Annotated in this window: 107 protein-coding genes, 2 tRNA genes and 1 pseudogene (1 of these 110 running past the window's edge); 59 read left to right on the plus strand and 51 right to left on the minus strand. The window is 54.4% G+C overall.

All coding sequences use genetic code 11. The annotated features are described in order from the left end of the window. The first annotated feature begins 440 nt into the window (after positions 1-440). Positions 441-674, plus strand: coding sequence for a hypothetical protein (locus tag IKP20_02790; GenBank protein ID MBR4503885.1), 234 nt, complete (start codon positions 441-443; stop codon positions 672-674). Positions 675-900: 226 nt separating this feature from the next. Here the strand turns inward: IKP20_02790 and IKP20_02795 are convergent, their stop codons facing one another. After that, positions 901-1212, minus strand: coding sequence for a hypothetical protein (locus tag IKP20_02795; GenBank protein ID MBR4503886.1), 312 nt, complete (start codon positions 1210-1212; stop codon positions 901-903). A 299-nt stretch (positions 1213-1511) separates the two neighbouring features. On the opposite strand from IKP20_02795, the gene IKP20_02800 reads away from it, so the two are divergent. Further along, positions 1512-2495, plus strand: coding sequence for a site-specific integrase (locus IKP20_02800; protein ID MBR4503887.1), 984 nt, complete (start codon positions 1512-1514; stop codon positions 2493-2495). Between the two features lie 71 nt (positions 2496-2566). Here the strand turns inward: IKP20_02800 and IKP20_02805 are convergent. After that, a tRNA-Ala gene (locus IKP20_02805) sits at positions 2567-2640 on the minus strand. A 112-nt stretch (positions 2641-2752) separates the two neighbouring features. Here IKP20_02805 and IKP20_02810 point away from each other — a divergent pair. Then, the gene (locus tag IKP20_02810; protein ID MBR4503888.1) at positions 2753-3457 is read left to right on the plus strand and encodes a DsbA family oxidoreductase; all 705 of its coding nucleotides are present in this window, start codon (positions 2753-2755) and stop codon (positions 3455-3457) included. A gap of 46 nt (positions 3458-3503) precedes the next feature. Further along, the gene (locus tag IKP20_02815; GenBank protein ID MBR4503889.1) at positions 3504-3908 is read left to right on the plus strand and encodes a pyridoxamine 5'-phosphate oxidase family protein; all 405 of its coding nucleotides are present in this window, start codon (positions 3504-3506) and stop codon (positions 3906-3908) included. A 33-nt stretch (positions 3909-3941) separates the two neighbouring features. On the opposite strand, the gene IKP20_02820 is transcribed toward IKP20_02815, so the two are convergent. Together IKP20_02820 and IKP20_02825 are read right to left on the minus strand one after the other, a co-directional pair. Then, positions 3942-4130, minus strand: a complete 189-nt coding sequence (locus IKP20_02820) for a hypothetical protein (GenBank protein ID MBR4503890.1) — start codon at positions 4128-4130, stop codon at positions 3942-3944. Position 4131: 1 nt separating this feature from the next. Beyond that, on the minus strand, positions 4132-5499 hold the full coding sequence (locus tag IKP20_02825) for an adenylosuccinate lyase (protein MBR4503891.1): 1368 nt from the start codon (positions 5497-5499) through the stop codon (positions 4132-4134). A gap of 456 nt (positions 5500-5955) precedes the next feature. Between IKP20_02825 and IKP20_02830 the strand changes: the two genes are divergently transcribed. The 8 genes from IKP20_02830 (at position 5956) to IKP20_02865 (ending at position 13660) form a co-directional block, all read left to right on the plus strand. Next, positions 5956-6801, plus strand: coding sequence for a phosphoserine phosphatase (locus tag IKP20_02830; protein ID MBR4503892.1), 846 nt, complete (start codon positions 5956-5958; stop codon positions 6799-6801). Between the two features lie 393 nt (positions 6802-7194). Continuing rightward, on the plus strand, positions 7195-8550 hold the full coding sequence (gene ffh, locus IKP20_02835; protein ID MBR4503893.1) for a signal recognition particle protein: 1356 nt from the start codon (positions 7195-7197) through the stop codon (positions 8548-8550). A 4-nt stretch (positions 8551-8554) separates the two neighbouring features. Beyond that, positions 8555-9151, plus strand: coding sequence for a tRNA (pseudouridine(54)-N(1))-methyltransferase TrmY (trmY, locus tag IKP20_02840; GenBank protein ID MBR4503894.1), 597 nt, complete (start codon positions 8555-8557; stop codon positions 9149-9151). Next, the gene (locus IKP20_02845; GenBank protein MBR4503895.1) at positions 9148-9342 is read left to right on the plus strand and encodes a DUF2116 family Zn-ribbon domain-containing protein; all 195 of its coding nucleotides are present in this window, start codon (positions 9148-9150) and stop codon (positions 9340-9342) included. Before trmY ends, IKP20_02845 begins: the two co-directional genes overlap by 4 nt. Then, positions 9339-10349, plus strand: a complete 1011-nt coding sequence (yjjX, locus tag IKP20_02850; protein MBR4503896.1) for an inosine/xanthosine triphosphatase — start codon at positions 9339-9341, stop codon at positions 10347-10349. Before IKP20_02845 ends, yjjX begins: the two co-directional genes overlap by 4 nt. Then, positions 10289-11830 (plus strand): FAD-binding oxidoreductase, encoded by a 1542-nt coding sequence (locus IKP20_02855; GenBank protein ID MBR4503897.1) that lies wholly within the window; start codon positions 10289-10291, stop codon positions 11828-11830. The genes yjjX and IKP20_02855 overlap by 61 nt, the downstream gene beginning before the upstream one ends. A gap of 4 nt (positions 11831-11834) precedes the next feature. Beyond that, positions 11835-12611: an electron transfer flavoprotein subunit beta/FixA family protein gene (locus tag IKP20_02860; GenBank protein MBR4503898.1), complete on the plus strand. Its 777-nt coding sequence runs from the start codon at positions 11835-11837 to the stop codon at positions 12609-12611. Next, a complete protein-coding gene (locus tag IKP20_02865; protein ID MBR4503899.1) occupies positions 12608-13660 on the plus strand; it encodes an electron transfer flavoprotein subunit alpha/FixB family protein in 1053 nt (350 codons plus the stop codon). The genes IKP20_02860 and IKP20_02865 overlap by 4 nt, the downstream gene beginning before the upstream one ends. Positions 13661-13806: 146 nt before the next feature. Here the strand turns inward: IKP20_02865 and IKP20_02870 are convergent, their stop codons facing one another. The 3 genes from IKP20_02870 to hmgA form a co-directional block, all read right to left on the minus strand. Beyond that, positions 13807-14277 carry a peroxiredoxin gene (locus tag IKP20_02870; GenBank protein ID MBR4503900.1) on the minus strand — a complete coding sequence of 157 codons (471 nt, stop codon included), beginning with the start codon at positions 14275-14277 and terminating at the stop codon, positions 13807-13809. 8 nt (positions 14278-14285) lie between these two features. After that, positions 14286-15944, minus strand: a complete 1659-nt coding sequence (locus tag IKP20_02875) for a phenylalanine--tRNA ligase subunit beta (protein MBR4503901.1) — start codon at positions 15942-15944, stop codon at positions 14286-14288. Between the two features lie 74 nt (positions 15945-16018). After that, positions 16019-17173, minus strand: a complete 1155-nt coding sequence (hmgA, locus tag IKP20_02880; GenBank protein ID MBR4503902.1) for a hydroxymethylglutaryl-CoA reductase (NADPH) — start codon at positions 17171-17173, stop codon at positions 16019-16021. A 91-nt stretch (positions 17174-17264) separates the two neighbouring features. On the opposite strand from hmgA, the gene IKP20_02885 reads away from it, so the two are divergent. From IKP20_02885 to IKP20_02895, 3 genes are read left to right on the plus strand one after another with little or no spacing between them, the layout of a single operon-like run. Further along, a complete protein-coding gene (locus IKP20_02885; GenBank protein ID MBR4503903.1) occupies positions 17265-18428 on the plus strand; it encodes a hypothetical protein in 1164 nt (387 codons plus the stop codon). Between the two features lie 42 nt (positions 18429-18470). Next, positions 18471-19127: a tetratricopeptide repeat protein gene (locus IKP20_02890; GenBank protein ID MBR4503904.1), complete on the plus strand. Its 657-nt coding sequence runs from the start codon at positions 18471-18473 to the stop codon at positions 19125-19127. Positions 19128-19166: 39 nt separating this feature from the next. Further along, complete coding sequence (locus IKP20_02895; GenBank protein ID MBR4503905.1) at positions 19167-19709, plus strand: rubrerythrin family protein; 543 nt, start codon at positions 19167-19169, stop codon at positions 19707-19709. A gap of 124 nt (positions 19710-19833) precedes the next feature. Here IKP20_02895 and IKP20_02900 read toward each other — a convergent pair whose 3' ends face one another. Together IKP20_02900 and IKP20_02905 are read right to left on the minus strand one after the other, a co-directional pair. Continuing rightward, positions 19834-21735 (minus strand): beta-CASP ribonuclease aCPSF1, encoded by a 1902-nt coding sequence (locus IKP20_02900; GenBank protein ID MBR4503906.1) that lies wholly within the window; start codon positions 21733-21735, stop codon positions 19834-19836. An 86-nt stretch (positions 21736-21821) separates the two neighbouring features. Continuing rightward, on the minus strand, positions 21822-22451 hold the full coding sequence (locus IKP20_02905) for a proteasome subunit beta (protein MBR4503907.1): 630 nt from the start codon (positions 22449-22451) through the stop codon (positions 21822-21824). 304 nt (positions 22452-22755) lie between these two features. Between IKP20_02905 and IKP20_02910 the strand changes: the two genes are divergently transcribed. Continuing rightward, entirely contained in the window at positions 22756-24993 is a 2238-nt protein-coding gene (locus IKP20_02910; GenBank protein MBR4503908.1) for an adenosylcobalamin-dependent ribonucleoside-diphosphate reductase, read from the plus strand. Positions 24994-25199: 206 nt separating this feature from the next. Then, on the plus strand, positions 25200-26159 hold the full coding sequence (locus IKP20_02915; GenBank protein MBR4503909.1) for a replication factor C small subunit: 960 nt from the start codon (positions 25200-25202) through the stop codon (positions 26157-26159). A 3-nt stretch (positions 26160-26162) separates the two neighbouring features. Here the strand turns inward: IKP20_02915 and IKP20_02920 are convergent, their stop codons facing one another. Genes IKP20_02920 through IKP20_02940 form a run of 5 tightly spaced genes read right to left on the minus strand, consistent with a single transcriptional unit; the run spans position 26163 to position 31466 of the window. Further along, a complete protein-coding gene (locus IKP20_02920) occupies positions 26163-26939 on the minus strand; it encodes an inositol monophosphatase family protein (GenBank protein MBR4503910.1) in 777 nt (258 codons plus the stop codon). A 10-nt stretch (positions 26940-26949) separates the two neighbouring features. Then, a complete protein-coding gene (locus IKP20_02925; GenBank protein ID MBR4503911.1) occupies positions 26950-28185 on the minus strand; it encodes a phenylacetate--CoA ligase in 1236 nt (411 codons plus the stop codon). Further along, entirely contained in the window at positions 28182-28919 is a 738-nt protein-coding gene (locus IKP20_02930; GenBank protein ID MBR4503912.1) for a sel1 repeat family protein, read from the minus strand. Before IKP20_02930 ends, IKP20_02925 begins: the two co-directional genes overlap by 4 nt. Before the next feature lies 1 nt (position 28920). Further along, on the minus strand, positions 28921-29994 hold the full coding sequence (locus IKP20_02935) for a sel1 repeat family protein (protein MBR4503913.1): 1074 nt from the start codon (positions 29992-29994) through the stop codon (positions 28921-28923). Beyond that, a complete protein-coding gene (locus IKP20_02940; protein ID MBR4503914.1) occupies positions 29991-31466 on the minus strand; it encodes an SEL1-like repeat protein in 1476 nt (491 codons plus the stop codon). Before IKP20_02940 ends, IKP20_02935 begins: the two co-directional genes overlap by 4 nt. Before the next feature lie 388 nt (positions 31467-31854). On the opposite strand from IKP20_02940, the gene IKP20_02945 reads away from it, so the two are divergent. Then, positions 31855-32472 carry a sel1 repeat family protein gene (locus IKP20_02945; protein ID MBR4503915.1) on the plus strand — a complete coding sequence of 206 codons (618 nt, stop codon included), beginning with the start codon at positions 31855-31857 and terminating at the stop codon, positions 32470-32472. An 85-nt stretch (positions 32473-32557) separates the two neighbouring features. Here IKP20_02945 and IKP20_02950 read toward each other — a convergent pair whose 3' ends face one another. Further along, a complete protein-coding gene (locus IKP20_02950) occupies positions 32558-34231 on the minus strand; it encodes a formate--tetrahydrofolate ligase (GenBank protein MBR4503916.1) in 1674 nt (557 codons plus the stop codon). A 264-nt stretch (positions 34232-34495) separates the two neighbouring features. On the opposite strand from IKP20_02950, the gene IKP20_02955 reads away from it, so the two are divergent. The 6 genes from IKP20_02955 to IKP20_02980 all read left to right on the plus strand — a co-directional run bounded on the left by IKP20_02955 (position 34496) and on the right by IKP20_02980 (position 39089). Then, positions 34496-34768: a ferrous iron transport protein A gene (locus tag IKP20_02955; protein ID MBR4503917.1), complete on the plus strand. Its 273-nt coding sequence runs from the start codon at positions 34496-34498 to the stop codon at positions 34766-34768. A 5-nt stretch (positions 34769-34773) separates the two neighbouring features. Beyond that, positions 34774-34995 carry a ferrous iron transport protein A gene (locus IKP20_02960; protein MBR4503918.1) on the plus strand — a complete coding sequence of 74 codons (222 nt, stop codon included), beginning with the start codon at positions 34774-34776 and terminating at the stop codon, positions 34993-34995. 43 nt (positions 34996-35038) lie between these two features. After that, entirely contained in the window at positions 35039-37183 is a 2145-nt protein-coding gene (feoB, locus tag IKP20_02965) for a ferrous iron transport protein B (protein MBR4503919.1), read from the plus strand. Then, the gene (locus IKP20_02970) at positions 37180-37365 is read left to right on the plus strand and encodes a hypothetical protein (protein MBR4503920.1); all 186 of its coding nucleotides are present in this window, start codon (positions 37180-37182) and stop codon (positions 37363-37365) included. Before feoB ends, IKP20_02970 begins: the two co-directional genes overlap by 4 nt. A gap of 160 nt (positions 37366-37525) precedes the next feature. Next, a complete protein-coding gene (locus IKP20_02975; protein MBR4503921.1) occupies positions 37526-38923 on the plus strand; it encodes an InlB B-repeat-containing protein in 1398 nt (465 codons plus the stop codon). A 31-nt stretch (positions 38924-38954) separates the two neighbouring features. Beyond that, a complete protein-coding gene (locus tag IKP20_02980; protein MBR4503922.1) occupies positions 38955-39089 on the plus strand; it encodes a rubredoxin in 135 nt (44 codons plus the stop codon). Positions 39090-39091: 2 nt separating this feature from the next. Here the strand turns inward: IKP20_02980 and IKP20_02985 are convergent, their stop codons facing one another. Continuing rightward, a complete protein-coding gene (locus IKP20_02985) occupies positions 39092-39454 on the minus strand; it encodes a winged helix-turn-helix transcriptional regulator (protein MBR4503923.1) in 363 nt (120 codons plus the stop codon). A gap of 1 nt (position 39455) precedes the next feature. Continuing rightward, positions 39456-39662, minus strand: coding sequence for a hypothetical protein (locus tag IKP20_02990; protein MBR4503924.1), 207 nt, complete (start codon positions 39660-39662; stop codon positions 39456-39458). 50 nt (positions 39663-39712) lie between these two features. Here IKP20_02990 and IKP20_02995 point away from each other — a divergent pair, with 50 nt between their 5' ends. The 6 genes from IKP20_02995 (at position 39713) to IKP20_03020 (ending at position 49414) form a co-directional block, all read left to right on the plus strand. Beyond that, positions 39713-40645: a sel1 repeat family protein gene (locus IKP20_02995; GenBank protein ID MBR4503925.1), complete on the plus strand. Its 933-nt coding sequence runs from the start codon at positions 39713-39715 to the stop codon at positions 40643-40645. A gap of 87 nt (positions 40646-40732) precedes the next feature. Then, on the plus strand, positions 40733-42769 hold the full coding sequence (locus IKP20_03000) for an Hsp70 family protein (GenBank protein MBR4503926.1): 2037 nt from the start codon (positions 40733-40735) through the stop codon (positions 42767-42769). A gap of 4 nt (positions 42770-42773) precedes the next feature. Further along, positions 42774-45740 (plus strand): hypothetical protein, encoded by a 2967-nt coding sequence (locus IKP20_03005; GenBank protein ID MBR4503927.1) that lies wholly within the window; start codon positions 42774-42776, stop codon positions 45738-45740. 76 nt (positions 45741-45816) lie between these two features. Beyond that, a complete protein-coding gene (locus tag IKP20_03010; protein MBR4503928.1) occupies positions 45817-46995 on the plus strand; it encodes a GTPase domain-containing protein in 1179 nt (392 codons plus the stop codon). Next, complete coding sequence (grpE, locus tag IKP20_03015; GenBank protein ID MBR4503929.1) at positions 46992-47840, plus strand: nucleotide exchange factor GrpE; 849 nt, start codon at positions 46992-46994, stop codon at positions 47838-47840. Before IKP20_03010 ends, grpE begins: the two co-directional genes overlap by 4 nt. Further along, positions 47837-49414: an Hsp70 family protein gene (locus IKP20_03020; GenBank protein ID MBR4503930.1), complete on the plus strand. Its 1578-nt coding sequence runs from the start codon at positions 47837-47839 to the stop codon at positions 49412-49414. The genes grpE and IKP20_03020 overlap by 4 nt, the downstream gene beginning before the upstream one ends. A 39-nt stretch (positions 49415-49453) precedes the next feature. Here IKP20_03020 and IKP20_03025 read toward each other — a convergent pair whose 3' ends face one another. From IKP20_03025 to IKP20_03040, 4 genes are read right to left on the minus strand one after another with little or no spacing between them, the layout of a single operon-like run. Further along, entirely contained in the window at positions 49454-49879 is a 426-nt protein-coding gene (locus IKP20_03025) for a universal stress protein (GenBank protein MBR4503931.1), read from the minus strand. A 44-nt stretch (positions 49880-49923) separates the two neighbouring features. Beyond that, complete coding sequence (locus tag IKP20_03030) at positions 49924-51615, minus strand: methylamine methyltransferase corrinoid protein reductive activase (protein MBR4503932.1); 1692 nt, start codon at positions 51613-51615, stop codon at positions 49924-49926. 9 nt (positions 51616-51624) lie between these two features. Next, positions 51625-52440 (minus strand): cobalamin-dependent protein, encoded by an 816-nt coding sequence (locus tag IKP20_03035; protein ID MBR4503933.1) that lies wholly within the window; start codon positions 52438-52440, stop codon positions 51625-51627. Then, positions 52440-53540, minus strand: a complete 1101-nt coding sequence (locus IKP20_03040) for an MtaA/CmuA family methyltransferase (GenBank protein ID MBR4503934.1) — start codon at positions 53538-53540, stop codon at positions 52440-52442. Before IKP20_03040 ends, IKP20_03035 begins: the two co-directional genes overlap by 1 nt. A 397-nt stretch (positions 53541-53937) precedes the next feature. Between IKP20_03040 and IKP20_03045 the strand changes: the two genes are divergently transcribed. The 3 genes from IKP20_03045 (at position 53938) to IKP20_03055 (ending at position 57198) form a co-directional block, all read left to right on the plus strand. After that, positions 53938-54525, plus strand: a complete 588-nt coding sequence (locus IKP20_03045; GenBank protein MBR4503935.1) for a GTPase — start codon at positions 53938-53940, stop codon at positions 54523-54525. After that, positions 54522-55490 (plus strand): hypothetical protein, encoded by a 969-nt coding sequence (locus IKP20_03050; protein ID MBR4503936.1) that lies wholly within the window; start codon positions 54522-54524, stop codon positions 55488-55490. Before IKP20_03045 ends, IKP20_03050 begins: the two co-directional genes overlap by 4 nt. A gap of 94 nt (positions 55491-55584) precedes the next feature. Then, entirely contained in the window at positions 55585-57198 is a 1614-nt protein-coding gene (locus IKP20_03055; protein ID MBR4503937.1) for a methylamine methyltransferase corrinoid protein reductive activase, read from the plus strand. Between the two features lie 135 nt (positions 57199-57333). On the opposite strand, the gene IKP20_03060 is transcribed toward IKP20_03055, so the two are convergent. The 4 genes from IKP20_03060 to IKP20_03075 all read right to left on the minus strand — a co-directional run bounded on the left by IKP20_03060 (position 57334) and on the right by IKP20_03075 (position 60869). Continuing rightward, entirely contained in the window at positions 57334-58194 is an 861-nt protein-coding gene (locus IKP20_03060) for an ABC transporter ATP-binding protein (protein MBR4503938.1), read from the minus strand. Further along, positions 58194-59000 (minus strand): ABC transporter permease, encoded by an 807-nt coding sequence (locus IKP20_03065; GenBank protein ID MBR4503939.1) that lies wholly within the window; start codon positions 58998-59000, stop codon positions 58194-58196. Before IKP20_03065 ends, IKP20_03060 begins: the two co-directional genes overlap by 1 nt. Positions 59001-59078: 78 nt before the next feature. Then, positions 59079-60293 carry an ABC transporter substrate-binding protein gene (locus IKP20_03070; GenBank protein MBR4503940.1) on the minus strand — a complete coding sequence of 405 codons (1215 nt, stop codon included), beginning with the start codon at positions 60291-60293 and terminating at the stop codon, positions 59079-59081. A gap of 159 nt (positions 60294-60452) precedes the next feature. Further along, a complete protein-coding gene (locus IKP20_03075; protein ID MBR4503941.1) occupies positions 60453-60869 on the minus strand; it encodes an S-adenosylmethionine decarboxylase in 417 nt (138 codons plus the stop codon). A gap of 189 nt (positions 60870-61058) precedes the next feature. On the opposite strand from IKP20_03075, the gene IKP20_03080 reads away from it, so the two are divergent. The 7 genes from IKP20_03080 (at position 61059) to IKP20_03110 (ending at position 66843) form a co-directional block, all read left to right on the plus strand. After that, positions 61059-62171 carry a DUF362 domain-containing protein gene (locus IKP20_03080; protein ID MBR4503942.1) on the plus strand — a complete coding sequence of 371 codons (1113 nt, stop codon included), beginning with the start codon at positions 61059-61061 and terminating at the stop codon, positions 62169-62171. Positions 62172-62444: 273 nt separating this feature from the next. Beyond that, on the plus strand, positions 62445-64262 hold the full coding sequence (locus IKP20_03085) for a sel1 repeat family protein (GenBank protein MBR4503943.1): 1818 nt from the start codon (positions 62445-62447) through the stop codon (positions 64260-64262). Between the two features lie 253 nt (positions 64263-64515). Further along, a complete protein-coding gene (locus IKP20_03090) occupies positions 64516-64989 on the plus strand; it encodes a low molecular weight phosphotyrosine protein phosphatase (protein ID MBR4503944.1) in 474 nt (157 codons plus the stop codon). Then, on the plus strand, positions 64986-65528 hold the full coding sequence (gene thpR, locus IKP20_03095; protein MBR4503945.1) for an RNA 2',3'-cyclic phosphodiesterase: 543 nt from the start codon (positions 64986-64988) through the stop codon (positions 65526-65528). The genes IKP20_03090 and thpR overlap by 4 nt, the downstream gene beginning before the upstream one ends. A 57-nt stretch (positions 65529-65585) precedes the next feature. After that, complete coding sequence (locus IKP20_03100) at positions 65586-66041, plus strand: hypothetical protein (GenBank protein MBR4503946.1); 456 nt, start codon at positions 65586-65588, stop codon at positions 66039-66041. An 11-nt stretch (positions 66042-66052) separates the two neighbouring features. After that, the gene (locus IKP20_03105; protein MBR4503947.1) at positions 66053-66463 is read left to right on the plus strand and encodes a hypothetical protein; all 411 of its coding nucleotides are present in this window, start codon (positions 66053-66055) and stop codon (positions 66461-66463) included. Then, the gene (locus IKP20_03110; protein MBR4503948.1) at positions 66460-66843 is read left to right on the plus strand and encodes a hypothetical protein; all 384 of its coding nucleotides are present in this window, start codon (positions 66460-66462) and stop codon (positions 66841-66843) included. The genes IKP20_03105 and IKP20_03110 overlap by 4 nt, the downstream gene beginning before the upstream one ends. On the opposite strand, the gene IKP20_03115 is transcribed toward IKP20_03110, so the two are convergent. Continuing rightward, complete coding sequence (locus IKP20_03115; GenBank protein ID MBR4503949.1) at positions 66785-68005, minus strand: cysteine desulfurase; 1221 nt, start codon at positions 68003-68005, stop codon at positions 66785-66787. The genes IKP20_03110 and IKP20_03115 overlap by 59 nt on opposite strands. Before the next feature lie 292 nt (positions 68006-68297). Between IKP20_03115 and IKP20_03120 the strand changes: the two genes are divergently transcribed. The 6 genes from IKP20_03120 (at position 68298) to IKP20_03145 (ending at position 72171) form a co-directional block, all read left to right on the plus strand. After that, a complete protein-coding gene (locus IKP20_03120) occupies positions 68298-68654 on the plus strand; it encodes a hypothetical protein (GenBank protein ID MBR4503950.1) in 357 nt (118 codons plus the stop codon). A 61-nt stretch (positions 68655-68715) separates the two neighbouring features. Continuing rightward, positions 68716-69621, plus strand: a complete 906-nt coding sequence (locus tag IKP20_03125) for a dihydroorotate dehydrogenase (GenBank protein ID MBR4503951.1) — start codon at positions 68716-68718, stop codon at positions 69619-69621. Further along, the gene (locus IKP20_03130) at positions 69614-70381 is read left to right on the plus strand and encodes a dihydroorotate dehydrogenase electron transfer subunit (GenBank protein MBR4503952.1); all 768 of its coding nucleotides are present in this window, start codon (positions 69614-69616) and stop codon (positions 70379-70381) included. The genes IKP20_03125 and IKP20_03130 overlap by 8 nt, the downstream gene beginning before the upstream one ends. A gap of 135 nt (positions 70382-70516) precedes the next feature. Next, on the plus strand, positions 70517-71320 hold the full coding sequence (locus IKP20_03135) for a protease inhibitor I42 family protein (protein ID MBR4503953.1): 804 nt from the start codon (positions 70517-70519) through the stop codon (positions 71318-71320). A 118-nt stretch (positions 71321-71438) separates the two neighbouring features. After that, a tRNA-Cys gene (locus IKP20_03140) sits at positions 71439-71509 on the plus strand. Between the two features lie 92 nt (positions 71510-71601). Then, positions 71602-72171 carry a TATA-box-binding protein gene (locus IKP20_03145; GenBank protein MBR4503954.1) on the plus strand — a complete coding sequence of 190 codons (570 nt, stop codon included), beginning with the start codon at positions 71602-71604 and terminating at the stop codon, positions 72169-72171. A 305-nt stretch (positions 72172-72476) separates the two neighbouring features. On the opposite strand, the gene cysE is transcribed toward IKP20_03145, so the two are convergent. From cysE to IKP20_03160, 3 genes are all read right to left on the minus strand, one after another. Next, the gene (gene cysE / locus IKP20_03150) at positions 72477-73118 is read right to left on the minus strand and encodes a serine O-acetyltransferase (GenBank protein ID MBR4503955.1); all 642 of its coding nucleotides are present in this window, start codon (positions 73116-73118) and stop codon (positions 72477-72479) included. Between the two features lie 23 nt (positions 73119-73141). Continuing rightward, positions 73142-75070, minus strand: coding sequence for a phosphoadenosine phosphosulfate reductase family protein (locus IKP20_03155; GenBank protein MBR4503956.1), 1929 nt, complete (start codon positions 75068-75070; stop codon positions 73142-73144). Between the two features lie 253 nt (positions 75071-75323). Continuing rightward, the gene (locus tag IKP20_03160) at positions 75324-76580 is read right to left on the minus strand and encodes a UbiD family decarboxylase (GenBank protein ID MBR4503957.1); all 1257 of its coding nucleotides are present in this window, start codon (positions 76578-76580) and stop codon (positions 75324-75326) included. A 167-nt stretch (positions 76581-76747) separates the two neighbouring features. Between IKP20_03160 and IKP20_03165 the strand changes: the two genes are divergently transcribed. Together IKP20_03165 and IKP20_03170 are read left to right on the plus strand one after the other, a co-directional pair. Next, positions 76748-77368 (plus strand): flavodoxin family protein, encoded by a 621-nt coding sequence (locus tag IKP20_03165; protein ID MBR4503958.1) that lies wholly within the window; start codon positions 76748-76750, stop codon positions 77366-77368. Between the two features lie 41 nt (positions 77369-77409). Further along, positions 77410-79089, plus strand: a complete 1680-nt coding sequence (locus tag IKP20_03170; GenBank protein MBR4503959.1) for a glutamate--tRNA ligase — start codon at positions 77410-77412, stop codon at positions 79087-79089. Here IKP20_03170 and IKP20_03175 read toward each other — a convergent pair. The 3 genes from IKP20_03175 to IKP20_03185 form a co-directional block, all read right to left on the minus strand. Next, the gene (locus tag IKP20_03175) at positions 79080-79775 is read right to left on the minus strand and encodes a metal-dependent transcriptional regulator (GenBank protein ID MBR4503960.1); all 696 of its coding nucleotides are present in this window, start codon (positions 79773-79775) and stop codon (positions 79080-79082) included. The genes IKP20_03170 and IKP20_03175 overlap by 10 nt on opposite strands. A gap of 183 nt (positions 79776-79958) precedes the next feature. Next, positions 79959-80264, minus strand: coding sequence for a hypothetical protein (locus tag IKP20_03180; GenBank protein MBR4503961.1), 306 nt, complete (start codon positions 80262-80264; stop codon positions 79959-79961). Positions 80265-80278: 14 nt separating this feature from the next. Next, positions 80279-81562, minus strand: coding sequence for a serine hydroxymethyltransferase (locus IKP20_03185; GenBank protein ID MBR4503962.1), 1284 nt, complete (start codon positions 81560-81562; stop codon positions 80279-80281). 189 nt (positions 81563-81751) lie between these two features. Between IKP20_03185 and IKP20_03190 the strand changes: the two genes are divergently transcribed. After that, a complete protein-coding gene (locus IKP20_03190) occupies positions 81752-82210 on the plus strand; it encodes a hypothetical protein (protein ID MBR4503963.1) in 459 nt (152 codons plus the stop codon). Here the strand turns inward: IKP20_03190 and IKP20_03195 are convergent. Both IKP20_03195 and IKP20_03200 read right to left on the minus strand, forming a co-directional pair. Further along, positions 82144-82548 (minus strand): protease inhibitor I42 family protein, encoded by a 405-nt coding sequence (locus IKP20_03195; GenBank protein MBR4503964.1) that lies wholly within the window; start codon positions 82546-82548, stop codon positions 82144-82146. The genes IKP20_03190 and IKP20_03195 overlap by 67 nt on opposite strands. Then, positions 82545-83624, minus strand: coding sequence for a zinc ribbon domain-containing protein (locus IKP20_03200; protein ID MBR4503965.1), 1080 nt, complete (start codon positions 83622-83624; stop codon positions 82545-82547). The genes IKP20_03195 and IKP20_03200 overlap by 4 nt, the downstream gene beginning before the upstream one ends. 263 nt (positions 83625-83887) lie before the next feature. On the opposite strand from IKP20_03200, the gene IKP20_03205 reads away from it, so the two are divergent. The 5 genes and pseudogenes from IKP20_03205 (at position 83888) to IKP20_03225 (ending at position 87514) form a co-directional block, all read left to right on the plus strand. Continuing rightward, positions 83888-85306: an alanine:cation symporter family protein gene (locus IKP20_03205; protein MBR4503966.1), complete on the plus strand. Its 1419-nt coding sequence runs from the start codon at positions 83888-83890 to the stop codon at positions 85304-85306. A 172-nt stretch (positions 85307-85478) separates the two neighbouring features. Next, complete coding sequence (gene ribB, locus IKP20_03210; protein MBR4503967.1) at positions 85479-86189, plus strand: 3,4-dihydroxy-2-butanone-4-phosphate synthase; 711 nt, start codon at positions 85479-85481, stop codon at positions 86187-86189. Positions 86190-86193: 4 nt separating this feature from the next. Continuing rightward, positions 86194-86622 carry an adenylyltransferase/cytidyltransferase family protein gene (locus IKP20_03215; protein ID MBR4503968.1) on the plus strand — a complete coding sequence of 143 codons (429 nt, stop codon included), beginning with the start codon at positions 86194-86196 and terminating at the stop codon, positions 86620-86622. Beyond that, positions 86619-87089 (plus strand): annotated as a pseudogene (gene ribC, locus IKP20_03220) (riboflavin synthase). Before IKP20_03215 ends, ribC begins: the two are co-directional and overlap by 4 nt. Positions 87090-87100: 11 nt before the next feature. Then, positions 87101-87514 carry a 6,7-dimethyl-8-ribityllumazine synthase gene (locus IKP20_03225; GenBank protein ID MBR4503969.1) on the plus strand — a complete coding sequence of 138 codons (414 nt, stop codon included), beginning with the start codon at positions 87101-87103 and terminating at the stop codon, positions 87512-87514. Between the two features lie 59 nt (positions 87515-87573). Here the strand turns inward: IKP20_03225 and IKP20_03230 are convergent, their stop codons facing one another. The 11 genes from IKP20_03230 to IKP20_03280 all read right to left on the minus strand — a co-directional run bounded on the left by IKP20_03230 (position 87574) and on the right by IKP20_03280 (position 100132). Further along, a complete protein-coding gene (locus IKP20_03230; GenBank protein MBR4503970.1) occupies positions 87574-88011 on the minus strand; it encodes a hypothetical protein in 438 nt (145 codons plus the stop codon). A gap of 1132 nt (positions 88012-89143) precedes the next feature. Next, on the minus strand, positions 89144-90448 hold the full coding sequence (locus tag IKP20_03235; GenBank protein ID MBR4503971.1) for an adenylosuccinate synthase: 1305 nt from the start codon (positions 90446-90448) through the stop codon (positions 89144-89146). Between the two features lie 33 nt (positions 90449-90481). Continuing rightward, positions 90482-91600 carry a N2,N2-dimethylguanosine tRNA methyltransferase gene (locus IKP20_03240; GenBank protein MBR4503972.1) on the minus strand — a complete coding sequence of 373 codons (1119 nt, stop codon included), beginning with the start codon at positions 91598-91600 and terminating at the stop codon, positions 90482-90484. Next, positions 91600-92241, minus strand: coding sequence for a DUF2478 domain-containing protein (locus tag IKP20_03245; protein ID MBR4503973.1), 642 nt, complete (start codon positions 92239-92241; stop codon positions 91600-91602). The genes IKP20_03240 and IKP20_03245 overlap by 1 nt, the downstream gene beginning before the upstream one ends. A gap of 119 nt (positions 92242-92360) precedes the next feature. Continuing rightward, positions 92361-92744 (minus strand): dihydroneopterin aldolase family protein, encoded by a 384-nt coding sequence (locus tag IKP20_03250; GenBank protein ID MBR4503974.1) that lies wholly within the window; start codon positions 92742-92744, stop codon positions 92361-92363. Continuing rightward, the gene (locus IKP20_03255) at positions 92666-93247 is read right to left on the minus strand and encodes a hypothetical protein (protein MBR4503975.1); all 582 of its coding nucleotides are present in this window, start codon (positions 93245-93247) and stop codon (positions 92666-92668) included. Before IKP20_03255 ends, IKP20_03250 begins: the two co-directional genes overlap by 79 nt. Positions 93248-93315: 68 nt before the next feature. Continuing rightward, positions 93316-94476 (minus strand): citrate synthase, encoded by a 1161-nt coding sequence (locus tag IKP20_03260; GenBank protein ID MBR4503976.1) that lies wholly within the window; start codon positions 94474-94476, stop codon positions 93316-93318. An 18-nt stretch (positions 94477-94494) separates the two neighbouring features. Further along, positions 94495-94668, minus strand: coding sequence for a hypothetical protein (locus tag IKP20_03265; GenBank protein ID MBR4503977.1), 174 nt, complete (start codon positions 94666-94668; stop codon positions 94495-94497). A gap of 126 nt (positions 94669-94794) precedes the next feature. After that, positions 94795-97107 carry an Ig domain-containing protein gene (locus IKP20_03270; GenBank protein ID MBR4503978.1) on the minus strand — a complete coding sequence of 771 codons (2313 nt, stop codon included), beginning with the start codon at positions 97105-97107 and terminating at the stop codon, positions 94795-94797. 293 nt (positions 97108-97400) lie between these two features. Further along, positions 97401-98321, minus strand: a complete 921-nt coding sequence (locus tag IKP20_03275) for a cobyric acid synthase (protein ID MBR4503979.1) — start codon at positions 98319-98321, stop codon at positions 97401-97403. Beyond that, complete coding sequence (locus IKP20_03280) at positions 98318-100132, minus strand: cobyric acid synthase (protein MBR4503980.1); 1815 nt, start codon at positions 100130-100132, stop codon at positions 98318-98320. Before IKP20_03280 ends, IKP20_03275 begins: the two co-directional genes overlap by 4 nt. A gap of 134 nt (positions 100133-100266) precedes the next feature. Here IKP20_03280 and IKP20_03285 point away from each other — a divergent pair, with 134 nt between their 5' ends. The 4 genes from IKP20_03285 (at position 100267) to IKP20_03300 (ending at position 106892) form a co-directional block, all read left to right on the plus strand. Further along, positions 100267-101433 (plus strand): DNA repair exonuclease, encoded by a 1167-nt coding sequence (locus IKP20_03285; protein MBR4503981.1) that lies wholly within the window; start codon positions 100267-100269, stop codon positions 101431-101433. Beyond that, the gene (locus IKP20_03290; protein MBR4503982.1) at positions 101430-103445 is read left to right on the plus strand and encodes an AAA family ATPase; all 2016 of its coding nucleotides are present in this window, start codon (positions 101430-101432) and stop codon (positions 103443-103445) included. The genes IKP20_03285 and IKP20_03290 overlap by 4 nt, the downstream gene beginning before the upstream one ends. A gap of 235 nt (positions 103446-103680) precedes the next feature. After that, positions 103681-105357 (plus strand): DNA primase, encoded by a 1677-nt coding sequence (locus IKP20_03295; GenBank protein MBR4503983.1) that lies wholly within the window; start codon positions 103681-103683, stop codon positions 105355-105357. Between the two features lie 5 nt (positions 105358-105362). Beyond that, positions 105363-106892: an AAA family ATPase gene (locus IKP20_03300; GenBank protein MBR4503984.1), complete on the plus strand. Its 1530-nt coding sequence runs from the start codon at positions 105363-105365 to the stop codon at positions 106890-106892. A gap of 38 nt (positions 106893-106930) precedes the next feature. Here IKP20_03300 and IKP20_03305 read toward each other — a convergent pair whose 3' ends face one another. The 3 genes from IKP20_03305 to IKP20_03315 form a co-directional block, all read right to left on the minus strand. After that, positions 106931-107284, minus strand: a complete 354-nt coding sequence (locus IKP20_03305) for a GNAT family N-acetyltransferase (GenBank protein ID MBR4503985.1) — start codon at positions 107282-107284, stop codon at positions 106931-106933. A gap of 106 nt (positions 107285-107390) precedes the next feature. Further along, on the minus strand, positions 107391-109412 hold the full coding sequence (locus tag IKP20_03310) for a lamin tail domain-containing protein (protein ID MBR4503986.1): 2022 nt from the start codon (positions 109410-109412) through the stop codon (positions 107391-107393). Positions 109413-109437: 25 nt separating this feature from the next. Further along, positions 109438-111441, minus strand: a complete 2004-nt coding sequence (locus tag IKP20_03315) for a lamin tail domain-containing protein (GenBank protein ID MBR4503987.1) — start codon at positions 111439-111441, stop codon at positions 109438-109440. Positions 111442-111565: 124 nt separating this feature from the next. Between IKP20_03315 and IKP20_03320 the strand changes: the two genes are divergently transcribed. Further along, the gene (locus tag IKP20_03320) at positions 111566-112756 is read left to right on the plus strand and encodes an MFS transporter (protein MBR4503988.1); all 1191 of its coding nucleotides are present in this window, start codon (positions 111566-111568) and stop codon (positions 112754-112756) included. A 39-nt stretch (positions 112757-112795) separates the two neighbouring features. Here the strand turns inward: IKP20_03320 and cadA are convergent, their stop codons facing one another. From cadA to tpiA, 3 genes are all read right to left on the minus strand, one after another. Then, complete coding sequence (cadA, locus tag IKP20_03325; protein MBR4503989.1) at positions 112796-114655, minus strand: cadmium-translocating P-type ATPase; 1860 nt, start codon at positions 114653-114655, stop codon at positions 112796-112798. Continuing rightward, the gene (locus IKP20_03330; protein ID MBR4503990.1) at positions 114652-114879 is read right to left on the minus strand and encodes a cation transporter; all 228 of its coding nucleotides are present in this window, start codon (positions 114877-114879) and stop codon (positions 114652-114654) included. Before IKP20_03330 ends, cadA begins: the two co-directional genes overlap by 4 nt. Before the next feature lie 102 nt (positions 114880-114981). After that, a protein-coding gene (gene tpiA / locus IKP20_03335; GenBank protein ID MBR4503991.1) for a triose-phosphate isomerase crosses the window boundary here: on the minus strand, positions 114982-115343 show its 3' portion. It continues 292 nt past the right edge of the window; 362 of the gene's 654 nt are visible here — the last part of the coding sequence; the start codon falls outside the window, past its right edge — the gene reads right to left on this strand; it ends in the stop codon at positions 114982-114984.

Raw genomic sequence — 115343 nt, forward strand, 5'->3', positions numbered from 1 at the left:
AGTTCTTTCCGATAGCGCTGTGTCTCATGTTGCGCACCTGGGCCGAAACCCGAGGCCGGTGCCCGAAGCCGGGCGTTACGACGGTTGCGCCCATGTATCGAATGGAGGGCGAAACCCCGATACGCCCCGGCGAGATGGAGGACTGGGTGAGGCCGCGCGCACATGGCACAGTTCGTTCTTTCTCCGATCTATCAAATTTTATGATTGGGCATTTTTATCGCTTCATAGGTCAGGTGCGGATTGCTTTCATCGCTTTAAAAATAGAATATAATGGATTTATATTGCATTTGTAACGGATTTTATTTACAATTGTCAAACAAATGTAATGAATTGTATTATACAACCAACACAGGTTAGTTCTTGATGAAACATCGGCCCCTGTCGGCCCTGACGCGATCCTTATCTTCGGCTTCGGAGGATTTCAAAGGAACGTGTTGAAAATGGACAATATGGAATTGGACTGTGAGATCATATTTGATCGTGGTCTCGACATCATCGATATCGAAAGCCTGGACGAGGCGCCCGTCTACATCCCCAAGGGGATGGGACAGTGCCCCCTCTCGCCCGTATGCCGCCGCTTCGGGGATTTCAGCGACTGCAGGAGCGCCGAACCGGCCCTTCTCCAGCTGTCGCTCTTCTTCGAGTACTCGAGGAGGACCGAGCGCGGCACGTAGTACGTCTTCTCACCTTATTACCATCCGGACCTCTTCGTCGTCTTCACGGGCGACGGGGTGTCCGTGGAATGGTTCGACGGCAGGTCGAAGGCGATGGAGTCTCCCGAGGAGCTCATAGACATCCTCTCGAGGAGACAAAACGCTTGATCTTCGTCCGCTATCGTGCGGGCGAATCATTATCCGGAGGCCCGTAAGCGACCGCGTCATGGGCCGACGCCGACGGCGATCAGTCGTCTGCGGAATCGGGCTTCGTCTTTCTGCGGTCGAGTACGACCTTGGCCTTCTTGAAATAGGTTACGAGCTCCTCCGCGTCCCTCGTGAGGACCATCCTCTCGCCCCTGAAGTTCTCCGATCTGACGTAGTCGATGTAGCCCGCCGCCGAGAGCTCGGTCAGCCTCTGGAACTTCGTGCGCACGTTCCCCGGCTCCAGGTGCGTTATCTCCACCTTGGTGGAATAGGGATGCTCGGAAAGCGCCACGAGGACGTAGATGGCGAACTTCCTCTCTAGGAGATCGAAGTCGTTGCTCTTCAGTGTCATGCTTGCACATCGTCCCTACGGTTGATATAATTTTGCTGAATTTGTAATAGTGTATGGTGAATACGTCCCCGATTCACCACTTTTATTTATAAATGAAAACAGGTTTTCGTCCCATCTGATTCCGATTCTGATCATTATCGCACTATTCGGCGTCAATCATAAAGTGCTGAATTGCACATTCAGCAATTATTAATACCAGGTCGGCGATGTTCATATGCAGAGGGCGGAGCGGACCCGTTCAGTGTCATGAGGATTCTCCGTATCCGCCCTGTGCCGATGAACGAAGAGGAGGTAAGGAGATGGGAAAGTATCCATTCGGAGAGTACGCGTCCCGCTACATGGACTCCGTCCGCGGCGTATACGCCGAGGAGACATGGAAGACCAGGGAGCGCAGGTACAGGAGGATGGAACGCAAGGTAATCGATCTAAAAGAGAAGAAGCTCATTTCGACTATGTCGCCTAAGGCGATGACGGAGGAGGACGTGCGCCAGTACATCCTCTACTGCAAGGAGAAGCAGGCTCCGTCGGACATGGTGCACGAGGTGAACGCGCTCCGCAACCTGCTGCTGTTCGCCGACAACCATGCCGTGGACGTCTGCATGAACCACAACCCCGGCCTCAGGCCGAGGAACAAGCCGCAGAGGAAGTCCGCCATGAGCGACGAAATTTACAATTCGATATTGCAGAAAGCGCAAAGCCTCGATCCCTTGGATTTCCGCCGCACGAGGGCTTATGCCCTCGTTCTGATCTGCATCAACGCGGGGACGAGGAACAAGGAGGTACGCCTTTCTGAGTTGGATGATTTAGACACCGACTCGTGGGTATTGCACATTCTGCACGTCAAGGGGGAGGCCTCCTACGGCATGCCGAGGGACGTCCCCATACCCCCGGAGATACGCGGGGTATTGCTGAACTATCTATTGCTCCGCAAGAAGTGGGTGGTGGACAACAACTGTGACTCGCGCGCGCTTTTCCCGTCGAAGGATGCAGAAAGTGGATTCTGCTCGGGGAACAGCCTGAGGAAGTACAAGGCGATCGTCGAGGACGACCTCGGGATCCGCTTCGACCTCCGCATGTGCCGCAGGACGTTCGGGCAGAGGTACCTCGACAGGGACCTCGACATCGAGTCCGTGAGCGTCCTCATGGGCCACTCGAGCACCAAGACCACCGAGAGCTTCTACAGCCGCAGGAGGCTCGACGACGCAATGCGCAAGGCCCGCGGCTCCTGGCCGGACAACAAGGCCGGGAAGGACGGGGATCCCGCCGGGAAGAAGGATTGCTGAATTATGCATAAGGGGGGTGCGGACAATGGATTTCGACAAGGTTTTCAGATGTCTGGCTAGGGTGAAGGGAGTGGACAAGGCGAGATTCGAACTCGCGACTTCTGCCTTGCGAAGGCAGCGATCTACCGGGCTGATCTACTTGCCCATAGTTATAATCCGGTAAATCTGCGCATGTGTATTAGATATAAAATGATTGCGAACGGCGCCAGACGAAACCCTCACCCACAGATATGAAATAAAAACGCCATTCCCTGGGCATGAAAATCACGTACTGGACAGATTTCTCATGCCCGTACTGCTACATCGGCGACACCCGCCTCAGAAAGGCGATAGAATCCATCGGAGCCGAAGATATCATAGAGATGGAAATGAGGTCATTCCAACTCACTCCTCAAGCAGGCCCGAAACCCCGCAATTCGATGGTGGCAGGCATGGCCAAACACTATGGCATGTCCTTGGAAGAGGCGCAGGAGAAAGTCGACAGGATATCCTCGGAAGGCCAGGCGGAAGGCCTGAGGTTCAGATACGCCGACGTCCAAAGCTGCAACACTTTCGATGCGCACCGCCTGTCTAAGATGGCGTTCTCCCATGGGAAAGAAGCCGGGGAAAGAATGAACGAGAAGCTCTTCGAGGCTTTCTTCGGGGACTGCGAGCTCATCGCCGACCATAGTGTCCTGAAACGCCTCGCAATCGGATGCGGTTTCGATGGCGATGAAGTGGATGACGTCCTGTCATCGGAGAAATTCGCCAAGGAAGTCATGGCCGATGAGCTGGAAGCCGATTCCTATGGCATCTATGCCGTCCCGTTCTACATAATCGGCCGCTACGGAGTCCCGGGAGCGCTCTCCACGGAGGATTTCGCGGATCTGCTCAAACAAGAATTGGAAGAGTCTGGAGAACTGAGGAAGGCTCCCGAGGGATCCGTATGCGGCCCGGACGGCTGCTCCATGCCCAAAAAATGACGGCCAGACCGCTCACCTATAAATCTTGAGAAGGGGATTCTTGACCATGGTCGGCCTTACGCCTGAGATCATAGAGGAAATGAAAAACCAGAGGATCTTTTCCCTGGCCACATCAAGCAAAAATGGGATGCCGAACGTCGTACCGGTCGGATTTCTCTTCGTCGGAGACGACAATAAAATTTGGGTCATCGACAACTACTTCAAGAAAACCCTGAAGAACATCAAGGAGAACCCGTTCGTCTCGTTCTACATATGGTACCCGGAATGCAAGGAGTCCTACCAGATCAAAGGGAAAGCCGAGATCGTAAGCTCCGGACCTGACTACGAGAAGGCCGTGGCATTGGCGCACTCCAAGAAGGAGACCTATCCCGCCAAGAATCTCATCAAAATCGAGGTCACCGAAGTCTATTACGTCACCCCGGGGGACCACGCCGGAGACCTTTGCGAATGATAAGGAGGGGATTCCCCTCCGAAAAACTCTTTCTTAAGATGACCGAACCGGCCTTCGCTCATCGTCCGCCGGCCTGAGAAGCTGGGGAGCCATCCCGAGGATTCCGGCTACTGGGATCAGAAGAAGGCAGAGGTAATTATTGGTCATCAGAGTGAATGGGACGCCGATTATAGCCCCGGCGATAAGGCCGAAGAACAAACCCTGCTTAGCTTTCGCTTCCATCTCACTCTACCTTCCTTCCCAAGGCTTTCTCAGCCTCGGCCACCATGTTGTCGACGATTTCCCTTGCGCCGCCGACGTAATTGGCCGCGTCCATCGTCTGGACGATCTCTTCCCTGGTGAGCACACCTTTCAGGTCTTCCCTCTCGGAAAGCACGTCTCTGAGATGCCTCCCGGTATCCTCGGCGACCATCGACGATTCACGGACGATCTCGTGGGCGTCCTGCCTTCCGATGCCCTTCTCGGTGAGCTTCATCATCAGCGGCTCAGCCATCACAAGCCCTTTGGAGGATTCGATGTTCTGAAGCATCTTGTCCTTGTGGATCTCGAGCCCCTGGAAGATCCAATCCATCTTCTTCAGGATCTCATCGACGAGTATGAAGACGTGGGGCAGCGTGAACCTCTCGGTGGAGGAGTTGGAAAGGTCCCTCTCATGCCAGAGCACCTGGCTCTCGAACGTGGGGGTGACGAAGCTCCTGACAACCCTCGCCAAACCGCAGACGTTCTCTGAATTCATCGGATTCCTCTTCTGCGCCATGGTGGAGCTTCCCACCTGCTTCTTCACGTCGAAATATTCGGAAGCCTCGCCGATCTCCGACCTCTGGAGATTCCTGATCTCAGTCCCGTATCTCTCTAAAGAAGTCGCTATGTTTGCCATGATGCAGATGGCTTCGGTGTATCTGTCGCGCCCTACCACCTGCGTGGCGGCAGGCTCGTATTCAAGGCCTAGGTCCTCCATGACCATCTTCTGTATCCTGAAGAAATTTTTTCCGAGGGCGGCTCCGGTTCCGACGGCACCGGCCATCTTTCCGGCGCATATCCTGGGCTTCGCCTGGATTAACCTCTCCCTGTGCCTGAGCATCTCGGCGACATAGCCCGCGATCTTGAATCCGAAAGTTATGGGGATGGCGAACTGGGCGTGGGTCCTCCCTATCTCGATGGTGTCCCTTTCCCGTTTCGCGAGGGAGGCGAGAGTATAGATGAGCTTGTCGACGTCCTCCTGCACGATCTCCACCGCCGCCTTGAGCTGCAAAGCAGTGGCCGTATCGACGATATCGTTGGAGGTGGCGCCGAGATGCACGTATTTGCCGGCATTCCCGGAGCATTTCTCGGTCATTGCCTTTACCATAGCCATAAGATCGTGCCTGGTGTCCTTCTCGATCTCCTTGATCCTGTCGACGCTGACGATATCCAGGGATGCCACGCGCCCGATCTCGTCCGCATCCTCCTGGGATATCGTGCCGATGGCGGCATGAGCCCTGGCCAAAGCCGCTTCCACGTTCATCTGATACTGGATACGGCTCTCCTCGCTGAAGACCGCTTTCATATCGGCGCGACCGTATCTATAGTCAAGGGGACAGACATTGCTCATCGATATCGGATTAGCGACGGCCAACTTGATATAATAACTTGACCTACGATTCATTGCATAATCCAACTGGTAAATACCCTCGACGAAAGCGGATCTGTCTGGCATAACGTCCCTTTAGCATCGGATAACCGCATAATTGGAGCCGATTTGATAGGGCAAAAATCCATGGAAATATGCCACCAATATTCTCACAGTAGAAATCCTTATATTTATGGCTATAATAGGGCCAATTGAAGTAGGCCATGCTTCATGCTCATGGCACGTTGAATAACTAAGTGATGATTTATGGAAGATTTTGTGGAGGAAGTTCAGCAGCAGGATTCTCAGGTAGAGGAGCAGGTTTCTATGGCGACCGAGGAAAAGACGGAAAACGCCCCTGCGACCGATGAGTCCGGAGCTGATAAGACAACCGTCTCGTCCGAGGACGAACTCGTAGAGCTCGAGGAAAAGCGCGGCATCATCAATGAGGATGCGGAAAAGCACAGGAAACTCAGGGATGAGCTCAACAACCAGACCAAAGAGTGGAAAGCCAAGAGGGATGCGCTCAATGGGCAGGTCAGGGAGCTTGTGGACGAAGCTGGAAAGTGCAGAGAGGAGCGCGACTCCCTCAACCAGAAGGTCAAGGAGACCAAAGAGCTCAGAGACGAGTGGAACCAGAAGGTTACCGCTCTCAAGGAGCAGCTCGCTCCTTACAGGAACACCGAGAGAAACGACGAGAAGAATGAGGTTCCCGTCAAGCAGCTGAAAAAACAGCTCCAAGATCTTGAGTACACCCAGCAGACCAAAGCGCTCGGGAAAGACAAGGAGAACGAAATCATCAAGCAGATCTCCGTCCTCGCCAAGGAAATCGCCGACAGGGAGAAGACCTACGAGCAGAACGATGAGGTCAAAGCGCTCGTCGGACAGCTCAGAGAGGCCAAAGCCCAGGCCGAGAGCTACCACCGCCAGGTTTCCGAATACGCTGAGCAGGCTCAGGCCGCCCACGACAAGATGATCGGGTACTACGAGCAGGCCGACAAACTCAGGAAGGAAGCCGACTCCGCCCAGGCGAAATTCGTGGAGTGCAAGCAGGCAGCCGACGAGGAGCACAAGAAGCACATCGAGCAGATCAAATCCGTCCACCAGATGGACCGCGACGCTTCCGAATACAAAGGGAAGAAGAACAGCGGAGCTCGCAGCGGAAAGAAGAGGACCGAGACCGACAACAAGAAAGAGGCCAAGGAAATCTTCGAGCGCTTCAAGGCGGGAGACAAGCTCTCCACCGAAGACCTCATGGCTCTCCAGAAGTCTGGGTACCTCTGAATCTCAACTGAGGGGCGATTATCGCCTCTCATCAAACATTTTAAATACTTTTGTTTTCAACAAATATAAGTTTTTCTTATCATACCACTTGTGTTCTAAATCTTAGCATAAACTTATTATATAATTTTCATTATTTTAATATAATTAGAATTATGTTATTTTTTATTATCAATATATTTTATATTAATTATAAGAAATTTAAGTTTTGAATAATATTGAATATTCTTAAATGAATTTTTTTATAAGAAAGATAAATATACCATTGGCGCGAATACCGTGAATGCGAGGATTAGGCGGGCAGAGTGCATCCCATCCCTTCTTATCGTCCGCCCGATCCCCCGCTACTTCATTCCGACATTATTTTATGAAGTTCGCAGATATGGAGTCGATCAAATGGGTTTGGAAGGATTGGGAAAATCCCTGAGGAACGTCTTCGGACGCATAGGAAACGCGAGCTCCGTAGACGACGATCTCATCAACGACATATGCAAGGATATCCAGCGCGCCCTTTTGGAAGCTGATGTGAACGTGAGGCTGGTCCTCGACCTTACGAACAGGGTCAAGCAGCGCGCGACGGAAGAGCCCCCTCCAGCCGGCAAGAGCCTCAAGGACCACCTTACCCAGATCATCTACCAGGAGTTGGTCCGCCTCGTGGATAACGGCGAAGGGATCAAGCTCAAACCCCAGACCATAATGATGGTCGGTCTGTACGGCCAAGGAAAGACCACCACCACTGGAAAGCTGGCGCTGTACTTCTCGAAGAAGGGCTTCTCCGTCGGTCTCATCGGAGCCGACGTTTACAGGCCGGCCGCGCTTGACCAGCTGAAGCAGCTCGGCGAGAAGGTGGGCGTCGAAGTATATGGCGAACCCGGGGAATCCGACGCGGCCGGAATAGCCAGCAGAGGCCTCCAGAAATTCAAGGACAAAAAAATCGTCATAATAGACACATCCGGACGCCATGCCTTGGAAGAGGACCTCATTGAGGAAGTCAAGAGGATAGCCGAGGTCGCCAAGCCCGACGAGAGGATACTCGTCCTGGATTCCCAGGTGGGACAGCAGGCAGGGCCCCAGGCGGAAGCTTTCCACAACGCGGTCGGAGTCACCGGCGTTATCCTCACCAAGATGGACGGTACCGCGAAGGGAGGAGGAGCCATCTCCGCCATCTCCAAGACCAACGCGAGGATCGTCTTCCTGGGTACCGGAGAGCATATCCGCGATCTGGAGCCTTTCAACGCGAACAAATTCATATCCAGGCTTCTGGGCATGGGAGACTTGGAATCTCTCATTCAGCTGGCCAACGAAGAGATCGACGACGCCGACTCGATGCAGAAGGTCACCGAAGCGATGATGAGCGGGAAATTCACGCTGAACGACATGTACTATCAGATGTCCCAAGTCAAAAAGATGGGGCCGCTCCAGAAGGTCATGAGCCTGCTTCCGGGATTCAGCGGGATAGAGGATAAGATCGATTACGAGGCGTCCCAGAAGAAGCTGCAGATCTTCCGCACGATCATGGACTCCATGACCAACGAAGAGAGGGAGGATCCGTCTCTTATCAAGTCCAAGCGCATCGAAAGGATCGCCAACGGCGCGGGGGTTTCTCCGCATGACGTCAAAGAGCTCCTCGCCCAGTACAACATGACGAAGAAGAGCATGTCCCAATTCGGGAAGGACCGCAAGGCCCGCAAGAATATGATGAAGCAGCTGAACGGTGTGAACCTGGAAGCCCTGAAGAACATGCAGCAGTGATAGGATGAGATATTTCGTCATCACCGGCCACAAAGCTGCCACCAGCGGGGATTTCAAGCTCGATGACATCGCCGGCGGAGCGGGCAGGCTGGACATCCTTGTGAGATGCGTCAACTCTGCGTTCTTCCTCAGCCACAACCTCCGCAAGGATGTCGAGGCCTATCTGGTATGCGAGGGCGGCAAAGATGCGCCCAAGACGGTCATATTCAGAGGGAGCGAACTGAAATACCTCAATCCGGACGAGAGAAGCACATCGTCGCTGATCCGCAACGCGCTCATGAAACCCCTGAAAGATGGGGAGACCAAATCCTCGCCCGGAGTCTACGTCTCAAGGATGTCTTTCGACGACGTCCTGGAAAGGCTTTCTGAAAAGGGGCAGTTCGTCTATCTCAAAGAGGACGGCGCGGACTGCAGGGAGTTCGAGTTCCCGGAGAACCCGATATTCGTGCTCGGGGACAACAGCGATCTCACCGAGGAGGAAGAATCCTCGCTTCTCAGCCGCGGACCCGGGAAGATCAGCATCGGGCCGCTGAGCCTGCATGCCGACCATTGCATGATCGTGGTCAACAACGAGCTGGACCGCAGGGAGGCACAGACATGAACGATATGATACCTCAGCACAAGCACTGCGTGAATTGCGGCAAAGCGTTCTCCGGAGGCGGAATGTACTGCAGCGATGCCTGCAAAGAATCCTCCGGCAAGGAAGTCAAAGGAAAGCTGTGGAAGCTGGGCGGCATCTGGCTGGCGATAGTCATCGCTACCATAGCCTTGGTTCTGCTCGTGAGGCGATGACGACCGCAGCAGTGGCGGGGACATTCGACGTCCTCCATGACGGCCACAGAGCGCTGATCAGACGCGCCTTCGAAATCGCGGACCATGTTGAGATCGGGATTACCTCGGATCTCATGGCATCCTCGAAGAACCACGCCCACGTACCGATCAGCATCCGCAGGAAAGAGCTGGAGGATTTCGTCGGCCTCTTGGGGGAGGCCCATATTTTCGAGATCGAAGACGCCTACGGCCCGGACGAGATCATGGACAACGTAGACATCCTGGTGGTCTCGGAAGAGACTCTCGGCAACGGGAACAGAATCAACGAAAGGAGGAAAGCCAGAGGGCTGAAGCCCCTTGAGCTGTCCGTTGTGCCTCTGGTGATGTCTGACTCCGGAGAGAAGATATCCTCCTCATCAATTCTCAGAGGGGAATACGGACGCTCCGGTAAATCCGGGGCGATAGACATCGCGGTGGGATCTGCGAACATGGTCAAAGTGTCCGCGGTCAGATCCGTGATGGAGCGCATCTACGGGGACGTCAGAATCACAGCGATAAATGCGGACAGCGGCGTGCCCCCTCAGCCTTTCGGAGAGCAGACGCACCAGGGCTCGGTCAACAGAGCCAAGGCGGCGCTCGGGAACCACGACATGGCCGTAGGGATAGAGGCCGGCGTATTCGAGATGCTGGATGGCCTCTACGACATACAGCATTGCACCGTCATAGACAGCCGGGGAAAGATGACCTGCGGTCAGGGGCCTGGTTTCCGCTATCCGGATGCCGTTGCTGATTTAGTGCGCTCAGGGATGACCGTAGGGGACTCCATGCGCCGGATCTACGGCGAGACCGACATCGGGAAGAAACAGGGAGCGATAGGTCTCCTGAGCAAAGGGCTTCTGGACCGCAAAACTCTTACGGAGCAAGCCGTCATCGCGGCCATGGTTCCGCGCCTATGGGATGAGCGAAGATGTTCAGCAGAGAGAGAATCGGACGCAGCGAGGAATACCTCACCGACGAATCGAAAATGACCGGGCACGCGAATAACGTCCTGCTCCCGATGACCGAGCAGGAGCTCAGGGAGATACTGAGGGTATACAACTCCAAAGGGACCCAGGTCACCGTCGCCGCCATGAGGACTGGCGTGTGCGGCGGGAGCGTCCCGCAGGGAGGGGATGTCCTTTCTTTGGAGCGCATGTCCGGCGTTATAGGCATCGGGAAAGACGGCAGGGGATACTACCTCCGCGCTCAGCCCTGCACCACGTTGGAGGAGATAGATTCCATCCTCTCCCGCAAGGATTTCTCCGGCCTGGCAGACTTAACCGAAGGAGCATGCGAATCCCTCAGAAAGGAACCGGTAACATACTTCTATCCCGTCGATCCGACCGAGATGGGGGGATCGATAGGCGGCAACATTGCGACCAACGCATCCGGCCCCAGAACCTACCGCTACGGCCCCACCCGCGACTGGGTCAGAAGGATCAGAGTGGCAATGGCAGACAGCGCCGTAGCAGACATAACCCGCGGAGAATGCCGTGCGGAAGGCAGGAGGATGAGCTTCGCCGCCGGCCGCAACTATTATTCCTTCGATCTTCCCGGATATGATTTCAACGGCACGGTCAAAAACGCGGCCGGACCCAGGATCGGCGAGAACATGGATCTCATAGACCTTTTCATAGGCTCCGAAGGAATCTTCGGCGTGATATCCGAGGTCGACGTATATCTCGCCCCCAGGCATCCGCTCATATCCACGGTGCTTTTCTTCCCTGACGATGTATCCGCGCTGGAAGCCGTGAAAGACATCCGTTCCGACGACATACTGGATCCGGAGTTCTTGGAATTCATGGACGGAAAATCTTTGGAACTGATCAGATCGATGAAAAAACGCGATCCGCTTTCCATCCGCGTCCCGGATCTGCCGGAACACGCCGGGTCCGCCCTCTTCTTCGACATAGAGGAAGGGAAATCGGACGCTTCGTTCGCTAGGCTCGGAGAGATCGCAGAGAGGCACGGTGCATCCCTTGACGTCTCATGGTGCGGCCACGAGCCTTCGGACATGGAAAGGATGAGGGAGCTCAGGCATTCGATACCCAAGACGATATTCGAATACGTCGCATCCCTGAAAGGCGAGATGCCGAAGATCCACAAGCTGGGAAGCGATATGGCGGTGCCGGACGAAGCGGCAGACCTGATGATGTCCTTCTACAAGGAGAGGCTAGATTCCGCCGGCTTGGAGTATTGCATGTTCGGCCATGTCGGGAACAACCACCCCCATGTGGAGGTCATCCTGAAATCCATGGAAGAGTTCGGCAAGGCCAAGGCGATCTACAAGGAATTCGCGGCCAAGGCTGTGGAGCTGGGCGGATCTCCCAGCGCGGAGCATGGCATCGGGAAGATCAAGACCGGATACATGGAGCTTCTTTACGGGAAAAAGGGCGTGGAAGAGCTCCGCAAAGTCAAAAGGATACTGGACCCGAACGGAATTCTCTGCCCCGGGAACATGATAGGGTGATCCGATGAGATACGCGGTAGCGATCAAGCAAGTCCCCGACACATCCGAAGTGACGGTGAATGAGGAAGGCAATCTGGTAAGAACTGGGGTGCCTTCGATATTGGACCCGTATTGCGAATACGCCCTCAGGAAAATAGCAGCGATGAAGAAGGAAGGCGACGAGATAACAGTGTTCACGATGGGTCCGCCGCAAGCCTCGGAAGCTCTCAGGCGCTGCCTATGCCTGGGAGCCGATAAAGCGTTCCTGCTTTCCGACCCGGGTTTCGCCGGGGCCGACGTGTGGGCCACATCCAGGACTCTGGCTGCGTTCATACAGAAATACGCCTGCGATTCGGATCTGTTCGTATTCGGCGCCCGCTCAGCGGACGGAGAGACCGGCCAGGTCCCGTTCGAAACCGCGCAGCTTCTGTCTGCCCAGCAATTCGCATATGTGGCTGACCTGACCTTGGAAGGGGATTCTTTCGTCTGCACCCAGAATTATGGCGGCTCCCTGAGGGAATGCCGCGTGCCGAAGGGATCCGTCGTCTCTTTCGGCGGGGTTGACCCGTGCGGGACTCTGATGTCCATTTCCGACCGCATATCCGGCCAAAGAAAAACAATCGAAACTTTGGGGCGCGTGGATCTGGGTCTTGGACTCTATTCCGTCGGCCTGAAAGGTTCCAGAACCAAAATAGTCAGCACCGATTCGTCAGTCATCCGCAGAAAGAACAGGAAAGCCGTGATCAGCAGCCCAGAAAGGGCGGCAGAACTCATTATGGGTGAGATGGGGGTGAAAAGATGAGCGGCTGCGAAGGAGGTTCGTGTTCGACATGCTCCAGCGATCAGGAAAGACTTCCTCCCGGCATGCTGAAAAAATACGACTTGAACAGCTCCACGGCCGACGGGATTCTGGTATGGGCCGAAACTGATGGAGCTGCGCTGGCAAGGGAGAGCGGGGAGCTCATATCCGCCGCTTCCAAGCTATCGGATGGGAGAGTTTACGTCACCCTTTTCGGAGGCCCCGAGATGAAATCCCTGTATCCGACGGTATTCGGGTATGGGACTGATACCATATACCATGTCCGCGGAAAGGGCACCGAACAATATGCCCCCGAGACTTTCGCGGAAGCTCTGGCGCAGGTGGCCGAACGCACCAATCCAGCGGCGATACTCATAGGCGCCACACCCCGCGGCAGAGAGACCGCCCCCAGACTGGCTGCCATGCTGGGAACGGGGCTGACCGCCGATTGCACCGGCCTCAGAGCGGAAGGAAGGAAGATCATAATGACCCGCCCAGCTTTCGGAGGAAATCTGTATGCCGACATCGAATGCACTTCGTTCCCCCAGATGGCCACCGTCCGCAGGGGGACTTTCGAGGCACCGGCGCCGCGGGAGGGCAAAGGAACCGCCATCTATTGGCAATACCAAGGCGATCTGACAAAAGAAATCCTCTCTGAGAATCGCTCGAAAGAGGACACCCAAGACATCTGCGAAGCCAGAGTTCTCATCTCGCTTGGAGCTGGAATTCGTGATAGAACTATAGTGGAACTAGCAGAAGAAGCCGCGAAATCCGTGGATGGAGCTATGGTGTGCTGCTCCAGAGCGCTGGTAGAGAGAGGATGGATGCCGCCATCCCGCCAGGTTGGAATGTCCGGCAGGACCGTCAGACCAGACCTATACATCGCATTCGGAATCTCAGGGTCGGTCCAGCATCGCGCAGGCATATCTGGTGCCAAGAAAATCATAGCGGTGAACACGGATAAGAAAGCACCTATTCATGAGTTCGCCGACCTGAGCATCATTTCGGACGCTGAGCCGGTGCTGAGATCGATATCCAAATTGCTCGGGTGATCCGGACTTTTCAGATTGTCTGATGGCAATGATTCAAAACCCTTGAGTGGTGTCTGACAACTATCTCGTAGAACTATAGTTCACAATTAATAGCACTACAGTCCTGAACTGAACTAAAAGAAGGCAGGGAATCCCCTGCCATAGTTTCATTCATTCTTGAAAAGAGAAAGGGCCCTGTCGAAAACTTTCTCCGCATGCCCGCCGGCTTTCACATTATGCCAAGCGGCTTCGACGTTTCCGTCCTTGCCGACGATGAATGTAGAGCGTATCGTTCCCACAGTCTCTTTGCCATAGCTGATCTTGGTGCCCCAAGCTCCGACTTTCTCCATGAGCTCATGGTTGGGGTCGCTGAGAAGCTTGATTTTGAGTTCCTTTGAGTCTATGAATTTCCTGTGGGACGCAGACGAATCCTTGCTCACGCCGATTATAGGGATGTTCCTGAGCATGAACTTCGGGAACAAAGCCGTGAACTCCTGGGCCTCTTTGGTGCACCCGGGGGTGTTGTCCTTGGAATAGAAATAAATCACATAGCGCACGCCTTCAAGCGAGGAAGAGGAAAATTCCTCTCCGTTCTCGTCTGGAAGCGTGAAATCCGGGAATCTGTCTCCAATCTCCATATTATCACTCAGAATAGCGTTGTTTTCTTCTCGGCGATGATCTTAGAAAGATCCATCTCGACGAACATCACAGGGTGCGTTATCTCATAACCTATGACTATGGACGGGGCCATCTCGCCGAAGAAACCGATGGGCTCATCTCCCATGACTATCTCCGCGCCCCTCCCAGGGATGAACGTGGGATAATCGCATGCCCTTACGGAATGCTCGCATCCCAGCTCTTTGAGGATGCCTTCGGCAACCCCTTTGATCTCCGCGAACGGGGTCTTGGATGCGGTGGCCATGACGCACAGATGGGGGACGGTTTTCTCATCCCTGACGACGTATCCCACCTCGAAGATTTTCTGCGGAAGGTCGCGGTGCTTGTTGTGCTTCAGAATGCGTATGAGACTGGGCATCAAATAGGATCTCAAGCAGGTGTGGTCCTCCGTGATCGGGTTGAGCACGCGCACATTGTCGATCTTCGGAAGCCCAGAAAGGACGAACTCCTCTTTCTCGCTGCTCAGGGTCAGAGTGTTGACCTCGGAATATCCCATCCCGATAGCGATGTCTCTGATGCTTTCTGAGAAGGAGGTTATAGGCTCTAAACCGCCGGCGGTCTGATCCAATCTGTAAGACCCTCCGAACCTATCGAACCCGTATCCGGTGGCGACATCCTCGAAGATATCCACCTTATGCATGATGTCCAACCTGTAAGCCGGATATGTCACATGAACCGTATCTCCATCAGCGATGGCATCCATGCCCATCCTGCGGAGGCATTCCACAGTCCCATCTGGACCAAGATTCTTCCCAAGGAATCTGTCGCATTCCGAAGCGGATATGTCGATGTGCATAGGGGAAAGATCTGGAGACATGAAAGTCTCGCCGCCATCATGCATCTTGACGCGCATGATCTTCCCTCCGCGCTCGGCCAGAGCAGTGCAGACTATGTCCAGAGCGCCTTTCACGGCTTTGCGGTCGTTCCCGGTGACGTCTATGAATAGATTGTGCCTGCCAGTGGTCACCGTGGTTAGAGCGCCGTTTATGATCGGAGGGAACGAAAGAACATTTCCGTTCTTATCCAGAATGACCGGATATTTTTCCATGCCATCCAGAAGATGTGCATATGCGACGCCTTTCTCATGCGTCCTGAGGATGCCTTCCAAATCCATCTCCTCGGTCTTGGCCAGAGGAACGAACCTGATGCTGTGCGGATCGGCCAATCTGTACGTGAATGGAGGCTCGACTTTATCGAGATCATGTATCCCGATGGCAAGCTTGCTCCTCTTCCTTCCGATAGTTATGTGGAGCTTCTCCTGGAGCTCCATCATCGCCCTGAGGATCTCATCGTCAATGACGACGCCCAGAACGACGCCGCACAAGAAGTATGGCCTTACCGATTTGACGCTGGGATCTACGGTAACTTCGATGTCGGTCTCTCCCATGTCATATGTCTTCATCCCCGGCTCGATGTCGAGGAAAGCCCTCATTCCTCTGGCGAGACCTTCGACGCTGTAAAGATCAGGACGGTCCGGGAAGAATTCCACGGACATGTCCTCGCATCCGCTTTCAGTCTCATGCATGTCCGCGCCGATCATGGGGATCCTATCCACCAATGTGTCTTGGGGGACATCGCGGCCGAGCATGGTGCAAAGGTCGCTATACTTGAAGTTGATGACAGGCATGGGGCCGCAATCCGCTGGTTAGTATAAAGGATTTCTTTATCTGGGACGGATTCGGATGCGTGCGTTCGGAGCGGTCACCTTCCGAGCGAAGCGTGGGCGCTGCCCAATTGCCCGGCAGCCTGGGCCGCCAACGTCGAAAGCTCACCGGCCAGGATCGTGGCCGCTACGATTTCACCCAATTTCTTGGCTTTTCCTTCGCCCAGGCACCCGATCATCTCCAGCGCCTCCCTCTGGCACGGCAGACGGGTTCCGCCGCCTACGGTTCCCACTTCTACGGCAGGAACCCTGACGCTGATGTAGAGGTCCCCGTCCAAATCCTCGCATGAGGTCATAGACATGCTGCAGCCGACGATCTGCGCGGGATCCTGCCCGGTGGCTATGTACAGGGCAGCGGCCATGTTCGCCGCATGGGCGTTGGAACCCAGCGTCCCGGCCATGGCGCTTCCAATCAGATTTTTCCGGGTATTGGTCTCGACTATCGACGCCGAAGTGGCATGGAGCGACTTCTCCACCATCTCCTTCGGGATTTTCGCCTCGGCCACAACGGTCTTTCCGCGGCCCTCTATGAGGTTGATCGCCGCAGGCTTCTTGTCGGAGCACATATTCCCGGATACCGAGACCAGAATCGCCCCCGTCTCTTTCTCTATCTCCCTGCACATCGCCTCCGACGCTATCGTAGCCATGTTCATCCCCATGGCATCGCCGGTCGAGAATGAGAACCTCAGGAAAAGGCTCCTTCCATCCGGGAACTTCTCAATCCTCACCAGTTTCCCATGCGATGTCGTGGATTCCACGATGTTTTTCAGGGCCGGCTCGTTCCTGTCGACCCAATCCATGACCTGGACGCAGTGGCTCAGATCGCGGACCCTGAAGACCGGAGCTCTGGTCATGGCATCGCCGAACACGCGCGCCGAAGCGCCTCCGGACTTGGTGATCACAGACATCCCGCGGGATATCGACGCTACCAAAGCGCCCTCTGTGGTCGCGAGAGGCACCAGAAACTCCCCCTGCGCATGCTCCCCATTTATCCTGATGGGCCCGGCGAAACCGAGCGGGATCTGCGTGACCCCTATCATGTTCTCGATGTTCTTCGATGCCGCGGGATAATCGAATCCGCACCTATGGATCTGATCGAACCTGACGCCCGTGAATTCCTCGACGGCGGTTCTGCGGTCCTCAGCGTCTTCCTCGCTGTATCCGCGGTTCTTGAGCCCCTTGCGTTCGGCCATGATAAGACAATGGGTCAGCCGCTATAAATTGTGATGCGGAAGGGCCGCCGGTTCAGTTACGATTATTAATGCCCATTTGATTCGAAGACCCATGCCAAAGGATTCATCTCGCAGGAAACTGGACTTGGAATCCATCAACGACAGGATAGACCATACCGCAGAGATCGTCGGCGGCCGCCCCAGAACCAACCCGCGCTCTGAGAAAAGAGACATTACGATAGTCAAGATTTTCAAGGGTTTCCTGGTCGCCTGCGTCCTGATATCTTTGGCGCTGATAATCCACAACGAGGATTATTATTCGGCCTGGAAAATCATCGACGATATCTGCTACGGATTCGTCCTGGGGTTCACTTTCCTTGGCATATGGTCGATAGCATACCTGGACAGGGGCCCGTTTCCGTTCTGGTTCCTTACCGGTTTCATCATGATGACCGGGGCGATAATGTGGTTTTACGTGACGGGAGCCGGATCGATGCTGATTCTGGGGGGCGCGTCCTCCTTGAAACCGTTCATCCCCGGCGACGTCGGAGAAATAACGCTGTTCATAGACCTGCTGCTCTCGATATTCCTGCTTCTTTTCTCTTCCATAGGCGTTCTGACGACGATCTCCGCCATGCTGAGAAAATTCATGCCTGGGGTTCTACTTTCCATCGAGAAATGCGCCCATAAAGGGGAGAGGGGGAAGGCAGCCGATTTCTTCATGGTGCCTGACATCATCGATGTGGAAAGCGTAGAGATGGAGCCTCAGATTGACGACCACATATTCGATCTCAAATCGTTCATCGAGCTTTCCGTCAATGTATTCACCCTGGGGATGGTCATCTGCTCCATCCTTTTCCTGAACCCCATTGTGCTCGATTCCGTGCCGAAATACAGCACCATCAGGATAATGATGCTTCTTTCAATATTCCTTCCATCGCTTATCATACCGTGGCAATCGGTCAGAAGCACCGGAGCCAAGGCGATATCGTCCGCGCCCCGCCCGTATTATCTCTGGACGGGAGCGAGAAGAAGGCTCTTCACCGGATCGGCCATGCTAGGGGTATTCTTCCTGCTTTTCATCATATCGGTGTATTTTGGCAACGATATCGGGAACATCATCGGGTACTACGTCCAGTATATCGTCCCTCTGGCGTCCATATCCATCCTCGCCGGGCTGCTCTATGCCAATTGCATATCGAGGAACCTCCGCGATTCCATCTGCTTCAGATTCGAAAGCAAAAAGAGCGCCTTCGAAGAATCGCTTAAAGAATGATCTCTCGTCCCTGTTAAATACGGCGTATGCCGTCCGCGCTGTATGACGTCGGACGCGGCATTCGAAGCGATCAGCAAAGCCAGGAGGCAGGCCGACAGCAACAACGCCACCGGAGCGGTCAACACGCTGGAGACTTATCTGGCTACGGACCCCCATAACACCAAGCCTCGGCTGGAACTGGCCAAGATTTCCATCTACAATCTGAAAGACCTCAGGTATGGCCTGATGCAGCTGGATATCATCATGGATCTGGAGCCCGAAAACACCGATGCCATGAAAGCTGCGGTCACGGTGATGTCGGAAGACAAGAAATACACCGAAAAAACATTGGAAATCTTCGATAAACTTCTGGTTCTTGAGCCCACGGCCGACGTGTACAACCTTTACGCCAAATTCCTCAGACGCCAGACGGGGGATTTCAAGAAAGCCGGCGAATACTATGAGAAAGCCCTGGCCCTCAAGCCGAACGACGTCGACATCCATCAGAATTATGCGGTGCTGCTTCTGAACGACCTCCACGACTATCCCAAAGCGAAGGAGGAGCTGGAATTCCTGCTTCAAAAGAAGCCGGGAGACCAGAAGATCAGGAAGGCCTACGAGCGCCTGATGAAGCAGAAATTCGATAAAGACGGGAACCCAAAGAAATCCATTTTCGGATGGAAGCGGCGACGAGCGACGTTAAAAAGCTTTGATTGCTGAGCCTTATATAAGCGTAAACTGATAGCCCGGCGAGGTACAATAATGGAACTCAAAGGATCCAAAACAGAAGCCAACCTGCAAGCCGCATTCGCTGGAGAGAGCCAGGCCAGAAACAAATACACTTACTACGCGTCCCAGGCCCAGAAAGAAGGATACGAGCAGATTGCCAGCATTTTCCTTGAGACCGCTGGGAACGAGCAGGAGCATGCGAAAATATGGTTCAAAAAGCTCCACGGCGGATCCGTTCCCAAAACCGTCGAAAACCTCAAAGATGCCGCGAGCGGGGAGAACTACGAGTTCAACGTCATGTATGCCCAGTTCGCCAAAGAGGCCAGGGAAGAGGGATTCGAGGAGATCGCAGACCTTTTCGAAGCCGTCGGAAAGATCGAGAAAGAGCACGAGGAGAGATATCTCGCGCTCCTGAAGAACATCGAAGATGGCGTCGTCTTCAAGAAAGACAAAGTCGTCATGTGGAAATGCCGCAACTGCGGATACATCCACATAGCCACTGAGGCGCCCAAGGTCTGCCCTGTGTGCAAGCACCCCCAGTCCTTCTTCGAAGTAAGAGCCACAAACTGGTGATTCCAACGCCTTCCCTTCGGGGAAGGCACATTTTTTTTAAATAACAAATAGAAGGGGACATGAATCCCCGTTGAATGTGGGAGGCCCGAAAACCCGGACCTGCTCCACATTTCAAGACAGCCAATCATTTGAGACGTATGGTCTCCAGATTCATAGGCGCTTTAGTTTCGATGCTGTATCTCTTGTATATCGAAGAAGCCAGATCGGTGCACTTGCGATCTTCCCCATGGCCGATTATTATCCTGTCCGGCTTCGGCTCCAAGGACCCGATGTACTTCATCAGCTGCTTCCTGTCGGAGTGTCCTGAGAAACCGTCCACGGTGGCCCTCTGAAGCTTGATTTCGAGGTCTATGGACTTGCCCCTCATGTTCAGGGTGATCTGGTTCCTTCCCCTCTGGATCGTCTTTCCCATGCTCCCCTCGGATTGGTATCCCACGAAGAGGAGCCAATTCTTCTCGTCGTCGGCCCATTCCCGGAAATACTCCATGACCGGGCCGCCGGACATCATTCCGCTGGTGGCGAGAACTATGCACGGGTCGGGAGAATGGCAGATCTCCTCCCTCATATCGGCGGTCTCTACCCTCTTGAAAATCGGGGAAAGGAAGGGATTCTCATTCTGCTGGAATATCTGTGTCCTCAGCTGGTTGTTGAGATATTCTGGATATGCCGTATGGATGGCGGTAGCCTCCCAAATCATCCCGTCCAGATAGACCGGGCATTTGGGGATGGTGCCCTTGCGCATCAGCTCCTCGATGACCAGCATGACTTCCTGGGACCTTCCGACGGCGAAAACCGGTATCAGAACCTTCCCGCCGTGCTCCGCCGCAGATAAGAGATGCCTGCCAAGCTCCTGGGACGCGTCCGCCCTGGACGGCTGGTAATCCTTCTGGCCGCCGTATGTGGATTCTATGACCAAGGTCTCGAGCCTAGGGAACCTGTTTGTGGCAGGATTGAAAAGCCATGTCTTCTCATATTTGGTGTCGCCTGAGAACGCTACGTTGTGAAGGCCGTCTCCGATGTGGAAATGGGCTATCGCAGATCCAAGGATGTGCCCGGCATTGTGCAGAGTAAGCCTTATGTCGGGGGCGATATCGGTGGTCTCGTTGTACTTGAGGGCGATTGTATGAAGTATCTCTTTCCTGACGTCCCTTGACTCGTAGAGATTCTTCTTGTTCTCTCCGAAGCTGAGTTTGATGTTATCCAATTGGAGCAGCGCCATCAAATCTCTGGTGGGCGCGGTGCAATAGACCGGGCCGTCATAGCCGTATTTGAAAAGCGCTGGAAGCGTGCCGCAGTGGTCCAGGTGAGCATGCGTTACGACCACGGCGTCGATCTTGCTGATGTCGGCTTCGGGGATAGCGAAATAAGGCGTGGCGTCGGAGCTGGGGTCCAATCCGCAGTCTATGAGGACCCTGCTTTCCTTGGTCATAAGAAGCGAAGCGGATCTCCCTACCTGCCTGAACCCTCCCATCGTGGTCACTCTGACCCACTGCTCGCCGGGAAGGATGTCCCTTGAGATGCTTTTGGCGACCTTCTTGAGCATCGCCTGGCGCTCGTCATGGTTCGATCTGAGATATCCTCTGACGTCGGAGACTGTCTTCGAAGGGATCGGTGGGGCTCTCATCACCTTGACATTCCATCCGGTCTCCTTCCTTATGCCGCCCAGGCGCTGCCCTTCCTTGCCGATGACCTCGTTGGGGTTGATAGCCTCCACGATGGCCTCTCCGGTCTCCTCGATGAAATTGATGTCAAAAATCTCCGCTGATTCAGGGATCATTGAGCGGATTTTCTCTTCTACCTCCGCCGAATCCGCGAGAGTGGATCTGTCAGGCCGGATATCGACTCTGCGATGTATGCTCTGCGCCAGCATGCGCGCTAACGAATCGTTGGAGGAGAACTTCTCATACTCATCAGTATAGACCACGATGAGAGGACCCTCGAACTCTATGGAGGTTATGCTCATGTCCGAAGGGACCAGCCTCCGCACCTCTTTTGAGAGGTTCTCGAACAGTCTTTCTACATTCATCTCGAAACCATCTTCCAATCGCTGAATAACTGGCAAAAAAAAGTTTCAAAGTAAAGGGTTTGAATGGACGCTTCCGAACGCCGTGTTCAGTTGGGATACTGGCTGAACCCGATGGAAGCACAGATGGACCTTATCTCCTCGTCGGAGAATTCCTGGTACCCGTCGGGTCCTATGTATGCCATCAGCATACCATCGCCCGAGAAGAGATCTCTCTTGATCGAGGAGCTGAGCGCGGTGACCGCAAGCCTCATTCCTTCTTCTTTGGTCATCCCGGGCTTGTATTGCGCATCTAGAACTCCGAACGCGAAAACGGATCCGCTTCCCACGGACATGTAGTCCATCTCGAGGCTGCTGCCATCTCCGGCAACCTCGAAGACATGGCCTCCGGTGCTGTCATATCCTCCGATGATGAGCCCTATTTCGAGGCCCATGATAACCCTGGAAGTGTAGACCGCAGCCGTGCTGACAGTCATCGGGACTCCCTTCTTGATGTTGTATTCCAATATGTGCCCCTGAAGGAATCTGACCGCTACCTGGAGCTGACCTACGGCCCCGGCGGTTGTGACTCCGAGATTGTCCGAGAGCTTGAAGAGCTTGCGGGTCCCTTTGTCGACCGCGAAATTTGTGGAAGCCCTCCTGTCGGTGGCGAGGATAACACCGTCCGCGAGTTTAATCCCTATGGTGGTCGTCCCGGTTTTAATAACGTTATCTGCCATATGAATCCTCCCTTAGTAAGAGAAAAAGCGCGGCTCTTGCCACACTACTATGAGAGTGTATCTGGCAGGGTATATTTAAATCCAATCTGCAAGGCCCGATTGTCGCAAATAATTACCGAACAATTGTTGCCTTCAATTATGACATGTCACGGCAATAAATATTAGGATGTATATTCCAAGTCTGTAAAACGCGTAGTCTGTCATTTGGCGCTCAAAGAATTATTAACCCGTACACTTTAGCGTGATGGGCCTGCGGAAGGCCTGCGAGAACGCCGGCAGACCGTGGCAAACAGGGGAAATAGAGATGGAAATATCCGATTGGCTGGGAGAAGACAATCAGCTGGGCACAGACATATGGGAGCGGAAATACCGCCATGCCGGGGAGAATTTCGAGCAATGGCTCAATCGCGTGAGCGCTGGCGATGACGACATCAAAAAACTGATCCGCCAGAAGAAGTTCCTTTTCGGCGGGAGGATCCTTGCCAACAGAGGACTCCAGCGCAGCGGCCTCAAAGTCACATTGTCCAACTGCTATGTCCTATCGTCGCCGGAGGATTCCATAGAATCGATCTTCGAAACGGCAGGAAAACTGGCCCGCACATTCAGCTATGGCGGCGGAGCGGGGATAGACATATCCAAGCTGGCTCCCCGCGGAGCGAAAATCAACAATACCGCATCCCAAACCTCGGGCGCGGTATCTTTCACCGACTTATATTCGATGGTAACCGGCCTCATAGGCCAGCACGGCCGCCGCGGAGCGCTTATGCTGACCATCTCATGCGAGCACCCCGACATGGAGGAATTCATGTCCGTCAAGACCAACCTGGATAGGGTTACCAAAGCCAACATGTCCATCCGCATGACGGACAAATTCATGGAGACCGTCCGCGACAGGGGCATTTACACCCAGAAATTCTACCGCCCCGAAAGCGGCGAGACAATCACCAAAGAAGTCAACGCGGCAGAATTCTTCAGCAAGATGTGCGCGGCCAATTGGGACTATGGGGAGCCGGGATGCCTGTTCTGGGACAGGATATCCTCATGGAACCTTCTGAGCGAATTCCCCGATTACTCCTACGAATCCACCAACCCATGCGCGGAAGAGCCCCTCCCCGCCGGAGGGAGCTGCCTGCTCGGAAGCATAAACCTGTCGGCTTTCGTCGAGAACGGCGTCTTCCAGATGGAGGACTTCAAGAAAGCCGTCAGAGTCTGCGTCCGCGGGCTCAACGACGTCCTTGACGAGGGGCTTCCCCTGCACCCCTTGGAGGAACAGAAGGAATCCGTGAGGAACTGGAGGCAGATCGGGCTCGGAATAATGGGGCTTGCCGACATGCTGATAGAGCTTGGCTACAGATACGGATCGCCTGAAGCGGCAGACTTCTGCAACAAACTCGGCAAAATAATGGCGGACACGGCGATGAACGAATCCGCCCTCATGGCCAAAGAATTAGGAATGTTCCCCAAATGCGTCCCGCAGCAGATCGTGGATTCCCCGTATTTCAAGGAGAATGCGTCCGAGGAGACCAAAGAGCTGGTCCTGCAGTACGGTCTGAGAAATTCCCAGCTTCTCACGATCGCCCCCACCGGCACCCTGTCCACCATGATAGGCATCTCGGGAGGCATAGAGCCCATCTTCGCCATCTCGTACGAAAGGAGGACCACATCCCTGTCCGACCATGACGAGTATTACAAAGTGTACACGCCGGTGGTCCAAGCCTACATGAACACTCACCCGGAGGTCCAGAAGGACGAGGACCTGCCGGACATATTTGTGACCGCCCAGAACCTCGATTACAGAGAAAGAATCGAGATGCAGGCCACCTGGCAGAAGCACATCGACGCGTCGATCAGCTCCACGGTCAACCTGCCCGAGGAATTCCCGATGGAGGATGTCTATTACATCTACATGTACGCGTGGGAGTCCGGGTGCAAAGGCGTCACCGTATTCCGCGACGGATGCAAGAGATTGGGCATCCTGTCCACCAAGAGCTCCGAAAAGAAAGATGAGCCCGAGGAGAAGGAAGAGCCCAGGAAGAAGGCGGTCGTCAGGGCGGCGTCCGATAACCTTGTCGGAAAGAAGCGCAAGCTGATGACGGGATGCGGAAGCCTGCATTGCACTGCGTTCTTCGATCCCGAGACCGGCGATCTGGTGGAAGCGTACCTCAACAAAGGATCGACCGGAGGATGCAACAACTTCATGGTCGGACTCTCCAGGATGATCTCCCTCGCGGCAAGATCCGGCTGCGGTGTGGACGAGATCATCGATCAGCTGAAATCCTGCGGCTCCTGCCCGTCATATGTCGTGCGCACCCACACCAAGAGAGACACCAGCATCGGTTCCTGCTGTCCCATGGCGGTCGGTTGGGCCCTCAGGGATATGTACGACGAAATGCAGAGCCAGCTAAAAGGAATCCCGGAATCCAAGGATCCCGAGGCTCCCTCCAGGAACATCAAGAACCCCTGCCCCAAATGCGGTGCGGAATTGGAGTTCCAGGGCGGATGCAACACCTGCAAATCCTGCGGCTGGTCCAAGTGCGATTGAAACTTATCGGGCTCCGGCCCGGTTTCTTTCCATAATAACGGCGCCGGGATGGATAGGGATAGGATGCGATTGGCCCGACGCCGTCTATCATATCTCGGGATTCTTATAATAACTATATTCTGTTATTTTTGTTTTTTATGTTATTCAAACCTATGCTATCGTAGATAACCGTATAACGGATGTTTCATTATCCTCAGACGGTCGCAATGAACGAGATTTGGACGGAGAAATACAGGCCCAAAAACCTGGACGAGGTAGTTGGGCAGAAGCACGTATCCGAAAGGCTGAAAGCGTACGTCGCCTCGAGGAATATGCCGCATCTTATGTTCACTGGACCTGCAGGGACCGGAAAGACGACCTGCTCCCTGGCTCTCGCGAGAGAGATGTTCGGAGGGGAGTGGAAGGGCAATTTCATAGAGCTCAACGCCTCCGACGAAAGAGGGATAGACGTCGTCCGCGGGAAGATAAAGGAATTCGCCAGGACGGCCCCGATCGGTGGGGCGGAGTTCAAGATCATCTTCATGGACGAGGCTGATGCGCTGACTTCGGACGCCCAGGCCGCCCTGAGAAGGACCATGGAGAAATACTCCGGAATCTGCCGTTTCATCCTCTCATGCAACTATTCGTCCAAAATCATCGACCCGATCCAGTCCAGATGCGCCGTGTTCAGATTCAAGCCGCTGACCGCCGCCGATGTCGAGGGATTCCTCAGGAAAATAATCGAGAAAGAAGGCGTCGATATCGATGACGACGCAATCAAAGGGCTCGTCGTGGTAGCCAGGGGGGACATGAGACGCGCGGTCAATTCGCTCCAGGTCGCCGCATCCCTCGGCAAAAAGATAGATCTGGACATCATCTATCAGACCACCGGCATGGCCAACCCCGAAGCGGTCAGGAATATTTTGGAGACAGCTCTCGCCGGCAATTTCGTCAAAGCGCGCGATATGCTGGACAACACGATGATAGAATTCGGCCTTTCCGGCCAGGACATAATCAAGCAGATCTATTCGACGTTCTTCGACCTCAGCCTCACCGGCTCCGAGAAGGTCAGGCTCATCGACAAGACCGGCGAGATCGAATTCCGCATAGTCGAAGGCAGCAACGAGAAGATCCAGCTGGAAGCCCTTCTGGCCTATCTCGTGATGGTCGGCGGCAAAAACAGATGAACCTCAGAGGCCCATGGCTGAAAGGATGGCCGGCAGGATCTCCGCTTTGGCCTCTGCCAATACCTCCGGGGAAGAGCACATGATCAGGATGCGGTGATCATCCAGCAGATGGCGGTCATAAACGGCCCCGGCTTTTTCCGCTATGAACAGCCCCGGGAGAAAATCCCATATCTTGTTCGTGAAGCGTATATGAGCATCGGTTCTTCCGCTAGCCAGATACGAGAAATCGACGCAGGCCGCACCGAACATTTTGAATCTGGCGACGGAACCGTAGCACTCGGAAAGGACTGCCGCCTGGGCTTTCCTGAAGGCGTCTGACTTCCTGCTGTAATCGCCCGTCGAAATCAGGCACTGGCTCAGAGGGCGAGCGGAAGCGACGGCAATCGGCTTCCCGTTGAGGAAAGCGCCGTCCTCGGATGCGGAAAACATCTCCCCGAATTCCGGCAGATAGATCGACGCCGCTTTCGGGACTCCTCCCTCAAGAAAGACGGCTTGAATGCCATAGAGAGGGATTCCCCGCGAGAAATTCATGGTGCCGTCTATGGGATCGATGGCCCAAGACCGCCCGGATATCCTGGCGTCCGGGTTGGTCTCCTCCGAGATTATGGTGTCTTCGGGAAACTCTGACCGTATTCTGTCTATGATAACATTCTCAGCCGATACATCCGACTCTGTCACCACATCGAATACTCCATGAGGATTTGCCTTGGTCTTGGCTTCCCGGTCGCCCGAACCGACAATCTTCGCCGCCTCCATTATGGCGGTTTGCATCACATCCAATTCGCGCATCTCAATACCTGTTGTCGAAGAATCTATTGGTTTTCTTCTCTGAGCGGGGAAGGTATCCGACATCGACGGCTTTCGATGCCACGGTCACGCCTATGCGCGATTTTATCAGGGCCGTCATTTCGCGTTCGAGCTCGGCGCGGGAATCTTCCTGGCGATCGGTCTCGAAATACAGCGTGATCATGTCCTTCCCTTCGAGATGGTCGATCATGACCTGGTATTCCCCGGTGGCGCCGTCCAAGGCGGATATGGCCTCATCGTACTGCGCGGGGAACATGTTGACCCCTTTGACCTTGACCATGTCGTCGGTCCTTCCGACGATGATGTCTATGCGCGGGAATCTGGAGCCGCAAGGGCATTCTCCGGGGATGATCCTGGTGAGATCATGCGTCCTGTACCTTATCAATGGGGCGCCTTCCTTCCTGAAAGCCGTTATCACAAGCTCGCCGGTCTCCCCATCAGGAAGGATTTCGCCGGTGTTGGGGTCGATTATCTCGAAATAGACGTAATCGTCCCACATATGGATGCCGTTGCGATAATCGCAGCTTATGCCGATTCCTGGGCCGTAAATCTCGGTGAGGCCGTAGATGTCGTAGAAATCCACGCCGAGGCTTTCGGCGATGCTCTGCCTCATCTTCTCGCCCCAACGTTCGGATCCGATTATTCCCTTTTTCAGGAACAGTTCATCCCTGATCCCGCGCTTCTCGATCTCCTCCGAAAGCAGAAGGGCATAAGAGGACGTCCCGGTGATCACGGTCGTCTTCATATCCTTCATCATGCGGAGCTGCTTCTCGGTATTCCCGGGGCCCATAGGGATGGCCATTGCTCCCAGCCTCTCGCATCCCGCTTGGAATCCTATCCCGGCCGTCCAAAGGCCGTAACCGGGGGTTATCTGGATGCGGTCGTTCTCCGTCACGCCAGCCATCCTGTAGCACCGCTCGAACATGACCGCCCAGTCCTCGACGTCCCTTCTGGTGTAAGGGATCACAACTGGCGTCCCTGTGGTTCCGGAAGAGGAGTGTATCCTCACAATGTCCCTCTCGGGCACCGCGGCGAGACCCAGCGGATATGCCTCGCGGAGATCGCCTTTATCGGTGAACGGGAGCGTCTCGAACTCCTCCTGGGTGGACATGGACGACACGTCGATGCCTTCGTATTTCTTGGCGTAAAAGGGGCTCCTTTCCTTGATCGTGGACAGCAGCCTGAAAATGTTCTCTTTCTGATATCCGTTCATCCTCATCGGGACGCCTTCCTTATCTCTGTCAGCAGCTCTGCTGCCTCCGCATTTCCGCGGCCCGCGGCTTTCTTGAGCCATTTCTCCGCGTTGCGAAGGCTGAGAACCATGCCCTCCCCGGACATGGACATCTTCCCCAGCATCAGCATGGCTTCGTCCAAGCCCAGATCTGCGGCTTTTGAGAAGTATTTCGACGCTTTATCCGGGTTCTTCGGGAATCCCTTGCCGTTCAGATGCATCATCCCCAATCTGTAGCCTCCCTTGGGATACCCGTGGGTGAGACATAGGTCATACCCTTCTGCCGCCTTGGCGTAATTTACGGGAACGCCGCGGCCTTCCTCGTCCATGACAGCCACGCGATATGCCGCAATCAGATTGCCTGCCTCTGCGGCCTTAGAATACCATTCGTACCCCTCGGCCCAATCCTGCTCGATGCCTTCCACGTCGGTGAGCATGAAGCCGAGATTGAACATTGCCGGCGGGTATCCGAGCTCGGCGGATTTCCTGTACAGTTCCATCGCCTTATCCAGATCCGCGCGTATCCCCTCGCCATGGGCTCTCATATGTCCCAGATTGCACATGGCTTCGGCGTTGCCCTGGTCCGCGGCCAGCCCGAACCATCTTGCCGCCTCCCTGCGGTCCATCCCGACGCCGTCCCCTCTGTAGAACAGATATCCCATGGCGACCTGGGCATCCGGATCGCCCTCTCTGGCGGCGTTCAGAACCGTTTCGAAAGACATCTCAATGCCCCCTGACCCTGCGGACGTATACCTCCGGATGGTCCACGTAGCGGCCGAGATAATAGAATGCGGCCAGGAATCCGTTCGCGGCTGCCTGGGCGTAGTATCTGATGGCCAACGCCTCATCCCTCGGATAACGGTCGCTGTCGTATACCTTGCCGAGCGTGAATTGGGCATCGCAGGAGCCTGCCGCCGCCGCGCGGGTTAGAAGATCCAGAGATTTGCTGTCGCTGCGTCTGACGCAGATTCCCTGGTGATACATCATCGCGATCGCGAACAGCGCGTCGGGCTCTCCGAGCTCGGCTGCGGAACTGAAAAGCTTGAAAGCCGCGACCTCATCACCGGAAGCCAGCGCCTCATCTGCCTGATTCATGTAGAACGACATGAGGTCGGTCTCCTTCTGGACGCCGGTGCTGCTTATCGCGTTCATTCTGGACTCGTAAGACTCGGATTCACCCAGAGATGCGCGGGAGAGACACATGATGCATTTCTCATGGCCCATATCAGCCCCGTGCTGATACCATCTCAGGGCTTCGCTGACATTCTTGGATATCCCGTTCAAACCGTACTCATAATCCAAGCCTATGTCCAGGAATATGTCGGCATCCCCGGAGACAGAGACGGATGAGAACCACATCTCCGAATCTTCGGCCGACGATTGGACGTCGGATGCGGACTGCAGAAGATATCCGACCATGAATTTGGCCAGTATGTGCCCTTTTGTGGCCGCCGCCCTGAACCACGACAGAGCCAGGGAATCGTCGCGCTCCACGATCCTTCCGGAACGGTACTCGCATGCGATGGCATACTGGGCGTCCATATTCCCCATCTCCGATGCGGACATGAGATGACCCATGTATTTCGCGATATCCTGGGGGATCAGATCCCCGTTCAGGTAAAGCTTTGCCAATTCCCAATGGGCTCTGGGGCATCCGCCGGAAGCGGCGCGCTCATACCACGAGACTGCGCTGTCGATGTTCTGGTCAACGCCGATGCCTTCTTGATAGTAATATGCGACTCCAAGGCACGCATAAGGATCGCCCAGCTCGGCGGCGCGGAATATAGGCTCTCTCACCAACGTTTCCTCTCCGACTTGATTTTGCTGAGCAATGCAGCGGCATCAGGGTCGCCTTTCTTCATCGCTCTGGTCAGATGCTTCTTAGCTTTGCCGAGATCCTTTTTGACGTATTCGCCCTCATAATAGAGCTGACCCAGATAGAAATCGGCATCCGGGAAATCCGATTCGGCGGCTTCGTTCAGATCTTCCAGACCGGCCTTTATATCTTGTGGAACTCCGCGGCCGGTGATGCGCATCATACCGATGAAAGCTTTGGCTGCGGGGTGGCCTTGATCGGACGCCTGATCGAACCAGACCGCGGCTTGCTCATCATCCTTGTCCGTCCCGCGGCCGTCGTGATAGAAGCAAGCCAAAGCGTATTGAGAATTCGGCTCGCTCATCTCGGCGGCGTCCTTGAAGAACTCGAATGCTTTGGCGTCGTCCCTTTCGAAATACATGCCGTTGCCGTACATGCATCCGAGAGCATATTTTGCATAGCCGTTGCATCTGTCCGACGCGACGGTGAACCAATGAGCGGCCTTCTCGAAATCCTGGGGGACCAGCTGCCCGTCCAGACACAGCTTGGCGTAATCCGTCATCGCCTGCTGGAATCCGTTCTCGCAGGATTCTTCCAGCCATTTGACCGCCAATTCTGGATCCCTCTTCAACCCATCCCCGTAGGCGTACGAAAGGCCGACCTGATACTGGGCTTCAGCATGGCCTTGCTCGGCGGCCTTCAAGAAATAATCCATGCCTTTGGAAGGGTTTGTGAACTTGTTTCCGGGTGTGGAATAAACGCAAGCCGCGTTGAACTGCGCCTCGGGATCTCCTGCCTCGGACGCGCGGACGTACCATTCCATGGCCTTGGAGAGATTGGGCGCGGTGTCGCAGAGGCCTCTGTCATACATCTGCCCGAGATGATACATAGCAGAAGCGGAACCATTGTCAGCAGCTTTCTGAAGCCAGTAGACCGCTTTCTCACGGTCCTTGCGGATCCCCTTCCCCATGAGATACATGAAACCGATGGCGCTCTGCGCGGCCGGGTTGTCGTCCTCTGCGCATACAGTATACCATCTCACGGCCTCTGCATGGTTTTTCTTAACTTCCGATGTCCCTTTGTCATACATCGCAAACAATTCGGAGCAGGAATCTGGATCCCTCTGCTCGCCGCTCAGCCTGAGCGCAAGAAGCCTGTCCATCACATCCTCCGGATTCTTGGAAAGCTCGGAAACGACGATCGCGGCTTCTTTGGACCCGGATGACGCGGCAAGAGCGAACAATTCCCCTGCGGTTTTCTTGTCTACGATTGTGTTGGCGGCCCCGGTATAAAGGAAAAGGGCATGAAGATACTGGGCGTCCGGTATGGCTTCCCCCGCGCCGCGTTCGGCCTCTGCGGCGGCACCCTTGAGATCGTATGAGACGGAGCCACAATCCATGAGGCCGCGCGACGGCATATAGTAGCCATCTTGGGAGACCATTTTTTCGGACATGCCCATCTTTATGCATAAATCCCTATATTAAATCTACAAAAATGTCTGGGAACAGTCTGCCGCCGACGATCTGGCTCGGAATAATATGTCACTTTCGGGCACCCCTCCCTTTCTCAGTCTTAAATACGCTTTCCACCTGGTTTGAATCATGGGAGAAACCTACGCTGAGAATTCGACATATACGAGGAAAATCGGGTTCCCTGGAAGAGAACTTCCTGGTTTCAGATTGCCGAGGCGTGAAGGGGCCGCCGATCGCAGCGGTTTCGGGGAAAGCGATAGGGACTGCGGAAACCAAGAACCCAGGAAAATGCTTCCTCCAGCGAAGAAAGCCATAAGTGCATCATCGCATATGACTTATGGAAGCGAAATGGAGTTGCCGCCAGAAAAAATGGAGGCCAGGAAGAAGGCTGCATCCATAATTCTCAACAGAATCAGCGGCAGCTATGAATTCGCTTTCAAAACATTCTCAGATGAAGAATGCGAGAATTCGTCCGAAGCCCAGTTTTTCCTCGGAATAATGTATCTTTATGGATACGGCACCGAAAAGAACGATTCGAAAGCCTTCGAGCACATGGAAAAATCCTATGAATTGGGCAACCCCAACTCCGCCTATTATCTCGGCCTCATGTATCTGAACGGCATAGGGACTTTCAAAGTCGCGTTCAAAGCCATGGCCTTGTTCAAGGAAGCGGCCCATAACAACGAGAATGACCATCGCGCTCAGCTCCAGATAGGGCTCATGTACTTGGAGGGCGTGGGAACGGTCGAAAACCCGGAGAACGCATTCAAATGGATCAAAAGGGCGGCCGAACATACGGACGCCGAAGCCCAATTCATTCTCGGCCAGCTATACAGAGTTGGGTACGGATGCAAGAAAGATCCCGGATCCATGAAGAACTGGCTAGAATTGGCGGCGGCAAGGGGCCACCTGGGAGCGAACACCCTTCTCGGCAATATCTACACGAATGGCGATGGGGTCCGCGCCAACAAGGAAAGGGGCCAATAGTGCTACGATATAGGCGACGGGAAAAGACCTCTTCCATGAGGCCGGACAATAAAGTGGGAGAGGGGGTGCCCCTCCGTTTGCGGACTCACTTGAGCCCGACTATGCTTCCGTCCGGGTTGAGGTCCATCCTCATGGCCGCCGGCACTTTGGGGAGCCCGGGCATCAGAGTGAGAGTCCCGCACACCGGAACTATGAATCCGGCTCCTGCCGACAGCCAAACCTCCCTGACGTTGAGCTTCCATCCTTTTGGAGCCCCTTTGACCTTGGAATCGTCGGAAAGCGAAGCCTGAGTCTTCGCGATGCAGACAGGAAGATTTCCATACCCGTTCTCGACTATAGTCTTGAGCGCTTTTTCGGCCGCCGCCGAATATACGACGCCATCGGCCCCATAGATCTTCTTGGCCACGGTCTCGATCTTCTCTTTGACCGGAGCGCCGAGATCATAAAGGAACTCGAACTTCTTCGGCATCTCGACAGCTTCGATCACTGCGTTGGCCAGATCGACGCCGCCTTTGCCGCCCTCGATGAAACCGTCCGAGAACGCGACCCTTACGCCCGCCTCTTTGCAGTGGGTACGGAGGAGCTCGATCTCTTCCGGCTTATCCTGGGCGAAGTGGTTGATCGACACCACGATCGGGACCCCGTAATAGGACATGTTCTCAATGTGCTTGTCGAGGTTGCAGAGTCCTTTCCTGAGCGTATCCAAAGTGAGAGTGGACTCGTCTTCCAGAATGCCGCCTCCGTGGGTCATCAGCGCTTTGATGGATGCGACTATTACGACGCAATCAGGCGATATCCCGCCCTGCCTGCAGACGATATCCATGAATTTCTCGCCGCCGAGATCGGACGCGAATCCAGCCTCGGTGATGACATAATCCCCAAGCTTCAGAGCGGCCTTTGTGGCGATGAGGCTGTTGGTACCGTGGGCGATGTTGGCGAACGGAAACCCATGGACGAAAACGGGCTGCCCTTCTAGCGTCTGGACGAGGTTGGGGCTTATGGCATCCTTAAGAAGAACCATCAAAGCGCCCACGCAGCCGAGATCCTTCACGGTGACGGGTTTGCTGTCATAGGTATATGCGACGACCATGTTCTCCAACCTGCGCCTGAGATCCTCGCGATCGGTGGAGAGAGCCAGAATGGCCGAGATCTCGGAGGCGGACGTGATGAGGAATCCGGTCTCGTGGGGAACGCCGCCCAAGGTCCTGTCGTTGCCGAGGCCTACCACGATATTCCTGAGCTCTCTGGCATTGATGTCCATAGCCTTCTTTAGGACGATTTTGGTCTGATCGATGTTCAGAGGATTGTCTCTGACCAGCTGGTTGTCGATGATGGACGACAGGAGGTTGTGCGCCGCGGTGACGGCATGGATGTCTCCGGTGAAATGGAGATCGATGTCCCACATGGGATAAACCTGAGCATATCCGCCTCCGGTCGCGCCTCCTTTAACACCGAAAGTCGGTCCGATTGAGGGCTCCCTGAGCGCGCCGACAACGTTCTTGCCCAAGTAGCCGAGACCTTGGATGAGGCTGATGGTTGTGACGGTCTTGCCTTCTCCCGCCGGAGTGGGGGTTATGGCAGTAACCATGATCAGCTTCCCATTTTTGCGGTCTTTATACTTGTCGATAACGTTCAAGGGTACTTTGGCGATGTATTTCCCGTAGGGAACGATTTCATCCTCTGAAAGCCCTATTTTGCTCGCTATCTCCTTGATCGGTTTGGCGGTCGCCTCTTGGGCGATTTCGATGTCTGCCTTCATGAGGTATGCCAGAGTTTGACCTGTTATAAAGTATGCTGCATTTTGAGCGTTAAAACGGCAGCCGGAACCAATTTGGATTTTGATGCGCGAACAATCGCAGGGCGAACCCCATCATCCGCCGGGGATTCTGCAAAAGAATATATTCGGGTTGCTGACGGACCCGTTCCCAAAAAAACTGGAAACCCATGATTGCATTTTGTAGACAGGTCTAAAATTGTTTTGGAATAACTAAATTATAAATACTAAATTTAGGATTACCTAATTATGAGTCCAAGCAGCGCATGCGAAAGCGAGACCGCCAGGAATTGTCCCGCAGTACCTCTTTCTTTCATGAAAAGAAGCGAAAAAGGCGAGATCGTCCGTATTTCGGGTACCGAGGAAATAAAAAGGCACCTAGCAGAGCTCGGTTTTCTGGCTGGCACCAAAGTCATAGCCATCAGCACCACCAATGGCAATGTAATCGTCGACATCAAAGGCTCAAAAATAGCCATTGATTCGAAAGTCGCCTCGAAAATAATGTGCTGCCCTACGAGTTGATAAAAATGAGGACGTTGAAAGAGGCCGAAATAGGATCCACCGTGACGGTGGTGAAAATCAGAGGCGAAGGCGCTGTCAGAAGGCACATCATGGATATGGGCATCACGAAGGGCTGCCCGATCTACGTTCGCAAAGTGGCGCCTCTGGGGGACCCGGTTGAGATCACTCTGAGAGGGTATGAACTCAGCCTAAGAAAAGAATACGCAGAAATGGTAGAAATCGAGTGAATCTCCGCATTTTTTTGCCATTCTGGATTTGAAAGGGATAGAAATGAGTTATGTCATAGCTTTGGCTGGAAATCCCAATTGCGGGAAGACCACGCTGTTCAACGCGCTGACAGGAGCATCCCAGCGCGTCGGAAACTGGCCAGGCGTGACAATCGATAAAAAAACGGGCAAAATCCGCGGTACGGACTCACAATTAGTGGATTTGCCCGGGATCTATTCGATGTCACCCTACTCACCGGAAGAGATGGTCAGCAGGAATTTCATCATCGATGAGAAACCTGATGCGATAATAAACATCGTCGATGCCACCAACTTAGAGAGGAATCTCTTCCTCACACTTCAGCTGATCGAAATGGGCACCCCCATGGTGGTCGCGCTGAATATGATGGATGAGATCGAAAGATTCGGGGACAAAATAGACGTACATGGGCTTTCCAAGCGCCTTGGAGTCCCTGTAGTACCCATCTCAGCGGCAAAAAAGACTGGGATAGATGAGCTCGTCAAGAAAGTCCATGAAGTCGCCGATTCCAAGATCAGACCGACGCCACCGAAATATGAGGATAGCATCGAGACGGCAGTCTCCGAAGCCGAAAAAGCTCTCAAAGGCAAAGTTCCGGACGAAAACCTCAGATTCTACGCGTTCAAACTTCTCGAAGACGATTCCAGCGTGGCCGAGAAATTCCCCGGCCTAAAAGACGGGATATCCTCTCAGATCGAAGCGGTCGAAAAGAAATACGACGACTCGATGGATTCTATAATCGCCGATGGAAGATACGATTTCATCTCCGAATTCATCTCCGAAACCGTCGAGCGCGCGCCTCGGGATGAGAGAGGGACCCTCTCGGACCGCATCGACCGCATCGTCACCAACAGATGGCTGGGAATACCGATCTTCATCGCGGTGATCGCGCTCGTTTACATGATTGCGATGTATGACGGGGATTGGGGAACTTCTCCCGGAGCTTTCGCTACCGGATGGCTCAACGACTGGTTCGGAGAGCTTGGAGAGAACGTCGGCTCATGGTGCGAAGAGAACGGCGTGGAGCCCTGGATCCAGGGGATTCTCGTCGATGGAATAATAGGCGGAGTGGGAGCCGTGCTGGGATTCCTCCCTCAGATGATAGTCCTGTTCGTATGCCTGGTACTCTTGGAAGAGATCGGGTACATGGCCCGTGTAGCTTTCGTTATGGACCGCGTGTTCAGGTATTTCGGCCTCTCAGGGAAATCATTCATACCTCTTCTCGTGGGCACTGGGTGCGGTATCCCCGGAGTCATGTCCACCAGGACAATCGAAAGCGAAAGCGACAGGCGCATCACCGCGATGACCGTCACGTTCATGCCATGCGGAGCCAAATTGCCGGTCATCGCCATGATTGCCGGGGCCCTCTTCGGCGGCAGCGCACTCATCGGGGTGTTCTCGTATGTGCTAGGGATCGTGGCCGTGATAATATCCGGGGTCATCCTCAAAAAACTCAGGAGATTCTCCGGGACTCCCGCCCCGTTCATCATGGAGCTTCCGCCTTACCACTGGCCTCAGCTTTTCAGCTTCCTGAAAACAGTCTTCGACAGGGTCTGGGCATTCGTCAAAAAAGCCGGAACGATCATCCTTCTGTCATCTATACTCATCTGGTTCCTCGCCAGCTACGATATCGGCCTCCACATGGTCGACATCGGAGACTCCATGCTGGCTTCCATCGGAGGCGCGATCCACGCCATATTCATCCCTCTGGGATGGGGAGAAAACTGGGAGTTCTCCGTGGCAACCATAACCGGCCTCGTTGCGAAAGAGAATCTCATCGCCACCATGGGCACGCTGTTTGGGCTCGAGGAGATCGGAGATGAGGGAGAAGAAATCTGGGACCTCCTTGCGGCGGCGCTCGGAAGCGCGGGCGGGCTGTCGTTCCTGACGTTCAACCTGCTCTGCGCCCCATGCTTCGCAGCGATCGGAGCCATGCACAGGGAACTCGGAACCTGGAAGAGCACCGGGTTCGCCGTCGCATACCAGTGCGTCCTGGCGTATCTCATATCCGTCATAGTCTATGTGGTCGCTGGCCTGATCTGCGGCGAGGACACGGGAATCCTATCCTGCGTGCTGTGCATAATCAACGTCGCCATCCTGATCTATCTGCTCTGGGCAAAGGATCCGTTCAGACAGCTCAGCAAAGAAAACGAGAGGGCTCCGGAATGAACGCCATAAGCTTGGCTCTGGCGGCTTTTATAGCACTGGTCATCGCGGCGGCGTTGGCGCATCTGATCGGCAACAAACGCAAAGGCATAAGCGATTGCGGCTGCGGATGCGGCAGATGCAACAGATGCTCCGGCTCGAACGTGGATCTTCCCGATTGCTGCGAGAAAGAACGGGAGAGCTGAGCCCCATCCAATACCGGCGGGAGATTGCTCCGCCGGAAAACCTTTTTTTCATTTCAGGAAAACGTTTGGATATCTGCGAAATCGAAAGATGATTGCGGCGCTGATTGACGGATGGACTCCTGAAATAGATTATTAACGTTCAGAGCCTATTATATTCGAAATGGTCTCCAAGTCTTCCGCCATCAACTTGACCATAGTAGCGCTATTGTGCATTCTAGCGGCGCTTTGCTTGGTGGTCTACCCCGAGTCGTATATCGGATTCGATCTTGATGTCGAAAGCGACGACGGCATTGAGCGCATCGATGGCACGGGACACTATCGCCAATCGGAGACCGTCACTGTTACGGCCGTCGTGAAAAACGGATACCTATTCGATGGCTGGTACGGAGAAGACGGGGAGCTGAAATCTCCCGACAAATCATATACGTTCTTGGCCACGAAAGAGAAGCTGTATGCCAGAAGCGAAAGGGGAGCGTTCATAGAGGTCTCCCATTCCGAAGGTCTGCTGGCCACAGTGGGGGGAACGTACAAGATCGGCGATGAGGTCTCCCTGGAAGCTTTCGTCTGCAGGAAAGGCGTGTCCTTCACCGGCTGGTACGTGGACGGGACAGACCTGATGACGAAGGATTGGCAATGCTCATTCACAGCGACCGCGGACACGAAGATGGTCGCCAGAAGCGACAGCGATTATTTCTCCGGGAGCGACAGGCTGACATGGAATTTCGACTGCAAGAATCTGAATGATTCCGTTGTCATTCTGTCGGATGCGTACACCAAGAACTATATCGAAACCTACAAAGACGCTTCGGAAGGCTATGCCGATCTGATTCCTGGAAAATACAGCATAACGCTGAAGGGAACTGACTCCGAAGGTAACCCCCGTTCCGAGACGATCATCTCCGAGATAGAGGGGGATTTCACCCGCACATACTGCTGGGAAAACCTGCGCAGACCTGCTGACGCCTTTGGGAGCGGAACATACTCGCTGACATCATTCGAGACGATAGAATGGAAAGTATCCTATGATGAGCTGAAATCGTTCAGGGAATCCCAATCCAACAGGGCCACGACCACCGAATCTGGCAGGATAAGTTTCGTTGAATACTCCTCGGAGTCCATGAAGAATCTGGCGGAAGCCCTGTGGAACAACACCGCCGGAATGAGCGATCTCGAACGGGCCGAATACGTGCTGAAATTCGTACAGCGCTATACAGACTATCAGCTGGATTCCGATTACAACGGCCGCGCGGAGTACTGGAAATACCCGCTGGAAACCATCCTTGACAGGAGCGGGGATTGCGAGGATACATCCTGCCTTTACTGCTCGCTCATGAAGCTTATGGGGTACGACGTAGTCCTTCTGATTTTCGATGGATGGGAATACGACACCGGGCACGCGGCCGCCGGGATCGCGCTGGATGATGTTGAGGGCGGCGTCTATTATCAGATAGACGGAGAGGGCCCCAAGTACTATTTCTGCGAGACTACCAGCAATTACATGTTCGTCGGAGAAAGGACGGAAGGGTATAACAGAGCCTCGATCCTCAGAATCCCATAAACGTATATGCGCACGCAACTTACCGGATACCATGAAGTTCAAATGCGGACTTTGCGGATACATCTACGACGAAGACAAAGAAGGCGTCAAATTCGCCGACCTTCCCGACGACTGGGTATGCCCCACGTGCGGAGAACCCAAATCAGAATTCAGCCAGGTATACTGAGATCAATCCTTTTCCGAGATGTGCTCCGCGGCCGTCTCGATTATTATCCTAACATGGTCGTCGCATAGCGAGTAAAATACGTTGCGACCCTCTTTCCTTGAAGATACCAGATGGGCATCCTTGAGCACGCGGAGCTGATGGGATACCGCCGATTTGTTCATGTCCAAGACCTCGCAGAGATCGCAGACGCAAAGCTCTTCCTTGTCCAGCGCCAGCAATATCCTCAGCCTTGTGCCGTCGGCGAACAGCTTGAAAAAATCCGATAGATCGGCTCCATCCCTCTGATCCATGATGAATGATTTCGCGCGGCACACGGCGTCGCCGTGGATCTCATGGCATTCGCATTCCATCCGCTCGTCTGGCATCTCACACCTTCCTCATGCGGATGAGCATGACCAACAGAACCGCAATGACCGCCACGGCAACTATTCCGGACAGAGCGCCTATGATTCCGATATATTCAGGCTTCCAAACTATGACTAACGACATCACCATGAGAATCGCCGCCAAAACGAAAGCGATCTTCACCAAGGGCCCTTTGATCATATCCTGGTGATCATCCGTTTCATTCAAGTAACCTTGGTTCCGATGCTTCCTTAAACTGGCTCCGCACTTCAGACGGCATGCAAGACCCTGCCGAACTGTGCCGCAAAGCGGCGGAATGCTTCTGCGACGACCCCCAAAGATCGCTCGAATTGTTCTCCGAGGCTGCGAAGAGCGGTTTCCCGAACGCATTCTTCGGCATAGCTGAGATGAAAATGTCCGGACAGCTGGAAGAGCCCGACCCGGCGGCCGCGGAAGAGCTTTATTTGGCGGCGGCGGAAGCGGGGCACCCGCCATCCATGTACAGACTGGGGATGCTTTTCTCCGGGGCCGGAGGCCATGAGGAGAATCCCGAACTCTGCAGGATGTGGTTCGAAAAAGCCGCTGAAGCGGGGATGGAAGAAGCGTACCCCGAGATATCAGATATATGCATGTGCGGATACGGAGGGGAGGTCGACGCTGAGAAAGGGCTCAGATATTGCCGCCTGAGCGCAGATGCCGGAGACCCGATGTCCTGCTTCAAACTCGGATGCATGCTTTCGGATGGGATCGCCGCCGAAATAGACGATAAAGAAGCCCTTCGCCTGTTCAGGATAGCCGCATTCAAAGGAGTCCCCGAAGCCCAATTCAAAATGGGATTGCTTGCCCAAGAAGGGAAAACCAGCGATGACGACATGCCGGCCGCGAAATGGTACGAAATGGCGGCGGACGCAGGCCTTGCGGCGGCCAAATTCAACCTCGGAACTCTCTATTATGAAGGAAATGGCGTGAAAAAAGACTTGAAAAAGGCGTTCTCTCTCTACAAAGAAGTCTCGGAAACCAACGAAGGGGATGCGCTTTTCATGGTCGGACGGATGCTGATGGAAGGCTTGGGAACCGAGAAAGACCCGCAAAAAGGGCTCGAATACTTCGGCAAAGCGGCGGCGGCCGGAAACCCTCTTGCTTCAGAGTTCCTGAAAAACATCGAGCGCCGGCAAAACGCGCAGCTCATCACTGCAGATGACATAAAATGACACTTTCCCAGTGATCAGAAAATGCGATTTTAACTTCGATTTCTGCATTAACTAAGGTTTAAATTACCAATTTGTATATGGGCAAACATGGGCAGAAGGGCTGGGATTGACTTAGGAACGACGTTCTCATTGATAGCTATTATGAAGAACGGGAGGCCCGAAATTATCAAGAATAGCTACGACAGCGAGCTGACGCCGTCCGCTGTATGCTTCAGCGAGGGCAAAATCCTTGTGGGAAATGAAGCGTACGCCAGAATCGCGGATGGGACGGGCAACGGGATTACCGCATTCAAATCCCGTATGGGCGACGATTCCCCGTTGATATGCGGAAATGGCGAGGAATACGACGCAGAAGAGCTGTCAGCGATCCTCCTCAAGGAAATGATCAAGGAGGCGGAGGACCGCATCGGAGAGAAGATTACGGAAGTCGTCATCACCGTTCCGCACTATTTCGACGAATCCCGGAGGATAGCCACCAAAAAAGCGGGCGAAGAGTGCGGAGTCAGAGTCCTCAGACTGCTCAATGAGCCGACATCTGCGGCGCTCTATTATGGCTACAACCATTTCGAGAGGAAGACCATCATGGTGTATGACCTCGGAGGAGGGACTTTCGACACCAACATCATCCACTTCGAGAATGGGAAGACAGAGGTCATATCCACCAACGGCAACCACAGCCTGGGAGGCAAGGATTGGGACGCCGAGCTTGCTGCGATCGCCTGCAGGAGGTTCTTTGCCGAATACGGCGTCAACCCGTTCGACGACAAGAACTTCCGCAATGTGCTGATGGCCACCGCCGAGAAGGTGAAGAAACAGCTTTCCTCGGCCAAGAACGCCATGTTCCAGATCGAATATGAAGGCAAGAAAGGGAGCTATAACATCACGAGGGACGAACTGCGCGATGCGACGATGCACCTCATGCAGCTCACCAAAGAGCTGTGCGAAGAAGCCCTCAGCGCGAAGGGACTCAAATGGCAGGACATCGACGAGATCCTTCTCATCGGCGGATCCAGCAGAATGCCTATCATCCAAGAGTTCTTGGAAGAGAACACGCCGTGCAACATAGTCCACCATCCCGACATGGAATTGGCGGTCGCCAAAGGAGCCGCCATCGATGCGGATCATTTCCGTGAGGGGCTCACCGACAAACCCATCCTGCATGACATCACGTCCCACAGCCTCGGAGCACTGTCCATAAAAGAGAACGAGGACAGGTTCATCAACGAGATAATAATCCCCAAAAACTCCAAGATCCCATTCGAAGCGACCAAATCCTTCAAGCTGGAGAAAGGCAACAGGGCGAATTACATCGAAGTCTACGCGTTGCAAGGGGAATCGACCGACCCCACCGAATGCGTCGTGGTCACCGAAGCAGTGATCAACGGATTCAGGAACGATGGCAATGGGGTAGTCATCAACGTTACGTACAGCTACGATGAGAACGGCGTCGTCAAAATCACCGCGGACAGCGATGGGAAACCCCTGAACGTGACCGCCAAATCGCTTCCTGACATCGGCTGGATCGAGGGAAGGCCTTCCGAAAGGGCCTCCCAGAACAACACTGAGAAGAACATCGTGGTCTGCCTCGACCTGTCCAGAAGCATGACGTTCAAGGACAGGGACAGCGGAGCCATCCCTCTCGATGAAGCCAAGAATTCCATCATCCAATTCGTCGACAGCCTCGGCACCGAAAACAACTACTTCTCCCTCATAGGGTTCGGCGATTCCATGAGCGTGCTCTGCGAACTGACCAAAGACCTCGGGAAATTCAAAAGCGCGCTGGAAAAGACCAGAGCCAAAGATATGGGCAGAGGCACCAGGGCGATCCCCCTCGGCCTCGCCAAATCCGTGGCCGAGGAAGAAGGCAGGATGGGAATCATCGTGACCGTCACCGACGGGGAATGGGAGAAAAAAGATGAAGCCATCGGCGAGGCCCGCAAAGTCGGTATGCCCATCTTTGCCATCGGTTTCGGCGAAGCCAACGAAGGATTCCTCAGACAGATCTCGACTGTGGAGAGGGGCGCGCTTTACACTACGATCGACAGGCTGGGCCACACGTTCCAGACTATCGCCACCGCCATCAGAACCGAAAGCATGAGCCTCAGAGACCCGAACGGAGAATGAGGACATGACCGGGTGCTACTGCCAGCTCCTCGGAATCAATCCATACAAAGAGAGCGAATACAACGACCAGGCCCTTGAGAAAGCCATCGAAGCCGCCAAGAACAGATGGAACGCCGAGAAGAATGCGTTCGACGAGAACGTGCGCTATGACGCGGACAGCAATCTGAACCAATTGGAAGACATCTACGAGAGGATGTCGTATCCGAAGACGAGAGCGGAGGAATTCAAGAAAGGAAGAGAGCTTCTGAAGAGCTACCTCCAGCCCATATTGAATTACTGCGTGGTGACCGAGGACGGCAAGGCATACGCGTTCCAGACCGCTTTGAAAGGTCAGATCGCCAGGCTGGCTTGGCCAGGCATCACGGAAAAAGATGCCGCGGAGATACTTGATCTCGGGGAAGGATCTCCTCCCCTCCCGATCGGCAGAAAGGCTGCGGATGAATACCGCAAACTCAGCGATATGGGATACCATACCCCGGCTCAGGTGCTCAACTATCTGATATCCAAGCTCCAAATCGCCAATTGCCATCCGCTCAGCGACGCAAGCCCAGCGGTATCGGTGAGGGAAGCCATAACGGCCTGCGTCCCCAAGCTCGAGATGGACAGGAAAAACTTCCCTGGCCATAAGACCTATCTGGATTGCGTCAGGCGCCTCAAATACATGTCCGACAAGGACCTGGAGGAGCTCATAGAATATGGGAGATGCCGCCAGGATCTAAGCCAGGTTACCGAGAGGCTCAAGCTGGAATACAACGACAGGATAACCCGCAAACAGATCGATGACCTTCTGGAGACCTTCCGCGTGAGCGACCAGAAGATGGCTATCCCGGCGTTGGAATCGTTCTGCTACGAGAACGGTCTCGCAGCGGATTTCTCCGGGACGAGAAGCGAATCCATCAGATGCCCGTTCTGCAAGAACTTCATCAGCGGCAGCGAAGACGTGTCCTACTGCCCGATCTGCAAGCGCAAAATCAAGAAGAAATGCCGCAGATGCGGGACGGTACAGAGCAATCAGAACAAGATATGCGTCAGCTGCGGATTCGACTTCGACAATGAGATGAAGAATGCGACCAAACTCGGGGCCGCAGTCCGGGATTTCATCGATATGGGCGATTTCAAAAAAGCGGAGATGGCATTGGCGGAGCTCGAAAGAGACTATTCCGAGATCATCAAAACCGAGGTGCTGGAATCTGAGATTGACAGCTCGAAGAAGATCATGTCGACCCTCACCAAACTGATGGACGACGCGTACTCTTCCGGCAGATACTGCCACTTCCTAGATCTTTGCGGCAAACTGCATTCCGAATTCCCCGGCGCCATCGAAAATGACATCGATCTGAGGGAAAAGATCCGCGTGGCGGAGGAGCGCTGCAAATTGGCGGAAAAGGCCTGCGAGGAAGCCGCCGATAAGACGACTCATGAAGAAAAACTCATGCTTTACGTCAAAGCCAGCGACCACTGCAAAGACTGGCCGGAATCCAGGGATTATCTGATGGCTTACCCGCCCGATAACGTGGTCGATTGCGACGGGACCACGAAGGACGGGGTCGTGAGGATCTCTTTCACCCCTCCGTCTGACACTAAAGATGTCGTCTATTGCATCTGGCGCGGCGAAGGGAGCGAACCGTACGCCGACGAGAACACCAAGCCGTACGAGGTCATCTCCAAGCATAAGCTGGACAGCTACTACGAGGACAAGAACGTGGAATCGGGGGTGAAATATTACTATCTCCTCTGCACCAGACGCTGGGGAATCCTCTCCAGCCCGATGAAGCTGATAGGGCCCCTAGTCCCATTCGAGCCCGTAGATAAAGTCAACATCGTGCGCACCGAGGATGGGTTCCACATCACCTTCGCCAGACCGAAGAAATCGATAGGTGTCCTCATAAGAAGATACGTCAAGGACGAGGACGACAGATACGTCGAGCACGAGATCAAGAATGCCGAGGAATATGACGACATATGCCTCAGAGGAACGACGTATTACTACCAGTTCTTCGCCGAATACTTCGTCGACGGGAGGATAGAGCTCTCGGACAAGAACGTCCAGTCAGCCTCGTCCATGGAGCTGCCTCCGCCCGTGACGGACCTCAAAGTCAACCGCAACAGAAACGGCACCTATACCGCCAGATGGACATCCAGCATGGAAGCCAAACTGTACAGATCAGAGCGGAAGCTGAAATTCAACAGCAGAGTGATGATGATGGATGACGTCAGATCTCTGATGAAGGAAGTGGAGCCTGTGGACAACTATTCCGACGGCATCTCCTTCTCGATGGATGGCGGCGCCATTTGGTACCTCTTCCCGATCATACAGGTGGGAAAGACGGCGGTGAGAGGCGACGAGGTCTGCGTGATCAATCTGGAGCCTTTCAAGAACATCGAGAGGACGGTGAAAGACGGGGATTGCATCATAACCATGGACTGGCCGCAATCCGCGCTCGGAGCAGAGCTGAGGATCTCCGACGTCAATGTCGCCGATTCGGAAGACCCAAGGCTGATGGTTAGGTCCGTCAGCCGCAAGGAGTACGAGGACAAAAGGCAGATCGTCGTCCCGATGGGGAAATCGACGACCAAATTCGTGTATATATTTGCCAAATACAAATATGAGGACGAAATCCGCCTGTCCCACCCCACGATGATCAGCGCCTTCTCCGCGTCCTGCAGGAAGGTCAGATATTCCGCTTCCCGCGATAGGAAAAGCATATCCTTCAGGATTCAGACCGACCCTGGCGTTGACAGCATCCCCGAGATCATGGCGGTGCAATCCGACGGCAGATTCCCGCTGAGGTCCGGGGACGGGAAGACCGTGTGGAAATCCGGCGGCGCCGTGTCGCTGTCCGGTGGGACTGCCACCGTTTCCTTCGCCGCGGAACCCCAGATGGAAGTCGAAAAGATGAGGCTGTTCTTCTGCGAAGAATCGAACTACAACATATTCAAGTTCATCCACCCACTGTACAGGAGGGATTGAGGCGGCATTCTGGAAAAAGACCAAGAAAAAACCGACGGGGACGTACAAATGCCCGTACTGCTCCGCCAAATTCTCGATGGATGAGGTCCACTGCGTCTGCTTCAACAGGTTCTGCGCCGCGAACTTCGCCAGCTCAGAAAGGAACAGGGGCGGCAGATACGCCACCGCCGACGGGATGCATGAGATCGACTACGAGAGGACAGTCTTCCGCGGGATAGACCCCAAGAGCAGCAAGGCAATCATCACGAACCACCATATCATCCGCAATTCCTCCATGGAATGCGACATGTGCAAAAGGCCGGTATCCGTGCGCATATGCCCGTACTGCCACAGCGAAATACCTCCGGGAGCGGAGGAAAGCGGGAACAAGATATTCGTCGTGCTGGGGCCGAAGGGAGTGGGTAAAAGCCACTACATCGGGGTGCTCATAAACAGGCTCAGCAACACCGTGGCCAACGAATTCGGCGCGGTATTCAATCCCGCCGGGGATTCGACGATCGACAGGTACCGCGAGATCTATGGCAACCCCCTTTTCACGGCGAAAAGGACGCTCCCGTCCACCGTACCTTACGATGCGTCGGAAGACTCCAGAGAGCCTCTGATCTACTATCTGAACATGAAATCCGGGGACAGGCAGATAGTCCACACCTTTGCGTTCATAGATACCGCAGGGGAAGACCTGGAAGGGACGGACAGAGCCGCAGAGACCAATCTGGACAATCTCATAGCGAACGCATCCGGAATCGTGTACCTTGTGGATCCCCTCCAAATCAAATACATCAGGGATCGCATCCACATGGACGATCTCCCGCCGATCAGAGGTAGCGCATCGGAGACGCTCACCATGATCAGCAACATAATCCGCGGCAAGAGGGAGGGCCTGAACCCTAACGCCCGGATAGACATACCTCTGGCGGTCGCGCTGACCAAATGCGACTTGCTGCTGAAACCGGCTAAGAACGATGAGGAGGACTTGATCTTCCTGTCGCCGGGATCGGCTGTGCGCATCCCCCGCGAAACCGGTTCCTTCGACAAAGAGAACTTCGATCAGATAGACGCTGAGATCGAGGAATATCTGAGAAGGACCGCGGGGGAGGAATTCATACAGATAGTGAACGGGTTCGCAGACCATTGCTACTTCGCGGTGTCCGCCCTGGGGAACAATCCCGAAGGCGAAGAACTCCTGCGCGGTGTGATGCCCATGAGAGTCGAAGACCCATTCATATGGCTCCTCAACAGGAAAGGAATGGAATGAGCGGTGAAAAAGAGAACAAACTTGTGAGTTTCATCATGAACGGCCGCAGAACCATGGAACAGGAAGAGCAACCGCAGAATGACGAGGAGACGCGGGAATGGGACAGCTCTGCGGCAGAGAAGATCTTCGAGAGGCTGGATTCGATAGAGAAGGCCATCTCGGAGCTGGGATCGCCGATGACCGTCCCAGAACCTGATTTGGAGCCGCTGGAATCTGCCGTCCGTGATCTCCGCGAGAAAACCGAAGCAGATGCTGCGGAGATCGCCGCGGAGATCAGGGAACTCAAAGGGAAAGAGACCGAGAAACAGGACCTCACCCCCTATATGACATCCAGGGAGCAGATGAAGACCATCATCGCCGCCGTGGAGAGGCGCGACGCCGAGATCACGGACAAGGCCTTCTCCAGAGCCATGGAGCAGGTCGCGACGATGAGGGAGGATTTCCTGAAGCTGTGCCTCAGCATCAGGGAAAGGATCGATTCCATGGGCGTGGAAGATGTGCTTTCCTCGTTCGAAGCTTACATGATAGACTTGGAGAACATACTGTGCGACGGAGGGGTGTACATCGGCCCCTTCCCATACGAAAAACTCAAGACCTCTCACCAACGCATCGTCGGGGTGATCCCCACCGCGGATCCCAACCAAAATGGGATGGTAGCGGAAAGGATGACGGATGGTTACAAGCTGGGGAACAAAGTCCTCATAAAAGAGAAAGTGACCGTTTATCGGCTGTCCGAGAGCATGATGAACGCGGAGAAAGAGCCCGAGCCTGAACCAGAGGCCGCAATAGAAACGACTTCCGAAACCGCTTCCGAAGAAGAAACAAAACAGGAGGAGATAGAATGACGGATCAATGCGTCGGAATAGATCTTGGAACGACATATTCGTGCCTCGCGTACATAGATGAGGATGGCAATCCCGCAGTAGAGAAGAACTACGAGCAAGGGGAAACGACGCCTTCGGTCATCCTATTCAACGAGAACGGCGAGGTAGTGGTCGGGAATTCCGCCAAGGACCAGGCCCTCATGTACTCCAAGGACAGGGTCATAAGCGCCATAAAGAGAAGCATGGGCCAGGATTACTCGGTCACCATAGACGGGAACACATACAACCCGACCCAGCTGTCCGCCATGATCCTCAGGAAGCTCATCGGCGACTTCGAAGAGAACCACGGATGCACCTTGGACCGCGCCGTGATCACCGTCCCCGCTTACTTCGGCGAGAACCAGAAGGATCAGACCAAGACCGCCGGGATCATCGCCGGCCTCAAGGAGGTTTTCCTCATCAACGAGCCGACCGCCGCGGCCATCGCCTTCGGATACGGCGAACCCAAGGACAAGAAAGAGAGAGTGCTCGTCTACGATCTGGGAGGCGGAACCTTCGATGTCACCATACTGGAGATCGACAGCGGCGAATTCTCCACCGTGGCCACCGATGGCGCGATGTACCTCGGAGGGAAGGACTGGGACGCAGACCTCACCGACATAATCCTGGAGAAGGTCGCGGAGGAATCAGGGACCGACAAGAACGTCCTCAAAGACGACCCGGACATAATGCAGACTCTGGCTTACGACTCCGAGACGATCAAGAAGAGGCTCTCCACCGCCGAGAACACCAAGGGCACTCTCACAGTGGACGGCCACAAATACGTCTTCAACATCAACCGCGACGAATTCGAGAGCAGATCCGAGGCCAACCTCCTCCAGACCATCGACATAATCCACAGGGTTCTCGAATCGAAATCCTTCACCATGGATGACATCGATGAGATCATCCTCGTCGGCGGATCCAGCAGGATGCCCCAGGTCAAGAACGCGATCGCAGCCAACTTCCCCGGGAAGGACATCAAGATCTACGATCCCGACCAGTCGGTCGCCAAGGGAGCGGCTCTGTACGCCCATTCCCTGATGCTCGCAGACCTTGAGGCGAGAGGAGAAGCCCCGGCCATCGGCGAAGGGGACGAACCGCCCAGAAGGGTGACCATCAAGAACGTGCTGAGCAAGACCTTCGGCATCAAGGCGATCTACGAGGACGGCTCCGAGAAGATATCCAACCTCATCTTCAGGAATGAGACGCTCCCGATCACCAAGACCAAGATCTACTATCCCGTCGAAGACGATCAGAGCTCCATCAAAGTGGAGATCTTCGAGAGCGCCGCCCTCAACAACGAAGAGGGCCACAAGACCGACACCGACGATGGAAACCTCATCGGAGATTTCACCATGGACCTCCCTCCGGGAACCAGCAAGGACACGCCGATCGAAGTCACGTTCCTCGCAACCGAGGAAGGGATCCTGACGGCCAACGTCAAGTGCGAGGACGAGAGCAGGGAATACAAGCTCCACAACGACCTGACGATGACCGAGGAAGAGATCTCCAAGTCCCAGAGCCTCATGGAAAAGGTCATCAGAAGTGAATGAGACCGGAACCGAAAAGCCGCTTCTGCGGCGCCTTTTATTTTACGCCCGGGGCGCTCCCGGGTCCCCTCCCCTTTCAGAATCGCCGACGATTATCACGGTGCATTCGGCGTTCTTCACGACATAGTTGGAGACGCTGCCCAAGAACAGCTTGTCCAATGAGGATCTGCTGGACCTCCCAACTATTATTGTGTCGCACATATAGAGGCCGGCGACTTCCAGCACGGTTTCGTCAGGCTTTCCGACCTCTATCATGGTGTGTACGGAAACCCCTTCGGCCGCCGCCTTCCCGACCGCGGCTTCCATGTATTCCCTCACGGAAGGATCCGGATCCGCCGGATCGGCTTGATCCTTGGACACTACTGTCAGGATGTACAAGGGCTCGGAATAATATGCCGAGTGCTTGATAGCATAATCCAAAGCTTTCTCAGAGTTCGGCCTCCCATCGTAGGCCAGCAATATGGTCATTTTAGAATGGATTAAAATGGAACGTTATAAACATGGCGATAGCTTCACCGCCAATCCCATGGAAAAATGGATGGAAAAAGTTTTGGCGGCCAATAATAGCTGCATTCAGAATTATTCTGCCCCTCATCTCTTCCGATGATTTTGTCCGAGACCCGAAGACCGTATAATCGAAGTTTGAGAGCGGAATAATCGAACTTATGCTCGGGACACCTTTCTTCGCATCTTCTGCATGCGGTCCCCAGACATCTGCCGGTCAGAACTGAGAACGTCCCTTCGCTGTAAGATAAAGCCTTCTCTGGGCATCCTCTGACGCATGACAAGCATCCGGAACAATCCCAGGACCCATGCATGGAAGTCCCCAGATCGATTATCTCCAAGCTCTCGCCGATGTCTCTGATGTCCCTGATGCAAACCTTCTCCGTCTCCATCGGGCCGTCCGGTTCGAGATAGCCATCGATCCCATACCTCTCCAAAGCGCGCCTGTAACGGGACAATGGCATACCCTCCGCCCAATAGCCATACTCGTAGACATACAGGTCGCTGAACGCTTCGGACGAGGCGAACATCGTGTGCTCGGTGACGAGCTTGTCCCTGAGGGCATTAAGACCGTCCAGCCTCCCGGGATCGAGAGCTATCTCTCTGGCCAATTCCAAAGAGGTATTCCCGACCTGGATTGCCTTCGTGCATCTCGGGACGATCATGCCGACGCCTCTGGACTTGACGGGATCGACATAGGTCCCGGAAGCCCCGGCCATATACATCGTGCGGATATCATCTGGGGACACCCCTGCCCTGATCATCAGGGTCATGTGCCCTGCTCTGATTGCCCCGATTGCTTTCCCGGCCTCCCTCAGATCTTCCGTCCTGAAATCAATGCCTCTGGCCAGAGTGATAGATCCGCCGTGGATCTCGGAGTTCTCTATCAGCCCGTCCTCCAATCCGGCATAGACCAGAGCGACCACGCCGGTCCCAGTTATCCCGGTCGGAATCGCGCCTTCTTTCCTGGTTATGCCGCTCCGCAGATTGACCATCGGCCCATCCAACGGAAGCAGATCTTCGCCCAGGACTTTCGCCCTCCAACCTTGCGGGGTACGAACCATATCGCTGACCGCGCCAGGAGCAGCCAGCATGCCGCATCTGATCTGCTGGCCTTCCATCGCGGGACCTGCCGCTGCGGATCCGGTGTAGATGCTGTCGCCTACCTTCAGAGCCATCTCGGCGTTGGTCCCATAATCGGTGACCATGCACATGTCGTCGTCGAGAAAACCGGACTTCAGCATCATGGCCAAAGCGTCTGCGCCTATCTCGTGCTTCACCGCCGGGGGAATGACGATTTCGGTGCCCGGAAATCCGAGGGAAGCGCCGTCTGAGGTATGCCCTTTCCTGTCGATACGGGACACATTCTCGCTGCGGAGCTTGTTGTCCCCGGCATAGGCGAGGTCCCTGATGTCAAGGCCCTCGAAAAGGGAGAGCTGGATGGGGTTCCCGCAGACCGAGAGCCTCTCCAATCTCTCCGGATGAAGTTTCGATACCACATCCCTGACAGCCGAGAGAAGGATACCGTGGGCGAGATCGGCCCCGCAATCGATTGCGAAAGACATGTGATCCATCACGTTCGCTCCAGGGACGGGATTCCTGGATGTGATGCATGTGCGGATCACTTGCCCATCGCCGAGATCCAGGAGCTGTCCCCTGATCCCGCTGGTTCCAATGTCCACGGCAATCGCTTGCTCCATATCGGCGCCTCAGTGGTAATCTTCCCAGGTCTTCTTCTTGCCGATGATATCCGATGCGGCGTGCACGGTCTCCAGCGGGGACTTGGTATACAGCGAATTGCGGAATGTCTCGACGAAAGCCTTGGATACCGCCGCCCCTCCGCAGGCCACGGGCACACCGGTCTTCTGCAGCTCGAGGAGCAGAGCGGTGTCCACCAAACCGGGCTTGGTGGTGCTCATCAAAGTCGATCCGCAAGCCAGCTGGACGTTCTTGTCCTTGACAATCTGCAGAACCTTCTCCTTGGGAACATCCCTTCCGATGTCGATGACCGTGAACCCGTTGGCCTTCAGGATGGCCGCGCAGATGTTCTTGCCTATGTCGTGCAGATCCCCTTCGGCAACGAAAGATACTATGGTGCCCTTGCTCGGGACATCCCCGATGACATCCTGGCAGAGCTTGATCCCTCCCTGCATCGCATCGTTGGACATCAGAATCTCCGGCACAAAGCTCTGGCCCATATCATACATCTCGCATTGAACCTGTATGCCGGGCATCAACGCGTTCGTGACTATGTCAACCGGATCCTTCCCATCTGCGATGAGATCCTTCACCAGGCTTTCCACAGTCTTCCTCTTGCCGTCCAGAACGCCCTGCGAAACCGCCCTGTACTTTATGTCGGCGGGGAACAGCTCCTCCTTGAGCTTCTCGGCGCTCTTCTGCTTCTTGGACACCGGGCCTATTATGCCGAGCTCTGTCGCCATCCCTTCCTGGACCAGCTTGTTGAAACGGACGGGATCTTCCTTGCGCATCCTCTCGACATTCTGCATAACAATATCCATCTTCATCAGAACGCACCCCCTTGGGCCTCATAAGTTGCCATAGCCTTGAGATTCTTCGCCTTAGCCCTTCCGTAAGCGCGGACGCAGTCGTCGATGTCGCATTCGTCCGGGATCGGAGTTTCCTTGCACGCTCTTACATAGGCCTTCAGATTGGCGATCGGAGTTCCGTTGGATACGTCGCAAGCGGTTCCGACAACGTCTACGCCTTCCCTTATGCATTGGGCAGTCCTGGCATAGACCTGCTCCGGAGTCCCGTTCGGCATCAGATCGATCACGTCAAGGCTTCCCAGACATCTCATCTCATTGCCCAGCTGCTGCCTGACATACCATGCCGGAGGGGCATCGAACGAGAAGCAGTCCATTCCGCTCTCCTTTATCTTCGGCAGGAGCTTCTCGGTGTGCCCGCACATGTGGAGGATCTTCGGTGCGCTGACTGCCCTCGCGAACTTTTTGTGGTAAGGCAGGACGAACTCCTCGTAAGTCTCGGGCGAAATCAGATCCCCGGATGCGGAAGGATCGGCTGGGAACAGCATATGCGCGCCCGCCGCTACCTGCTGCCTCCCATAGTCGATGCAGAAGTCGGTAGCGGCTTCGATAGCCTCGTGCGCCTTCTCTGGATCGGTTACGGTCATCATGACGAGCTTCTCCACGCCCATGATGTGGCCCGCCACGGTGAAAGGCGCAGTTATCACAGGGATTATGGGTAGATCCCCGCAATACCTCTCGCGGAGTATTCTGATCGCTTCGAGGACGACCGCCGCCCTATCCTTCTCGTAGAATTTGTCGTCCCACGTTATGTCCTTCGGATCCTTGTAGGCTGGTCCGGTGACCGGCGGGCGGTCAGGCTTATTCCAATCCAGCTTGCATCCTAGCACCTCCGCCTCCAATGAGATATCGAATTGCGGCCTTGCCGCCTCAATCCCGCATACTTCGTAAGGCGCGGCGGCCAGATCAGCCATCATCTTCGGATCTCTATGCGCTTTGGGCCAGGAAGCCCCGCAGAAATCCATCAGCTCTCTTGTCGTCTGGGCGAGCGGGTTCGCCGGAGGGACATAATCCACGCGTCCCCCCAATACAGCGGCCAACGCACGCCGGGTGCATGTCATCTCATTCATTTTCAATCCTTCTGGACGGTTTTCCGTCGTTGGAATAATATCACATATTGGACTATTTAAAATGCAACTCAACAATTAAAAAAACCCGATAACATATTGATTAATCACGAATAATGAACTCAAATCAACATTTCATCGCATCCTCATCGCCTATTGCCGCAGAAAAAACAATCCGAAAAGTATGTCGAATCTGCCAATCTGAATGATTAATATCGTTATTGGGATACAAATATTACATTAATCATTGTTTTTTGGAATGATTTAGTAATAATCATATCAAGTCGATTTATTGGATACTATATTCTCTCATCTTTCTATCCAAAAACAACGACAAGATATCATATCGTATATCATTCGACGTAAATACATGAATGCCAATCCGCTTTCCATGTATGTTTACATTATCGGTGGCTTCCTAGGCAGCGGGAAAACCACCCTTCTGATGAGGCTCGCATCCATGTATACCAAACGCGGGTTGAAAACGGCTCTTCTCGTCAACGAATCCGGTGAGATAGGTGTCGACGGAGCCACGCTCAAAGCGGAAGGATACGACGCCATAGAACTTCCCAACGGCTGCATATGCTGCTCCCTTTCCGGCACTTTGCAATCGGCCCTCCAGAACATTGAGAACGACATCGACCCCGATGTCATCATCGTGGAACCCACTGGGCTTGCTCTTCCCCACAAAGTCAAAGAGCTAGTCCACGTCTCAGGAATAGACGCCGAGGAAATGTTCATCATCGGAGTCGTTGACATCCAGAGATTCGACGATCTCATAAAGAAAAAGGAGCAGTTCTTCTCCATGCAGATGAACCATGCGGATTTCATCCTCATCAACAAATGCGATATCGCCAAAGAAGGGCAGATAGGTGAGATCACCGAATGGCTTAAAGACAGATACCCGAACAAACCGATTATCCCCATTTCCGCTTCCACCGGAGAGAACCTCGAAAAAGTATACGAGATGATGAGATGAGCCACGAACATGAGCACCACCATGAACAGACCTCCCTGGAAATGGCAGGAGGATGCGCCGTCGGATTCACCGGAACAATCAACGGCTATAATGCGGACGCCGAAGCGAGATTCTCCAAGGCACTGCTGGAAACTGGAAAATGGGTTACGAAAGAGTCGGGAGTCCTTCTTGGGCACATCAAAGCTGCCATCGTCAAGGAAGACGGATCCGGGATAACGCTTAATCTCACAGACCTGGAGAATGGGGTCGAGCACCATGGCACCCTCAGCCCGCAGGACAAAGTGAAATTCTCATTCATGTCCGCGGTTCTTGATGTCGACGAGCACGAGCTGAAACATGTTATGTGGCATGCCATCGAGGACACTGGGCTGGACTATGAGCTTGATGAGCCGGTGTGCCACTGCCACGATCACGACAACCATCATGACGATGAATGCTGCCACGGGCACCACCACGACGATGATGGGTGCGGATGCCATGAACACGGCCATGATCACCAACATCACCATGACGATGAGTGCCACGGGCACCACCATGAGAGATGCTGCTGCGACGAAGACGAAGAGATCATCGTGGATATGACAGGTTCCCTTTCCGGGGTAAAGTCCGAAGACATGGTCAACATCATCGAATCGATGGATGAAATTTGGGAATGGATCAAAGAGAGACATGGCATCCCAGAATACATCGAGATTACCGTAGCCCCCGAGAAGCATGATTGGGCCACGATCTGCATGACCGAAAAGGATTTCACTTATATCAGCGGCAGAATCCACGCTTGCGACAAAATCTTCTTGCGCGTCGAATGTGCGGCGTTCGGAATCGACGAGCACCAGCTGAAACACAGGATTTTCCATGCCATCGAAGACATCGGCCCAGAATGCTCCGTGAACGGCGAAACCTACTGCCACTGCCACGACGAGTGCAGCGGAGAAGAATGCCACTGCCACGACCATAAACACTGATTAATCAACATACCGTCAGCAGAATCACCCTTAAACCGCCAAAAGGCGGAAACCTTTTACTTTTCATCCTTCTAACATCACTTGGAGGAAACAGATGAACGGAATATCGCTGGACATTGGAACCAGCGGTACCAGAGGCCACCTAGTGGATTTGGATACCGGAAAAATCATATCGACTGCGGTGACGGAGTGCCATCCGCTGCCTGGCGCCAACATTATGGATCATCTGACGTTCTGCATAAACGCCGGAACCGATGTTGCGCACAAAATTCTGATGGACACGGTGAACAAAGTCATCGCCGCCCTAGGAGCAGAAAAAGAAAAGGTCGAAAGGGTCAGCATATGCGGGAACCCCATTCAGCTGTCTCTTTTCCAGGGGATACCGGTGGATGACCTCGCATTCGCCGGGGAGAATGCACATAAAGCCAGAGGGATCAAAGAACAGAAAAGGGATGCCGGCATCTTCTCTGCGGTCGACGCGGGACTCGATGTCAAAGATTCCTGCGAACTTCTGGTGCCGCCCGCAATTAGGCATGAGATTGGGGCTGATGCCCTTGCGATGATGTATAAAAGCGGATTCCTGGAGCAGAAAGAGAACTGCATGGTCACTGATTACGGGACCAACGCCGAGATGGCTCTGAAAGTGGGGGACAATATCTTCACCGGATCCGCCGCGGCAGGCCCGGCCATGGAAGGGCAGTCCATAAAATGCGGAATGCTTGCGGGACCTGGGGCAATCTCTGATCTGGAGTATGATTTCCAATGGATATGCAAAGTATTGGACGAAAACATCACCCCACAGAACGGTTCCAGAGTTGATTTCAGCCTGGAAACCGTCGAGCCTGAAGGTCCGATGAGCGGAAAAGCCATCGGAATCACCGGAACGGGAGTTGTGGCCGCGGTCGCCGCCGCCATGGAAAACCACCTCTATAGGAAAGGCAAGATCACGACTTCCGATGGAAAGCTGCACATGCAGGATGGCGTCTACATCGACTCGAAAGACGTGTCGGAGGCTATGAAAGCGATAGGAGCCATCAGAGCCGGCCATTTCACTCTCTTGGAGCATGCTGGCATCAAATTCAGCGAGATGAAGACCATGTACATGGCCGGAGCCTCGGGAACCTATGTCGATGCCCTGAAAGCGAGAGAGATAGGTTTGGTCCCTCCCTCATGCGATACCATCTATCAGTACGGAAACACCTCATTGGCCATGTCGACCGACATACTGAGGAATCCAGAGCTTCTGGATGAGCTGCAAGACATCGCCAACAGCATCAGAGCCAACCACGTCATGTTCGCCAAGGACAAGATCTTCGAGCAGATCTACATGCAAGAGCTTGCGGTCTGCGAGGAGGGCATGAGCATTGAGATGTACAACAGAAACAACGCGATGGCCGGCATCCAAGAGCTTCCGAAGCCGACCGGAACACCGAAAATCCACCGCGTTGTCGAACGTGACATACCCGATCTCGGTGAGAAGGGGCTGACAATCCTCCATGACATCGGAACCGAGCTCCGCGGCCGCATGAAAGGTTGCACTGGCTGCAAGAAATGCGAAAGGGAATGCCCCGAGAAAGCTCTCACAGTGACCCGCGACAAAGAGATCATAGTGAAGACCAAAGACTGCCTGGGAACCGCCTGCTACAGGTGCCAGTTCTCATGTCCCGAAAAAGTGTACAGATACGACGATCTGAAACTGACTTTCTGAGAGGATAAGTTGCCGCCGAGATTCGACGGCAACCCTCTCATCTATGATTTGGCGTTTCTAAATATTTTGAAAAGAGCCGAAGGCCCCAGCCCTGCGTGCCTTACACACAATTACTGGGGCTTCTGGCATTGGAAGTCAATCTTCCATGACGTTCTGCATTTCCAGATATTCGAGGATCCTCTTCCTCAGCTCGGTGAATTCGGGGTTCGCCCTGTCCCTAGGCCTTTTCCACGGGACGTCGATTATCTTGTAGATAGTAGATGGCCTCTTGGTCAGTATTACTACCCTGTCTGATAGGAAGAGAGCCTCATCGACCGAGTGCGTAACGAATAGGATGGTCCTTTCGCTGCGCGTGATGATGTTGGTCAGCTGCTCCTGCATGATGTTCCTGGTCTGCGCATCCAAAGCGCCGAACGGCTCATCCATCAGAATGACAGCCGGATGCATGACCAACGCGCGCGCTATCCCGACGCGCTGCTTCATCCCGCCGGAAAGCTCGTGGATGCGTGAATCAGCGAATTTCTCCAGACCGACGGCCTTTATGTATCTCATCGCCCTCTCTTCGGCCTCATCCTTAGGGACTTTGGCGATCTCCATGCCGAATTTGACATTCTGCTTCACCGTCCTCCATGGGAACAGCGCGAAATCCTGGAAAACCATGCCGCGATCCGACCCTGGCGAAGTGCATTCGTTGTCCCCGATGGTTATCTTCCCGCTGGTGGGCTGAAGCAGCCCTGCGATGCAGCGGAGGATTGTGGTCTTGCCGCATCCTGACGGGCCTACGATGGATACGAATTCGCCTTTCTTCACATCCAAAGAGAAATCGTCCACGGCTACCGTCTCTTTATCGTCGGTAACATAGACGACCCTCAGGTTTTTGATGGACATCAAAGTCTCTCCTTCGGGGATGTGCTTGTAAAGCTCGTCCGTACGATCGGCGCGGACGCGATCCTGGCTGTATTTCTCCCCTTCGATCTTGATTTTGCTCTTGGACATCAGACATCCATCCCCATTCTTCTGGAAACTATTCTGGAAACGTATTCGGCAAGGCCTGTAGTAAGAAGACCGAGGATCGCAATCACGATGATTCCGGCGTAGGCTTGCGGGAATGCTCCGTAAGTGATCATGTTCGCGACATAGAATCCGATACCGCCGAGAGGGGTCGCATAAAGCTCTGCGGCGACTATGCACATCCAACCTATCCCAAGACCGACTTTTATACCGTTCATCAGGTAGGGGATGGTAGACGGTATCAACACTTTAAGGAATATCTGCATGTTCGAAGCGCCAAGAGTCTTGGACGCATCTATCAAAACCTTGTCTATTTTGGTGACACCGAATATGATGTTGGTCAAAAGGGGGAAGAATATTCCTATGAAGACCACGAAAGTGGCACCTTGGATGTAACCGAACAGCAATATGAATATGGGGGCCCATGCAATAGGGGCAATGGGTCTGAGAACCTCGATCCAGGGATTCACGAACGACCTGATGTACTTGAAATTCCCCAGAATAAGCCCTATGGGCAAAGCTATGACGAGCGCCAGCACGAATCCCCTCAAGAACTTGCTCAGACTTGACGCGACGTATGTGGATAAAGACAAGCCCGTCACTGGATCGCCGTTGTATATGAGATTTACAAGCGCTTCGAAAGTCTCGAAAGGCTCCGGAATAGCCGCGTTATTTGCGATCTTGGAAACGACCCACCACAAACATACGAATGCGATGAGCGAGACCGCTGTTATGAGCACCGTTCTTATGAAACGATGATATTTGTTGTGTTCATCAAATTTTAAGCTCATTCGTTTCACAACGCCTAACAATATGCAATGAATAAAAGGTTTTAGGGAAGTGCCCCGGTTTCCCGGGACTTTTTAACTTTAGGACTCTTGGATTACCCTTTGGAACTGGGGCTCCCAAATTATGCCGGCGTCGATGAACTCGTTGCCGGCGATGAGGTTGTAATTCGAAAGATTAGTGATCCAATAGATGGTGTCCGACGAGATCTTTTCTCCGACGGTGTACTGCTTAACCTTCAGCCCCATCTCGTTCGCGAGGGTGAGAAGCTGGATGTGCTGGATGGAGGTCGTCCCGGGGGTGCCGTAAACAAGCCCTCCCCAGGCCTTGGCGTTCTCGGAGCTGACCGAATACTTGCCGTTCGAAGCGCTGTAGAAAGCGGTTCCGTTCCTCTTGAAGTCAGAGGAAGAGGGGTCATCGAGGACTTTGGAGTTGATGTAGAGGCCGGAGCCTTCGCTGTTGACGCGGGCTACGAGGTTGTATGCCTTCGACGTATCCTTGACCGAATCCGAATCGATGTATCCGAAGTTGATCATGTTGATCGTCGCGGGAGGTGCCCCGAGGAATCCGAGCTGGGCATCGCCGTTTATGAGCGAAGTGGCGACCCCGCCCCCGTTGGTGGCGTTAGATATCTCGATGCTCACGCCGTACTCCCTGAACATGCCCTTCTCGATTCCGACATGGATGGCTATCTGGTGTATGTCGCCGCTGATCACCGAGACCTTGACGGAAGCGGTTCCGGGCTTCAGGCTTTCCTTGTTCTGGATGGCATCTTTCATGTACGAGTCGCTCACGTAGTTGTCAGCGAACTTGGCGGGATCTTTGACTTCCTTGGTCAGAGCGCCGACATCCTTGAGCCCAGCAACAAGGGACTGAACGTCGGACTTGAGGTAGGCGAGATTTCCGTCGTTCCCGTCGGCGTAGAGATACGATATATTGGAAAGAGCGTCTTTGACCTCCTGTTCGGAAAGCCCGGGCACCTTGTTCTTGCTGAATTCGACGAGCCACTTGTAGTCGTCGGATGCGGGGTTCTTGATCGCCTGGTCGACGAAAATGACCGCATCATGGTATCCTGCGAGGAACTTCTCGACTCCCTCGGAGTTGTTCTCGAGATAGCTGTAATTGGCCGCGATGACGCAGCATGTATGGTCGGGGAAAAAGTTGTTGGTAAGTCCCAGACTGACATAGTCGGACTTCTTGTCTTCATGGCCTCCGTTGTTGCCGAACGCGAAAAACGCTGCCGCAGCGGCGACGGCGACAATCGCGACCAGCAGAACGGCTAGAATCCTTTTGTCCATGGATTTGTCTCCTTGACTGAAGATTCTCGGTCGGGGTATATTACATCTATGTCCAATGATTATACAAAAGGGATAATTCGTTGGCCAGCAAACACAAGAAAGAATCGACCCTGTTTTCGTTGCTGGCCAGATAAGATGGGGACGATGCCCCCTTTGAATTCAGATGTCTCTGAAAAGAGTGGCGTACTGCATCTTCTTGGCGCCGAAATACTCCTTGCAGTACTGCGCGGTAGCCTCCGGCGGGAATTCTTTGCAGGAGAAGACATCGACGAAAGCCCTGTCGGTGTCCTCAGCGAAATGGCCTGAGATACAGGATGTTTCGATGAGCTGTATCAAGGAATAACCTTGGACTTTGGGTTCCGCTCCGAAGCGGACTGCGATCGGCTCACCGTATCTTTTCATTTTGATGTGATCCGCGAGATCGATGGCGAACTGTTTGATGTATTCGCCGTCGCAGATCTTCTGGTGGTCGCATTCACCGAGATCGATTGCGATGTGGAGTCCCCACTGCTTCTCGTCGTTGTATTTCGTGATAGACTCCTCGTCGGAAAGGAGCTTACCCGCAAACTGACTCATGCTGTACATCGTAACCACCTTGAGACATAGTAGTCTCGAACCGAGTATCGGCTCCCTGTATTTGAAAGGATGCCCTGCGGTTACAGAAACGCGTCTCAAATGAGACACATGACTGCCTTTTATATTCCCTGCAAATCAAAACCTCTCCGGAGGCAAAGTTATTCCATCGCGCGATGCCATCATCATCGCATGCCGAATCCCGAAGTTTTCTTCACCGACATGCGCTGCAGATTGGGCGATAGCCTCCCTGACAAGATGGACAGGCTGATACGCGCCGCCGGAATCGGAAGCATAGATATGGGGGGCAAATTCGTTGCAATCAAGATGCACTTCGGGGAGCTGGGGAATCTCGCTTACCTCAGGCCCAATTATGCCAAAGTGATAGCGGACTTCGTCAAAGAAAAGGGCGGTACGCCATTCCTCACCGACTGCAACACGCTGTATAAAGGAAGCAGGAAAAATGCCGTTGACCATCTGGAATGCGCCTCTTTGAATGGCTTCAATCCAACCACCACAGGATGCCAGATAATCATAGGGGACGGACTGAAAGGCGACGACGACGTCGAGATTCCTATAGAAGGAGAATACGTGAGAAGCGCCAAGATAGGCCGTGCGATAGCGGACAGCGACGTGCTCATCACGCTTACTCATTTCAAAGGCCACGCGACCACCGCTTTCGGCGGGGCGATAAAGAATCTTGCCATGGGATGTGCCTCTCGCCGCGGCAAAAAGGAGCTCCACATCGACGGGATCCCCGAATTGGACTCCGGAAAATGCGTAGGCTGCGGGAGATGCGTCGATTCCTGCGGAGAGGAGGCAGTAATGGTGCGCCGCGGAAGGGCGAGCGTCATCGAAGAGAAATGTGTGGGATGCAGAAGATGCGTCGGGGCATGCCCAAAAAAGGCTCTGCGCTCTGTCAGAGATCTGGACGGGAAAATGGTCGATGGCAAAATGGTGGAGTACGCCGCCGCCATCGTAAGAAGCAAACCTTGCTTCCATGTGGCAGTCATCTGCGACGTTTCCCCGTTCTGCGATTGCGCCGCTTGGAACGATGTCCCGATCGTTCCGGACGTCGGCATTCTCGCATCGTTTGACCCCCTAGCTCTTGACAAAGCTTGCGTGGATCTGATCCAGAAGCAGCCCATGATCCCGGGCAGCCGGGCCTGGGACAACAAAGACCTTGGGTTCTCGGATGATATCATAAAATGCAACCAGCCCGGGACCAGATGGCAGAACCACTTCGAACATGCCGAAAAGATGGGGCTCGGAAACGGCGACTATTCTTTGATAGAAGTGAGATAAAAATAACCGCAATTTGCGAAACCCCTTCCTTCCGCCTCCTTTCTACATAGAAAGTTGGCATTATGAGTAATCTGAATCAACCTCCCGCAGTCAATTTACCAACCGCAATAATTCCGCCATAGAATCAAAATTGGCTTATTTGGCCAATTTATATTTTTGTACAATTACAATTCATTTTTTCCTAATTCAATAGCAAAATAATTGACGCTTGCATTAACTATCAAACGAATCCATCATATCATTATTTAACGTACATTATCGTTGTCCCGCCCGATGGAAACCTTAGAGCAATTGATTTCCAAGGCCGAAGCAGGGGACGTGCAGTCCTGCTTCGAGCTAGGGCAGAGATATGCGCTCGGTGAGGGCACCGATGCGGATGAGAAAGCGGCATTCGATTGGTACCTTCGCGCTGCCAGAGGAGGCAACGTCATGGCCCAAAAGGCGGTAGGCATCTGTTATGCCAATGGCATAGCCACAGATGCCAACTGGGATGAAGCAGCCATGTGGTACCTCCGCGCCCTCATGAAGGGCGACCCGGAAGCGTTCCGCACCCTGTCTGACTATTACGAAACGCACGAAACACCGGCCGACGGTGCCATTCTCGAATATTACCGCAGCGCGTCCGAAAAGGACGATGCAGATGCCAACTATATGTTGGGCAGGCTGTATGAGCTCGGCGTCGGCACCGCATTCGATCCGGAAAACGCATTCGAATCGTACAAAAAAGCATGCGAGAAAGGCCACATCGATGCCAAAGTCAAAGTCGCGACCTGCATCCTCGAAGGATTGGGAACGAGCAGAGACCGCGAAAAAGGAGCGTCGATGATCTCCAAGCTCTGGGACGAAGGATGTGTCTCAGCGGGATCCGCCCTCGCCAAATGCTACGAGTACGGAACCGGAGTCAAACGCGACCACTCCAAAGTCTTCTCCATCTACGACCAGATGGTAAGCAAAGGATCGGTCGAAGGGATGTACAACCTCGGAAGATGCTACATGGACGGAATCGGAGTCCCTAAGGACGGCAACTATTCGTTCTCCTGGTTCACCGCGGCTGCCATGAGGAACTCCCGCGATGGCATATACGGTCTCGCCAGATGCTATATGGGAGGCATCGGGGTTGACAAAAACAAGGACACCGGCTTGAAGCTCCTCGAGAACGCATCGAAGCTCGGTCAGACCGACGCCATGATCATGCTGGGACAATTGTACAGCAAAGGCAAGCTCGTGCCGAAGAACGCCCAGATCTCCGCAGAGAATTTCAAGAGATCTGCCGACCTCGGAGATTCCTACGCCCAGCTGACCACCGGCGACAACTACGCCAACGGAACGGGCGTCAAGAAAGACGGCAGAGCCGCGCTGAAATACTACATGATGTCCGCCGCGCACGGAAACACCGTCGCCTGCTACAATGTGGGAACCGCTTACGCGCTCGGAAATGGGGTCAAGAAGAATGAGGAGGCCTCGTTCGAATGGCTCTCCAGAGCTGCCGAGGACAACTTCATGAAAGCGCAGTTCTCCATAGCCGAGGCATACTCCAAGGGAAGGGGAACCAAGAAGGACCCCGAGAAAGCCTTCGAGATCCACAAGAACCTCGCCGAGAACGGATTCGGCAAGTCGCAATATCATGTGGCATACTCCTATTTCGAAGGGATCGGCACCGAGAAGAACGATGCCCTTGCCTACGAATGGTTCCAGAAGGGAGCCCAGAACGGCAACGTCCTGTGCCAGTATTATGCTGGATACTGCCTGTGGAATGGGATCGGCGTCGAAGCCGACCAAGACAAAGCCATCGAATGGTACAAGCGCGCCGCAGAGCAGGGACACGTGGTTTCCAGGCAGATCGTCGAGGAGGTCACCGGAGAGAAGATCAAATCCAAGGACGAGGAATCGCCTTTCGAATCCTATCTCCGCAAAGCCAAGAACGGCGACGCCGAAGCCATGTTCATCGCCGGCCGCTGCTATCTGGACGGAGTCGGCACCGAGAAGAACGCCGATGAAGCCATGAAATGGTTCAACAAAGCGGCCAAAGCTGGGAACCAGGCTTCCGCCAGGATTCTCAACCAGATGAAGAAGCAGCAGAAAGCAGAATGATCGGAAACGGGGGGAATCCCCCCAATTTTTTATGTAGTTTTATCCTCAGAATACTTTGAGGTAGATCAGCATCCCGACGATGGCTATCGACAGGATGCCCACCAAAGGCAAAAGATTGACGAGCCTGTCTTGGGTGGAAATCTTGCTGTTCATGCCACTGGAACGGTTTCCATTATATTAACTGTGCCAATTATCTCCGCCGAATTCGAAGCGGCTGACATGATTTATATCCCATCCGCCCCATGGTCCGGCCATGAGAGTGCGGAGGGTCAAAGTTCTTTTCGTCTGCTACGGCAACATATGCCGCAGCCCCATGGCCGAGTATGTGTTCAGAGACTTGGTTGAGCGCGAGGGGCTTTCCGAGGCCGTCTCCTGCGCCTCCTGCGGGACCAGCGCCGAGCATTTGGGGCAGGGGCCAGACCCCAGGACGGCAGCCACCCTCGCTAAGCGCGGGATATCTTGCGCGGATAAGAAGGCAAGAAGGCTTCTGAGCTCGGACTTCTCGGAATACGATTACATAATCGCGATGGACCACTGGAATCTGGAATACATCAGAGCGATGAGCCCGGGCGACGGCTTCTCGGAGATCGCCCTCCTGATGTCTTTCGCAGGGGGAGGCGACGTTGCCGACCCTTGGTACACAGGTAATTTCGAACGCACTTACAGAGATGTTGTCGCGGGCTGCGAAGGGCTTCTGAATCATATCAAACAAAAGGAGGCGATTTGACGCCTCTTATCCGCGTATTCATCTCCATCCCGATACCTGACCCATCTCCGCTGGGATGCATGACCTCCGAATTGAAGGGCATCAAAGGCGTCAGGATCTCGCCGGAGAATCAGATCCATCTGACGCTGAAATTCATAGGGGACATCGACAGCGGCAAGATCCCGAAAATCTCCGAAGCCGTGAGGAAGGCCGTACAAGGTGAGAAGCCGTTCGAAATCGTGCTGAAAGGGGTTGGTGCCTTCCCGAAGGAAAAGAACGCCCGCGTAATTTGGGTCGGAGCCGAACCGGCTGACATCCTGCGCAGGATCTCTGACAGGATCGGTGCCAATCTCGGAGGGATTCCCTTCGACCAAAAGCCGTTCAAGAGCCACATAACCGTCGGACGCTGCTCCGATCCCAGGGATGTATCCGGATTCTTGGAAGGCTACCGGGAGAAGGAATTCCTGCGCTTCGGATGCGGGGAGATTCTCGTCATGAAGAGCGAACTTCTGAAAACCGGGGCGAAACACAGCGTTCTGGAGCGCATTTCCCTGACATAACGTGCGCGCACCGTATCCGATTTAAATCTTTTCAAAGCCAAATCACCTCCGAGCGATATGAAACTCAATAAGCTCGGAATGGATAGGAAAGGAAGTGTGGAAGGACTGCCGCTGCAGTTCATGATCATGATGATCGTGGCCGTCGCAGCGATAGGGATACTGAGCGGATGGATGGCCGGGATCGAAACCCCCCACTCCATCAGCGACGTAGAGGTTCTCTCTGCGGAGGGCCTCGCCGACCCAGATGGAAACATAGACCCCGTCAGCGTCCGCGTCAGGGACCAGGACGGAAACCCTCTCGAGGGAGCGACCGTCTACCTCAGCGGGCTCGGAATCAGAACCGTAGACGGCGGAAAAGCGATCGGATATACCGACGAGAATGGGATCGCCCAGATCGGCGACCTCGTGGTCACGCCTCCGAGAGGAGCGTTCGGAACCGTCACCGTAAACGTGATGAAGACCGGATATGGCGAGCTGTGCAGCACAGAATTCGCCGTGATCAACTATACCTGAGAGGCCCTTCGATGATAGGAATGCCGCTGAAGATAATGGTGTCATTCCTGTTGATCGGCCTGATGATACCGACGATAGCCGGCATGGTGTCCGTGGTCGAGGAGCAATCCTCGGAAACGGGCGCCGAAACCGGCTGCGCCGCCGTCGAGGACTGCATATACAGGGTCTTCCGCTCTGGGTCGGGATCCATGGAGACCGTCCACGTGGAGCTGAAGCCTGAGAACTGCATAGTCCTCGGCGGAACCGGCGCCGATGCCCATTCGATACGCCTGACGGGAAATGGAGAGATCCTCAAAACGGTGTATCTGGACAAGGCGCCGGTGGCGCTGTCGGAAAAGATCTCCACGATCTCAGGGAAACAGGACATCACGTTCGTCTGCAGATCGGTGGACCGCGCTCTGATCGTCGAGGTGGTGGAATGATAGAGTTCACCGCATCCAGGATCGTCCTCTGCATCTGCGGGACGATCCTTCTCTCCGCCACATCTGGCATCATGGTTTCGTATCAGGATAGCGCCGAATCAAACATGGAGGAGAGCCTGGCGGATGACATCGCGTCGATGCTCGATTCGTTCTGGGACTCGGAAACCCAGGAGATGACTTTGGACGGATCGCGGATTCTGCCGTCGCCCGGCCACACCCTGAGAGTCGGGTCGCACATGGTCAGCCTGGAGAAAAACGGAAAAACCCATTCATCGCCGACGAGATTCGAATCGGAATTCGAGCTTTGGTATGGAGAGACCGTTACCATCTCGAAATTCGGTCCCCGAATGTCTCGGCGATCTCGCGCAGGGCGTCCGTGAAGACGTCTATCTCCTTCTCGCTGTTATAGAGGTAGGTGGATGCCCTCGCACTCCCTTTGATGCCGCGGGAAGAATAGAAAGGATGAGCGCAATGCATGCCTGAACGGATCATGACTCCGGCCATGCTGTCTGCCATCATCGCTATGTCATGCGGACTCAGACCATTTATGTTGAACGAGAATACGCTGCCGCGTTTCGATGGGTCTGATGGGCCTACCAAACGCAGATTCCTGACATCCTCGAGATTGCCCATGATGCGCGCCATGAGCTTGGAATCCCATTTCATTATCTCATCCATGCCTATGCGCGAAAGATAATCTATGGCCGCCTTCGTCCCTATAATCCCCGCATAATTGCCGAGACCCGCTTCGAATCTGTCAGGGTATGGGGCCATGGTGAAATCGGAATAAGTGGCAAGTCCGACGGTGCCGCCACCGACTTCCAAAGGCCGGAGACGCCCGAGAGTCTCTTCGCTGCCGTACATGACGCCCATCCCGGTAGGGCCCAGCATCTTGTGGATGGAAAAGCAATATATGTCCGCGCCGAGCCTCTTCAGATCGACGGGCATATGGGGAGCCGCTTGGGCCCCGTCCACTATGACCGTTGCGCCATAATCGTGCGCTATCTCCGCCACATCCCTTACGGGGACGGTGCAACCTGTGACATTGCTGGCGTGCTGCACGGAAACCGCTTTCACGCTTCTGTCCATGCAGCCTTTGAAAGATTCGATGTCAAACTCACCGTCAGGAGAAGAACGGGACATCCTCCTCACGATTCCGACAGACCTCTGCAGATTGAGCCAAGGGACATGGTTCGAATTGTGCTCCGTGTCTGTGGTGACAACCGCGTCCCCTTTCCTCAGCCCGAGACCGTATGCCGCCGTGTTGAGGCCTTCGGTGCAATTCTTCATGAACGCATAGCACATCGGATCGTCTGTCCCGAAGAAATGCGCCAGCGCCTCGCGGGTCTCATCCATCGCGATCGATACTTTGGAAGCCATGGAATGAACGCTGCGACCGCCGCAGGCAGGATAGTTTTCGTAATAGTCCACCATCGCGGCTATGACCGAATCGGGTTTCAACGACTGGCATGCGCTGTCCAGATAAATTCCAGTACCTTTCCTCAAGGTCGGAAAATCGTTGCGAACCGAATCGGACACCATGCGCACCTCATGCGCTTGGGATTAATAATATTGTGATGGCTCGACGTCGAACTGTGGGCGGCCAAACGCCAGCATTATTAACCGATGCGGCCAGACTGAAGCCTCGTTTGATGCATAGACGTCCGAACAGGAAGACACTGCCGACCCAAAGAATCGACAGCGAGCCGATGTTCCCGATAAAATCGATGACAGATGATACAAGAAGCGAAGGCGGCAGCATGCTCCCGAACGCTCCCTAATTATATGTGGCGGAAACGACGTCTGGTGCGATACTGTTCAAAGAGGTGAAAAAATGGCTAGCGAATGGGAGGAGCTGGAGAAGCTCACCAAGGATGAACTCATTATCGAGCTTGTGAGACAGAGATGGCTGTACAAAGACCTCAAGCTGCTGCTCAGGCAAATGTCCGAGGAAGAGGGGACATACGCCGGAGCTCCCGGGCAGGTCCCTCCGAGGGAATGGCAGATAAAGATCGCCGAGTACGTATTCCCCACCGTCGAAGAGGGGGAGTACGCATACGAGGACCTGACGACCTGGGGCGTAGACGAGGAGGTCGGAGAGGCCCTCTTCGACGAGTATTTCGACGAGAACGGAAGAATGAAGGCCAGACCGTCCCAGCCATCTTCGGAAAGCCGCATCGAACAGAAATAATCCTGATGGCGTCCAGCTGGTTCCACGCCTGTTATAATACAATGAAAGCGATTGGGATGCTATGGTTTCACTGAGAACGAAGGTCGGGAAGCTGATCCTCGACAGACCAGGCATGGTGGCATCCGGGATCATGGACGAAACCGGAGCGTCCATGGTCCGCATGCTGGATCTGGGTGCCGGTGCCGTCGTAAGCAAATCCGTCGGGACCGAACCCAACGAAGGCCATGCGAACCCGTGTTTCACGGAGACGGAAAGCGGGCTGATCAACGCCATGGGCCTGCCGAATCCGGGGATCGATCTGTTCAAAGAAGAGATGGAATTCGCGGTGCCTCACGGCAAGATAATCGGTTCGATATATGGCGCGGGCCCCGAAGAATTCAGCGCCCTCGCCGGAAAAATGGAGGACTACGGGGCATGCGCCGTGGAGCTGAACCTTTCATGCCCCCACGCCAAAGGGTATGGGATGGAAGTCGGGACTGACCCGTCCATGGTGAAATCCATAGTGTCTGCCGTAAAATCCGCCGTCGAAATCCCCGTTTGGGCCAAGCTTACGCCGAACACGCATATCCTGACGGACATCGGCGCTGCGGTGCAGGATGCCGGAGGCGATGCCGTTGTAGCCATCAACACGCTGAAAGCGATGGCGATATCGCCGGAGATGGCCAGACCCATATTGAGCAACAGATTCGGAGGCCTTTCCGGGCAGGGGATCAAGCCGGTTGGAGTCAGGGCTGTGTACGACCTCAGAACCGCGCTGGACATTCCGATAGTCGGCGTGGGAGGCATATCCGATTGGAGGGACGCCGCCGAATACATAATGGCGGGAGCTTCCGCATTCCAGGTGGGAAGCGCCATCATGACGGAGGGCATAGACGTGTTCAAAAAGATAAACGCTGGATTGGAATCGTTCATGGAAGAATATGGCTACGATTCCATAGCATCCATGGAAGGTGCGGCCCATGAGTGAGACGACGTCAAGAATCGAAAAGATCATTGACGAAGCGTATGACACCAAGACATTCGTCTTCGGATGGGACGCGGAGATCAGACCCGGGCAGTTCGCGATGGTCTGGGTCCCCGGCGTCGACGAGATACCCATGTCGATTTCGGGGATAAACGCGAGGACCAAAAGCATCACCGTCAAAGCGATCGGAGAAGCGACGAGAAAACTCCATGAGCTGAAAGTGGGCGATGCCATCAGGGTCCGTGGTCCTTACGGCAAAGGGTTCGACCTTTCCAGAGGGGAGATGCTCATCATCGGAGGGGGAGTCGGAACGGCCGCCGTGATGCCGGCGATCGTCCAGACCGGGGCCGACGCCATAATCGCCGCTCGCTCCGAAAAGGACGTGATCATGGACGGCCTCGCCGAGAGATACTCCAAGAACCTTCGCATCGCGACCGACGACGGCTCGAAGGGATTCCACGGCAACGCGGTCCAGCTACTGAAGGAAATGGCCAAAGAGAAGCATTACGACTGCGTCCTGGCCTGCGGCCCCGAAGTCATGCTGCATTTCACCTACGAGGCCTGCAAAGAGCTCGGCCTGGGATGCCAGCTGTCGATGGAGCGCCTCATGAAATGCGGAGCGGGAGCCTGCGGGTGCTGCGTCATGGACGGCATGCGCGTATGCAAGGACGGCCCCGTGTTCGATGAGACCCAGATACCCGCCCTCACCGAATTCTGGAGATCGAAAAGGGACGGCTGCGGACGTTCCGTCAAACTCAGATGATTTTTCTTATCCCCCAGGATCGATCGATTCCGGGGGACACCTATATACCCGCACCCACCGAAATGGATCTAAAACGATCCCGTCTTCAACTCCCATCAAAGCAAGTGTTATCACTGCCCCAAGCGATTCCTGATCATGGAAAACCTTAGAAAATTCGTGGCTGTGCATGATCAGCTCATTCTTGAATTGCAGGCGGACCATGCGAACGGATGCGGATGGGAAATCGAATCCAACGATGGCATAGAATGCTATAGCTGGTTCGATGATGAAGAGCAGCCAAGAAAACCGGGGAGCGAGGGGAAGATCCAGAAGTTTGCCTTTGCATCTGATGAGACAGGGACGTTCAGGATTCTGTTCAAAAACAAACGCGACGCATCGGATACGTTTGAATTGGAGCTGGTAGTCCACCCCGAATGCGAGATGGATTATGCGAATACAGCGGAAGGATTCGAAGAATGCTTTATCCTGGAAGATGAAAGCAGCCAAAAATGGAAAGTTGAGGATGACGACGGGGTCGAATGCAGGATCGGAACCAAAGACGGACGCCCAGCGCTGTTCATGGCCTGCGACACCCAAGGAGAATACAGAATACTCCTGTCCTCGAAGGAGAAATGGCGCCTTATCAAACTGAGCGTCAGACCCGTTAACATTCGCGTGCGCTTGGAAACAGCCCCAGGCAAAAAAGTGATTTATGACGTGAAGGCCAACGCCACAACAGGATTCATGTGGAAGGTCGTGGATGATGGCGGACTCAGATGCAATGACCGCTACAAGCCCGACCCTAACCCTGGCTTCATGTGCGGCAAGGGCGGAAGGCACATCTTCGAGATCATTGCGGACAAACCAGGGACCTACATAGTCCGCGCGACATATTCTCGCCCGTGGGAGAAAGGCTTCATCAGTTCATTGGAGATCACCGTGGATGTGAAAAATCCATAACCTGACCAGACAAATGGAGGCTGCCGATTATGGCCTCCACAATTTCTGATCTGGATGGCGGATGATTCGTGATTTCAGCAAAAATATTTTTATATTGTTCCGTCATTGAAGCGGTGCTGTCGGGATAACACAGAGGCTATGTGACGGACTGCAGATCCGTATACGGGGGTTCGATTCCCTCTCCCGACCTCCATTTTTATGTCTTTGCGCTTTTGCCATTATATATACGCCCACAATACTTAATTAAATACTAAAACAAAAGATTTATAAATAGTATATAAATGACCCAAGTAGGTGTTACAGTGGCCAAGAAAAACATCGAAAATGTCGTCGCGTCTACTTCCCTCGAACAGGAGCTCGACCTCAACAAAATCCAGAGCTCCCTCCCAGGAGCGGAATACAACCCGCAGCAGTTCCCCGGACTCGTATACAGGCTTCAGGAACCTAAGACCGCGACTTTGATTTTCAGAAGCGGCAAAGTCGTCTGCACCGGCGCAAAATGTCGCGAAGATGTGAAAGTGGCCATCAGCAAAGTCGCCAAAGACCTGGAGAAAGCTGACATCAAAATCACGATCGAACCCAAGATCGAGGTCCAAAACATAGTCGCATCCTCCGATCTTGAGCAGGAGATCAACCTTAACACTGTCGCCATCACCCTCGGACTAGAAAGAGTGGAGTACGAACCCGAACAGTTCCCCGGACTCGTCTACAGGCTGGATGACCCCAAAGTCGTCGTGCTTCTGTTCGGCTCCGGAAAGATGGTCTGCACCGGCGCCAAAGTCCCGGAGGATGTGGACCGCGCCGTCGACAAGATAGCTAATGAACTGAGAGAAGCAGGACTGATGTCCTGATTTCCGAGCGACGCAAATGGGGCGAAGCGAAAGCCTAGCCCCAACTCATTTTTTCGGCATTTTTTCTCTTTTTCCACTTCGTTGGTTTGTTGAAGCGATGTATTTTGCCCGCCGTAGGGCTGCTGTTTCCATAGACTATAGTTCTAAATCAGACTATAGTCTTACTTATTACAAAAACACCGATAAAGCCAGAGGTATTCAAAGTATCACTATACACCTACCAAATAGATTGAACGCAATGTGTTTCGTTCGAGTGGGACTGCAGAGCGAGAAACTTCAAAAATAAAGGGCGAGGCTGGTTCGCCTCAGTTTATGCGCTTGGAAAGCTCTTCGATCATCGACCTGAGATCGGAGATCTCCTTCTCCATGCTGCTGATCTTCTCTTTCACCGGATCGGGAAGCTGGTTGTGCATATTGTCGCACTCCAACTTGATTCCAGCGTGCCTGACTATGCGCCCAGGGACGCCGACTACCGTGCACCCGTCAGGGATATCGTTGATGACCACGGCTCCGGACCCTATTCTGACGTTGTTGCCTATGGTTATATCTCCCAGAACAGAAGCGTTGCACCCCACGACTACGTGGTCTTTGATTGTGGGGTGCCTCTTCCCTTTGCTGGTGGAAACGCCTCCGAGAGTCACGCCTTGGTAGATGGATACGTTGTCCCCGATGATAGTGGTCTCCCCTATGACGACGCCGGTAGCATGATCGATGAAAAATCTCTTCCCGATGGTCGCGCCGGGATGGATGTCGCACCCGGTCAGATGATGGGCATAATAATTCAGCTCGCGGGCCTCTTTCTTTTTGCCCTCGAGCCAAAGCTTGTGGCTCATCCTGTAATAGCAAACCGCGTGGAATCCGGTATGATATTTTCTGGCGTCTTCCTCGTCGACGATGGCCGGATCCTTCTCTATGACAGCCTCCAAATCGTCGGGATCGACTTCCATCTCTCTCATGTGCATGATATCTGTCATTGCTCGAACTCCTCCCCCTTAGCGAAATTGACCGATGGGCATGGCCCAAAGCAGTCCTTACAGAATATGCAGTCATCCTCGCGGATGTGGACTTTGCCGCCTTCCATATACAATGCGCCTTCCGTGCATCTAGCGGCGCACAGACCGCATCCTACGCATTGCTCCGCGCGCATTATCACCTGGAATGCCTCGTCCATATGCGCCGAAGCGTCGTTCTTCACGTTGGACTTGCATATTATGGATCCTTCGCGATATATGGTAGTGTAATCCGCGGATATGTATTCGCCCTCCGGATCCTCTTCGACGACCCAGCCTATGGCGTGGCAGAACGGCTTCACTTTCTTCAGATCGATCGGCCTGGAAAGAGCGGCTTCAACGCTGTATCCGATGACGCAAGGAGAATAGCCCTCCTGGACCTTTATCGTCAGAGGCCCGGATTCCGGGGCTTTGGTCTGCCTCGTCAATTCGGACACCTCTTTGCCGGTTATCCTGTGGACTTCCTCCCTTATGGATTTGGGCGCATCCTTCCATCTCCAGAGAGCATAATCCTTCCATTCCTGGGGAAGCCCGCGGTCTTCCATGTATGAATCCAGATATTCGTTCCATTGCTCCCATCTGGAGCTCCCTCCGGAGACGACATCGAATTCGGCGAGATCGGATGCGGGGCAGAGGAAACATCCTATCCTGTCCAATCCGCGGGTGTACCAGACGTTGTAAGGCTCCTTCCTCATGAATATGTACATCCAAACGTGCATCGCGCACCAGTTCTGGATCGGCGACGCGCCTATCTGGCCGGGAGTCCAGGGATTCTGCCAGACGCGGGGCTTGGAATTCCTGGCCTCGGATTCGTATTTCCTCTGACCTATGAAAGACAAGACTCCGCCCGGGAAATTCTTGGTGATCGCTCCGACGGTGGGCCCGAGCTTGTTGGTCTTGCAGCACCATCTGTAGTCCTTGGCGGGAGGCCCGAAGTAGACGAGATTCCCGAAGAAGGCATCGGTGGGAGCTTTCTCCTCTATGAGCTGGAGGCCATGTCTCTCGCAGGTTTCGCGGACATGATTCACCGTCTCGTCGAATTCCAATCCGGTATCGACGAACAATACCGGAAGCTTAAGGCCTGCGTCTATCGTAAGAAGGAGCGTAGCGAGGCTGTCCTTGCCTCCCGAAAACGATACTATCGCAGGCACATCATGCATTTCGATCGTATTCTTGATGAACCCTACAGCTTCTGCGACCCTCTTCTCTATGACGGCCCTGTTGGCTTCGACGGCTTCATCCCATGAATGGGGCGTATGTGGGCCGGTGCGTTCCTCCGGTCTGTACCATCTGGTCCTTACTGCCATGCCCTTGTCCGCGGCGACCATCTCCGGGCCCGACATGCGCGCGGTACCCGTTGCGATCGGCTTCCTGTCGGCGGTCACGATTATTATCTCGTCTCCGACCTTGATGCCAGGGTCGGCATCGATGACGCCGGGAGCCATGAGATTCTTGCTTTCCTGCAGGAATGGGGCCGCGCTCGGATCGCAGACGACGTATCCTTTGGTATACGCTTCGGCAATCCTGTAGGCGCCCTGCATGCGCGACACGAATTTCCATCCGGAGCCTATGTCATACCTCATGGTGGCAATGATGTCGCCGTCGATGACGACCTCGTCCATGCGATCCAATCCAGGAGCCTTGCTCATGATCACTACGTGCCCATCTGGGATGACAGCTTTTCCAGTGCCTTCCCCATAATCCCTGTCAAGAATTCTGCGCATCAGCTCTATGTCATATTCGAATGCGGGCCTGGCATCCCCAGGCGGGGTGAGCGGCACCTCAACAGTCTTCCCACCGCATACAGGGCATTCTTTGGACTCTAAAATGGGCAGGTTGCATGAGTGGCACCATCTGAGATGGTTCTTTCCCAATCTGATCGCAGGCATGATTCTCTTTAGAACCTACATTCTGGCATAGTTAAACTTTTCCCCCGAAACCGATCGATAACATGCTGTCTTGCTGCGAGAGAAGGACGGATGCGGGCGGATGATGTGGCAAGCCAGTCCGCCAGCGCTCAACCTGAAAAATCAAAAGAACAAGGGATCGCGAAGACTCGGACTGAATCTCCGCGAATCCCCGATAGCAAATAGGGCTGGCGTCTTACAGGATGCGATCTCCCGGCTTAGAAACCGGAAACATTCATTCCAGCGTAGCCTTCCTATAAAGGGACAGATCGGATCCCAAAGGAATCGTCGCGTCGTATCCCACCTTCCAGGTCGTCTTTCCATGGGAGCTGGGATCCAGCGATGAGCCTGCGGCACCGGGAATCATGAGTATCCTGTCTGCTTGCATCCTGGTGGCGACTGCCCATTCTACCTGCCTATCGTCGAATATGTCGATGTCATCATCCACGATGATCACCTGCTTCATCGAGGGATGCCCGGTGAATGCGGCCATTATCGCGTTGACGCCGTCGCCTTCTTTGTTCTTCGATATCGAGACGACCCCGTTCAGCCAGCAGCACCCGCCTTCGGTGAGACGCACATTCCTGACCTTGGGAACTGCCTGCCTCACCGTCTTAAGGATCATGGGCTCCCTTGGAAGTCCCATAAGCATGTAGTGCTCGTATCCCCCCGGCAGAACCAGATGGAATGCCGGGTGCTCGCAGGTCCAGACCTTATCCACCTCTATTATCGGTTGCATACGCTCGAAATCGTATGTCCCGGTGATGTCCACGAACGGCCCTTCCTTGGTCTCCTCCAAAGTAATGCGCGCCTCGAAGACGTAATCGCAATCGGCCGGAACCAAGATGCCGTTGTTGCATCTGCCAACTTTGAGGGGCGCCCCATGGCCTTTGATGTGCATCGCAGACGCCACTTCCAATTCATCCGCGCCGAAATCCATCGACGTGGCGGCAGCCAGCAGAACCTCGGCCCCAGCGCCCACGCATATGGATACGTTCAGCTCCTTGCCGGCCGCTTTGGCCTCTTTGTAAAGAGTGAAAAGATGCCTGGGAACCAGCCTTACGGCGATCCTGGAATCGTCCATCAGCATCATCCTATGGAAAGATACATTCTTCTTACCGCCGAATTCGGCGATAATGACGCCTGCTGTGATGTAGCGCCCCCCATCTTTCGGGAAATATTTGGGCACAGGGAGCGACATGAGCTTGACTTCCCTTTTGCATGCGCGAAACTCTGGATTCTCAACAGTCTCGCAAGGCATGGGAGACGTTATGGCGTCCAGCAGATGCCCGACAATGCCTTCTTTGGGAACCCCGAGAGCGGACGCGATCTTGTCTCTGGTCGAGAATCTGTTTCCAACGGCCATTCCGCCGTTGAGATCCTCGAAAAGGACCGTTCTCTCCTGATTCTCAGACATTATTCTGGTTGCGTCTCCAGACTCGCTATCTATGCGGCCTTTTATGCGGAAAGCATCCGAGCCGAGCGTTTTCATCACTGCCATGATTCCGCATCGGAAAATGCGTAGTTATTGGTTGCGAATCGGAACAGACAGAACAGCTCGGATTATCTATGACACTGCTGAGAACAGATGGCCATTGATAGATGCTGGCGATCAGCCACGAATCGCCATTTTAATATCGACCTTCTGGATGAGGGTTTATGAAAGCGCTTCTCGTCAATGGAAGCCCCCATCCCAGGGGATGCACCTACACAGCCCTCTGCGAGGTGGCAAAAGGACTCGAATCTGAGGGCATAGAATACGAAATATTCCACCTTGGCAGCGGGGATGTCCCGGGATGCAGAGGTTGCGGATACTGCAAGGACAAGGGGCTCTGCGTGATCGAAGACAAAGTGAACGAGATCGCATCCAAATTGGAGGAGTTCGACGGATTCGTCTTCGGCTCCCCCGTTTATTATGCCGGGCCGGCCGGGCAGCTCACCGCCTTCATGGACAGGCTTTTCTACTCGAACGGCAGGAAAATGGCTTACAAACCCGGAGCGGCAATTGTCTCGTGCCGCAGAGGCGGATCGACGGCATCCTTGGACCGCCTGAACAAATACTTCACCATCTCCAACATGCCCGTGGTCCCATCCCTGTATTGGAACCAAGTCCATGGGAACGCCCCCGAAGAAGTCAAGCAGGACTTGGAAGGGATGCAGATCATGCGCACTCTCGGAAAGAACATGGGATGGATGATGAAATGCATCGATGCAGGCAAGAAAGCTGGCGTATCCATTCCAGCTCCCGAACCTCGCGCAAGGACCAATTTCATCCGTTGAATGCCTCCACAATAAATAGCAGCAGAGGATTGATGCGACCCATGGCAGAAGATATGGAAGATACGATAAGGAAATTCGCGCTCCAGAACGCGGTTTTCTTCAAAGGGAAAGCAAACCCCAAAGCGGTCGTCGGGAAGATACTGGGGGGAGTCCCGGAGCTCAGAAGCAAAGCGGCCGAGATCACGCCGCTGATCAATCAGATAGTCGAGGAAGTCAACGGGATGGGATTGGAAGCCCAGACCAAAGCCCTGCAGGAGATGGACGCATCCCTTCTCGTCAAAGAGAAGAAAGAGCGCAAATACGAGCTCCCGGAACTCAAAAACGTGGATGGGAAGGTAGTCATGCGCATTGCCCCCGGACCCTCCGGACCTCTCCACATCGGGCACACCAGAGTGTCCATCCTCAACGACGAGTACGTTAAGAGATACAGCGGAGACCTCGTCCTGAGATTCGAAGACACCAACCCCGAAAAGATAGACCCCGACGCGTATGACATGATCCCGGAGGACTTGGATTGGCTCGGCGTCAAATGCACCAAGAAGTTCATCCAATCGGAAAGGTTCGAGCTCTATTACGGATACACCCGCAAACTTGTGGAGCAAGGGAACGCCTACGTTTGCACATGCGATGCCGACCACTGGAGAGAGCTTAAGGAGAAGAAGACCGCCTGCCCCTGCAGGGACCTTCCCGCGGAGACGCAGCTCGAAAGGCTCGACAAATTCTTCGAAGGCAAATACTCCGACGGAGAGGCTGTTGTCGTGGTGAAGACTGACATCTGCCACCCCAACCCAGCCGTCAGGGATTTCGTCGCTCTGAGGTTGGTTTCCCACCCCCATCCCAGGACAGGGACCAAATACATCGCGTACCCTATGATGAACCTCTCCGTAGCCATCGATGACCACGAGATGGGTATGACGCATGTCATACGCGGAAAAGACCACCTGAACAACACATTCAGGCAGGAGTACATCTTCGACTATTTCGGATGGAAGAAGCCCGAATACTACCACTATGGCTTGGTCAACATCCCCGACACCGTCCTCAAAACGTCCATCATCAAGCAGAACATCGCCGACGGACAATACACAGGATGGGACGATGTCAGGACTGGGACGGTCAGGGCAATGAAGCGCCGCGGAATCAGGCCCGAAGCCATCAGAAGGTATTGGGTCGAATCCGGGATAAAATCGGTGGACATCCAATTCTCCTGGGACAATCTTTACGGCATGAACCGCGACGTCATAGACGACATCTCAAACAGATATTTCTTCGTCAAAAACCCGGTCAGGTACGATATCGACGGCATCGATGAGATAAAAGGCGGAGCGCCGCTCCATCCTGACCATCCAGAAAGGGGGAGCAGGGATTACTGCCTCAAAGATCCTCGCACGATATTCATCTCTGACGACGATTCGTCCGAGTTCGCCTCGGCCGGAAGGATCAGGCTGAAAGACCTGTGCAACATAGGGTATTCGCTTCCGGCGAAATACATCGGAAACGATGTCGGAATCCTCAAGACCGGCGTGAAAGCCGTCCAATGGGTCGGAAGGGACTCGATGGACGCCGAATTGCTGATGCCGGACGGGACGATCGAGAAAGGGCTGATAGAGAAAGCCGCGTTCTCCGAGAAAAGCGAGATGGTCCAGCTGGAAAGGATCGGATTCGCCAGGATAGAGAGGAGAGACGCCGGCAATATCGGCTTGGTATTCGCTCATCGCTGAGCTTCTTCCCGCCCTTCGGGGCGGACATTCAATTCTTCCGCATCGACGAATATGCAGGAGGAATATCTGGAATCGACGGCCACGGACGAATCCCCCATCTTGATGATCTGAGGGCCGTTCTCGATCGCAGTCTCTACAATCACCTCTTTCCCAGGCACGAATCCCATCATCACGAGCTTCTTGACGACAGCCGAATCGTTCGATAACACGTGGGAGATGTAGCCGCGGCTTCCGGTGGGCATCTTCTCCAGAGGCGTGATCTTCACGATGCCCTCGGTAGCGGTCTTGCATGGATCAGAGCATCCACAGCAATCCTCATCAATGCGGGGGCCCATCATGCGGCACATCTTTATGGCCGATTCGTCGGAGATGGCGTGCTCCATCTTCCCGGCTTCGTCATGGGCGGTCTTGTGGTCCACATCCAAGTAATCTGTCAAAAAACGCTCCAGAACATGGTGCTTCTTGCGGATTTGGCGGGCGTATATGAGGCCCTTTTCCGTCAAAGCCATGCCCCTGTACTTCTCGTATTTGACATAGCCTTCGGCAGAAAGGACTTTGACCATCTCGCTCACGCTTGCCGGAGACACGCCCATGAACTCGGCGAGTTCAGTGGTCTTCGCGGCCCCTTTGCCTTCGGTGAGCCTCAGAATGCTGATAAGATAGTCTTCACGGTTTTCCGTCGCCATCGAATCGGCATTGCGTTCAATATTTAAAATATTTTAGAGAATCCTAAAAATGTTTCTATCTTTTCACCAAAGATTTAGGGAACACTTGCGCACTGACTTTAGCTAGAAAAAATCTGCAGAAATTTCAAAGAACAAAAAATTGGCAAGAAAAATGTTTGAGGGAGGTTTCCCTCCCCGGAAAAATCATTTCTTGAAAGCGTCGAGCTGAGATTTGAATCCGGCGATCGTCGATTTGATCTCTTTCACTTTCTCGATAAGATCCTGGATGCTGGAGATGTCGAAGGAACCGTCCTCTCCGATGCCATCGATGACCTTCTTCCCAATCTCGGAGGCGAGACCGTCGAGCTCTTTCTCCTGCCCTTTGATCTGAGACTCGATCTTCGCGGCGTCGATTTTGTCGTCGATTTTGTCGTCCACGCTGGAGACGCCGTCTTTGATTTTGTTGCCTGCGTCTTTGAGCGTGTCGCCTACTTTGTCTATTAGTCCCATATTATCCGCTCCTTTCAATCGACGAGCTTGCGGTACTCGTAGGCAGGCTCGCCCGCATTGAAGCAATATTGGATAGTGGCATACTGCTTTTTTAATTCTTTCACGTCTTCCTTCACTTTGGCGGGGTCTTCCTTGTCCTTGATGATCCTAGCGATGAATGAAGCGACCTCTTTCATCTCTGATTCCTTCATTCCGATGCGGGTCATCTCCTGAGCGCCGAGCCTGAGGCCGGAAGGCCTGACGGAGCTGGTGTCCTGGGGAAGCATGTTCTTGTTGCAGATGATGTTGGCATCCTCGAGGAGCTTGGCGCAATCTTTGCCGCCTCCGAACTGGGACACATCGACGGCTATGGCGTGGGATCTGGTGAATCCGAGGTCGGGGCAAAGGACCGGGACTCCAAGCTCATACAGAGCCTCTCCCAAAGCGCGGGCGTTCTTGCATGCCTGAGCAGCGTATTCCTTGCCGAACACGTCCATCTCGGCGAGAGTGACTGCCAGAGCGGCCATCGCGTGGAGGTGGTGGCTGGAAGTGACGCCGGGGAATACGGCCTTCTGGATCTTCTTCTCCTGCTCGTCGGTGAGGTTCTGGCCGAGGATCATTCCGTGGTTAGGGCCGGGGAACGTCTTGTGGGTCGACGAAGACACGATGTTCACGCCTTCCCTGAGGGGGTCGTGGAACTGGCCGCCGGCGATGAGACCGAGGACATGGGCACAATCCTCCCAGACAAGGCATCCGATCTCGTTGAAAGTATCCTGGAGCTCTTTGAGCGGCGGGGGGAACAGGAACACCGAGAGCCCGAACTGAGCGATCTTCGGCTTCACCTGCTTCAGCAGCTTGATCGTGCCGTCTACATCCAGGTTCATGTCCTCGACGTTGAACGGATAGTTGACGGAGTTGACGGCCCTCTGGCCGAACGCGCCGAATTCGCAGGTAGAAATGTGGGCCCCCTGAGCGAGCGCGCAGGTAGTGATCGTATCGCCGGGGTTAGCGAAAGCAAACAGAACAGCCATGTTGGCCACCGTTCCGGAGATGGGCCTGACGTCGGCGAAATCGGCTTTGAAAACTTTCTTCGCCAGCTCTATGGCTTTGAGCTCGACCTGGTCGACGTAGATGTTCCCCTGGTAATAGCGCTTGCCGGGAAGGCCTTCAGCATATCTGTCAGCGAAATCGGAGATGAGCATCTCTTTGGCGAGAGGGCTCATGAGATTCTCGGAGGCGATCATGGGGATGCTCTCCTCGAACCATTTGTTATGGGCCATGACCTTCTCTCTGATGTATTTGGCATCCTCTGATGTCATAAATATCGGATGAGTGAAAACGCAGTCACCATATAAAGGTTGATAATGGCTGGAAATATGCCTAGACAATTATAGACAGCGAGCGCGGTATCCCGCATAGCAGTCGCTTGAAATGACTGCGAAAATGGTTCCTGCGAGATTCGCCGATGCTGATTAATTCTCGCATGCAATAGCGAACGCCGGGATCGGATGATCGGCAGACAGACGATAGAGCTCAAAAAGAAGTGGGAGCTGGAAGAGCTTCGCAAGCATCTGGAATCGAGGTGGGACGGCAGCGTCGGTCCGGCGCCGAAGAGATTCGAAAAGATGGTCATAGGGGATTATCTCGTTCTCCCGGCCACCCCCAGATTCGTCGTTCTCATATACCCCAACCGCAAAGGGGTTGTTCTCACGACTTATCCGGGAGTGGAAAGCTGGGCCGCGCAGTTGGCTTCCACCATACCCGCACGCAGCATAGTCTCCGGTTACTACCAGATCAGCGCCGTTCTGGACAAAGAACGCGAAAGGAAAGGGCCGGCGGAAGAGATGCTGCTGAAATATACCGGGATTGTCAGAGCGATCCTCGAAGAATCGGAGCGAAATCAGACGAACCTTATCTTCAGCACGAAACTGTCCGCTGGGATCCGGTCGCCGAAAGGCCTCACATAATCGAATGCCAGCTCATATTCCCCCGGGATATCCGAGGTTATGGGGAAAGTCTCTGTCCCTCCCAGACCGCAGACCGGCTGCTCTGACGGATGCTGTTTATAAGATGGTTCGCCCACCGTCGCCCCTCCGTCGGATCTCAATGACCAGGAGTATCCGGTGGTCGGGTTGGATTCCAGCTCAAGATAGTATGTATCCCCTGCGCTGATCGCTGCGATGCCATCGCCGGCATCCGACGACGTATGCGATTGGCCTCCCGACATACACAAAAAAGCGACCGCGACGGCAGCCACGATCGCTATTGGAATGAAATAGGAGGGCCGGAACCCTCCGGCGCTCATCCGAACAGACCTCCGAACAGCCCTTTCGGCTTCTGTTTGGGCGGCTCTTTCGGAGCGTTCCTCTTCTTTTCGAGGTCCTCGAGCTTTTTTATGTAATCGTTTCTGATCGCGAACGAAACATAGAAAGGATCATCGTCCGAGCCGCGGTCCATGTTGGCCTGGCAGAACACGTAGCATGTGCCGTCTATGACCTTGCAAAGGGTCTCGTCCCAGCCATCGTCGCCATATGGGTTCACGAATCCGTTCTGCCTCAGCAGCTCGGTGTACTTTCTGAGGGCTTGCTCCTTGGAAGGGGCGATGGCGCTGAACAACGCAAGATCTCTGCCCTCGTCGCCATAATCTTCGTCCCTGGCTTCCAGCTCGAAATCGGATCCGCCGCCGTTCCATCTGGGGAATTGCGGCAGTATGCTCTCCCAAGAGTCCAGCGTCTTCTCGTCCATGCGGGCGCTGTGCATCTCCTCGAGAACGACCCAAGGAAGCTTCTCGCCGCACTGGGAACACTCCCTTGCTTCCATGGAGCTCTTGGATCCGCATTTGGGGCAGGTGATGCATTCCAGCATGTTCTTGTCTGGAAGCTTGGATCCGCATTTGGGGCACGTTTCGCCTGCGGATTCCACGACATCCCCGCACTCTATGCAGTATTTCGTCTTCGCGAGCTTCTTCTCCATCATCCCCGATAACACTGCGTCGGCCCTCTTCCAATCCTCATCGGATATCTTTGAGAGCTCCTCGTTGGCCTTGGCCAGATCGGCTTTGATGCTTTCGATCTGGGGCGTGGTCTCTCCGGACCCTCCCAATAATGCTCTCATGGTGGCTTTGTCTTCCTCGGAGATCTCAGAAAAAGCCTTTCCTGCCTCGGAAAAAGCCGCATCGGCCTCTTCCAAAGACCTCTTGGCCTCGTCCATCTCCTTATCCATCTGCTCGGAGAATTCGTCGGAAGCTTTCTCCACGACCTTTTCGGCCGCGTCTTCCGCCGCTTTGTCGACGGCTTTGTCAACCTCGCGTTCGGCGGCTTTCTTCACCTCGCTGCTGACCTTGTCGACGGCATCCTTCACAAACTTGTCGAATAATCCCATTGACAACCACCCAACAGAAAACATGCGTTTAGGATATTTAATGGAAATCATCTCGACATGCGCATCTATCCTATGCCGCCGATGAAACAATAACGGCGGATCTGATGCGACGCGGATATCTGCTGATTCTATACTGGCGGCCTATAGTCCCTTAATTCATCATCCATCATCGCACACGATTTTATGAATAATATTATTCCTCATTGGTTTTTCAATTAACAAATTATACGTGAAAGCCATAACTTCCACCATCCAGTGATCAGATGTCATTCGAATCGTTGATGGATGCGATCTGGGAGTTCGACGACTACCTCTGGTATATCCCGTTCGCCTTGATCATTTGCCTGGGCTTGTGTTCGACCTTCATGCTGAAGGGAATACAATTCACGCGCCTGGCCGAGATGTTCAAAATAACATTCTCCACCGAGAAAACCGGGAAAGATAAGGTATCGCCGTTCCAGATTTTTTGCATGAGCATGGGGAACCGCATCGGCGTAGGGAACATAGCCGGGCCTGTCACCGCGCTTTTGATGGGGGGCCCAGGAGCCATTTTCTGGATGTGGGTATTCGCAACTTTGGGAGGCGCTACCAGCTTCGTAGAAACAACTGTCGGTCAGATTTTCAAAAAGCGCGACGAAAATGGAGATTTCGTGGGAGGCCCCGCATACAACGTCTTCAACGGCATCGGATCCAAACAATTGGGAGTCCTTCTGGCTCTCCTGATGATAGCCGTGTATATCTGCGGCTTCGTCCTTTCTGAAATCTCTACCATCTCGACCTCGTTCACCGGCGCCTACGATTTCGAATACAACAGCTTGGTCATCGCCTTCATCCTTCTGGTGATAGCAACCCTGGTGGTTACCGGAGGATTCAAACGCGTTGCTAAGGCGTCGGCAGTTATCGTCCCTGCGATGGCCCTGCTTTGGATAGCCATATGCATCGCGGTCATTCTGCTGAACGCGAGCGGGATTCCCAATGCGATCGCGTCCATTTTTGCCTGCGCATTCAACGTCCCGGCAACCGTCGGAGGAGGCGTCGGCGCCATGCTGACCATCGCCATGAGAAGGGGGATCTGGTCCAACGAAGCAGGAGAAGGCACCATCACGAACATCTCATCCTCAGCTGATGTACCGCACCCCGTGAAGCAGGGGCTGTCCCAATCGCTGGGAGTCCTGTTCGACACTCTGATAAGCACCATGACCGCCCTCGTCATACTGAGCTTCTTCGCGGATTACGACGCGATGATCGCTGCCGAGAGCATGGATTCCATGGTGCTGCTGGAGCATGTGATGAGCGAAACCATCGGCGATATAGCGCCCACCATCGTATTCGCATTCATGTTCCTGTTCGCCATCACCAGCTTCATGGGCGACTACGTCATAGGAGCCAACAACCTGAAGCTGATCACCGACAACAAGAAAGCGAAGACGGGACTCATCGTCCTGACCTTAATCGTGGTCTTCCTCTCCGCTTATTTCGGGACCGACGGTCTGTACGCCATCATGGATGTCCTTTTGGCCATATGCGGAGTTGTAAACTGCTTCGTGATATTGAAACTGGGAAAATACGCCTTGGAAGCTTACGACGACTACAGGAAACAGAAATCTGAGGGCATCGAAGACCCTGTGTTCCACAAAAGCTGCCTCTCGGATCCGTCCGGAGTCACCGCCTGGGACGATTGAAATCTTTTGGCGGAGCGATGCCTGCCCCATCCTCCGTCATACCTTTCTCATTACTGCCTGAACAGCAGAATCCGCGCCAAAGATGGGCTGAATCGCATCCATTACCAAAATACGGGTAACTACAATCCAGTTATTTTTATGGGATACTTCTCGGACGCCATAAGTGATAGAAATGGGATTGGACAAAGCGCTGGAAGACATCAGAAACGGCAAACCCATTCTCGTCTACGATTTCGACGACAGAGAAAGGGAATCTGACATGACCGTCGCATCCCAGTTCGTAACGCCAGAGATCATCAGGAAGATGAGGAAGGATGCGGGAGGCCTCATATGCACGACCACCCCCTACAAAGTCGCGGAGACTCTGGGACTTCCGTTCATGAGCGACGTCTATTGGGACGACTGCAAAAAGTATCCTCTGCTCGCGATGATGGCGCCCACGGACATCCCGTATGACAGGACGAAATCATCCTTCGGTATAACGATCAACCACAGGAAGACATACACCGGGATAACCGACAAAGATCGCGCCATGACCATAAAGGCATACGCCGATACGATTTTCCAGGACAAATCCGCGGAAGACATCAGAAAAGACATGGCGTATAACTTCCGCGCCCCCGGCCACGTCCACCTCCTGAACACCAGCGAAAGGATTCTGGAGAACCGCCATGGGCATACCGAGCTGTGCACCGCACTGATGTATATGGCCGGCGTGAAACCTTCGGCGACGATCTGCGAGATGATGGGCGACGACGGAGGCTCGATGGGGAAAGATGACGTGAAAAAATATGCCGATGCGAATGGGATAGCCATGATAACCGGAGACGAAGTCCAGAAGGCTTGGGCCACATGGAAAGCCGAGCACGGCCCGGAACAGTGATCTAATGGTTCGCGTGATGGCGTCCGGGGTATTCGACCTGATCCATACCGGACACATATCCTATCTGGAGCAGGCTAAATCCTACGGGGACGAACTTGTGGCGGTAGTCGCATGCGATTCCACCGTCAGAGCGAAGAAGCATGAGCCGATCACGCCTGAGAGCATGCGCGTCAGGATCGTGGGGGCGCTCAAACCCGTGGACAGAGCCATCATCGGAGGGACCGGAGACATATTCGACACCGTGAGGGAGGTGGATCCCGACATCATCGTCCTGGGTTTCGACCAGAAATTCGACCCGGAAGAGCTGGAGAGGGAGCTGGCAGAGCACGGGATGGGCGACATCAGAGTCGTACGCGCTGAAGAATGCGCCGAAGATCTCAACGCCACCCGCCGGATCGTCAAGAAAATACGCGAAATGGGGCTGAAAGAATGAAGATCATCGGAATCGCCGACACCACCTTCGCCAGATATGACATGGGACATTCGGCCATAGATGAGCTCCAGCATGCCGGGACCGGATTCAGGATCGTCAGATGCACCGTCCCGGGCGTGAAAGACCTGCCTGTCGCATGCAAATAGCTCATCGAAGAGCAGAGCTGCGACATCGTCATGGCGCTGGGGATGCCTGGACCGAAGCAGAAGGACAAGATATGCGCCCACGAAGCCTCCACCGGCCTCATAAACGCGCAGCTGATGACCAACAAACACATCATAGAGGTCTTCGTCCACGAGGATGAGGCGGAAAACGACTCCGAACTGGCTTTCCTGGCGGATGCCAGAGCAAGGGAGCACGCTCTGAACGTATATGACCTGCTTTTCCGCCCCGAAAGCCTCACAAAAAGGGCTGGGACAGGGCTCAGACAAGGCTTCGCCGATGCGGGGCCGGTAAAACAAAAATGAAAGGTGCTCAAATGAGAAAATACAATATCGGAATGGTAGCGGCGGAGTTCAACTACGAAGTGACCTCGCTGATGATGGAGAGGGCCAAAGCTGAGGCGGATTTCCTCGGAGTCGAAATATCCAAGACCATAATGGTGCCCGGAGCGTTCGAAATCCCGATGGCGGTGAAGAAACTCCTGGAACAGGAAGACATCGACGCCGTGATCACCGTCGGAGCTGTGATCACCGGAGAGACGAAACATGACGAAGTGGTGATCGCCCAATCCTCGAGGAAAATAATGGATCTCGGGCTCGAATACGGCAAACCGGTCGGATTCGGGATAACCGGGCCCGGAATGACCGAGCTCCAAGCGATGGACCGCATCGAAAAAGGACGCGATGTGGTCGATACCGTGGTCAAAATGCTTCAGAGGCTCGACTTCTGAGCTGTTCTGCGGGGAGGGAAAAACCTCCCCGATCTTTTCCCATGGATCGCAGGCCAAAATCACATCTTGACTTTGACGTCGCCGACTGTGGACCTCACTATGTCGAACACAGTTGAAAGCGGGATCCCGGTGCTCATGGCGATGACAACGCAGCCGCTGCCTTTGGAATACAGCTTCAGGACCTTATCGGCGGAAGTGGATTGGGAAGCGCGCCTGAGCTTAGGGTGATCGCCATAATCCGAGTTCCAAGAGCGGGTCTTGCACGAAGGGCATCTTAGCGGAGTGGATTGGGTCCTCGGATACCACAGGTGCCCGCACATCTGACATTCGAAAAGATCCGGAGGTTTGTCCCAGCAATGAGAACCGCATGAGGGACATCTCACAGGGGACTTCACATTGCTGAACCATGTATAACCGCATCTGCTGCACGACTTAAGATTGGCCATGCGATTCCCCGTGTCGCGGAATTCGCTTCCCACCTCTGCTGAGCTCTCCATGGTATCACTGTATTGGCAGTATAATCCATTCACATTTATGTTGCCTTATTATTTTAATTTTAAGTTTATTGGATTTGTTTTATTGGCAATTATTCATCGATTATAGAATAATAAAAGCGATAATACGACCTGAATACCATTATAAATCGGACGGGCAATCCGACAACATGGCCAACAGGATCGTGCCCCATGCGAGCGTAAGGATAGTGAAGCACGCTTTCGGATGGCGCTACGGCCTGGCTGCGGCCACCCGCCGGCATAAACTCTACAACAGAGCCGTGACCAAAGCTCTGTTCGACGGCGATGAAATGATAGTCCTGCCGAAAGACAGGACGACCAAAAGAAAAGTGATAGAAACGGACATATCCGCGGAGGACCCCTCAGCCAGGACGGTGCTCCCAAGCGATGTCGTGAAAAGGATTCTCCGCAGATCGGAGCACATTTTCATCATGAACTTCTGCATCTGCAGGAGATCGGCTGGGTGCGAAGATTACCCCAGAGACATGGGTTGCATATTCCTCGGGAACGGGACCCTTCGGATACCCGACGATTTCGGTCATATAGCCACCTTCGAAGAGGCATCGGAATACATAGACCGGTGCGGGGAATTGGGTTTGGTCCACATAATAGGAAAGAACCGCCTTGATTCTGTATGGCTGAACACCGGGAAAAAGAACGACCTGATGACCATCTGCAACTGCTGCCCTTGCTGCTGCCTTTGGAACTTCGTCCGCGACGTTTCTGACGAGATAGGGTCCGTGTACAGAAAAATGGAATCGGTGGAAGTCCGCGCCGACCCTGACAAATGCGTTGGATGCGGGATCTGCACGGAATCCTGCTTCGTCCGCGCCATAGCTATAAAAGACGGAAAATGCTCGATAGATTCAGACAGATGCAGGGGATGCGGCCGCTGCGCGGATATATGCCCCAAAGACGCCATATCCGTCACATTCGATCCCGCCGCGGTTGGGATAGAGACCGAAAGGCTGTCGGTTCTCATGGGCAAAGAACGATGGGCTGAAACTGGTTCTGAAAACCGCGATAACCGCGGCAAAAACGATTCTTTCCGATGTCCCAATAAAACATTTGGATCGCTAGAAATATTTGGAAGGAGGCCGGAGCCCCCTTCGGATCAGCTCCACCAATCGCCTTTGCGGTCGATGGTTTCGTCTCTGTCCGGCCCGACGCTTATGATGTCAGCGGGAACCTTCAGATATCTCTCCATGAACTCGATGTATTCCCTCATCTCTCCGGGAAGGCCGTCATATCCGCCTTTGACCATCGCAGCGGTGTCTTTCCAGGCTTTCCAGCCTCTGAGGGTCTCGTAGACAGGCTTCGCCCTCCCCAGCTTCGCTATTGACGCGGGGAAATGCTTGACCTCCTCGCCATCGATCTCGTATGCCACGCAGACTGGGATCTCCTCCAATCCGTTCAGGACGTCCAGCTTGGTTATGCCCATGGAAGTGAATCCGCACATCCTCTTGGCATGCTCGCAGACGACGAGATCGAGCCATCCGCATCTTCTCCCCCTTCCCGTGGTGACTCCGAATTCTCCTCCTTTCCTCTGGAGCTCCTCGCCTTCCTTCCCGAAAAGCTCGGATACGAACGGCCCCTCTCCCACGCGGGTGGTGTATGCTTTCACGACCCCGAGAACCTTGTCCAGCCTGTTAGGAGCTATTCCGGATCCGGAGCAGACTCCGCCTCCGCAGGTGGAGGACGAAGTCACGTAGGGGTAAGTCCCATGGTCTATGTCCAGCATGGCGCCCTGAGCCCCCTCGAAGAGGACGTTCTTGCCCTCGTCCAGAGAATCGTTGATGAGGACGGAAGTATCGCAGATGCGGCCTCCGATGACTTCCTTCCAGCCGGACATCTTGTTGTAGAGGGTATCATCGGTGCAGGAGCATTTCTCGGCCCCCATCATGTCCATGAGGTCTTTCTTGTAAGGAAGGATGAACGAGATCTTCTCTCTGAGGAGTTCGTCCTCCAGCAGATCTCCGACTCTGAACCCTATCCTGGCGATCTTGTCCTGGTATGTGGGACCGATACCTTTCTTCGTGGTCCCCACGGCGCTCTTGCCACGGTATTTCTCCTCGGCGCCATCCAATTTCTTGTGGTAATTCATGATGAGATGGGCCCTGTCTGAAATTCTGAGGCCGTCGATCGTCCCTCCGGCATCCAGAACCTGCTTGATCTCCTCGCCCAAATCGTCCAGATTCACGACGACTCCGTTGCCTATGACAGCCAATTTCCCAGGCCTGACGACCCCGGAAGGAAGCCCATGGAGCTTGAACGTCTTCCCATCGGCGACGATGGTGTGTCCCGCGTTGTTGCCCCCCTGGAAACGAACGATAAGATCCGCTTTCTCATCCAGATAATCGGTGATCTTTCCTTTTCCCTCGTCGCCCCATTGGGCTCCGATGATTGCTAGACTGGGCATTTGTTCGCACCTGCGGATACGTAAAGTGCGCGATTATTTAGATTGTGCCAGCCGGGAATCCGGGGAGAACTCCCTGTAAAGCGGGATCAGGTCATCCAAGGCTATGTCCGTCTTGAAAGATGACGGGCAGACATGGGACTTGGCGGCATGGCCATGTTCGTTCAGGAAAACCATGAAATCGTCGATCTTCGGAGGGGACGTCTTGAGATGCGAAGAGAGCTCGCTCATGTCGTAGACGAAAGGCTCGGTGTCGATCTCACCCCTCCAAAGCCCGAGATATTTTGATGCGCGCCTCTCCTCAGCCAAACCAGAGGGTTCCATCCTGGAGAGGAACTCCTTGTCATGCAGCGGACCCAGCCAGAACGGCCCGTATGGGTGCTCCTTGTCCTTGTCGAAGGAGACCGACCTCTCCAGCGTCTCGGTATCATATTGCATGTATCCGAGCTTCGAAAGCGCCCTGTCGGCGGCCTCCGCGCCCTCCTCTATCTGGATGTACGTCCTGAAATAATGGTCGGCATAGAACGAGAGGATGGGTTTCATGCCCCGGTCGAATTTGGCCAATTCGCGGACGATGCTGCACATCAGTATCCTGAGGCCGCCTTCGTGGCACATGTATCCTCTGATAGGCTCCGATTGGTATCTGCGCCTGCATTTGACGGCATGGGCACCAGCCAAAGGGGCGGTATCCGTGGCGGTCACGGCAAGAATGCCTTTCCGCCTGCATCCGCGTATGGCGGACTGGGTGAACGGGACCGGCGAGCCGAAAGGATCGAGGTCGACATAATCGTAGGAATGCTCCGCGAACAGGGAATGCATGTTCATGTTGGAGCTGACGCAATTGCTCAGGCCGTTGAGTTCGATGTTTGCGTCTATGTATGATACAGCATCGGCGCTGATGTCATTCGCTGTCACCTGGACCCCGGGAACCTCGTTGGCTATCCTGACGGATCTGGAGCCGGTGGCAGCCATCGCGTCGGCTACGGTCAGGTCCCTCCCGACTGCGCGGAGGAGCATGACGCTTACGTCGCGGTTGAAAGCCATCTGCTCATTGAAAAAAACAGTTCCCTGGATCTTCCCGGGCCCATGGGAGGAGTGGTCTTTCGGAACGATGATGTCCGTTTGGCCCTCTCTGATCGCCGTTCCAAGCGGAATCAAATGTTCTCACCGTTTATCAGGCGGACGACTTTGTAAGGCAGGATGTTCCTGTTTGTCGGCGTGACCTCCAAGATTCTGACGTCGTCCCTGCGCCTGATATCTTGCAGAAGAGGGTTCCTGGATTTTTTGTGCAAAGTGATTATCATCGGTTTCTCGGCGTCCAAAGCCTCTTTCACGGCTTCGACGAATGCTTCGCTCTCGACCTCGGTCTTTCCGACCTCATCGATGACTATGACATCGCATTCCTCGAAATCGGGGTCTCCCATATCTTCGGCCTTTCTGCATGCATCTTTAATCGCTTTGACGCCGACTTCCTCGAACTTGGAAAGATCTATCCCGATTTTGCCGACAGTGATTTTGCTTTCGATGCCGACCGCGCCATACTGGATGGATTCACCCGTCATGATATCCCTCACCGTGAATCCTATCCTGCGCTTCCCTTTGACGGCCGTTTTATAGCTTCCGTCTTTTGGGGCATCCTCTTCCTGGGCACTGCTGTCGCCATCGAAAACTGGCTCATTGACCATGCCGCCGAGAACGATGCCTTCCTCGCGCAGCATCTCTATAATGCGGAGTAGGGTCGACGTCTTTCCGGAGCCTGGCAACCCTGTAATGCCGATTTTAATGTCGGAAACCACTTCCCAACCTCCCTTGCATCTTGGGGTATGCTTTTCTTTGTTTATAATGCATTGCAGTTAATTTCGTATAGATTTAAATAATATGACAAGAGAAATCATCGTTTTTGATATGACCAACTTCATTCTTCCGTAATGGATGATACATACATCAGCGGATATCTGAGATCTTCGTCGTAGCGCATCTCGGCTGTCACCCTCCATTTTCCGAGTGATATCCTCACCACAGCGTCCAGCATATCCCCGGTGAGAGAGATGTAAGAATAGCGGTCCCTGTCGGCTGGGAAAACCGATCTGTCTATGCGGACGTCCGCCCACTGCACATATGGCTGGACGCCTATGGCTTCCGAGATCGCCTTCTCCAGACCGGGCGCCGTATCCCTGTTGACCGGCGTGCCGACGAACTGATGGTAAATCGTGGCCATCTTTATCCCAGCCTCGAACACGGCTCTCTCACGGTCGCTGCATGCGAATTTGGCGGATGCGATCTCCTCTCTTGCTGGCATCGCCAACCAATAACGCCAACAAACGATATAATCAATGCCCCAGCTCGGCCGTACATCACATCCCTCTTGAGGCTGTATTTCCGCACCAATTCCTTGAGCTTCCCATCGTTGACGTCGACCGTCGCGAACGATATGCCCATCAGATGCTGTATCAGCCTGACGGAAGGGACCTTTCCATAATAGCTCTGGATCACTTTGAAGCATATCCTGGGCGGCCCTAGAGCCATGAAGAAGCTGCCGTTGTTCACCGCGTTGTTCAGGCCGTTTATTTCTGACGAAAGCTTCTCCACGGAATCCTCCGGCACCTCGAACAGAAGATGGCAATAGATGTTGAGTGTGAAGCATTGCGGATCCACGGCGATGGTCATGGCTATGGGAAGATCGTCGCCCATCGCCTTTATCAGGAATGCGCCGTTCTCCATCACGCTGTATTCCAGATCGGATGCTATCAGCGCTTTCTCCACGTTCCTTCTGACGGACTCTGGCTTCCTCCCACCCAGCATATCGCGCCATTTCCTATGCCGCCTTTTATCATTGGCGACGGCGCGCACGCTGCATCAATGCCGAGGCCTTACGGCCTGTCCTCGAGGCCCACGTATTCGCGCTCATCCAGAGTGTTCACGTACGCGGGACGGAGGATCTTGTTGGAAGTGATCAGCTCCTCGATGCGATGGGCGCTCCAACCGACTATCCTGGCTATGGCGAAGAACGGAGTGTAAAGCTCGCGGGGGATGTCCAACATGTCGTATACCAAACCGCTGTAGAAGTCGACGTTGGCGCATACGCCGTTCTTGTTCTTTTTCTTGGCCATTATCAGGCCCGGCGCGACCTTCTCTATCGTGCTGTACATCCTGAAATCCGCCTGCCTGTGCTTCTCGACGGCAAGCTTCTCCACGTATCCCCTGAACACTTCGGCCCTCGGATCGGATATGGTATAGATCGCATGGCCCATGCCATAGATGAGGCCCTGATGATCGAAAGCCTTCTTGTCGAGTATCTTCCCCAGATATGCCGAGATCTCTTTCTCGTCCTCGACATTGTGGACATGCTTCCTGATGTCGTCCATCATGTCCATGACTTTCAGATTGGCTCCGCCATGTTTGGGGCCTTTGAGCGAAGACATCGCCGCGGCAATCACAGCATAGGTGTCAGATCCGCTGGAAGTAGTCACGCGGGTCGTGAATGTGGAGTTGTTCCCTCCGCCGTGCTCCATGTGAAGAACCAACGCCAAATCCAGCACGGTCGCCTCCAGATAAGTGTATGACTTGTCTGGCCTGAGCATCCTGAGGATGTTCTCCGCGGTCGTGAGGCTGGGATCGGGGCGGTGGATGTACATGCTCTCGTCGTTGATGTAGTGGTTGTAAGCGTGATAGCTGTAGACTGTCAGCATAGGGAAGACGCTGATCAGGTAGATGCATTGCCGGAGCACGTTCGGAATCGAATTGTCCATGGCCTTCTTGTCGTATGAGGACAGGAACAGCACGCTCCTGGTCATGGAGTTCATGATGTCCTTGCTGGCAGCCTTCATTATTATGTCCCTGGTGAATGTCTGCGGAAGCTTGCGCTCCTCGGAGATGTGGGCTTTGAACTCTGCCAATTGGGCGGCATTGGGCAGAGAGCCGAAAAGCAGGAGGTATGCGGTTTCCTCGAACCCGAACCTTTTGTTGGCGAACCCTTCGCATATCTTTTTGATGTCGTATCCGCGATAGCAAAGCTTCCCGGGGCATTGGATCTTCTCCCCGTCGACATACTACGAGCCGTCCACCTGTGAGACTCTGGTCAGGCCTACGATGACCCCGTTGCCTTGGGAGTCGCGAAGCCCTTTCTTGACGTCGTATTTCGAATAGAGGTCCGGAGAGAATGCGTCGCTCTCGATGCAAAGCTGGCACTGCCTCTCTATGTAGCTCTTGTATCCGTTCCTCATCTTGTCCCCAACTGAAATCTGGCATCGGCCAATTTCAATGGCCCCTATCGACAAAGGATATATAAGATTCTGGAAAAAGTGGAAGGGAGCTCCCCGATTGGGGGAGCTGTTTATTGATGGGATTGCTCAAAGCTTGAGCGTATCCATCCTGAGCGTCACATCTTTGATGACCTGGAACTCGTACTCAGTTCCGAACCAAATCGGTTCCGAAATTCCATCCTCATACCATCCTGCCAAAGCGTAGCCAGTAACAGGTTGGGCATAGATTTTGATGGTATCTTTGTCATCGACTGTGACGGTCAAAGAAGAGCCTACATTGGCGCCCTTGTAAATCAGGTTTCCATTGTCTATGGAGACTTTGACCGTATGGGACTCATTCTTGACCATTATAGCCTCGGCGTTCACATGCTCGGTCCCCATGGTGATCTCCACGATCTGGTAATTACTGATCTCGCCATCGATGACCCAATGGTCGAAATGATAACCAGCAGACGGGATTGCGGTCAGCTTGTATTTCTGGCCGAGAGGAGCTATGATATCTTTCGAATCGCCGACATTGTCTTCGCCAACTTTTACTGTACCGTTCGTGGCAGTGATGTGAAGAGTGGCGTCATCCATCGGGGAGCAATAGGCCACCGCTTCGATGTCCTCAGATCCCATCGTGATCTTGATGCTCTGATAGCTCTGACCATATTTCTTGCCGTTCAGATCCCATTCGGAGAACGTGTTCCCCGAACTTGGGGCGGCGTTGACGGTCAAAGACTCGCCCTCATACAGCCTGGTCGAATAGGTTGAGCCGATGTTGAAGTTATCAATGATCAAGCCGCCGTTCACCGCAGTCACGTTGAGAGTGCGGAGAGTCGATTCGACGACCGCCCTTACCGTTCTGTCGCCGGTGACGACGAACTCATAAGTCTCGCTGATCGAGACGACCTTGTCGCCTTCCATCCATCCTCTGAACTTATGCCCATAAGATGGTTCGACGACCAAAGTGACCGTTTCTCCCTGCTCAAAGGATCCGGAGAAAGACTTGGCTGGATCTGACCCGTTTGCGGTCACAGTTCCGGCATCGGCGTACGCCACGATCGTGCGCGGCGGAACCTTGCTCATGTAAGCTACCGCGTTGATATCCCCGTTGACGTTCGTGACGGTTATCTTCGAAGAGTTGTAGGTAGCTCCGTTCATGACCCATCTTTCGAACTCATACCCTATATCGGGCACAGCCTCGAAGACTATAGTGGAACCCTCGGCGATGGCGCCGGAATACACTTGCCCTTTGTTCTCTCCGTTTACGATGACGGTTCCGTCGTTGGCGGAGATGCTGGCTGCGAATATGCTGTTGGATGTCTTGGCCACATAGGAACGGTCCTCCATGCCCATCGTCACCACATATTGGGGAGATGTTGATACAGCATTCCCGTTCAGGTACCATGCAATGAACTTGTATCCCTCGGCGGGAGTCGCGGTTATGGTCGCGGTCATCCCTTCCTTCACGTTTTTGGAAGAAACGGATGCCCCATCGATGGCGACGGTTCCGTTGTCGATAGAGACCGATAGGACATGGGACGGAGACGGAGCGAAGACCGCTGTCACGTCGAGATCCGAATTCCCGACCGTGAGACTCATAGGCTTCCCTTCATAGGATGTGCCGCCCATCACCCAACGATCGAATCTGTATCCGGCGGCCGGATTGGCGGAAAGCTTGATGACCGTCCCGGGCAGATAATATGCGGAATAAGATGTGCCAACCGCGGTTCCGTCGATGGAGACAGACCCATAGTCAGATGAGACCTCCCCTTCGAGAATCGCGTTGACGCTGACTCTGACGGAACCGACCGGCGCGACCTCTTTCACGGTGACTTTGCATGAAGCGGTCTTGCCTCCGTCCACGGTGGTGGCAGTTATGGTCGCTTCGCCTTTTAAGACGCCTGTGACGACCCCGTTATCCACCTTGGCAATAGAAGCGTCGCTGGATGACCAGACTATTCCTTTGTTGGTAGCGTTGGTCGGCAAAACGGTTGCCTTGATGGTAGTGGTAGATCCGGCATCAACCTCAGCGCTCTCCTTGTCAAGAGTGATTCCTATGACCGGAATGGTCTCAGGCGATGCGACGGACTTTATCAGAATCCCGGAGGCGCCCATCTTGAATGTGTATGTTGAATTGGAAGAAAGCAAAGTGCTTCCTTTGTAATACCCGGTGAATTCATATCCCTGGTTCGGAACCGAGACGATAGTTATCGATTCGCCTTCTTTGAAATCCCCGGTGAAATCCGTCCTGGATTCCCCTCCGTTGACCGTGAACGAAGTGTTCTCGGACGATATGGAGAGTGCGTATTTCTCGCTCCCCCCTCCGCCGTTGCTGAGAAGCGCGTATGCTCCCACGGCAGCTATGGCGATTATCGCTATAGCGACCACGGCGATCAGAATTTTCTTGTCCATTGTTTTGGCTCCTTGTCTTATGCCGATAGGGGCAATCAAACGAACCGCTAACGACGGTATGATTAAATAAAAGTTGACAAAGAACTCTGTTCCCGCTGGGCCGCCGAACATGGGCCGCATTGGCAAACCTACGGCTTACTGCGGTATTCCTGGGAAAGGATTAATCTTCGCGCCGACGATTTGCCATTATGGCCAGGATACTCCTCAACGGAAAGCCTGTGGAAGTGCCCAGCGGAATTTCGATCGAAGCGGCGGCAGCATCGGCCGGCCTGCGCCCGAACGCTTATATCTTCCTAATAGGCGGGAAACCGGTGCCGATGGACTCGACGGTCCCCGGGGATGCCGAGATAACGGCGATGAGGGTCGCTTCTGGAGGGCGATCGCGAGCGGGCAATCTCTTCCAGAGACGCGAAATCGAATCCGGAGGCTTCCGCCGCATCCGTCAGCTCATCGATGTTGCTTAGGAAAGCTTCGCGCAATGTTGCTCCCTCCAGCTTCCCGCTGGAATCGGAGCAGGAATCCTCTTCCGGGAACCTCAGATGGACGTAGGGCAGCACTCCGAGACATTTCATGCCCGTGAGCTCTTCGATCCTATCCAGGCCCTCGCCCAGAATGGATGCGTCCCCTCTGAACCTGTTTATTACGAATCCTTTGAGCCTCGGCTTCAGATGGTCCGGGATCAGCCTCCAAGTCCCATAGATGGCGGCGAATACCCCTCCCCTCTCGATGTCGCCGACTATTATGGCCGGTATATCTGTCGCTTCCATAAGGCCGGTATTCGCCAGATCCTTGTCCATCAGATTGATTTCGGCAGGAGAGCCGGAGCCTTCGCAGATGATGAAGCCATGCTTCTCTGAGAGCCTCCGATACGCTTTGAGCGCCTCGCCCATGACGGCTTCCCTGTCAAGCTCCTTCCCTTTCCCGTAGTCCAAGTAAGGCCGGCCGTTGACTACCGCCTGCATCATGCCTCCGCCGCTTGGTTTGAGAAGGACCGGATTCATATCGGTGGCTGGCTCCAATCCCGCGGACCAAGCCTGGAAAGCCTGACCCATCCCGATCTCTCCCCCATCCTTCGTCGCGTACGAATTCAGAGACAGATTAGACGCCTTGAACGGGACGGGATCCTTGCCTTCCCTCATGAAATGCCTGCAGAGCATCGCGCAGAGGGTTGTCTTTCCCGCAGCCGAGGATGTGCCCAGAACCAGCAGCCTCATGCTTTCCCCTCCAATATGGCCATCAGCTTTCCCATGTCGAGATTGCTCTCGAAAGCGTTCGCCAGCGCCTCCAAACTCTCCTCCAAGGATTCGCCATAGCTCTTCATCGACATATCCGCGGCGGCTTCGCCGAAGAATGACAGGAAATACTTTCTGAACGGCTGGGCATCGAAGCATCCGTGGAGATATGTGCCGAACAGCTTCTCATCCTCTCTGACCGAACCTTCGTTCCAGGACGGCGCGAACATGCTGTCTATCCTGAACAGCGGCTCCTCCGTGACCTCGGTCTGGCCCATGTGAAGCTCATATCCGGTCAGATTCCCTCCCTTGCCTTTCAGCAGGACGGCATCGCGGTTGGCCACCGTCTTTTTGTATTCGGCGAAGACGGTTTTGTTCCCGAAGAATCCGAGACCTTCGATGACAGCCTTCTTCCCGCCTTCTATCCCCAGCGAATCATCCATCGTCGCGCCCATCATCTGATATCCGCCGCATATCCCCAATATCGGCAGCTTTCCCCTGAGCTCCGAGAGCCTGTCTGCGATGCCTCTCTCGCGCATCCAGAGGTAATCCAGAACCGTGTTCTTCGTCCCGGGAAGTATGACGGCGCTGACCCCGTCCAGATCCTTCGGTGATTCGACGTAGACGACCTGTATTCCGTCCAGGACGAGAGGGTCGATGTCGGTGAAATTGGCTATGCGCGGGAATTTCACGACGCCCACGCGTATCCTGCCTTCGCCTTTGCCCTTGGAATCCCTGAGAGCCTCGGAGTCCTCGGAAGGCAGGGCCACATTCACGTGAGGGATTATCCCGATGACCGGGATGCCTAGGATTTCGCTCAGAGTGCCGGCGCCGGAGCGCACTTTCTCGGGGTCCCCGCGGACGTTGTTCAGGATTATGCCTTTGATTCTTTTCCTGTCCTTCTCCGGGATCAATTCAACCGTCCCCAGCGCATATGCGTAAGCGCCGCCCCATTCCACGTTGACCACCAGGATCACGCTGGCATCGGCGATCTCGGCCGCCTTCATGTTGGCGATGTCCTTGTCGTAGATGTTGATCTCGGCAGGGGAGCCGGCGCCCTCCATTATCACGAAATCATACCGCTTCCTCATGAAATCGACGTGCTCCCTCACTATCTCGATCCCAGGTCCCGGAACGAATTCGCTGTAGTATTCTTTGACCCTGTAATCGGCGAAAGACTTCCCGCAGACTATGACCTGCGATATGTCGTCGCCTTTGGGCTTCAGAAGGATGGGATTCATGTGCGCGTCCGGGTTCGTGAGGCCGGCAGCCTGAGCTTGGAGGGTCTGTATCATCGCGATCTCGGCGCCCCCGCGGGTGACCTTGGAATTCAGGCTCATGTTCTGGGATTTGAAAGGCGCGACGAGGTACCCTTTCCTGTGCAGGATCCTGCATAATGCGGCCACCGTGACCGATTTTCCGGCGTCGGAAGTCGCGCCCACGACCATCAGAGCCTTCCCCATGCGCCAATAGTTCTTTTTCGTCTCCTCGAATATCCCTCTGAGACGTTCGTCGGAATAGTCGGTGATGCCCATGCGCTTTATCTCGGACATTATGTGGGAAGCGACCTCCGGCCTGTGGATGAAGAGGCAGTCAGAGCAGTTCCAGACTTTCCTCCCCCTTTTCCCGTCCAACTCCCACCCCAGATCCTCATCGCCGCAAGGGTAGAACGGGCAATAGCAGAAGGTGCAATCCTGGCCGGTGAAATGGCTGGGATGGTAATCGCATGCGAGATTGGGACCGATATGGCCCCTTTCGATCTCCTCGTTCACCTTCTTGCCTATGTTCTTCATATGATCGACTTGATAAGCATCTGCGCCATAATAAATAGCACGGACGTCCGCGAAGAAATTTCGCCTGATTATTGGGCGGACGCGCCATGCGAGCATAGTGCTGGTTTTATTTACAGGCCCGATATCGGGACGATATGGGCGATTTCAAATTCATCCACTGCGCCGACATCCATCTCGGCTCGCGCTTCAAAGGCGTGGAGACCGAGGATGCCGCGGAAATGCTGAGGATGAGAGAAGCACCGGCTAAATCGCTCGGAAAAATAATCGATCTCGCCTTGTCGGAGAAGGCCTCGTTCATCGTCATATCGGGAGACTTATTCGAGAAAACTGCCCAACCTTCCGACCGCAAATTCTTCTGCGAGGAAGCGGCGCGCGCGAAGATCCCCATCTTCATCTCCAAAGGGAACCACGACGTCGAAAGGCCATGGGATTCTGCGATGCCATATCCCTCAAACGTCAGAGTGTTCCCCACAGAACCCGAATCGATCTTCCTGAAGGCGAACAGCACGGAAGTCGAGGTCGTAGGCATCAGTTTCTCAGGTAAGCGGGAGAACCGCAACATCGTCTCGATGCTGTCCGGTACCCCCGGAATATTCACCGTGGCATGCGTCCACTGCTATGTGGAAGAGATCGGCGAAGGCCACCCCACAGCAGTATGCAGCATGCAGGATTTCCTTGGGAAGAACGTCGATTACTGGGCGCTTGGCCATGTCCATAGGCGCGTAGTCATCAGGGAGCACCCCCATGCGGTATATCCGGGGAATGCCCAAGGCAGAAACGGCAAAGAAACCGGGCCAAAAGGCGCCTATGTGGTGGAAGTATCGGAGGGGAAAGTCTCAAAGATGACGTTCGCAGAGACCCAGAGCATACAGTGGAGGAACCTAAGAGCGGACGTCACGGACCTGAGCTTTGAAAGGCTGAGATCGGAGCTGTCCAAGGTGTTCTCTCCGGGAGACATACTGTCGATATCGTTCAGAGGGTCCGGAGCGCTCGCGAATCACATATGCTCCGACCCTGGAGCTTTCTCCGCGGAGCTCCAAAAATCATTGGGAACAAGGATCTGGGAGATCTCCTGCGACAAATGCTCGAGAACCATTGAGGATGATCTGCAGAAAGATGTGTCTGACGCTGAAAAAGCGCTGATATCCGGCGGGCGCCAGACCTTAGAGGAAGCTTTGGACGGCGCCGGATTCCTGAGAGCCCACAGAAACTCCGTCGCATCTATGTCTGAAAAAGAATTGATCAGAGCGGCGAATGAGGCTGCCTCCTATCTTCTGAGGGAAATCGGAGGGCATAAATGAGAATAGTGCGCGCGACCGTGGATCTGTACGGGCCGATCGAAGATCGCGTGTTCAAGTTCGCATCTGGCCTGAACGTCTTCTCCGGGCCGAACGGATGCGGAAAGACCGCTTTGGCGGAATTCCTTGCCGCATGCATGGTACCATCCGCCGGAAAGGCATTCCCTGAGCGCGGAAAGGACGATTCCGGAAGCATGACGGCCGATGACGACGGAACGGAGGCTTCGATAAGGATCAGAGGCCCGTACCGCATCGGACGCGTCCCTGAATGCCTTCTGAGCATGGGTACCGATCTCTACAGAGGCGTATACTTCATCGGAAAGGATACTGTCGAAGACCTGTCGTTCCTGGAGAGCGCTTTCGCCGGGACGAAGCATTCGACGCATCCTGAGCTTGCCATGGCTTCTGAGAAGGCCAGAGAAGCTGCCGAGTGTGCTTTGGGACAAGAGCTCGAAGAGATCGACGTTCTGATCGCGGAGACGGAATCCGCCGCCGAAAAGCTCGAAGAAGAAGCCAACCGCTTCGGTGAATATGCGTCGCAGGCCGAGGCCATAAGAAGAATGATCCGCATGGAAACCGAAGATTCGCCGGAAGCCGAGGAACTCAGAGAGCATACGAACCTCCGCGAGACATACAGGCCGTACTACGACCGCCTCTCCGATCTGGCGGCCTCCCGCAAAGCACTCGAAAGCTTCGAATGGGTAGGAAGAAGCGATGTCGCCGTCTACCAGGAATTGGTAGAGAAACTGAGGGAAGCAACGGAAGCGTCGGAATCCATGGATGAGATGATGTACGGACCGCTGACCGAGCTCGGAAACAACGGCCCGAACGATATTTTTGCCCATGCCACTGAAATAAAGAAATTGGCCGAGGGCAGGGAATCCTACGCCAGAAACTCCAAAGAGCTCCGCGACAGGAAAACAGAGCTGGCAGGAGCCAAAATGGGCATCCCCAAAAAGAAAACGACCCTGTTCGGGCTCGGAGGCGCAAACAAAGGCGAAGCCTTGGACATACCCGCGCTGACCCGCCGCATAGACGACCTGACCCGCATGACGGAATCCTACGAGGAATCGGCGTCCAGCGTTTCGTTCGCCCTCGGCATCATGATGACGGATACTGAGCAGGCGGTGGCGGAGATGGTCCGCATGATGAACGCGGCGGACATCCTTAGCAAGAACGGCGACGCCATGAACGATTCGAAAGCCAAGCTGGAGAATGCGAAGATTGCGCTCGAAAGATTTCTAGAGCGGTTTGGCGGGGAGAAAGGGTTCGCCGAATGCGCCAAGAAGACGGAGGATGCGCGCGACATCGACAGCGAGACCTCGGAGATCAGAAGGATCCTGAGCGAAGCCGGGCTGAACCCAGATGAGACCATATGCGCGACGGAATATCTGGGCGCGGCGGGAAACGTTGACAACCTGAAAAAGAGGCTATATTACCTCGAAGGCAAGATGGCCAGGATACTGGGCTCAGGAGAGCTGGAGTCGCTTATGGACAGGAAATCCGCCCTGAAAGCCAAAAGGGATTCCGTCATCCGCAAAGGCATCTCCTACGCGCTGGCTTACGCTATCGCCAACAGAATCGGCGAAGGGGAATCCGCTGGGATCCGGCCGGATCTGGATGTCGCCAGCGGCTATCTGTCAGAGATGGCAAGAAGGGAGTGCAAGATCTCCTGGGAGGACGGCTTCCGCATATCAGACGGCGGCCCTCCGCAGACCATGGCATCCGTCGGCAGCGGAATGAGGATCTTGGCGTCTATATCGCTGAAACTGGCCGCGGCCGAATCCGCATCCTCCTGCGACATCCCCATGATATTGGACGAGCCGTTCGCGGGATTGGATACTGAGAGCAAATCAGGCGCCTGCAGAGCCATACGCAACGCGGCCAGGAAGCTGCAGATCATAGTCTTCACATGCGACCGCGAGACGAACGAGATATTCTCTTCGATGAGCGGAGCGGCGATAATCAATATGGGAATGCCTCACCGCAATGGAACCCCCCACGCAACTTTATAAATGAGTTCATCGATTGCGCCGCAAGGAAAGAGATCTTTCCTGTTCACTATATCACAGTCATCACGGAGCCGCGAGCTCCTAAAGCCAATCGGAATCCGGGCGCTGAGGAATGCGCCTACGACAGCGAATCCCGATGCAAATCACCACTCCGGCACGATGCCGGAACATGCCATGGCGGCACATTGGATAGTGCAAGCAGGACAGATTTTTTCCTACACCCCAAAGGAGTGTTCACATGAATATCGATCCGAATACAACGAAATACATGGTTAAAGCGAAGATCACCGCCGACGGGATCATTGAGAAACCTGACGTCGTCGGCGCCATCTTCGGCCAGACCGAGGGGCTTCTTGGCGACGAGCTCGACCTCAGAGACCTCCAGAAATCCGGAAGAATCGGCAGGATAGAGGTGGAAGTCGTCTCGAAAGGAGGCAAATCCGAGGGTATCATCTATATGTCCTCCAGTTTGGACCAGGTCGAGACAGTCATCCTCGCATCCGCTCTGGAAACGGTCGACCGCGTAGGGCCCTGCAAAGCGGGCATCCGCGTTCTGGGAATCGAGGACGTAAGGGTCACAAAGAGGGAGAAGGTCGTCGAACGCGCCAAAGAGCTTCTCAATGAGCTCATCAAACAGTCCAAGGGATCCAGCTACGACCTCATGGACAGCGTCAGGCAGAGCGTCCAGATAGAGGAAATTACTTCGTACGGAAAAGACAGGTGCCCCGCCGGGCCCGACGTGAAGAATTCGGACACCCCCATCATCATCGTCGAAGGCAGATCCGACGTCCTCAACCTTCTGAAAGCCGGCATCAAGAACGCCATTGCCGTAGAGGGGACCAACATCCCCAAGACCGTCCAGGACCTTTCCAGAGAAAGGGTCGCCACCGCTTTCGTGGACGGGGACAGAGGCGGAGAGCTGATCCTCAGAGAGCTCTTCCAAGTCGCCGAAGTCGATTTCATCGCCCGCGCGCCTCGCGCCCACGAGGTCGAGGAGCTCACTTCCAAACAGATCATAAAATGCCTCCGCAACAAAATCCCCGGCGACCAATACATGGAGATGAACGGCCTCATCACCGAGGAGGGAGCACTGGAGGAAGAGCTGGAAGAGCCCGAATACGAGTCGGAATACCGCGAGCGCAAAGAGAGGGACAGGCGCGACAAGTACGAGGACCGCGACGACGAGAGGCGCGACCGCAGAGACAAGCGCGATGAAAGCCGCCGCGACAGGAAGGACAGGCGCGACAAGTACGAGGACCGCGACGACGAGAGGCGCGACCGCAGAGACAGGAAGGACAGGCGCGACAAGTACGAGGACCGCGACGAGGAGGAAGACCACAGGAAGCCTCGCTTCGACGACTCCGCCATCGACAAATACAAGAAAAAGAAGGACGAAAGCGAATCCCTGTCCATGATCGAAGGGCCCGAGGCCCCGGCCATGATCGGTGCGGCCGAGGAGAAGATCCTCATAGAGGCCGCCGAAACCCCCGATATGATCGCGGAGCCCGCCAAAGAGATCGATGATTCCAAAGAACCTGTATCCGAAGAGAAGAAGCCTGCCGAGAAACCTAAAACCAGAAGGACTCTCCGCGGAAAGAAGAGCTCCGACAAGGTTCTTACCCCCGAGCAGACCGAGTTCCGCGACATGCTCCTGGATCTCTCGACTACCCACAACGCGAAGATCCTGGGCGAGGGCAACGCTCTGATCAGAGAGGTTGCAGTCAAAAACCTGGTCAATTCCCTCAAAGAGGATTCCGGCGGGGCCATCGCCATCGTCTTCGACGGCGTGATCTCCCAGAGGATCCTCGACATCTCCGCCGAGAAAGGCATATACACCGTGATCGGAACCCGCAAAGGAAACATATCCAAGATGCCCGCGGAAATCACAATCCTCACCAAAGAGGACCTCTACTGAAAATGATCGAAATGACAGAGAAAATAGCCGCAGAATCCTGGAGCGTCGTCGAGAAGATGCGCTCCACCGAAGAGATCCTCATCCCGTCCGATCCCCTTGACAGGGTCCTCGGACAGGAGGAAGCGATAGATCTCGCCAAAATAGCAGCCCGCCAGCGCAGGCATCTGCTCTTGGTGGGTCCGCCGGGCACTGGGAAATCCATGATAGCCCGCGCCCTCTCCATGAATCTCCCGACACCCTCCCACGAAGTGAGGGTCGTGGAGAACCCAGAGAACGCCGAGAGGCCCTTCATCGAGATCCTCGACAGAGAGGAGGTCGAAAAGGAAGAGGCCCTCAGAAGCGAGCCCATAGGAGTGCTGGAAGATCCGGAAGATGCGCCTCCCGGCGTGGCGGAGCACCTCGGATACAGATGCAAAAACTGCGGGAAGATATCCCAGCCAACCGATCTCAGCTGCCCCTACTGCAACTACAGCAAAATGAGCGGAGGAGGGAGAGGCAACCCGTTCCAGGACCTGATGGGAAACATCGGCGGCCTCCTCGGCGAATCCGTCGGCCAGCTGACCGCCGGAAAGGAGAAAGTCCGCACCACCCGCACCACGAACGGTTACGAGGAGACCGTGATCTTCGAGCGCGCCGGAGAGAAGATACGCATGCTCGACCAGGCGGCAATCGACAAGAGGAGCGAGCTCACCCGCACATCCAACGAGAAGACCTTGGTCAAGCTCAACAGGAACCCCTTCGTCCTCGCCACAGGAGCATCGGAGACCGAGCTGCTGGGGGACGTGAGGCACGACCCATACGGAGGCCACGAAAAGCTCGGCACCCCAGCGTACGAAAGGGTCATCGCGGGATCCATCCACGAAGCCCATGAAGGCGTGCTGTTCGTGGACGAGATATCCCATCTCGGAGACCTCCAGAGATACATACTCACCGCGATGCAGGAGAAATCCTTCCCCATCATGGGCAGGAACCCCCAATCCGCGGGAGCCAGCGTCAAAGTGGAGGACGTTCCGTGCGACTTCATCCTGGTGGCCGCATGCAACATGCAGGACATCGAGAACATCCTGTCCCCTCTCAGATCCAGGATCATAGGGAACGGATACGAGATACTCGTGGACATCGCGATGCCCGACAACGACCGCAACAGAGCCAAATACGCCCAATTCGTGGCCCAGGAAGTCAACCTTGACGGGCACATACCCCACGCGGACATAGAGGCGGTAAAGCTCATAATCGAAGAGGGCAAACGCCGCGCCAGAGACGACAACCAATCCAACTCCCTCACCCTCAGGCTCAGGGAGCTGGGAGGGCTGATAAGATCTGCCGGAGACATAGCGGTGATGGAAGGCTCCGAGCTCATCACCGCCGACCACATACGCAGAGCCCTCAGAAGATCCCGCCCCGTGGAGGACCAGATCCGCGAAAGGTACGGATCGTACACCTCAGGCCTCTCCAAAGACGTATCTTCCGCACAGAAGGAAAGATCCGGATACTATTACCAGACAGACCACGTCGACGACAGCATGTTCTCGTGATCGCCGAAACCCATTCCTCCCCTCGGAGGCTTTCCTTTTTATGACGCTCTGCAGCCAGACGAGAAAGCCACCATGCGATAGGCGTCTCCGCCGTCCCCGTAGAAATGCGGCAGAAACTCGGAGCACACGAATCCGCGCTTTTTGTAGAACGCTATGGCATTGGAATTCGCGGTGCGGACTTCCAATTGGATGGTGCCATACCCGTCCATGAAGCATCTCCTGCGGAATGCGTCCAGTAGCATCCCGCCTACCCCCTTGCCACGAAAAGAAGACTCCACGGCGAAGAGGGAAATGGATGCCCTCCCCCCGTCAAGTCTGGAGCCGCAGATGGCACCGAGGGCATTGCCGAAGACATCCTCGGCGATGAACTGGCCATGCGGCCACTGCGACATGAAAAAGGCTATGACATCGGGCGAGAAATAATCGTCGAGGTTCCCATTGATGATGGAGCAAACCTTCTCGAAATCTTTCTCGCCCGCCTGTCTGATTATCACCGGATCATCTCTTCAGTCTGGAAAGCCCGATCAGAGCGACGAACAGGATGATTATCCCGATGGCGGCGTATTTCAGCCAACCTCCGGAACCGCTTCCGTCATCGGAATTCTGGCTCTCGCCGGATGGCTGCACCACGTATTTCTCTGAGGCGCTGGCCGAATCTCCGGAGGAATCGGATACGGTCACTTTCAAGATATGAGAACCTTCCTTTACCGTGACCGTAGCGCTCGGGACCTTGGTGGTCTTGGTCTGGCCGTCGCCGAAATCCCAATCGTAAGTGTACGTTCCGGCAGGGGTCACGCTGACCTTGAACGTCACCGTCTTTCCAAGCTCGTATGTCTTGTCGGTGGTCGTTATCGTGACGGAAAGACCCTCGTACGCGTAATTCTTATCGAAATCGCTCTCGAATACGCTGGCGAAATAGCCGGCCACATCCGAGGAAAGTATCGCGACGCCCACTTCCCTGTTGGTAGTGAACGAAGGGTAAGTCCAATTCACCGACGACACTATGGCAACGTCATCGCAAACCAATCCTTTGTTGTGCACATAGGGCTTATCCATGGCGGCGGCATCTATCATGCTGCCCTTGTTTACGCTCTCGACGTAATTTTCAACATAAACCCGATCGTTTTCGCTTCCGGAATTCAGGATGAGCCTGACGTCTGCCCCCGAAATAGCTTTGGAATTCAGATGATACAGAGGCGAAGAAGACTCGGTCCAGTCCTCATATGACTGGTCCAAAGATTGCTGCTGGACATAGATGCGATCGACCGCCCTGTCGATCCAATACATCTCGCTGTCCCACGAGTTGTTAGGCGATAATATGGGGCAGACCGACGCCGAATAAGACTTGAAATTCCCGCTCTGCGGCTTGCTGTACCGAAGACTCGCTGGGGTGACGTTGGAATAGCTCATCTCAGAGAAATCTCTGACATCCTTGCCGCTGATGTCGGCTGAGAAAACGCCCTCCATATAGGAGGCATAATCCTTGCTCTCGATTATAGCTCCCCATCCGCGGTTGCCATAGTCTTCGCTGTATGTGCCGTTCATGATTTTGCCGTTGAGATTGTCTACGGTCCAGTTCTCGGAAGTGACGATGGTCGTCTTGCCGTCGACGATAGCGTATTTCGCATGGACGAGATTGAAGCGGTCTCCGGACATCCCTCCGATCAGTTTCACCTCGCCGCCTGCGTTCACAAGCGCCTTCAAACTGGGTGCGACCCCGGACTGATCGGATTTGTAAGGGTTGGATTCCAGCAGGAGAGTGACTTCGACTCCCTTCTCGGCCAAATCGCACAGGAGCGCGTACATGTTCTTGTTGGTGAGCTGATACATCTCGATGTGCACCGAACTCTTGGCAGAGCTTATGGCCTCATAGATCGGGACCCCGCCGCTGTCAGGGAAAACGAAAGGTGTGACGGTGGCCCGATATTGCAGGCTGGGATCGAACTCATATCCGGCCGACGCGCCGTTTGTGATCTTCCAGTCAGAGGCTGTGTCAGAATCCACGGAGCCGTTCCTGACCGCGTAAACGTCGCTTCCAGAAATCGTTAAAGAACTCCCGCTCCAGATCGATGCGTCGTCGATGGTCTTGCTGCCGTAGCACAATGCATCCACACAGAAGCCGGAGGAATCATACAGGTAAACCTGGTCCCCGCCATTTGCGAAGAGATATTGGCTATCCGCTTTCAGAACGGCGCTGTCGACGTCGATCACATTTTCGCGGTCGGCAAAGGAGCTCTTCGGACTGCTGTCCGGCCTGACGACAGTGACCGAACTCTTGGCGTCCAGCCTATAGTATGAGAAAACGCATTTGCCTTCTCCGTCGCTCAGATACCAACCGTTCAGGTCGACGGCTTTTTCGCCGTAATTGGTCAATGTGACCCCTTCCCAATCGAAGGGATTGAACTCGCTGATGAGCACCCCGTACGAGACATCCGCATCCGAACCGGATTCGGAAATCTGAGTCGCGCATAGCGCCGCGATCAGAGCCGCCGCGAGGGCCGATAGCTTCTTCGCATCCATGCACCCGAATTGCTGGACATGATAATTACATATCGCCTCTGACCTGCTTGTAATGCCTCGCCAGGGCATATACAACTGCCAAAACAATAGTCACGGCCGCTAAAGCAAAATATGAGGGAAGGAGACCGAAACCATCCAGCAGACCGGAGATCCCACCCGCGATTGATGGGTCCTTGTCGGAGGAATAAGCGGCAGACGCGGTGCAGGAGAAACCCGATCCGTCGGATACCGTAACCACCATCATGTGCTCCCCTTCAGAAGGCCAGAACGACATGCGCGGAATCGAGGTGACCCTCACCCTGCCATCCCCCAGATCCCATTCGTAGGAATAATCGCCGATGGCCGACATCGTTACCGAGAAAACGGCCTCCTCCCCATAGCGATACCTGCTTTTCATCTCCGTTATCTCGGCCGTGAATCCCTCATAAAGATAACATCTGGCATGATCCCTGAGGAAAGCTTCGGCGAAGAATCCTGCCACATCCGCCGACTCTATCGCCACGCCGAATTCCCTGTTCATCGAGAACGAATTGTCCGTCCAATTCACTGACGCGACGATGGCGACGTCATCGCATACCAGCCCTTTATTGTGGACGTATGGGACCCTCATCGATGCCGCCTTGATCAGCGTCTCGGCGCAAAGCTCATCCGAATAGCTTCCGGCCGATAATTCGCAGATTATCAGCCTGGTGTCCACGCCTCTGGAAGCGGCCTGAGCCATGCACCAGATAGGCGAGCCTTCGGCGACGTCCCTCATGGACGACCCTATGCTTTGCTGCTGAGAGTATACCCTCTCCGCGGAGATGCCCATGTAATATGATTCGGCTTCGAACGAACCGTCCGGAGAAAGGAAAGGCAGCACGGACGCTTGGAATGCTTCGCCATATTCGCCTTCCGGAGATGAATAAACGAGATTGCCGGCTGCCCTCGCATTCGGATACGCATCTACGAATTTCCTGACGTCTCCGTAACCCATGTCGATGTCGTTGGAGAAAATCTGCTCCATGAAGAACGCCAGGTCTGCGCTGTCTATTACGGCGCCCCACCCTCTGTTTCCGGTATCGTCCCCGTAAGAGCACGGACGGACGTTGCCGTTCAGATTGTCTGACGTCCAATTCTCGGTCAAAATGATGGTCCTATACCCGTCGATGATTGCGTATTTGGCATGCATATATGGGAAGCGCTCGCCGTCGCCTCCTATCAGATATATCTCGCCCCCGTGGTTCGCTAAAGCTTTCATCAGAGGCAGATAAGCTATCAGATCGATCCCAAGAGGATTCGCTTCCAGAAGGAGCGTGACATCTACTCCCCTATCCTCCAAATCGCACAGAAGGGAGAATATATTCTTGCTGCTGAGCAGATAAAGCGCTATCTGCACCCTTTCCTCGGCTGCTTCCAATGCCCTGTAGATGGGAACGCCTCCGCTGTCTGGGAACAGGAAGGGGGTCACTTCTGCCTGATACGTGATTTTAGGATCGAAATCGACTTCGGTAACGCCCGGACGGCGGGTTGCCCAATCTTCCGCGGTATTGGTGTCCCCTCCGACCCTGAGCGTATAGTATCCCTTTTTAACATCGGCGGGAGGCCCGGACCATATGTCTCCCTCATCGATCTTCTTGTTCCCATAGCAGACGGCATCGATCACCGCCCCATCCTTCATCAGATAGATCTCGTCGCCGGTATTGTTGAGCACAAGGGAGCCTTTGCCCTTTGAGAATCCTTCTTCGCCTAGAACTACGATGTGGTACCTTCCGCCGAACGATTCGCATTTCGGATCGGATGAGAATGCGACTGTCGAACCCGCGGGAATGATGAACGATTCTTTGAATGCCCAAGTCCCTTCTCCATCTGTCAGGGAAAATTCAAAAAGATCGGCGGTTCCAGGACCTGGGTTGGACACTGCGATGGCTTCCCCATAGGGATCGAAAGCACGGATCAGCAGAGTTGGCGAAGCCCCGTCAGAATCCCATGATACAGAAGCCGGAATCAGGAGCATCAGCAACACGACCAAGGCCATCTTAGCGTCCATGCAATCCGATTTCCGATCCGAAGGATAAGCGATTGCGTCTTTCCCTAAGATTGCTAAAATGGGCCCGCTATCAATGGAAGCTACGTTCCGCAAGATTTATACGAATCGCGCATCTCAAGACGGCATGGCCGACAAAGGATTGGGCCGCCGTGCGCTTCTGTTTCTGATACTGGTGCTCAGCATATTCGGCCCGCTGTCCACCGACATGTTCCTGTCTGGCCTGCCCAAAATGACCGTGGATTTCAGCGCGCCTGAGAGCGTAATGAACATGTCCCTGTACCTGTTCATGCTGGCGTTCGCCATCAGCATCCTGGTTCTGGGACCGCTGAGCGACAAATACGGCAGAAGAAAGATCCTGTTGATAACCATGTCCATCTATGCCGTAGCCAGCGTCGCCTGCTGCCTTACAGACAACGTATGGGCGTTCATCGCATTCAGGATTGTTCAGGCTTTCGGAGGCGGAGGCGCAATGTGCACTGCGTTCGCGCTGATCAAAGACTGCTTCACGGGAGAGGAGATGAAGTCGGCCCTTTCAATAACCGCCGCCCTGGGAATATTGGGGCCCATATTGGCGCCGGTCATAGGCACGGTCCTGATCAACATCTCAGGATGGAGAGCGACGTTCTGGGCCCTCACGGCAGTCTCTCTGCTCTGCCTGTCGATGGGGTGCCTTCTACCAGGGAACCTCCCCGAAGAGCGCCATGAGGGCTCTGTGATAGGTGCGCTGTCGCGGATTAAAGTGGTCGCCGGCGACAGGCATTTCGTGCTGTTCATGGTGATGATGTGCGTTTTCATGGCGGGCCAGCTGGCATACATCTCTGTCTCGGCTTACGTGTTCGAAATCCGCTTCGGGCTTGGCACAACGGAATACAGCCTGGTCCTGGCCGCGTCCTGCATATTCGGTCTGATGTTGGCGGCGGCGATCGGTCGCTTGAAACTGTCGCCGAGAAAAAGCGTGGCGGCGATTTTGCTGCTGGGGCTGTCTAGCTTCGCGCTGATGCTCGCGATCGGAGGGATCCATTGGGCTGGGCTCCTTCTGGCGATAATACCGTGCTGCGCCGTATCCACCATAACCCGTTCCTTCGGATTCGGCATATTGATGGGGCAAAGGGACGGTGACAACGGCTCTGTGTCGTCGACCCTCAATTTCACCGGATTCATCGCGGCGTTCTTCGGCATGATCATCGCATCCTCTTTCCCATCGGATCTGTTCGTGGAAGGCATCGCGACTACCCTAGGGATCTGCTGCCTCATCTATCTGGCTTGCTGGGCCGCTCTTCGCAAGGATGGATACCCATTGAAAGGATTGGAATGAAGGTCCCAGCCAGAAACGGCAGGCTGGAACCTATTGTTTTCACTTCTTCTCGTAGATCGAAGTGCGCATGCATCTCATCGAATTGAGGATGGCTATTATCGCCACTCCCACGTCTCCGATGACTGCGATCCACATGCTGGCTATGCCCACGACGGAAAGAGCCAGGATGGCGAATTTGACGCCCAGCGCGAACACGATGTTCTGCTTGACGATGCCGTTGGTGCGCTTCGCGATCTTTATCGTCGTGGCGACTTTCTCCGGCTTATCGTCCATGATGACGACGTCGGCGGCCTCGATTGCGGCGTCCGACCCCAGCCCTCCCATGGCGACTCCGATATCCGCGCGGGATATGGATGGGGCATCGTTTATCCCGTCCCCGACAAAGATCACATTAGTTTTCTCCGGCTTGGAATCGATTATCCTTTCGAGATGGCTGATCTTGTCTGCCGGAAGCAGCTCGCATTGGGCTTCGTCCAAACCGACTCTGGCCGCCACTTCCTCCCCGATGGATCTGGAATCGCCGGTGAGCATGATTGTCCTGCTTATGCCCACGGACTTCAGTTCCCCTACCATCTCTTTGGCCCCTTCTTTGAGCATGTCAGATAGGATAATGCGCCCGAGATATTGGCCGTCCCTCGCCAAATAGACAGTGGTGAATATGCTCTCGTCGGTATCCACGTTTATGCCCTCCAGAGCCATCAGCTTCCTGTTCCCGGCTAAGACGGTCTTCCCGTCGATCACAGTGGCAATTCCCATTCCGGAGCGGTCCTCGGAGGAGCCTATGCGGCTGTAATCGAAACCTTCGGAGCACGCCTTCTTCAGGGATATGGCGATCGGATGGTTGGACCCGGATTCCGCCATGGCTGCCAGCTTGAGAAGCTCCTCTTCAGAGCACCCTACGGCTTCGATCTTGTCGATGCCGAACTTCCCCTCGGTCAAGGTGCCGGTCTTGTCGAACACGACAACTGAAGCGTGGGCCAAAGCCTCTAGATAGTTCCCGCCTTTGACAAGGATGCCCAGCTTGGATGCCGCCCCTATCCCGCAGAAGTATCCCAGAGGGACGGAGATGACCACGGCGCAGGGGCACGAAACCACCAGGAAGGTCAGAGCCCTGTATATCCAGACCTTGGGGTCCTGGCCGAACAATAGGGGTATGATGGCGACGAATATGGCGGATATTATGACGGCTGGGGTGTAATATCTCGCGAATTTGGTAATGAACTTCTCGACCGGCGCTTTCCTCGATATCGAATCCTCGACCAGCTCCAAAACTTTGGAGACAGTGGAATCCGCGTACTCTTTGGTTACGCAGATCTTCAGCTTTGCGCTGATGTTCACCGATCCGCTGAATACCTCTTCGCCGACGGACACGCTTCTCGGAACCGATTCCCCGGTCAAGGCGCTGGTATCCAGAGAAGAAGACCCTTCGACTATGCTCCCGTCCAGAGGTATCTTCTCCCCAGGCAGGACCTCGATCATATCGCCTATCATCACTTCCTCAGGATCCACGCGCTCGATGCCGTCCTCCGTGACGAGGTTGGCATATTCCGGCTGGATGTCCATGAGGTCTGAGATTGATTTCCTGGTCGAGTTCACGGCCCTGTCTTCAAACCACTCCCCCACCTGGAAGAACAGCATGACAGCCGTCCCTTCCTCGTATGACCCGATGATGAACGCGCCTATGCTGGCTACCATCATCAGGAATTTCTCGTCGAGGAAATTACCGCGCATGATGTTGCGGAAAGCACCCGCCAAAACATCGTATCCTATGATGAGATAGGCGGCCAAAAATATGGGCAGCTCCGCGGTCTCCGAAATGGAATGGGTATGATGGAGGACCATGCCCACGGCAAATATCGCCAGGGCAATGATTATCCTCTGGGCGAGCGTGACTTTCACTTTATCCTTCTCACGGATTTGATGTCGTCTGCGACTCTCATGGCCTCTTTGGATACAGCCTCTACGACAGCATCCACGTCCTCCCTTTCGGTGGTGAACGACATTTTCTGGGTCATGAACGTCACGTTGACGTCGCTGACGCCATCGATCTTGGACACGCTGTTCTCTATCTTGGAAGCGCAATTGGCGCAATCCAAACCTTCGAGCTTGAGCACTACTTTCATAATAGTTGAATAGCTGTTCAACTATTAAAAATTGAATGGCGGTTCAATAGATATGGAAGCGAAAAATGCCCGCAAACCTGATAAGATCTGCGGGAATGGATTTCAGATGTATCTCACGAGGTCGCGGAGAACCGCTTCCGGATCTGATGCTTTAACCACGCCGGAAGCCAGAAGAACCCCTTTGGCCCCCAATTCCAAGGCGGCGCGGACGTCTTCGCCTGTCTTGACGCCGGCCCCGCAAAGCACAGGGATGTTCGCGTCGACGGCTTCCACCGCGGAGACCGTGTCTTTGACGATCCCGGGATCGGCGGACGTTACGGATGTGTCCCCTCCGATAAGCTCCGGCGGCTCGACGGCGATCATATCCGGCGAGAAGGCGGCCAGCTCTGCGGCTTTTGCGATGCTCTCGGCGCAGACGCAGGTTGTCAGGCCAAGCTCCCTGCACATAGAAACGCTGGCTTCGA

The organism is Candidatus Methanomethylophilaceae archaeon, assembly GCA_017524805.1.
Taxonomy (GTDB): Archaea; Thermoplasmatota; Thermoplasmata; order Methanomassiliicoccales; family Methanomethylophilaceae; genus Methanoprimaticola.

Bases quoted from the DNA above. Each gene is read 5' to 3' on its own strand.
- IKP20_03000 (MBR4503926.1), top strand. From the start codon at position 40,733: ATGGGCAGAAGGGCTGGGATTGACTTAGGAACGACGTTCTCATTGATA.
- IKP20_02985 (MBR4503923.1), bottom strand. From the start codon at position 39,454: ATGCCAGACGAGCGGATGGAATGCGAATGCCATGAGATCCACGGCGAC.
- IKP20_02845 (MBR4503895.1), top strand. From the start codon at position 9,148: ATGAACGATATGATACCTCAGCACAAGCACTGCGTGAATTGCGGCAAA.
- IKP20_03175 (MBR4503960.1), bottom strand. From the start codon at position 79,775: ATGGCGACGGAAAACCGTGAAGACTATCTTATCAGCATTCTGAGGCTC.
- cysE (MBR4503955.1), bottom strand. From the start codon at position 73,118: ATGGAAGTCGATCCCGACGATTTGGAGGCTGTCATAGAGAAGGATCCG.
- IKP20_02945 (MBR4503915.1), top strand. From the start codon at position 31,855: ATGGAGGCCAGGAAGAAGGCTGCATCCATAATTCTCAACAGAATCAGC.
- IKP20_03090 (MBR4503944.1), top strand. From the start codon at position 64,516: ATGAGAGTGCGGAGGGTCAAAGTTCTTTTCGTCTGCTACGGCAACATA.
- IKP20_03195 (MBR4503964.1), bottom strand. From the start codon at position 82,548: ATGAGCGCCGGAGGGTTCCGGCCCTCCTATTTCATTCCAATAGCGATC.
- IKP20_02875 (MBR4503901.1), bottom strand. From the start codon at position 15,944: ATGCCTGTCATCAACTTCAAGTATAGCGACCTTTGCACCATGCTCGGC.
- IKP20_02905 (MBR4503907.1), bottom strand. From the start codon at position 22,451: ATGGCAGATAACGTTATTAAAACCGGGACGACCACCATAGGGATTAAA.
- IKP20_03215 (MBR4503968.1), top strand. From the start codon at position 86,194: ATGGTTCGCGTGATGGCGTCCGGGGTATTCGACCTGATCCATACCGGA.
- IKP20_02970 (MBR4503920.1), top strand. From the start codon at position 37,180: ATGAACGCCATAAGCTTGGCTCTGGCGGCTTTTATAGCACTGGTCATC.
- IKP20_03315 (MBR4503987.1), bottom strand. From the start codon at position 111,441: ATGGACGCTAAGATGGCCTTGGTCGTGTTGCTGATGCTCCTGATTCCG.
- IKP20_03170 (MBR4503959.1), top strand. From the start codon at position 77,410: ATGGCAGAAGATATGGAAGATACGATAAGGAAATTCGCGCTCCAGAAC.
- feoB (MBR4503919.1), top strand. From the start codon at position 35,039: ATGAGTTATGTCATAGCTTTGGCTGGAAATCCCAATTGCGGGAAGACC.
- IKP20_02910 (MBR4503908.1), top strand. From the start codon at position 22,756: ATGGAAATATCCGATTGGCTGGGAGAAGACAATCAGCTGGGCACAGAC.
- IKP20_02815 (MBR4503889.1), top strand. From the start codon at position 3,504: ATGGTCGGCCTTACGCCTGAGATCATAGAGGAAATGAAAAACCAGAGG.
- IKP20_03075 (MBR4503941.1), bottom strand. From the start codon at position 60,869: ATGAGTCAGTTTGCGGGTAAGCTCCTTTCCGACGAGGAGTCTATCACG.
- IKP20_03115 (MBR4503949.1), bottom strand. From the start codon at position 68,005: ATGGTGTCCGATTCGGTTCGCAACGATTTTCCGACCTTGAGGAAAGGT.
- IKP20_02915 (MBR4503909.1), top strand. From the start codon at position 25,200: ATGAACGAGATTTGGACGGAGAAATACAGGCCCAAAAACCTGGACGAG.
- IKP20_03185 (MBR4503962.1), bottom strand. From the start codon at position 81,562: ATGACATCAGAGGATGCCAAATACATCAGAGAGAAGGTCATGGCCCAT.
- IKP20_03070 (MBR4503940.1), bottom strand. From the start codon at position 60,293: ATGGACAAAAGGATTCTAGCCGTTCTGCTGGTCGCGATTGTCGCCGTC.
- IKP20_03250 (MBR4503974.1), bottom strand. From the start codon at position 92,744: ATGCCAGCAAGAGAGGAGATCGCATCCGCCAAATTCGCATGCAGCGAC.
- IKP20_02995 (MBR4503925.1), top strand. From the start codon at position 39,713: ATGCAAGACCCTGCCGAACTGTGCCGCAAAGCGGCGGAATGCTTCTGC.
- IKP20_03230 (MBR4503970.1), bottom strand. From the start codon at position 88,011: ATGGAGAGCTCAGCAGAGGTGGGAAGCGAATTCCGCGACACGGGGAAT.
- IKP20_03135 (MBR4503953.1), top strand. From the start codon at position 70,517: ATGGAAAACCTTAGAAAATTCGTGGCTGTGCATGATCAGCTCATTCTT.
- ribB (MBR4503967.1), top strand. From the start codon at position 85,479: ATGGGATTGGACAAAGCGCTGGAAGACATCAGAAACGGCAAACCCATT.
- IKP20_03190 (MBR4503963.1), top strand. From the start codon at position 81,752: ATGATCGGCAGACAGACGATAGAGCTCAAAAAGAAGTGGGAGCTGGAA.
- IKP20_03280 (MBR4503980.1), bottom strand. From the start codon at position 100,132: ATGAAGAACATAGGCAAGAAGGTGAACGAGGAGATCGAAAGGGGCCAT.
- grpE (MBR4503929.1), top strand. From the start codon at position 46,992: ATGAGCGGTGAAAAAGAGAACAAACTTGTGAGTTTCATCATGAACGGC.
- IKP20_03065 (MBR4503939.1), bottom strand. From the start codon at position 59,000: ATGAGCTTAAAATTTGATGAACACAACAAATATCATCGTTTCATAAGA.
- IKP20_03020 (MBR4503930.1), top strand. From the start codon at position 47,837: ATGACGGATCAATGCGTCGGAATAGATCTTGGAACGACATATTCGTGC.
- IKP20_02940 (MBR4503914.1), bottom strand. From the start codon at position 31,466: ATGTCCGAAAAAATGGTCTCCCAAGATGGCTACTATATGCCGTCGCGC.
- IKP20_03100 (MBR4503946.1), top strand. From the start codon at position 65,586: ATGAAACTCAATAAGCTCGGAATGGATAGGAAAGGAAGTGTGGAAGGA.
- IKP20_02865 (MBR4503899.1), top strand. From the start codon at position 12,608: ATGAGCGGCTGCGAAGGAGGTTCGTGTTCGACATGCTCCAGCGATCAG.
- IKP20_03025 (MBR4503931.1), bottom strand. From the start codon at position 49,879: ATGACCATATTGCTGGCCTACGATGGGAGGCCGAACTCTGAGAAAGCT.
- IKP20_03305 (MBR4503985.1), bottom strand. From the start codon at position 107,284: ATGTCGCAGTGGCCGCATGGCCAGTTCATCGCCGAGGATGTCTTCGGC.
- IKP20_03180 (MBR4503961.1), bottom strand. From the start codon at position 80,264: ATGGGACTAATAGACAAAGTAGGCGACACGCTCAAAGACGCAGGCAAC.
- IKP20_02955 (MBR4503917.1), top strand. From the start codon at position 34,496: ATGAGTCCAAGCAGCGCATGCGAAAGCGAGACCGCCAGGAATTGTCCC.
- IKP20_03320 (MBR4503988.1), top strand. From the start codon at position 111,566: ATGGCCGACAAAGGATTGGGCCGCCGTGCGCTTCTGTTTCTGATACTG.
- IKP20_03080 (MBR4503942.1), top strand. From the start codon at position 61,059: ATGCCGAATCCCGAAGTTTTCTTCACCGACATGCGCTGCAGATTGGGC.
- IKP20_02885 (MBR4503903.1), top strand. From the start codon at position 17,265: ATGCCAAAGGATTCATCTCGCAGGAAACTGGACTTGGAATCCATCAAC.
- ffh (MBR4503893.1), top strand. From the start codon at position 7,195: ATGGGTTTGGAAGGATTGGGAAAATCCCTGAGGAACGTCTTCGGACGC.
- IKP20_03145 (MBR4503954.1), top strand. From the start codon at position 71,602: ATGACCCAAGTAGGTGTTACAGTGGCCAAGAAAAACATCGAAAATGTC.
- IKP20_02855 (MBR4503897.1), top strand. From the start codon at position 10,289: ATGTTCAGCAGAGAGAGAATCGGACGCAGCGAGGAATACCTCACCGAC.
- IKP20_02870 (MBR4503900.1), bottom strand. From the start codon at position 14,277: ATGGAGATTGGAGACAGATTCCCGGATTTCACGCTTCCAGACGAGAAC.
- IKP20_03105 (MBR4503947.1), top strand. From the start codon at position 66,053: ATGATAGGAATGCCGCTGAAGATAATGGTGTCATTCCTGTTGATCGGC.
- IKP20_03010 (MBR4503928.1), top strand. From the start codon at position 45,817: ATGGATGAGGTCCACTGCGTCTGCTTCAACAGGTTCTGCGCCGCGAAC.
- IKP20_03155 (MBR4503956.1), bottom strand. From the start codon at position 75,070: ATGCCTGCGATCAGATTGGGAAAGAACCATCTCAGATGGTGCCACTCA.
- IKP20_03330 (MBR4503990.1), bottom strand. From the start codon at position 114,879: ATGAAAGTAGTGCTCAAGCTCGAAGGTTTGGATTGCGCCAATTGCGCT.
- IKP20_02795 (MBR4503886.1), bottom strand. From the start codon at position 1,212: ATGACACTGAAGAGCAACGACTTCGATCTCCTAGAGAGGAAGTTCGCC.
- IKP20_03040 (MBR4503934.1), bottom strand. From the start codon at position 53,540: ATGACATGCACCCGGCGTGCGTTGGCCGCTGTATTGGGGGGACGCGTG.
- IKP20_03030 (MBR4503932.1), bottom strand. From the start codon at position 51,615: ATGGAGCAAGCGATTGCCGTGGACATTGGAACCAGCGGGATCAGGGGA.
- IKP20_03005 (MBR4503927.1), top strand. From the start codon at position 42,774: ATGACCGGGTGCTACTGCCAGCTCCTCGGAATCAATCCATACAAAGAG.
- IKP20_03310 (MBR4503986.1), bottom strand. From the start codon at position 109,412: ATGGATGCGAAGAAGCTATCGGCCCTCGCGGCGGCTCTGATCGCGGCG.
- IKP20_03120 (MBR4503950.1), top strand. From the start codon at position 68,298: ATGGCTAGCGAATGGGAGGAGCTGGAGAAGCTCACCAAGGATGAACTC.
- IKP20_03275 (MBR4503979.1), bottom strand. From the start codon at position 98,321: ATGAGGCTGCTGGTTCTGGGCACATCCTCGGCTGCGGGAAAGACAACC.
- IKP20_03295 (MBR4503983.1), top strand. From the start codon at position 103,681: ATGAATATCGATCCGAATACAACGAAATACATGGTTAAAGCGAAGATC.
- yjjX (MBR4503896.1), top strand. From the start codon at position 9,339: ATGACGACCGCAGCAGTGGCGGGGACATTCGACGTCCTCCATGACGGC.
- IKP20_03235 (MBR4503971.1), bottom strand. From the start codon at position 90,448: ATGCCCAGTCTAGCAATCATCGGAGCCCAATGGGGCGACGAGGGAAAA.
- IKP20_03290 (MBR4503982.1), top strand. From the start codon at position 101,430: ATGAGAATAGTGCGCGCGACCGTGGATCTGTACGGGCCGATCGAAGAT.
- IKP20_02980 (MBR4503922.1), top strand. From the start codon at position 38,955: ATGAAGTTCAAATGCGGACTTTGCGGATACATCTACGACGAAGACAAA.
- IKP20_03160 (MBR4503957.1), bottom strand. From the start codon at position 76,580: ATGAAAACGCTCGGCTCGGATGCTTTCCGCATAAAAGGCCGCATAGAT.
- IKP20_03085 (MBR4503943.1), top strand. From the start codon at position 62,445: ATGGAAACCTTAGAGCAATTGATTTCCAAGGCCGAAGCAGGGGACGTG.
- IKP20_03060 (MBR4503938.1), bottom strand. From the start codon at position 58,194: ATGTCCAAGAGCAAAATCAAGATCGAAGGGGAGAAATACAGCCAGGAT.
- IKP20_03270 (MBR4503978.1), bottom strand. From the start codon at position 97,107: ATGGACAAGAAAATTCTGATCGCCGTGGTCGCTATAGCGATAATCGCC.
- IKP20_02800 (MBR4503887.1), top strand. From the start codon at position 1,512: ATGGGAAAGTATCCATTCGGAGAGTACGCGTCCCGCTACATGGACTCC.
- IKP20_03205 (MBR4503966.1), top strand. From the start codon at position 83,888: ATGTCATTCGAATCGTTGATGGATGCGATCTGGGAGTTCGACGACTAC.
- IKP20_03130 (MBR4503952.1), top strand. From the start codon at position 69,614: ATGAGTGAGACGACGTCAAGAATCGAAAAGATCATTGACGAAGCGTAT.
- IKP20_03035 (MBR4503933.1), bottom strand. From the start codon at position 52,440: ATGAAGATGGATATTGTTATGCAGAATGTCGAGAGGATGCGCAAGGAA.
- IKP20_03045 (MBR4503935.1), top strand. From the start codon at position 53,938: ATGTATGTTTACATTATCGGTGGCTTCCTAGGCAGCGGGAAAACCACC.
- hmgA (MBR4503902.1), bottom strand. From the start codon at position 17,173: ATGGCCGAACGCAAGGGGCTCAAGAACCGCGGATACAGCGAGGAAGAC.
- IKP20_02975 (MBR4503921.1), top strand. From the start codon at position 37,526: ATGGTCTCCAAGTCTTCCGCCATCAACTTGACCATAGTAGCGCTATTG.
- IKP20_02900 (MBR4503906.1), bottom strand. From the start codon at position 21,735: ATGAATGTAGAAAGACTGTTCGAGAACCTCTCAAAAGAGGTGCGGAGG.
- IKP20_03200 (MBR4503965.1), bottom strand. From the start codon at position 83,624: ATGGGATTATTCGACAAGTTTGTGAAGGATGCCGTCGACAAGGTCAGC.
- IKP20_02790 (MBR4503885.1), top strand. From the start codon at position 441: ATGGACAATATGGAATTGGACTGTGAGATCATATTTGATCGTGGTCTC.
- IKP20_02825 (MBR4503891.1), bottom strand. From the start codon at position 5,499: ATGAGCAATGTCTGTCCCCTTGACTATAGATACGGTCGCGCCGATATG.
- IKP20_02820 (MBR4503890.1), bottom strand. From the start codon at position 4,130: ATGGAAGCGAAAGCTAAGCAGGGTTTGTTCTTCGGCCTTATCGCCGGG.
- IKP20_03285 (MBR4503981.1), top strand. From the start codon at position 100,267: ATGGGCGATTTCAAATTCATCCACTGCGCCGACATCCATCTCGGCTCG.
- trmY (MBR4503894.1), top strand. From the start codon at position 8,555: ATGAGATATTTCGTCATCACCGGCCACAAAGCTGCCACCAGCGGGGAT.
- IKP20_03255 (MBR4503975.1), bottom strand. From the start codon at position 93,247: ATGCTGGGTGGGAGGAAGCCAGAGTCCGTCAGAAGGAACGTGGAGAAA.
- IKP20_03165 (MBR4503958.1), top strand. From the start codon at position 76,748: ATGAAAGCGCTTCTCGTCAATGGAAGCCCCCATCCCAGGGGATGCACC.
- IKP20_03265 (MBR4503977.1), bottom strand. From the start codon at position 94,668: ATGAGGAACGGATACAAGAGCTACATAGAGAGGCAGTGCCAGCTTTGC.
- IKP20_03055 (MBR4503937.1), top strand. From the start codon at position 55,585: ATGAACGGAATATCGCTGGACATTGGAACCAGCGGTACCAGAGGCCAC.
- IKP20_02860 (MBR4503898.1), top strand. From the start codon at position 11,835: ATGAGATACGCGGTAGCGATCAAGCAAGTCCCCGACACATCCGAAGTG.
- IKP20_03225 (MBR4503969.1), top strand. From the start codon at position 87,101: ATGAGAAAATACAATATCGGAATGGTAGCGGCGGAGTTCAACTACGAA.
- IKP20_02950 (MBR4503916.1), bottom strand. From the start codon at position 34,231: ATGAAGGCAGACATCGAAATCGCCCAAGAGGCGACCGCCAAACCGATC.
- IKP20_03050 (MBR4503936.1), top strand. From the start codon at position 54,522: ATGAGCCACGAACATGAGCACCACCATGAACAGACCTCCCTGGAAATG.
- IKP20_02890 (MBR4503904.1), top strand. From the start codon at position 18,471: ATGACGTCGGACGCGGCATTCGAAGCGATCAGCAAAGCCAGGAGGCAG.
- IKP20_03110 (MBR4503948.1), top strand. From the start codon at position 66,460: ATGATAGAGTTCACCGCATCCAGGATCGTCCTCTGCATCTGCGGGACG.
- IKP20_02810 (MBR4503888.1), top strand. From the start codon at position 2,753: ATGAAAATCACGTACTGGACAGATTTCTCATGCCCGTACTGCTACATC.
- IKP20_02925 (MBR4503911.1), bottom strand. From the start codon at position 28,185: ATGAGGATGAACGGATATCAGAAAGAGAACATTTTCAGGCTGCTGTCC.
- IKP20_03125 (MBR4503951.1), top strand. From the start codon at position 68,716: ATGGTTTCACTGAGAACGAAGGTCGGGAAGCTGATCCTCGACAGACCA.
- IKP20_02960 (MBR4503918.1), top strand. From the start codon at position 34,774: ATGAGGACGTTGAAAGAGGCCGAAATAGGATCCACCGTGACGGTGGTG.
- IKP20_02930 (MBR4503912.1), bottom strand. From the start codon at position 28,919: ATGTCTTTCGAAACGGTTCTGAACGCCGCCAGAGAGGGCGATCCGGAT.